The organism is Clostridium sp. AF35-15 (assembly GCF_003477745.1).
Classification (GTDB): domain Bacteria; phylum Bacillota; class Clostridia; order Lachnospirales; family Lachnospiraceae; genus Otoolea; species Otoolea fessa.
Genome location: NZ_QUDY01000009.1, coordinates 1 through 115,343, shown reverse-complemented (window position 1 = coordinate 115,343; position 115,343 = coordinate 1). Strand labels below are relative to the sequence as shown.

101 protein-coding genes (1 of these 101 running past the window's edge) are annotated in these 115,343 nt (G+C 50.0%); 87 read left to right on the top strand and 14 right to left on the bottom strand.

What is annotated here, in order from left to right:
- From cbiD to serS, 33 genes are all read left to right on the top strand, one after another.
- Positions 1-614 carry the 3' portion of a cobalt-precorrin-5B (C(1))-methyltransferase CbiD gene (cbiD, locus tag DWZ76_RS11220; protein WP_118472687.1) on the top strand. The gene continues 583 nt to the left of window position 1, outside the view, so only the last 614 of its 1,197 coding nucleotides appear in the window; its start codon lies off the left edge, out of view; its stop codon occupies positions 612-614.
- Between the two features lie 145 nt (positions 615-759).
- Positions 760-1,533, top strand: coding sequence for a precorrin-4 C(11)-methyltransferase (cobM, locus tag DWZ76_RS11215; protein WP_022358712.1), 774 nt, complete (start codon positions 760-762; stop codon positions 1,531-1,533).
- 19 nt (positions 1,534-1,552) lie between these two features.
- Complete coding sequence (locus DWZ76_RS11210; protein ID WP_106999979.1) at positions 1,553-2,896, top strand: cobalamin biosynthesis protein; 1,344 nt, start codon at positions 1,553-1,555, stop codon at positions 2,894-2,896.
- Between the two features lie 29 nt (positions 2,897-2,925).
- Positions 2,926-3,609 (top strand): precorrin-3B C(17)-methyltransferase, encoded by a 684-nt coding sequence (gene cobJ, locus DWZ76_RS11205; RefSeq protein ID WP_118472708.1) that lies wholly within the window; start codon positions 2,926-2,928, stop codon positions 3,607-3,609.
- Complete coding sequence (locus DWZ76_RS11200; RefSeq protein WP_118472686.1) at positions 3,602-6,673, top strand: cobyrinate a,c-diamide synthase; 3,072 nt, start codon at positions 3,602-3,604, stop codon at positions 6,671-6,673. The genes cobJ and DWZ76_RS11200 overlap by 8 nt, the downstream gene beginning before the upstream one ends.
- A gap of 39 nt (positions 6,674-6,712) precedes the next feature.
- Positions 6,713-7,279 carry a precorrin-6Y C5,15-methyltransferase (decarboxylating) subunit CbiT gene (gene cbiT / locus DWZ76_RS11195; RefSeq protein WP_118472685.1) on the top strand — a complete coding sequence of 189 codons (567 nt, stop codon included), beginning with the start codon at positions 6,713-6,715 and terminating at the stop codon, positions 7,277-7,279.
- Between the two features lie 5 nt (positions 7,280-7,284).
- Entirely contained in the window at positions 7,285-8,385 is a 1,101-nt protein-coding gene (locus tag DWZ76_RS11190) for a tRNA-dihydrouridine synthase family protein (protein ID WP_118472707.1), read from the top strand.
- Positions 8,386-8,551: 166 nt separating this feature from the next.
- Complete coding sequence (locus DWZ76_RS11185; protein ID WP_118472684.1) at positions 8,552-10,225, top strand: Na/Pi cotransporter family protein; 1,674 nt, start codon at positions 8,552-8,554, stop codon at positions 10,223-10,225.
- Complete coding sequence (locus tag DWZ76_RS11180) at positions 10,225-10,953, top strand: response regulator transcription factor (protein ID WP_118472683.1); 729 nt, start codon at positions 10,225-10,227, stop codon at positions 10,951-10,953. Before DWZ76_RS11185 ends, DWZ76_RS11180 begins: the two co-directional genes overlap by 1 nt.
- A 7-nt stretch (positions 10,954-10,960) precedes the next feature.
- Positions 10,961-12,361 (top strand): ATP-binding protein, encoded by a 1,401-nt coding sequence (locus tag DWZ76_RS11175; RefSeq protein ID WP_118472682.1) that lies wholly within the window; start codon positions 10,961-10,963, stop codon positions 12,359-12,361.
- A 182-nt stretch (positions 12,362-12,543) separates the two neighbouring features.
- Entirely contained in the window at positions 12,544-13,566 is a 1,023-nt protein-coding gene (locus tag DWZ76_RS11170; protein ID WP_118472681.1) for an ABC transporter substrate-binding protein, read from the top strand.
- A gap of 130 nt (positions 13,567-13,696) precedes the next feature.
- A complete protein-coding gene (locus DWZ76_RS11165; protein WP_022358702.1) occupies positions 13,697-14,614 on the top strand; it encodes an ABC transporter permease in 918 nt (305 codons plus the stop codon).
- The gene (locus tag DWZ76_RS11160) at positions 14,614-15,411 is read left to right on the top strand and encodes an ABC transporter ATP-binding protein (RefSeq protein ID WP_117795542.1); all 798 of its coding nucleotides are present in this window, start codon (positions 14,614-14,616) and stop codon (positions 15,409-15,411) included. Before DWZ76_RS11165 ends, DWZ76_RS11160 begins: the two co-directional genes overlap by 1 nt.
- 380 nt (positions 15,412-15,791) lie before the next feature.
- On the top strand, positions 15,792-17,471 hold the full coding sequence (locus tag DWZ76_RS11155; RefSeq protein WP_118472680.1) for a C40 family peptidase: 1,680 nt from the start codon (positions 15,792-15,794) through the stop codon (positions 17,469-17,471).
- Positions 17,472-17,486: 15 nt separating this feature from the next.
- Positions 17,487-19,166: an SH3 domain-containing protein gene (locus DWZ76_RS11150; RefSeq protein WP_118472679.1), complete on the top strand. Its 1,680-nt coding sequence runs from the start codon at positions 17,487-17,489 to the stop codon at positions 19,164-19,166.
- Between the two features lie 324 nt (positions 19,167-19,490).
- The gene (locus tag DWZ76_RS11145) at positions 19,491-20,297 is read left to right on the top strand and encodes an ATP-dependent Clp protease proteolytic subunit (protein ID WP_118472706.1); all 807 of its coding nucleotides are present in this window, start codon (positions 19,491-19,493) and stop codon (positions 20,295-20,297) included.
- Positions 20,298-20,436: 139 nt separating this feature from the next.
- Positions 20,437-23,733 (top strand): DNA translocase FtsK, encoded by a 3,297-nt coding sequence (locus DWZ76_RS11140; RefSeq protein WP_243017819.1) that lies wholly within the window; start codon positions 20,437-20,439, stop codon positions 23,731-23,733.
- Positions 23,734-23,775: 42 nt separating this feature from the next.
- Complete coding sequence (locus DWZ76_RS11135) at positions 23,776-25,239, top strand: UDP-N-acetylmuramoyl-L-alanyl-D-glutamate--2,6-diaminopimelate ligase (protein WP_118472678.1); 1,464 nt, start codon at positions 23,776-23,778, stop codon at positions 25,237-25,239.
- An 18-nt stretch (positions 25,240-25,257) separates the two neighbouring features.
- On the top strand, positions 25,258-26,667 hold the full coding sequence (murF, locus tag DWZ76_RS11130; protein ID WP_117795534.1) for a UDP-N-acetylmuramoyl-tripeptide--D-alanyl-D-alanine ligase: 1,410 nt from the start codon (positions 25,258-25,260) through the stop codon (positions 26,665-26,667).
- Between the two features lie 161 nt (positions 26,668-26,828).
- Positions 26,829-29,045, top strand: coding sequence for a primosomal protein N' (priA, locus tag DWZ76_RS11125; protein WP_118472677.1), 2,217 nt, complete (start codon positions 26,829-26,831; stop codon positions 29,043-29,045).
- A gap of 18 nt (positions 29,046-29,063) precedes the next feature.
- Positions 29,064-29,537, top strand: coding sequence for a peptide deformylase (gene def, locus DWZ76_RS11120; protein ID WP_118293195.1), 474 nt, complete (start codon positions 29,064-29,066; stop codon positions 29,535-29,537).
- A gap of 47 nt (positions 29,538-29,584) precedes the next feature.
- Complete coding sequence (gene fmt, locus DWZ76_RS11115; protein WP_118472676.1) at positions 29,585-30,529, top strand: methionyl-tRNA formyltransferase; 945 nt, start codon at positions 29,585-29,587, stop codon at positions 30,527-30,529.
- A 66-nt stretch (positions 30,530-30,595) separates the two neighbouring features.
- A complete protein-coding gene (locus DWZ76_RS11110; RefSeq protein WP_118472675.1) occupies positions 30,596-31,306 on the top strand; it encodes a zinc metallopeptidase in 711 nt (236 codons plus the stop codon).
- Positions 31,299-32,630 (top strand): 16S rRNA (cytosine(967)-C(5))-methyltransferase RsmB, encoded by a 1,332-nt coding sequence (rsmB, locus tag DWZ76_RS11105; protein WP_118472674.1) that lies wholly within the window; start codon positions 31,299-31,301, stop codon positions 32,628-32,630. Before DWZ76_RS11110 ends, rsmB begins: the two co-directional genes overlap by 8 nt.
- A 71-nt stretch (positions 32,631-32,701) precedes the next feature.
- A complete protein-coding gene (gene rlmN / locus DWZ76_RS11100; protein WP_022358690.1) occupies positions 32,702-33,766 on the top strand; it encodes a 23S rRNA (adenine(2503)-C(2))-methyltransferase RlmN in 1,065 nt (354 codons plus the stop codon).
- Complete coding sequence (locus DWZ76_RS11095; protein WP_118472673.1) at positions 33,763-34,509, top strand: Stp1/IreP family PP2C-type Ser/Thr phosphatase; 747 nt, start codon at positions 33,763-33,765, stop codon at positions 34,507-34,509. The genes rlmN and DWZ76_RS11095 overlap by 4 nt, the downstream gene beginning before the upstream one ends.
- Complete coding sequence (gene pknB, locus DWZ76_RS11090) at positions 34,506-36,752, top strand: Stk1 family PASTA domain-containing Ser/Thr kinase (RefSeq protein WP_118472672.1); 2,247 nt, start codon at positions 34,506-34,508, stop codon at positions 36,750-36,752. Before DWZ76_RS11095 ends, pknB begins: the two co-directional genes overlap by 4 nt.
- 25 nt (positions 36,753-36,777) lie before the next feature.
- Positions 36,778-37,671 carry a ribosome small subunit-dependent GTPase A gene (gene rsgA / locus DWZ76_RS11085; RefSeq protein ID WP_106999960.1) on the top strand — a complete coding sequence of 298 codons (894 nt, stop codon included), beginning with the start codon at positions 36,778-36,780 and terminating at the stop codon, positions 37,669-37,671.
- A gap of 23 nt (positions 37,672-37,694) precedes the next feature.
- Positions 37,695-38,360: a ribulose-phosphate 3-epimerase gene (gene rpe / locus DWZ76_RS11080; protein WP_022360278.1), complete on the top strand. Its 666-nt coding sequence runs from the start codon at positions 37,695-37,697 to the stop codon at positions 38,358-38,360.
- 5 nt (positions 38,361-38,365) lie between these two features.
- A complete protein-coding gene (locus tag DWZ76_RS11075) occupies positions 38,366-39,016 on the top strand; it encodes a thiamine diphosphokinase (protein WP_118472704.1) in 651 nt (216 codons plus the stop codon).
- 117 nt (positions 39,017-39,133) lie between these two features.
- On the top strand, positions 39,134-39,736 hold the full coding sequence (locus DWZ76_RS11070; protein WP_022360276.1) for an ECF transporter S component: 603 nt from the start codon (positions 39,134-39,136) through the stop codon (positions 39,734-39,736).
- A gap of 251 nt (positions 39,737-39,987) precedes the next feature.
- Positions 39,988-40,824: a pyridoxamine kinase gene (locus tag DWZ76_RS11065; RefSeq protein WP_118472671.1), complete on the top strand. Its 837-nt coding sequence runs from the start codon at positions 39,988-39,990 to the stop codon at positions 40,822-40,824.
- 192 nt (positions 40,825-41,016) lie between these two features.
- Complete coding sequence (gene serS / locus DWZ76_RS11060; protein WP_022360274.1) at positions 41,017-42,294, top strand: serine--tRNA ligase; 1,278 nt, start codon at positions 41,017-41,019, stop codon at positions 42,292-42,294.
- 109 nt (positions 42,295-42,403) lie between these two features.
- On the opposite strand, the gene DWZ76_RS11055 is transcribed toward serS, so the two are convergent.
- A complete protein-coding gene (locus DWZ76_RS11055) occupies positions 42,404-44,146 on the bottom strand; it encodes an NFACT RNA binding domain-containing protein (RefSeq protein WP_118293189.1) in 1,743 nt (580 codons plus the stop codon).
- 144 nt (positions 44,147-44,290) lie between these two features.
- Between DWZ76_RS11055 and DWZ76_RS11050 the strand changes: the two genes are divergently transcribed.
- The 9 genes from DWZ76_RS11050 to DWZ76_RS11010 all read left to right on the top strand — a co-directional run bounded on the left by DWZ76_RS11050 (position 44,291) and on the right by DWZ76_RS11010 (position 51,637).
- Positions 44,291-45,169 carry a YicC/YloC family endoribonuclease gene (locus DWZ76_RS11050; protein WP_118468641.1) on the top strand — a complete coding sequence of 293 codons (879 nt, stop codon included), beginning with the start codon at positions 44,291-44,293 and terminating at the stop codon, positions 45,167-45,169.
- A 108-nt stretch (positions 45,170-45,277) separates the two neighbouring features.
- A complete protein-coding gene (gene gmk, locus DWZ76_RS11045; RefSeq protein WP_022360271.1) occupies positions 45,278-45,898 on the top strand; it encodes a guanylate kinase in 621 nt (206 codons plus the stop codon).
- Between the two features lie 17 nt (positions 45,899-45,915).
- Complete coding sequence (gene rpoZ, locus DWZ76_RS11040; RefSeq protein ID WP_022360270.1) at positions 45,916-46,170, top strand: DNA-directed RNA polymerase subunit omega; 255 nt, start codon at positions 45,916-45,918, stop codon at positions 46,168-46,170.
- A 274-nt stretch (positions 46,171-46,444) separates the two neighbouring features.
- Positions 46,445-47,788 carry a 30S ribosomal protein S12 methylthiotransferase RimO gene (gene rimO / locus DWZ76_RS11035; protein WP_118293188.1) on the top strand — a complete coding sequence of 448 codons (1,344 nt, stop codon included), beginning with the start codon at positions 46,445-46,447 and terminating at the stop codon, positions 47,786-47,788.
- Positions 47,772-48,314 (top strand): CDP-diacylglycerol--glycerol-3-phosphate 3-phosphatidyltransferase, encoded by a 543-nt coding sequence (pgsA, locus tag DWZ76_RS11030; protein WP_118472670.1) that lies wholly within the window; start codon positions 47,772-47,774, stop codon positions 48,312-48,314. Before rimO ends, pgsA begins: the two co-directional genes overlap by 17 nt.
- Position 48,315: 1 nt before the next feature.
- Entirely contained in the window at positions 48,316-49,569 is a 1,254-nt protein-coding gene (locus DWZ76_RS11025; protein ID WP_106999954.1) for a competence/damage-inducible protein A, read from the top strand.
- 103 nt (positions 49,570-49,672) lie between these two features.
- Positions 49,673-50,011 (top strand): hypothetical protein, encoded by a 339-nt coding sequence (locus DWZ76_RS11020; protein WP_118472669.1) that lies wholly within the window; start codon positions 49,673-49,675, stop codon positions 50,009-50,011.
- Positions 50,012-50,133: 122 nt separating this feature from the next.
- The gene (locus tag DWZ76_RS11015; protein ID WP_118472668.1) at positions 50,134-51,231 is read left to right on the top strand and encodes a hypothetical protein; all 1,098 of its coding nucleotides are present in this window, start codon (positions 50,134-50,136) and stop codon (positions 51,229-51,231) included.
- 1 nt (position 51,232) lies between these two features.
- A complete protein-coding gene (locus DWZ76_RS11010) occupies positions 51,233-51,637 on the top strand; it encodes a GerW family sporulation protein (protein WP_022360264.1) in 405 nt (134 codons plus the stop codon).
- Positions 51,638-51,905: 268 nt separating this feature from the next.
- Here DWZ76_RS11010 and DWZ76_RS11005 read toward each other — a convergent pair whose 3' ends face one another.
- Together DWZ76_RS11005 and DWZ76_RS11000 are read right to left on the bottom strand one after the other, a co-directional pair.
- Positions 51,906-52,973, bottom strand: coding sequence for a HAMP domain-containing sensor histidine kinase (locus DWZ76_RS11005; protein WP_118472667.1), 1,068 nt, complete (start codon positions 52,971-52,973; stop codon positions 51,906-51,908).
- Positions 52,970-53,647: a response regulator transcription factor gene (locus DWZ76_RS11000; RefSeq protein WP_118472666.1), complete on the bottom strand. Its 678-nt coding sequence runs from the start codon at positions 53,645-53,647 to the stop codon at positions 52,970-52,972. Before DWZ76_RS11000 ends, DWZ76_RS11005 begins: the two co-directional genes overlap by 4 nt.
- 207 nt (positions 53,648-53,854) lie before the next feature.
- Here DWZ76_RS11000 and DWZ76_RS10995 point away from each other — a divergent pair, with 207 nt between their 5' ends.
- The 12 genes from DWZ76_RS10995 (at position 53,855) to DWZ76_RS10940 (ending at position 69,250) form a co-directional block, all read left to right on the top strand.
- Entirely contained in the window at positions 53,855-55,147 is a 1,293-nt protein-coding gene (locus DWZ76_RS10995; protein ID WP_182431316.1) for an efflux RND transporter periplasmic adaptor subunit, read from the top strand.
- Positions 55,148-55,166: 19 nt separating this feature from the next.
- A complete protein-coding gene (locus DWZ76_RS10990) occupies positions 55,167-58,175 on the top strand; it encodes an efflux RND transporter permease subunit (RefSeq protein ID WP_118472665.1) in 3,009 nt (1,002 codons plus the stop codon).
- An 86-nt stretch (positions 58,176-58,261) separates the two neighbouring features.
- Complete coding sequence (locus tag DWZ76_RS10985; protein ID WP_118472664.1) at positions 58,262-59,452, top strand: TolC family protein; 1,191 nt, start codon at positions 58,262-58,264, stop codon at positions 59,450-59,452.
- A gap of 14 nt (positions 59,453-59,466) precedes the next feature.
- On the top strand, positions 59,467-60,843 hold the full coding sequence (locus DWZ76_RS10980; protein ID WP_118472663.1) for a TolC family protein: 1,377 nt from the start codon (positions 59,467-59,469) through the stop codon (positions 60,841-60,843).
- Positions 60,844-61,108: 265 nt separating this feature from the next.
- A complete protein-coding gene (cobT, locus tag DWZ76_RS10975) occupies positions 61,109-62,251 on the top strand; it encodes a nicotinate-nucleotide--dimethylbenzimidazole phosphoribosyltransferase (RefSeq protein WP_118472662.1) in 1,143 nt (380 codons plus the stop codon).
- 87 nt (positions 62,252-62,338) lie between these two features.
- Complete coding sequence (locus DWZ76_RS10970) at positions 62,339-62,980, top strand: bifunctional adenosylcobinamide kinase/adenosylcobinamide-phosphate guanylyltransferase (protein ID WP_118472661.1); 642 nt, start codon at positions 62,339-62,341, stop codon at positions 62,978-62,980.
- A 71-nt stretch (positions 62,981-63,051) separates the two neighbouring features.
- A complete protein-coding gene (locus DWZ76_RS10965) occupies positions 63,052-63,837 on the top strand; it encodes an adenosylcobinamide-GDP ribazoletransferase (protein WP_118472660.1) in 786 nt (261 codons plus the stop codon).
- A 15-nt stretch (positions 63,838-63,852) separates the two neighbouring features.
- Positions 63,853-64,311, top strand: coding sequence for a bifunctional adenosylcobinamide kinase/adenosylcobinamide-phosphate guanylyltransferase (locus tag DWZ76_RS10960; RefSeq protein WP_118472659.1), 459 nt, complete (start codon positions 63,853-63,855; stop codon positions 64,309-64,311).
- Between the two features lie 23 nt (positions 64,312-64,334).
- Positions 64,335-65,351, top strand: coding sequence for an adenosylcobinamide-phosphate synthase CbiB (gene cbiB, locus DWZ76_RS10955; RefSeq protein WP_243017818.1), 1,017 nt, complete (start codon positions 64,335-64,337; stop codon positions 65,349-65,351).
- Positions 65,352-65,507: 156 nt separating this feature from the next.
- Complete coding sequence (locus tag DWZ76_RS10950; protein WP_118472658.1) at positions 65,508-66,695, top strand: aminotransferase class I/II-fold pyridoxal phosphate-dependent enzyme; 1,188 nt, start codon at positions 65,508-65,510, stop codon at positions 66,693-66,695.
- A gap of 289 nt (positions 66,696-66,984) precedes the next feature.
- Positions 66,985-68,598 carry a cobyric acid synthase gene (locus tag DWZ76_RS10945; protein ID WP_106999939.1) on the top strand — a complete coding sequence of 538 codons (1,614 nt, stop codon included), beginning with the start codon at positions 66,985-66,987 and terminating at the stop codon, positions 68,596-68,598.
- A gap of 16 nt (positions 68,599-68,614) precedes the next feature.
- Complete coding sequence (locus tag DWZ76_RS10940; RefSeq protein ID WP_107000405.1) at positions 68,615-69,250, top strand: precorrin-8X methylmutase; 636 nt, start codon at positions 68,615-68,617, stop codon at positions 69,248-69,250.
- An 82-nt stretch (positions 69,251-69,332) separates the two neighbouring features.
- On the opposite strand, the gene DWZ76_RS10935 is transcribed toward DWZ76_RS10940, so the two are convergent.
- Positions 69,333-69,584, bottom strand: a complete 252-nt coding sequence (locus DWZ76_RS10935; RefSeq protein ID WP_022359551.1) for a hypothetical protein — start codon at positions 69,582-69,584, stop codon at positions 69,333-69,335.
- A 207-nt stretch (positions 69,585-69,791) separates the two neighbouring features.
- Between DWZ76_RS10935 and DWZ76_RS10930 the strand changes: the two genes are divergently transcribed.
- Entirely contained in the window at positions 69,792-70,958 is a 1,167-nt protein-coding gene (locus tag DWZ76_RS10930; protein ID WP_106999938.1) for an alanyl-tRNA editing protein, read from the top strand.
- A 202-nt stretch (positions 70,959-71,160) separates the two neighbouring features.
- On the opposite strand, the gene DWZ76_RS10925 is transcribed toward DWZ76_RS10930, so the two are convergent.
- Positions 71,161-71,397 carry a hypothetical protein gene (locus tag DWZ76_RS10925; RefSeq protein ID WP_022359553.1) on the bottom strand — a complete coding sequence of 79 codons (237 nt, stop codon included), beginning with the start codon at positions 71,395-71,397 and terminating at the stop codon, positions 71,161-71,163.
- A gap of 185 nt (positions 71,398-71,582) precedes the next feature.
- A complete protein-coding gene (locus tag DWZ76_RS10920) occupies positions 71,583-71,840 on the bottom strand; it encodes a hypothetical protein (RefSeq protein ID WP_118472657.1) in 258 nt (85 codons plus the stop codon).
- A 494-nt stretch (positions 71,841-72,334) separates the two neighbouring features.
- On the opposite strand from DWZ76_RS10920, the gene DWZ76_RS10915 reads away from it, so the two are divergent.
- Both DWZ76_RS10915 and hemC read left to right on the top strand, forming a co-directional pair.
- Positions 72,335-72,817 carry an NAD(P)-dependent oxidoreductase gene (locus tag DWZ76_RS10915; RefSeq protein WP_106999937.1) on the top strand — a complete coding sequence of 161 codons (483 nt, stop codon included), beginning with the start codon at positions 72,335-72,337 and terminating at the stop codon, positions 72,815-72,817.
- 25 nt (positions 72,818-72,842) lie between these two features.
- Positions 72,843-75,269 carry a hydroxymethylbilane synthase gene (hemC, locus tag DWZ76_RS10910; protein ID WP_243017817.1) on the top strand — a complete coding sequence of 809 codons (2,427 nt, stop codon included), beginning with the start codon at positions 72,843-72,845 and terminating at the stop codon, positions 75,267-75,269.
- Between the two features lie 108 nt (positions 75,270-75,377).
- Here hemC and DWZ76_RS10905 read toward each other — a convergent pair whose 3' ends face one another.
- Positions 75,378-76,232, bottom strand: a complete 855-nt coding sequence (locus DWZ76_RS10905) for a PHP domain-containing protein (RefSeq protein WP_118472656.1) — start codon at positions 76,230-76,232, stop codon at positions 75,378-75,380.
- 331 nt (positions 76,233-76,563) lie between these two features.
- On the opposite strand from DWZ76_RS10905, the gene DWZ76_RS10900 reads away from it, so the two are divergent.
- The 4 genes from DWZ76_RS10900 (at position 76,564) to DWZ76_RS10885 (ending at position 85,029) form a co-directional block, all read left to right on the top strand.
- The gene (locus DWZ76_RS10900) at positions 76,564-78,381 is read left to right on the top strand and encodes a VanW family protein (protein ID WP_243017816.1); all 1,818 of its coding nucleotides are present in this window, start codon (positions 76,564-76,566) and stop codon (positions 78,379-78,381) included.
- A gap of 346 nt (positions 78,382-78,727) precedes the next feature.
- Positions 78,728-82,264 (top strand): pyruvate:ferredoxin (flavodoxin) oxidoreductase, encoded by a 3,537-nt coding sequence (nifJ, locus tag DWZ76_RS10895; RefSeq protein WP_118472655.1) that lies wholly within the window; start codon positions 78,728-78,730, stop codon positions 82,262-82,264.
- 298 nt (positions 82,265-82,562) lie between these two features.
- Positions 82,563-83,486, top strand: coding sequence for an alpha/beta hydrolase (locus DWZ76_RS10890; protein WP_118472654.1), 924 nt, complete (start codon positions 82,563-82,565; stop codon positions 83,484-83,486).
- Between the two features lie 145 nt (positions 83,487-83,631).
- Positions 83,632-85,029, top strand: a complete 1,398-nt coding sequence (locus tag DWZ76_RS10885) for a nucleobase:cation symporter-2 family protein (protein ID WP_106999933.1) — start codon at positions 83,632-83,634, stop codon at positions 85,027-85,029.
- Positions 85,030-85,175: 146 nt separating this feature from the next.
- Here the strand turns inward: DWZ76_RS10885 and DWZ76_RS10880 are convergent, their stop codons facing one another.
- Complete coding sequence (locus DWZ76_RS10880) at positions 85,176-86,300, bottom strand: NTP transferase domain-containing protein (RefSeq protein WP_118472653.1); 1,125 nt, start codon at positions 86,298-86,300, stop codon at positions 85,176-85,178.
- A 148-nt stretch (positions 86,301-86,448) separates the two neighbouring features.
- On the opposite strand from DWZ76_RS10880, the gene DWZ76_RS10875 reads away from it, so the two are divergent.
- The 9 genes from DWZ76_RS10875 to DWZ76_RS10835 all read left to right on the top strand — a co-directional run bounded on the left by DWZ76_RS10875 (position 86,449) and on the right by DWZ76_RS10835 (position 96,645).
- On the top strand, positions 86,449-87,312 hold the full coding sequence (locus DWZ76_RS10875) for an FAD binding domain-containing protein (RefSeq protein WP_118472652.1): 864 nt from the start codon (positions 86,449-86,451) through the stop codon (positions 87,310-87,312).
- 59 nt (positions 87,313-87,371) lie between these two features.
- The gene (locus tag DWZ76_RS10870; RefSeq protein WP_107000403.1) at positions 87,372-87,848 is read left to right on the top strand and encodes a (2Fe-2S)-binding protein; all 477 of its coding nucleotides are present in this window, start codon (positions 87,372-87,374) and stop codon (positions 87,846-87,848) included.
- Entirely contained in the window at positions 87,845-90,157 is a 2,313-nt protein-coding gene (locus DWZ76_RS10865; protein WP_118468604.1) for a molybdopterin cofactor-binding domain-containing protein, read from the top strand. Before DWZ76_RS10870 ends, DWZ76_RS10865 begins: the two co-directional genes overlap by 4 nt.
- A 343-nt stretch (positions 90,158-90,500) precedes the next feature.
- On the top strand, positions 90,501-91,535 hold the full coding sequence (locus tag DWZ76_RS10860; RefSeq protein ID WP_118472651.1) for an ATP-binding protein: 1,035 nt from the start codon (positions 90,501-90,503) through the stop codon (positions 91,533-91,535).
- Positions 91,536-91,774: 239 nt separating this feature from the next.
- Positions 91,775-91,960 carry a SymE family type I addiction module toxin gene (locus DWZ76_RS10855; RefSeq protein WP_118472650.1) on the top strand — a complete coding sequence of 62 codons (186 nt, stop codon included), beginning with the start codon at positions 91,775-91,777 and terminating at the stop codon, positions 91,958-91,960.
- A gap of 96 nt (positions 91,961-92,056) precedes the next feature.
- The gene (locus tag DWZ76_RS10850; RefSeq protein ID WP_118472649.1) at positions 92,057-92,275 is read left to right on the top strand and encodes a helix-turn-helix domain-containing protein; all 219 of its coding nucleotides are present in this window, start codon (positions 92,057-92,059) and stop codon (positions 92,273-92,275) included.
- A complete protein-coding gene (locus tag DWZ76_RS10845; RefSeq protein WP_118472648.1) occupies positions 92,262-93,365 on the top strand; it encodes a DNA cytosine methyltransferase in 1,104 nt (367 codons plus the stop codon). The genes DWZ76_RS10850 and DWZ76_RS10845 overlap by 14 nt, the downstream gene beginning before the upstream one ends.
- Positions 93,362-95,164, top strand: a complete 1,803-nt coding sequence (locus tag DWZ76_RS10840; RefSeq protein ID WP_118472647.1) for an AAA family ATPase — start codon at positions 93,362-93,364, stop codon at positions 95,162-95,164. Before DWZ76_RS10845 ends, DWZ76_RS10840 begins: the two co-directional genes overlap by 4 nt.
- 5 nt (positions 95,165-95,169) lie before the next feature.
- Positions 95,170-96,645 (top strand): LlaJI family restriction endonuclease, encoded by a 1,476-nt coding sequence (locus DWZ76_RS10835; protein WP_118472646.1) that lies wholly within the window; start codon positions 95,170-95,172, stop codon positions 96,643-96,645.
- Positions 96,646-96,867: 222 nt separating this feature from the next.
- Here DWZ76_RS10835 and DWZ76_RS10830 read toward each other — a convergent pair whose 3' ends face one another.
- The 6 genes from DWZ76_RS10830 to DWZ76_RS10805 form a co-directional block, all read right to left on the bottom strand.
- On the bottom strand, positions 96,868-97,146 hold the full coding sequence (locus tag DWZ76_RS10830; protein ID WP_118472645.1) for an SLOG family protein: 279 nt from the start codon (positions 97,144-97,146) through the stop codon (positions 96,868-96,870).
- 12 nt (positions 97,147-97,158) lie between these two features.
- Positions 97,159-98,130 (bottom strand): hypothetical protein, encoded by a 972-nt coding sequence (locus DWZ76_RS10825; RefSeq protein WP_118472644.1) that lies wholly within the window; start codon positions 98,128-98,130, stop codon positions 97,159-97,161.
- 9 nt (positions 98,131-98,139) lie between these two features.
- The gene (locus DWZ76_RS10820; protein ID WP_118472643.1) at positions 98,140-98,460 is read right to left on the bottom strand and encodes a DUF6508 domain-containing protein; all 321 of its coding nucleotides are present in this window, start codon (positions 98,458-98,460) and stop codon (positions 98,140-98,142) included.
- 27 nt (positions 98,461-98,487) lie between these two features.
- Entirely contained in the window at positions 98,488-98,760 is a 273-nt protein-coding gene (locus tag DWZ76_RS10815; RefSeq protein WP_118472642.1) for a hypothetical protein, read from the bottom strand.
- Between the two features lie 26 nt (positions 98,761-98,786).
- Complete coding sequence (locus DWZ76_RS10810; protein ID WP_118472641.1) at positions 98,787-99,338, bottom strand: ImmA/IrrE family metallo-endopeptidase; 552 nt, start codon at positions 99,336-99,338, stop codon at positions 98,787-98,789.
- A gap of 62 nt (positions 99,339-99,400) precedes the next feature.
- Positions 99,401-99,826 (bottom strand): helix-turn-helix transcriptional regulator, encoded by a 426-nt coding sequence (locus DWZ76_RS10805; RefSeq protein WP_118472640.1) that lies wholly within the window; start codon positions 99,824-99,826, stop codon positions 99,401-99,403.
- 183 nt (positions 99,827-100,009) lie between these two features.
- Here DWZ76_RS10805 and DWZ76_RS10800 point away from each other — a divergent pair, with 183 nt between their 5' ends.
- The 17 genes from DWZ76_RS10800 to DWZ76_RS10720 all read left to right on the top strand — a co-directional run bounded on the left by DWZ76_RS10800 (position 100,010) and on the right by DWZ76_RS10720 (position 115,239).
- A complete protein-coding gene (locus tag DWZ76_RS10800) occupies positions 100,010-101,251 on the top strand; it encodes a DNA polymerase IV (RefSeq protein WP_243017815.1) in 1,242 nt (413 codons plus the stop codon).
- Positions 101,252-101,340: 89 nt separating this feature from the next.
- Positions 101,341-102,444, top strand: coding sequence for a hypothetical protein (locus DWZ76_RS10795; RefSeq protein ID WP_118472638.1), 1,104 nt, complete (start codon positions 101,341-101,343; stop codon positions 102,442-102,444).
- Positions 102,445-102,547: 103 nt separating this feature from the next.
- Positions 102,548-102,949 carry a helix-turn-helix transcriptional regulator gene (locus DWZ76_RS10790; RefSeq protein ID WP_182431315.1) on the top strand — a complete coding sequence of 134 codons (402 nt, stop codon included), beginning with the start codon at positions 102,548-102,550 and terminating at the stop codon, positions 102,947-102,949.
- A gap of 58 nt (positions 102,950-103,007) precedes the next feature.
- Entirely contained in the window at positions 103,008-103,781 is a 774-nt protein-coding gene (locus DWZ76_RS10785) for an ImmA/IrrE family metallo-endopeptidase (protein ID WP_118472636.1), read from the top strand.
- A 587-nt stretch (positions 103,782-104,368) separates the two neighbouring features.
- A complete protein-coding gene (locus tag DWZ76_RS10780) occupies positions 104,369-104,701 on the top strand; it encodes a DeoR family transcriptional regulator (RefSeq protein ID WP_118472635.1) in 333 nt (110 codons plus the stop codon).
- Between the two features lie 43 nt (positions 104,702-104,744).
- The gene (locus DWZ76_RS10775) at positions 104,745-105,146 is read left to right on the top strand and encodes a DUF4406 domain-containing protein (RefSeq protein ID WP_118472634.1); all 402 of its coding nucleotides are present in this window, start codon (positions 104,745-104,747) and stop codon (positions 105,144-105,146) included.
- 17 nt (positions 105,147-105,163) lie between these two features.
- Entirely contained in the window at positions 105,164-105,487 is a 324-nt protein-coding gene (locus DWZ76_RS10770) for a hypothetical protein (protein ID WP_118472633.1), read from the top strand.
- Positions 105,487-106,614, top strand: a complete 1,128-nt coding sequence (locus tag DWZ76_RS10765) for a DUF2800 domain-containing protein (RefSeq protein WP_118472632.1) — start codon at positions 105,487-105,489, stop codon at positions 106,612-106,614. The genes DWZ76_RS10770 and DWZ76_RS10765 overlap by 1 nt, the downstream gene beginning before the upstream one ends.
- 3 nt (positions 106,615-106,617) lie before the next feature.
- A complete protein-coding gene (locus DWZ76_RS10760; RefSeq protein ID WP_118472631.1) occupies positions 106,618-107,157 on the top strand; it encodes a DUF2815 family protein in 540 nt (179 codons plus the stop codon).
- Positions 107,158-107,246: 89 nt separating this feature from the next.
- On the top strand, positions 107,247-109,184 hold the full coding sequence (locus DWZ76_RS10755) for a DNA polymerase (protein WP_118472630.1): 1,938 nt from the start codon (positions 107,247-107,249) through the stop codon (positions 109,182-109,184).
- A 13-nt stretch (positions 109,185-109,197) separates the two neighbouring features.
- Positions 109,198-109,599, top strand: a complete 402-nt coding sequence (locus tag DWZ76_RS10750; protein WP_118472629.1) for a hypothetical protein — start codon at positions 109,198-109,200, stop codon at positions 109,597-109,599.
- Positions 109,596-111,980 (top strand): virulence-associated E family protein, encoded by a 2,385-nt coding sequence (locus DWZ76_RS10745; protein ID WP_207663649.1) that lies wholly within the window; start codon positions 109,596-109,598, stop codon positions 111,978-111,980. The genes DWZ76_RS10750 and DWZ76_RS10745 overlap by 4 nt, the downstream gene beginning before the upstream one ends.
- A 234-nt stretch (positions 111,981-112,214) precedes the next feature.
- Positions 112,215-112,496 (top strand): VRR-NUC domain-containing protein, encoded by a 282-nt coding sequence (locus DWZ76_RS10740; protein WP_118472628.1) that lies wholly within the window; start codon positions 112,215-112,217, stop codon positions 112,494-112,496.
- Positions 112,477-113,820: a DEAD/DEAH box helicase gene (locus tag DWZ76_RS10735; protein ID WP_118472627.1), complete on the top strand. Its 1,344-nt coding sequence runs from the start codon at positions 112,477-112,479 to the stop codon at positions 113,818-113,820. The genes DWZ76_RS10740 and DWZ76_RS10735 overlap by 20 nt, the downstream gene beginning before the upstream one ends.
- A gap of 2 nt (positions 113,821-113,822) precedes the next feature.
- Positions 113,823-114,314, top strand: coding sequence for a hypothetical protein (locus tag DWZ76_RS10730; protein WP_118293560.1), 492 nt, complete (start codon positions 113,823-113,825; stop codon positions 114,312-114,314).
- A 15-nt stretch (positions 114,315-114,329) separates the two neighbouring features.
- Positions 114,330-114,695 (top strand): type II toxin-antitoxin system PemK/MazF family toxin, encoded by a 366-nt coding sequence (locus tag DWZ76_RS10725; protein ID WP_118293559.1) that lies wholly within the window; start codon positions 114,330-114,332, stop codon positions 114,693-114,695.
- Positions 114,696-114,798: 103 nt separating this feature from the next.
- The gene (locus DWZ76_RS10720; RefSeq protein WP_005423550.1) at positions 114,799-115,239 is read left to right on the top strand and encodes a hypothetical protein; all 441 of its coding nucleotides are present in this window, start codon (positions 114,799-114,801) and stop codon (positions 115,237-115,239) included.
- Positions 115,240-115,343 lie beyond the last annotated feature (104 nt).

Genomic DNA, 115,343 nt, shown 5'->3' with positions numbered 1-115,343 from the left:
GAACAACTGGGATTGTGAACCCGATGAGTGAGGCGGCATTGGTTGAGACGATCCGGCTGGATATCCGGGTGCACGCCCAGGAGGATGTTTCGCTGCTGGCAGTGGCGCCAGGCAATTATGGAGAACGATTTTTAAAAGAAGAAACCGGGCTTTCGATGGAAAATTTTATCAAGTGCAGTAATTTTATCGGGACCAGCTTTAAAATGCTTTCACAGGAAGGAATTCACCAGGCGCTTTTGGCAGGGCATGTTGGAAAACTGGTCAAAGTGGCAGGTGGTGTGATGAATACACATTCCCGGTATGGTGACAGACGGATGGAGATTTTGTCTGCATGCGCGCGGACCGTTGGATTTCCGGAGGCAGATGCCCTGCTGCCGATGAATACGACTGAGGAAGCGGCAGATTTCCTATATGAACATGGATATCTGAAACAGGTCATGGAGCAGGTGGCGAATCAGGTCAAAGCGGTATTGGAAGAAGAGAGCGGCGTTCAGACGGAGGTAATGCTATTTTCGAGCAATTATGGACTGATGGCGCGGACAGCTGGGGCGGATGCGTATGTGCGAGAGCTGCTGGAGATGGAGAGAGGCGTGGAAGAAGATATTAAATATTAAAAATAAGAAGATATAGAAATATCTTTATGAAAAAAAGTCTTCCGTGTTTTATATATGCTAAACATGGAAGTAATGATAGATAGAAGAATCATAAATTACGAAAAGTTGAGATTCGAATATTAAATAAAAAGGAGAAATCACATATATGGTATATTTCGTCGGAGCAGGTTCGGGAGCGCCAGATTTAATCACAGTGCGGGGAGCACGCCTTTTGAATCAGGCAGACCAGATTATTTACGCAGGTTCTCTGGTCAATCCAGAGCTTTTGGATTATAAAAAAGAATCAGCCGTTGTCTATGACAGTGCGAAAATGACGCTGGAAGAAGTGGTCGAAAAGATCCAAGAAGCGGAATCGACGGGTAAGATGACGGTGCGGCTTCACACGGGCGACCCCTGCGTGTATGGTGCGATCCGGGAACAGATGGACGAGCTGGACAAGTTAAATATCTCTTATAAGGTATGCCCGGGCGTCAGCTCTTTCTGCGGCGCGGCATCTGCATTGAATCTGGAATATACCTTGCCGGGCGTTTCGCAGAGCGTGATTATCACCCGGATGGCGGGGCGGACGCCGGTGCCGGAGAGGGAGAGCATCGCGTCGTTTGCAGCGCATCATGCGACTATGGTTATATTTTTAAGCACGGGAATGCTGAAGAAGCTTTCGGAAGAGCTGATAAAGGGCGGATATGAGGCGGACACGCCGGCGGCGATCGTGTACAAAGCGACCTGGCCGGATGAAAAGCGGGTTGTCTGCACGGTTGCCACGCTTGCAGAGGCGGCAGAGCGGGAAAATATCAAAAAAACAGCTCTGATTATCGTCGGGGATGTGACTGCCCAGGCGGGATACGAGCGTTCACGTTTATATGCGCCAGAATTCACAACTGAATTCCGTCAGGGGACGGATGGTTTTGTATATGAGTAATAGAAAGGGATTGTTATAAATGGAGCAGTTGAAACTTCGGGTCAGGAACGGTATCTGCATTTGCTTTACTGCACAGGGAAAAGAGACGGCGACGCGCCTGCTGGAGAAATTAAGCCAGCAGATGGAAGAGGCGTTTGACTTTTTAGATTATACAGGATCCGAACATTCGAAACCGCTGAAACAGGTGGTCAAGGAAGCATTTCAGGAGAAGGAAGCAATTTTGTTTGTCGGGGCGGCGGGGATTGCAGTCCGTTTGATTGCGCCGTGGGTGCAGGATAAGCTGAAAGATCCGGCGGTGCTGGTGATCGATGAGCAGGGACGTTATGCGATCCCGATTTTGTCTGGACATGTGGGCGGATGCAATGAACTGGCAGAGGCAGCGGCGCAGATTCTGGGGGCAGAACCGGTAATTACGACGGCAACGGATCTGCGGCAGGCATTTGCAGTTGATGTATTTGCAGCGGAAAATGAGCTGGTGATTAGTGATCGGGAACTGGCGAAACAAATCTCCGCGGCGGAGCTGCGCGGTGAAAAAATTGGCTTTTTCAGTGATTATCCAGTAGATGGAATCGTTCCGGCAGAGATTACTCCGGGCGTATGGCAGAAGGAAAACATCTATGTGACGCTGAAACAGGGCGGATGCCCGAAAAATGCCCCAGCGTCTCTGGTGCGCCGGGATATGGTGATTGGGCTGCAGGAGAAGAAGGAACAGCGGGATGCAGTCAAAGCAGCGGCGGTAGTGGCAGTGGAAACCGGCGATTCGGCGAAGGCGGCTGAGATAGATATGTCTGTCGGAAAATCCGATATAGGATCGCCTGGGCAGAAAAGTGAGCAGAAGAAAGAGCAAAGTTATGAGTCGGAAAATGAATCAGGTACGCCGGAACTTCTGCGCCTGTATCCGCGAACGGTTGTTCTTGGAATGGGATGCCGCCGGGATTCCTCCCTGAATGCTGTCCGGGAGATGGCAAGAGTGGCACTTTCTCGGGCGATGATTGATAAAAGTGCGGTGCGGGCGATTGCAACGGTAGATCGGAAGAAAAATGAGATGGCATTTCTGGCGCTTGCGAAGGAGTGGGATGTGGAACTGTGGAGTTTTACCCCGGAAGAGCTGGAAAGTGCCGGTACGAAGTTTGCAGAATCGCCGTTTGTGCGGAAGACAGTAGGGGTAGGAAATGTTTGTGAGCGTGCAGCCGTCATGGGGGTGCGCCGGATTTACCGGGAACGGGAGATGGATGAGAAAAATCTGCCTGCGATTGATCTGAGAGTACAGAAAATGGCGTTTAACGGTGTGACGGCAGCAGTAGCGGTTCCGGCATCGGAGCAAGTAAGGAGGCAGCAGTGGAAGAAAAAAAATTATACGTGATCGGAATTGGACCGGGGGCGAGAGAACAGATGACGGTCCGGGCAGACCGCATTTTACGGGAAAGCCAGGTGATCATCGGTTATACGGTATACGTGGACCTGGTAAAAGAATTTTATCCACAGGCGGAATTTCTGACAACGCCGATGCGCCAGGAAAAGGAACGCTGTGAGATGGCATTAAAAGCGGCGCAGGATGGTCGGAAAACAGCAATGATCTGCAGTGGGGACAGCGGCGTCTATGGCATGGCGGGGCTGGTGCTGCAGATGGCAGAGGCGTACCCGGATGTGAACGTGGAAGTAATTCCAGGAGTGACGGCAGCGCTGGGAGGCGGAGCCATTCTCGGTGCACCGTTGGGACATGATTTTGCGGTGATCAGCCTGAGTGACCTTCTGACGCCGATGGAAGTGATCGAAAAAAGGCTGCGTGCAGCGGCGGAAGCGGATTTTATTATCTGCCTCTACAATCCATCCAGCCGGAAACGCCACGATTATCTGGAGCGTGCCTGCCGGATTCTTTTAGAGTATAAAAGTGGTGAGACTGCCTGCGGATATGTACAGAATATTGGCCGCGAGGGCGAGGCGGTGCACCTTCTGACACTGGCAGAACTGGAAAAGACACCGGTGGATATGTTTACGACCGTATTTATTGGAAATAAGGAAACGCAGATGTTAAGTGGATGTCTGGTGACACCGAGGGGATACCGCGATGTGTAAAATATGGATATTTGGAGGAACGACAGAAGGGCGCCTGCTGGCGGAATATTGCAGCCGGGAAAAGATTGAGGCGTGGGTCAGCGTGGCTTCGGAGTATGGAGAAGAGCTTTTGCAGGAGGAGCTGATGGAGTCTGGGAATGCAGGGAATCCAGATTTGAACCATAATACTTGCCTTGCAAAGAAAAACTTGAAAACGGTTCAGGCATCCTCAGTGATAAAAGTCTTACGTGGACGGATGGATCGTTACCAGATGGAAGAATTTATCCGAAACCAGGGGATTCATCTTGTGATCGATGCAACCCATCCGCATGCCAGACTTGTTTCAGAAGAAATCCAGGAAGCGTGCGGACGGACCGGTGTCCGCCTGGAACGGTGCCTGCGCGCAGGGGGCGAACAAAACAAAGCACGTGATTGGGTCGAGGTTGATTCCATTCAGGAGGCAGTGTCATTTCTTTCTTCTGTTTCCGGCGTGATTTTTGCCACAACCGGCAGTAAAGAACTGGAAGTCCTGTGCCAGATACCAGATTATCAAAAACGGGTGTATGCGAGAGTGCTTCCAACTTCGAATGTTTTGAAGAAATGTGAAAAATTGGGGATAACTGGCAGCCATCTGATTGCGATGCAGGGACCTTTTTCCACCGAAATGAATACGCTATTTCTCCGACAGACAAAAGCGGAGTGGCTATTGACGAAAGATTCCGGGCGTGCGGGCGGATTTCAGGAAAAGGTGGAAGCGGCGCGTGAAAATGGAACCAGAGTGGTTGTGATCCGCAGACCGGAGGAGGATGGTATTTCGCTGGAAGAGGCGATGGAGGTGCTGAAGAAGGCGGATGAGGGGAAGGTTGGAGAGTTAAAAACACATTTGATTCTGGCGGGAATTGGCATGGGACAGCCGTCCCAGATGACAGGGGAAGTCCTTCGGGCAATTCGAGAGAGTGACGCCTTGATTGGCGCGGGGCGTATGCTGGAATCCGCGGAGAGAGCGCTGCAGAATGATTTGCTGATTAGCAAGGAAGGAAAAGCTGAAAACAGACAGGAATCAGCGGCTGCGGTGGAAAAAGAAAGGAAGTGCTATAAAGCATATCTTCCTGACGATGTGATACAGATTGTATCGAAGCACCCGGAATGGAAGCAGGCGGTCATCCTGTATTCGGGTGATACCGGCTTTTTCAGCGGGGCATCCAGGATGGCAGAGCGGCTGCGGGAAGCTGGTTATCCATTTACCGTCTATCCGGGTACATCCTGTGTCAGTTATCTGGCGGCACGCCTGGGGACGCACTGGGAAGATGCGGCGATTTATTCCGCACATGGAAGAGAATTGTCTGTCGATCGGGTGATGAAACGTCTGTGTGATCCAGAAGAACCGGCTAAGCGTGCGTTTATCCTCATGGGCGGCAAAAATGGAGCTGGACAGTTTTGTGAACGTCTGACACAGGCGGGATATGGAAATGTACAGGTGACGGTTGGTGAAAACTTATCGTACCCGGAAGAGCAGATCCGGAGCGGAACCGCGGAAGAAATGAAAAAATTGGAATTTGCGGATTTGAGCTTGATACTGCTGGAAGTCACGGATGAAATAAAGAATGTAAAGCAGCTGAAAAGGTTTGAACAAGAAGATAAACGTTTGCTTCCTGCAGATTCTGTCGGAGTATTTCCACGTATCATGCTTGCCGCCCCAAAAAGCGGCAGTGGAAAAACCCTTCTGACTTGCGGACTGCTTGAAGTCCTTCGCCGCCGCGGTCTGAATCCGATCGCGTGCAAATGTGGACCGGACTATATCGATCCAATGTTTCACCGCTATGTGCTCGGCATTCCTGGGCGAAATCTCGATAGCTTTTTTCTGCCGGCGGAAGGCGTGCGGAAGGTTTTGGTGGATGCAGTGCGGGAAGAACAGGCGGGAATCGCAGTTTTAGAGGGTGTCATGGGCTATTATGACGGCTTGGGCGGAACAGAAACGTCTGCCAGCAGCTGGGAGATTGCAGAGATCACAGACACGCCGGCGATTCTGGTGCTGGACTGTAAGGGCGCATCGTTGTCGGCGGCAGCAATGGCATCTGGATTTTTACATTTCCGGAAAAAAAGCCATATTGCCGGAGTGATTTTGAACCGGGTTTCTTCGATGTATTATGAGCGGCTGGCAGCAGCCGTGGAAGAGGCGTCGGGGCTTCCGGTGCTTGGTTATCTGCCGGAATCCGAGGAATACCGCATGGAAAGCCGCCATCTGGGACTTTTTCTGCCGGGCGAGATCGATCGGCTGCGCGAGCGGATCGGGCGATTGGCAGATCAGATGGAAAAGTCGATCGCGGTGGATCGGGTGCTGGAAGTAGCGGGGATGCTGCCATTGAGGATAGAAAACAAAGAGAAAGAAAAAGCAGAAAACGAATCAATGGAGGCGGAAAGTATAGCGAAATTCCCAGCATGTCAAGAGCAAAAAGTCACCTCGCGCGTCCGCATCGGTGTTGCCCGTGACGAGGCATTCTGCTTCTACTATCAGGAAAATTTCCGCCTTCTGGAACAGATGGGGGCGGAGCTGGTTTATTTCAGTCCACTGAGGGATAAAAAAATCCCGGACAGAGTGGATGGGCTTTTATTTGGCGGCGGTTATCCGGAGAATTATGCACGGGAGCTGGCAAAGAACGCGGCGATGCGTGAGAGTATCCGGCGGTCGATTGCGGCGGGAATGCCGTTTCTGGCGGAATGCGGTGGATTTTTATATTTACACCGTACTCTTGAAGGAAGCGATGGAAAACACTGGGAAATGGCTGGCGTTTATCCATTTGACGCTTACCGGACGAACCGCCTGCGCCGGTTTGGCTATGTGCGTCTGCTGACCTCATCCGGTCAGGAAATTCACGGGCATGAGTTCCATTACTGGGAGAGCGAAGATCCGGGCACCGACTGGGAGGCAGTCAAACCGACCGGAAACCGAAGCTGGCGCTGCATCCATGAAAAGGGAGGACAGATTGGCGGATTTCCGCATCTCTATTATGCATCCTGTCCAGATTTTTTGCGAAAATGGCTGGATGTATGTGCCAAAGGGAGTCAGCAAAAATATATCAATTGAGTGAATTTATATGAGAATCAAGAAAATGGGGAGTAGCAAATGCGAGATGAATGGTTTATCCGGGGCAAGGTCCCGATGACGAAGAGTGAGGTGCGGACCGTGTCATTGTCCAAGCTGGAATTGTATGAGGGCTGTGAGTTCTGGGACATTGGCGCGGGAACGGGTTCTGTCAGTGTGGAAGCGGCGGTAAGCTGTCCGGGGATTCATGTGTGTGCGTTTGAATATAAGGAAGAGGCGGTTGAACTGATCCGGGCAAATTGTGAGAAAGCCAGAACAGAGGCGGTCACGATCGTGCCGGGAAAGGCGCCGGAGACATTTGCACAGGTAAGTGTTCACCGACCGGATCGGGCATTTATCGGGGGAACAACCGGACAGATGCGCGAGATTCTGGATGAATTGTTCCGCTTGAACCCAGATATCCGGATTGTGATCAACCTGATTGCGCTGGAGTCTCTGACAGTGCTTATGAGTTACCTGAAAGAGCGCGGGATAGAGGCGGAGATTCTGTCCATGCAGATTGCAAAAGCGGAGAAGATTGGTTCCAGTCATTTGATGAAAGGGCAGAATCCGATCTATATCATATCACTGGGAGGAAATGAAGTGTGAAGAAAATGATTCAGCCAGAGGCATTAAAAGTGGGCGCGAATCGTATAAGCGCGAACGATGCAAGGAGTGTAAAATTAGATTTTGCACCAATGGAGGGAATCACGGGATACGTATTCCGGCAGGCGCATGCAGTCATTTATGGGGGCGTTGACCGGTATTACAGTCCGTTCATTGCGCCAGGTTCCAGCCATAAGCTGACATCCAGGGAGAGGAACGATATTCTTCCAGAGCATAATCAGGGATTATGCCTGATCCCGCAGATTCTGACGCATTCGACGGAAGATTTTCTGTGGGTTTGCGAGGAACTGGCGGAGTATGGATATAGGACGGTTAATCTGAACCTGGGCTGTCCGTCGGGAACGGTGGTTACGAAGAAAAAGGGCGCGGGATTTTTAGCCGAGCCGGAAGATTTGAGCTTGTTTCTGGAGGAAGTCTGCAACGGATTGGAAAAAATCCACGCGTCGGATGGAAAGCCGGTGCGTTTGTCGATCAAAACCCGGATCGGCATGAAAGAAGCGTCTGAATTTCCACGCCTGCTTGCTATCTATAATCACTATCCGCTGGAGGAACTGATTGTACACCCGAGAGTGCGCGAGGACTATTATAAGGGGAAAATACGGATGGAGTCATTTGCGTATGCGCTGGAGCAGAGCCGCTGCCCGGTCAGCTATAATGGAAATCTTTTTTCGGCGGCGGATGCGTCTGCGCTTATGGAAGAAATTGTAGGACAAGATGAAGCATTTGATAGCGGTGAAACGCAGAAAAAAATGAAATTAGCCGCACTGATGTTTGGGCGCGGTGCGGTTGCGAGCCCGTGGATTTTTGGAGAGGTGCGGAATCTGCCATCCTCGACTCATCTCCAATCCTTCCAGCAATTCCACGATCGCCTCCTGACCGGTTATGCAGAAATCATGTCTGGCGATCGGAATACTTTGTTTAAAATGAAGGAACTCTGGTATTATTTCCAGTGCCATTTTCCAGAATGTGAAAAAGAATTGAAGAAGATTAAGAAGGCACAGAAGCTATCTGACTACCGGGCTGCTGTTCAGGCGATGTTTGCGAGCGGGCGGTTTGTGGAAGGCGGCTTTCGCAACCCGGCACCATAGGAGTGATACCGGGCTGTCCTGTAACCATCCTCTCATTCAGGCAGTACAGTGTTGCGAATATCAAATTTTACACAGATTTTACATTTCCTGCTGGTTATTTTTACATTTATTTGATATAGTGAAGACATACTATGTGTAAAGATCAAAAGATGATGGGAGAATATGTATGTCTATTAGTACTTTGGGAACACTCTTTCAGTTCATTGGAGGACTGGGAATGTTCCTGTATGGAATGGAGTCGATGGCGGATGGTCTGCAGAAGTTTGCGGGCAACCGTTTACAACGTGTGCTTGAGATCCTGACTTCGAACCGCTTGCTGGGCGTGCTGGTGGGCGCGGGCGTTACCGCGATCATCCAGAGTAGTTCCGCGACGACGGTTATGGTCGTTGGTTTCGTAAATGCCGGAATTATCAATCTTTTGCAGGCGACCGGCATCATCATGGGTGCCAATATTGGTACGACTGTGACGAGCTGGATTGTGTCGATGAGTGAGTGGGGCGAGGTGTTAAAGCCAGAGTTCTTTGCACCGGTTCTCTTCGGTATCGGCGCATTCATCACGATGTTTGCGAAGAGCCACAAGAAAAAAGAGGGTGCCGAAGTCCTGATCGGTTTTGCACTCCTGTTTATCGGTCTTTCTTTCATGTCCGGTTCGATTGAGCCGTACCGGGATGCGCCGATCTTCTCCGAGTCCTTCCGGGTACTGGGACAGAATCCACTTTTAGGTATTTTAGTCGGTCTGGCAGTTACCGCAATCATCCAGAGTAGTTCCGCGTCCGTCGGTATTTTACAGATGCTGGCGATCAACGGCATGGTAAACTGGCAGTCAGCAGTCTTTATTACATTGGGACAGAACATCGGTACCTGTGCGACCGCGCTGTTATCTTGTATCGGTACGACCCGTACGGCAAAGCGTGCGGCGGTCATTCACCTTCTGTTCAATGTGACGGGTGCAGTTGTATTTGGCGTCGCTTTATACATCGTGTTTATGATGAATCCGGAGCTTGCGATGACGCGTGCGGACAGTGTGGGAATTTCGATTTTCCATACGATATTTAACGTTGTCAACACCTGCATTATGTTCCCGTTTGCTGGTTTCCTGGTAAAGGCATCGGATGTGATTGTTCCGAAGCCAAAGGAGACGGAGAAAGAGTGGTCGGCAAACAGTGTCGAGACCGAGATGATCCGTCACTTAGACGACCGTATCCTCGAAACTCCGTCCTTTGCGATTGAGACGGCGTGCAACGAGGTTGTCAACATGGGTAAAGTAGCGGTTGCTAACTTAAAAATAGCAACCGCAGCCCTGGTGGATGCAGATAATAATTTCTGTGAACAGGTATTTGAAAATGAAGAGACGATCGACCGCATGGAGAAAATGCTGACCGAGTATCTCTTAAAGATCAACAACCTCTCCTTAAATGATGAACAGCATCTTCTTGTTAAGAATATGTATTATACAATCGGTGATCTTGAACGCGTCGGTGACCACTGTGAAAACCTGGCAGAGCTTGCTAAGAAGCGGATTGAGAATGTGAATATTGATTTCTCGGATCTGGCGCTGGAAGAGCTGCGGACGATTGCAGATGCAACGCTTAAATCGGTCGAGGCGTCCGTGGAGGCGCGTCAGGCGCATGACATGCAGAAGGTGCGTCAGACTGCCCGCTGGGAGGAAGAGGTTGACAGTATGGAAGAGGAGATGCGCGAGAACCATATGAACCGTCTTTCCAATGGAGAATGCAAGATTGAGGGCGGTGTTATCTTCCTGGATGCACTGGCAAATTATGAGAGAATCGCGGATCATGCCAAGAATGTAGCTGGCTACGTAAAGGAAGAGATGCAGTAATGAAATATCGGATATATGTGATTGAGGATGATGAAAATATCCGGAATCTGATCTGCGTGGCACTGGAAAACTTCGGTTACTGCGCCAGCGGATTTGAGACGGCAGAGGAAGCGCTTGACAGCCTTTCGGCCCTGCTTCGGAGAGGCAGGGAGGCGCAGCGGGAGTATCCGGCGATGTTTGTATTCGACTGGATGCTGCCAGGGATGGACGGCATGGCGGCGATCCGCAAGATCCGGGAGATGCCGGACTTTTCCGCAGCCCCGGTCCTGATGCTGACGGCAAAGGATCGTGAGATGGATATTGTACAGGGACTTGACAACGGTGCTGACGACTACATGACGAAACCGTTCGGTATTCTGGAGCTTTCGGCGCGCGTCAGAAACCTTTTAAAGCGGGTGGAACCTGCAAAAGAGGAGGTTTCCAGCCTGACGATCGGTGAAGTCAGCATCAACCGGGAGACGCGAGAGGTGATTGCCTGCGGCGACCGGACGGAGCTGACGCTCAAAGAATTTGAACTTTTAACATATCTCATGGAACATATCAACCGGGTGGTGACGCGCGACGAGCTTCTCGACCATATCTGGGGCTATGACTATGATGGGGAGACGAGAACGCTGGATATGCACATCAAGACACTCCGGCAGAAGCTGCATGACGCCGGAGCCCAGATCAAGACAGTGCGCGGCGTGGGCTATCGGTTTTTAAAGGAAAAAGAAGCGGGAAAGTGATGAAACGATGCGAAAAGCGATTTTGACGAAATTTATTCATCTGTTATTCTTGGCGCTGGTTCTGAATACATTTATCGCTCTGGTGGTTACCAGCAGTGTATTGCTCAAACGGTCAAGGGAGGACATGCATTTTGCATTGGAATCCGTTGACCGTATGTTGGATTATACGGGAAATGTGGAAGAACAGCTGATGGATTTGAGCGACCTTACGAACGACAATAATAGCCGTTATACGCTGATCCGGATGGATGGCACGGTGGTGGCTGATACGGAAGTAGCGCAGGTGAATCAGATGGAAAATCATCTGGAGCGCAAGGAAGTGAAGGATGCGCTGGCGACGGGCTATGGATATTCGGTGCGGCGCTCCGGAACGTTAGGAATGCAGATGGCGTACGCGGCGATCCGTTCATCGGACGGCAAATACATACTGCGCCTTTCTGCCTGTTCAACCGGTTTGGGTGAATATATCCTGATGTTGATTCCGGCCGCTTTTTTGAGCTTTGGAATAGCTTTTTTTGCATCGGCAATGGAGGCGGAACGGTTTTCCCAGTCCATCACGCGTCCTTTGCAGGAAATTTCCAGTGAAATGGTGCGGATGGATGACGACTACACGCGTTTTCAGTTTGAAAAATGCCCGTATGAGGAGATCAATGTCATAGCGGACACGACGACGCGGATGTCCCGAAATATGAAGAAATATCTGGAGCGCATTGAGAAAGAAAAACAGATCCGGCAGGAGTTTTTCAGCAATGCATCGCATGAGCTGAAAACACCGATCACTTCGATCCGCGGTTACGTCGAGCTTTTGGAAAGCGGCATGGCACAGGATCCGGGCACGGCACGTGATTTTCTGGGACGCATAAAAAAAGAGGCAATGCGGATGACGAACCTGGTGGATGATATTTTGATGATCTCCCGTCTGGAATCGCGCGGTGCGAAAGCAGATATTGTGACGATCCGCACGGTGGAACTGCTGGAGGACAGCCTGTCTTCGATTGCCGCGCAGGCGGCGTCGCGCGGCATCACAGTCCATAAAGAGTGCGAGAATTTCACGATTCGTGCCGATCTGCGCCAGATGCAGGAGCTGTTTAACAATCTGTTGACAAACGCGGTCAAGTATAACAACGAGGGCGGCGAAATCTGGGTGCAGGTCAAGCACTGGGGCGCGGATATGATACTGACGGTCCGCGACACCGGCGTCGGCATCCCGGCGGAGAGCCAGAGCCGTATTTTTGAGCGGTTTTACCGGGTGGATAAAGGGCGCAGCCGCAAACAGGGCGGCACCGGGCTTGGTCTTTCGATCGTCAAGCATATCGTGAATTTTTATCATGGAAGCGTGAAGGTAGAGTCGGAAGTCGGAAAAGGTTCAACGTTTACGGTGAAACTGCAGATCGCGGAAGCAAAATAAAAAAGAGTCAACCTAAATTCCCTATAAAATAGCGGAATTTTAGGTTGACTCTTTTTGGAGTTTGTAGTATGATTGCTTTAAAGCGTAACAGTTCAGCTCTTTAAAGCGAAAAATAAATCATGGTTTGAAGCATAAGAGGAAAATCTGTTACATACGTTGAAAAGGTTCAGGAGGATGATATTATGAGAAAGACAAAGAAATTAGCAGCCCTGATGCTGGCTGGCGCGATGGCGGCATCCCTGGCAGCCTGCGGAGGACAGACAGCAAGTACGGACACGACAGCAGCGGAGTCCGCAGAAGGCGAAGAAAGCAAAGAGGCAGAGCAGACAGCAGACGGCGAGACCTATAAGATTGGCGTATTACAGCTGACCCAGCATGTGGCACTGGATAAGACCAATGAGGGCTTCGTGGCAGCGCTGGACGATGCAGGCATCAAATATGAGATCGACCAGCAGAATGCAGCTGGCGAGCAGTCTGCATGCCAGACGATCGCAGAGAAACTGGTCAACGATAAAGATGATTTGATTTTTGCAATCGCAACCCCGGCAGCACAGGCAGTTGCAGGTGTGACGGATTCGATTCCGATTCTTGTCAGCGCTGTTACCGATCCGGCGGCTTCCGGTCTGGTAGAGAGCAACGAGGTTCCGGGCGGCAACGTATCGGGTACTTCTGATCTGACTCCGGTTAAAGAGCAGATTGATCTGATGCAGCAGATTATTCCAGATGTAAAAAAGGTCGGACTTCTGTATTGCAGCGCGGAGGCAAACTCCGTTCTTCAGATTGACATGGCGAAAGAAGCACTTGATACAGCTGGTATTGAGTATGAAGATTACACCGTTTCCAATTCCAATGAGATTCCTACCGTTGTAGAATCTATGGTTGGCAATGTAGACTGTGTATACACACCAACCGACAACATGATCGCAGCTGGTATGGCAACCGTAACGATGGTAACAAATGAGAATAAACTTCCGGTTATCTGCGGCGAGAAAGGCATGGTAGATGCAGGCGGTCTTGCTACTTACGGTATTGATTACTACCAGTTAGGCTACATGACCGGTGAGCAGGCCGTTAAAATCCTGACTGAGGGCGCCGATATTTCTAAGATGCCGATCGGTTATCTGGACGCTTCCAAGTGCGAGCTGAGTGTCAATGAAGAGACAGCGCAGACGCTGGGAATCGATGTATCTGGACTTGAGAAATAAAGAGTACCAGAAAGACCTAAACTTCAAATGAGATGGACTGTCAGATCAGAAGCATAAAATAAATATGCCGATCTGGCAGTCTTTACAGTTAATCAGATGAAGAAAATACAAAACACGGGGAGGTAAAAGTTTGAGCGGTTTATTAGTATCCCTGCAGGGCGCGGTCGCACAGGGCGTTCTCTGGGGAATCATGGTATTGGGAGTTTATATTACATTCCGCCTGATGGATATCGCGGATATGACGGTAGACGGAAGCTTCGCGTTGGGCGCCTGCGTTTGTGCAGTCCTGGTAGTCAACAAAGGAGTAAATCCGGTGCTGGCACTTTTAGTTGCGGCGGCAGCCGGTGTCGTGGCTGGTGCGGTAACGGGTATTCTTCATACTGTATTTGAGATACCAGCGATTCTGGCAGGAATTCTGACTCAGATTTCCCTCTGGTCGATCAACCTCCGGATCATGGGAGGAAAGAGCAATCTGCCGCTTCTGAAAGTCAAGACACTTATCAGCGGTCTGGCTGCTTCCTTCGGGATGACCCAGGCACAGGCATCGATGATCGTTGGAATTGTGCTGGCTGTGGCGGCTATTCTGTTTCTTTACTGGTTCTTCGGAACCGAGATCGGAAGTGCGATGCGTGCAACCGGTAACAACGAGGATATGGTGCGCGCGCTGGGCGTGGACACCCGTATGACGAAGCTTTTATCCCTGATGGTCAGCAACGGTCTGGTCGGTCTCTCCGGCGCACTTGTCTGCCAGAGCCAGAAATATGGTGATGTTGGAAGTGGTACCGGTGCTATCGTCATCGGTCTGGCGGCGATCGTCATCGGCGAAGTCCTGATGGGACGATTGACCTCTTTCTATTGGAAACTGACTTCCGTGGTTGTCGGTTCGGTCATTTACTTTGTGATCCGTGCGGTTGTACTCCGCATGGGTATGGATGCAAACGACATGAAGCTGCTCTCTGCTGTCATTGTAGCACTGGCACTCTGTATTCCGGTAGCACTCGCTAAATACCGGCTGAGAAAAGATTATTCAGAAGGGGGTGAGGAGTAATGCTGACGATAACAAATGTAAAGAAAACTTTTAATAAAGGAACTGTTAATGAGAAAAAAGCCTTAAACGGTATCAACTTACACCTGGCACCGGGCGATTTCGTGACGATCATCGGCGGAAACGGTGCTGGAAAATCTACCATGTTAAATATGATCGCAGGCGTATATCCGATCGATTCCGGTAAAATCGAGATCGATGGCGTAAACATATCCAGAGAACCAGAATACAAACGCGCTAAATATATCGGCAGAGTCTTCCAGGATCCGATGCGCGGCACCGCCGCCAATATGGAGATACAGGAAAACCTTGCCATGGCACTGCGCCGCGGCAAATCCAGAGGACTCGGCTGGGGCATCAAAAAGAATGAAAAGGACTTCTACCGTGAGGCATTGGCACAGCTCGACCTGGGGCTTCAGACCCGTATGACCAGCAAAGTGGGCTTACTCTCCGGCGGACAGCGCCAGGCGCTCACCCTTCTGATGGCAACCCTCCAGAAGCCAAAGCTCCTTCTTTTAGACGAACACACCGCCGCCCTCGATCCCAAAACAGCCCGCAAAGTCCTCGATCTCACCGAAAAGATTGTAGATGAACAAAATCTGACCGCGCTTATGGTTACCCATAACATGAAAGATGCGATTCAGATCGGCAACCGTCTGATTATGATGCACGAAGGTCGGATTATCTACGATGTAGCAGGGGAAGAGAAGAAGAATCTGCAGGTAGAAGACCTGTTAGAGAGATTTGAAAAGGTAAGCGGAGAAGAATTTGCGAATGACCGTATGATGCTTGCCAAATAAGCAGGGGTTATAAGATTTGAAGGCTTTTATCAAAATCATTAACCGATAACAGACAAAAAGTATACGGAATGAAAAGTGGGTCAACAAATTAAAAACCACGACTATAAGTGAGAAAGAATGCCCTCCGGCGGCGCGAGCGGTCGGAGGGCATTCTTTCTCACTAGGTAGCCGTGCATTCTCCTCTCCCATATTTCCAACTAATTCCCCCTTTCACGACTTAACCGTTTATCTACAACTTAACACTTCTGTAATAATTCATTTATAGAAAATTCATTTTTTCCTCCACATCCTTCCTTGGCAATTCCCTACGAATATGATAAAATAAAAATTACGTTTAAGATATTAAGTCATAATTTCAAGAAAAATCAGGAGCGATCCATATGTTAGAAGAAGAAAACAAAAAAGAAACGCAGGAGTCAGAACAGGTGCCAGCGGCGGAGCGGATTCAAGAGCCGGAAGCAGTTCAGAGTCAGGAATCAGAGCCAGCTCAGGATCAGACACCAAATCCGGTCCGGGAATCCGCGGGACATTCGCGCAGGCGCCAGGGCGAAGATAAGAGTCAGAATCTGCGCTTCGGAGTGATAGCAGCAGGGGTGGTGATTGCTCTTGCAGTTGCAGCATTTGCAGGCAAGTCCCTGCTCAGCCGTCAGGCGGGAGCCGGAACTGCAAAGAATGGGGCGGCGACAGCATCAGAGCTTTCGAAGGACGAGGCATCCGAAGAGTCCAGAGCGGAGGAGATCAAAGAGAAAGAAGCAGTGGTAGCTTCCTATAAAAATCTGGGTATCGTGCAGGTGTCCGGTTATCTGAATATGCGTGAGACGGCGAGCACGGACGGCAACATCATCGGCAAGCTGATGGGCGACAGTGCGTGTGAGATCGTGGATGATTCAGCCGAAGGCTGGTATCAGGTCGAATCTGGCGGTATTTCCGGTTATATCAGCTCAGAGTTTGTCCTGACCGGGGATGAGGCGAAGAAAAAAGCGTTGAAACTGGTTGAAAAGCGGGCGCTCATCACGGCAGATTCCCTGAACATCCGAAAAGAGCCGAACACGGAGTCTGAGGTTGTCGGTCAGGCATTGAAAAATGAGCGCTATGTGGTCGAGGGTGAGCCGGAGAATGGCTGGATTCAGATTTCGAGCGGTTACATTTCCACGGATTATGCGGAGATCAAATACGCACTCAATGAGGCGCGGAAGCTGGATATGCGTGCGATGGTGCTGAATTTATACAAAAATCTGGGTATTTCCAGTGTGGATAATTACTTGAATGTGCGCGATCAGCCAAGTGAGGATGGCAATATCATCGGTAAGATGACGAGCAAGTCTGCCGGAGAGATTCTGGAGACGAGCGAGGACGGCGGCTGGTATAAGATCCAGTCGGGTCCCGTCACTGGATATGTGAAGGCGGAGTATATCCTGACAGGAGATGCGGCGAAGCAGGAGGCGATGGAGGTTGCAGAACTGATGGCGATCGTTTCAACCGACCGCCTGAATGCCCGCACGGAGCCGAGCACGGATGCGCCGATCTGGACGCAGATCTCTAACAATGAGCGTTACGACGTTATAAGCCAGCAGGATGGCTGGGTCGAGATTGCGCTCGATACGACGAGTGCGTATGTGGCGACTGATTTCGTAGATGTGCGTTATGCATTGCCGGAGGCGATCCCATTTACCCCATTAAAAGAAAAGGAATCCTTGCGGACCCAGATTGTCAACTATGCGCTTCAGTTTGTCGGAAACCGTTATGTCTGGGGCGGCAATGACCCGCATTCGGGCGTAGACTGTTCTGGTTTTACAAAGTATGTATACAGCCATGTGGCGGGCGTGTCCCTGCCGCGGGTGTCCAGGGAACAGGCGCGGACGGGTACGAAGATTGATTCTTCGAAGATGCGTCCGGGCGATCTGATTTTCTATACGAATCGCAAGGGAACGGTCAACCATGTGGCGATGTACATTGGCAATGGTCAGATCGTCCATGCGGCGAGCCGGAGAAGCGGCATCAAGATTTCAACCTGGAATTACCGGAATCCGTACCGGATTGTCAATATGCTGGGAGACTGATAGGGAGAGGATAAGATGGAAGAGCAAAAGACAGAAGATTATAAAGAACGCCTGCAGAAAGTACGACAGAGACGAAATGGCAAAGATCCAATGCACTGGTTCATGATCGGAGGCTGTGCTGTCATTGTGGTGCTGGCGCTGGTTATCATCGTGAAGCTGGCACAGGGCGGCACGTTCGGAGGTTCTGGAAACGCCCGGGTGGCATCGGCATCCGAGGCAGAGGTGCAGGAAACCGTGATCGGAGAGACGCTGCCGGAGGATGAGGAACAGGCAAAAGAGGACGAAGAAAAGAAAAATGTAGTCGAGTCCTACCAGAATCTGGGTATTGTGGATGTATCTGGTTATCTTAATATGCGTGAGAGCGCCAGTACAACCTCCGATGTCATTGGCAAACTGATGGGCGGCAGTGCGTGCGAGATTCTGGACGATTCCCAGGAAGGCTGGTATCAGATATCTTCCGGCGGTCTGGAGGGCTACATCAGTTCAGAATTTGTACAGACCGGCGAGGCGGCAAAAACAGAGGCATTTGAGCTGGTCAAGAAGATGGCGGTCATCACGACTGACAAGCTGAATATCCGGAGTGAGCCGAGTGAGGACGCGCAGGTGCTGGAACAGGCGCTGAAAAATGAGCGTTATTCCATTGTCAGCGAGCAGGACGGCTGGATTCAGATCAGCGGGGGCTATATTTCAGCGGATTATGTGGATGTGCGCTATGCGTTAAATGAAGCGCGTAAGCTGGATCTGCGGACGATGGTTCTCAATATGTATGACAATCTGGGTATTTCCAATGTCAATAACTACTTAAATATCCGCGTGGAGCCGAAGGAGGATGCGAAGATCATCGGTAAGATGACGAGCAAGTCCGGTGGTGAGATTCTGGAAACGACCGAGGATGGCGGCTGGTATAAGATCAAGTCCGGTCCGGTTACTGGCTATGTTAAATCCGAATTTATTCTGACTGGAGATGCGGCGAAGCAGGAGGCACTGCAGGTTGCACAGCTGATGGCGATCGTATCAACTGACCGTCTGAATGCCCGTACGGAGCCGAACACGGACGCGCCGATCTGGACGCAGATTTCCAACAGCGAGCGGTATTCGGTTATGAGCCAGCAGGATGGCTGGGTGCAGATTGCACTGGATGAGACGAGTGCCTATGTAGCGACTGAATTTGTCGATGTCCGGTATGCGTTAAATGAGGCGATCGAGTTTACACCGGTTGAGGAGACCCCGGAGCCTGAGACCAAGGCGGCGAGCAGCAAGGGAGGCTCTGGAAGCAAGAGCAGCGGTAACGGTGGTTCTGGCAGCCAGAAAGCATCTTCAAGCGGCTCCTCCAAGCGTGCGCAGATCGCAAACTACGCGACTCAGTTCCTTGGGAATCCGTATGTATGGGGCGGTACCAGCTTGACAAATGGTACGGATTGTTCTGGATTTACGATGTCGGTTATGGCACACTTCGGCGTCGGCCTGCCGCATCATTCGGGTTCCCAGGCGGGAGCAGGAAGAAGTATCAGTTCTTCCCAGATGCGTCCGGGTGATCTGATCTTCTACACAAACAGCGGTGGAACGATCAACCATGTAGCACTCTATATCGGCGGCGGGCGCGTGTGCCATGCATCGAATGCAAGGGATGGTATCAAGATTTCCACCTGGAATTACCGTACCCCGGCGAAGATTGTCAATGTACTGGGCGATTAATTCCATGGAAAGTCAATAAAAAATATTTGAAAGAGAGCAGGGAGAAAAGGCAGCTTTTCCCAGCTCTCTTTTTCTGTTTCATAGGAAATTGTGTCCTATGAAATAAAAAACGCATCGCGGGGATGCGCACTCGCGCGAAGCAGAAACATGTCGCAAGTGACCGCGCGAGACGCCCGAATGTGCCAAGGCACATCCTTGTTTGTATAAAAAGCGGTTTCAGTGAATAAAGATAATAGGAAGACAGAATACTAAGAATGAATTAGGCAGTTGAGAAAAACATTGAATCCGCGTGTAAGATGGAAAGAGCGCAGAAAAGAGGAAAATATGATTCGGGCAAATCGTGAAAACAGGGAATGGGAAAATGAAGCGTGGGACAAGCAGACAGATAAGGCGGGAGAAAGCCGGGAACAGGCGCAGGAGGATCCGGTTCAGAAGCGTGAAAATGGACAGACGGATATTACGGGAAAGAATGGCAATCACATTGAATTAATCTCGATCATCGGAGAGATAGAGGGACATGAAAATTTGTCCGGCAATACGAAAACGACGAAATATGAGCATATTCTGCCTAAGCTGGCGGAGATCGAGGAGAGCGGTGAGACGGAGGGAGTTTTAGTCCTGATTAACACGGTGGGCGGCGATGTAAGCTGTGGACTGGCGCTCGCGGAGATGATTGCTTCGCTCAGCAAACCGACCGTTTCACTGGTCATCGGGGACAGCCATTCGATCGGTGTGCCGCTCGCAGTGGCGGTCGATCACTCTTTTATTGTCCCGACCGGGACGATGATGGTACATCCGGTACGGATGACGGGGATGGTGATCGGTGCCGTGCAGACGTATGATTATTTTGAAATGATTCAGGATCGTATTTTAAGCTTTGTGTCCGGACACAGTCAGATCTCCTATGAGCGCCTCCGGAGCCTGATGCTCAATACGGAGATGATGACAAAAGATCTGGGAACGGTCCTGGTTGGCGGGGAGGCGGTCCAGGAGGGACTGATCGATGAATGCGGCGGGATCCGGGAAGCGCTTGCATGGCTGAACCGGGCGATCGATGGGAAGAAACAAGAAATAGATGCACACGACCGGATGACGAAGACGGATTTTAGTGAAAATCTGAAAAGAAAGTAGAACATACGTGCGAAAATTTTAGGAAAGCGTTGCTTTTTTCCCTGAATTTGGGTATACTGAATGAGATAATAAGAATGTAAAATGAGAAAAGCAGTCTGCGGGAGGCTGTATTTTGTGAAACAGGAGGAACCGCAGATACATGGGAAATATTGGAGGCATGAGACAGGTGGCAGATACAAGCAGGAAAAGACAGAGTACAGAGCGTGCCGGGGAAACAGCTGGGACAGAGAAAAAAGCCGGGCGATCCAGAAAGTCCCCTGCGGCGAAGAAAGCGGAGGGGACGCTGAACGAGAAAAAGAGTGGGGGGAAGAAGAAAGCTTCGTCCGGAAAAGGCACCGCGAAAGGAACAGGAAGCCGAAGCCGCGCCAGCCAGGCGCCGGAGCCGGTGGAGAAAAGTGGTACAGGGGCATTTATGGGAACGGAAGTGGCGATTATTGTATCATTTGCAATATCGGTACTTTTGTTTTTGAGCAATTTCGGGCTTTGCGGCTTTGTCGGAAGTTTTCTGCGATCGACTCTGCTTGGCGTATTCGGCGTGATGGGGTATCTGGTGCCATTCCTTTTATTTATGGGAACTTGTTTTTATCTTTCAAACCGAGGCAACCAGAAAGCCGTAGCCAAGTTGGTGGCGGTTGGCGAGGTGCTTCTGGCACTTTGCGGACTTTCCCAGCTTCTCATGGGAGGCGGTCAGCATCTGGACTGGAATCTGGGCGATTATTACGCGCAGGCAGGTGGAGGCGGCTTTATCGGTGGCATTCTGATGCTGCTGTTGTGCGGAACAGTGGGAACGATCGGAGCAGTTCTGATTCTGCTGCTGCTTTTGGCACTCGGTGCTGTGTGCATTACGGAGCGTTCCCTGGTAAACTTCGTTAAACAGGGCAGCGGAAGGGCATATGAGTATGCGAAAGAAGATATGAGCCGCCGCCGTGAGATACATGAGGAGAAAAAGGAAGAAAAACGCCGTCTGCGGGAGGAGCAGCGGGTCCGTGGCGTTGATCTCGAGGGCGCCAAGCTGACCGAGCTGCCAGTGATGCGGAATTTCTCGGAAGGAGTCCCGGAGGGAACCGTGCTGGGACCGGAGGACGCACTGGAGGAATTCCGTGAGATGCATGGAAGACAGGAAAACTTGCAGGATGAGACAGCGGCTTATGATGATTGGACCGATGTTCCGGCAGAGGGAAAAAATCTGGCACAGGATTCCGGACAGGGAGTAGAGAAGGAGAATCCGGCAGATGTATTTCGCGGGCAGATATTCCACGGTGGCGGAGCGGTAGAACCGGAACCGGTGGAGTATGAAGAAGATCCGGTGGAGTGCGAAGAAGAACCAGTGGAATCGGAGCAGGATCCATATGCATACGCTGGTTCAGAATCCCAGCTTCAGGAAGAAGCGGAGCGCGAGACGGCGCGGGCGGTAAGAGAGACAGAATTTGCAAAGGAGCCCGCAGAGACAGAGGACAGTGCGAGCGACCAGCTTCTGAAACGCCTGTATGTACGCCGTGATACCCGGACGATGGAAGAATTTGCCGGCGGCGAGAGTCAGAAAGGTCCAGGCTATTATCCGGTAGAGACACGGGAGAGACCGGCTGCGGAGGCGGCCCCCGGTTTGACCGCAGAGGAGGTTCATACAGATTTAGGGCATCAGGATGTCTTTGAGCCATCGGAAAACGAGTGGGAAACCGTTTCGATGGGGAATGAGGATGAATGGAACGAACCTATATCTGGGGAAACGGATTCCGAACCAATCGATGGCTATTATAAGACGCTGGAATCAGAGCGGGGCGAGACAAAGGGCAGTTTCTTTGTCCCGGAGGATTCCAAAACGGTCGTGACCGCATCCGGAAAGGTGATCGAGACAGATACAGAGGCGATACAGAAAAAACTGGAGCAGAAACGGGAAGAACGAAAAGCACTTCCAGTTGAGGAACTGACGGTTCCAGAGCAGATCGAGCGCAAGGAAGAGGAAGAAAAGAAGATCCAGAAAGAATACATATTCCCGCCATTGACTCTTTTAAAACGCGGCACGGGACAGACCGATTTCTCGGATCAGGAGTACCGGGAGACAGCGATCAAGCTGCAGCAGACGCTCCAGAACTTCGGCGTGGGCGTGACGGTTACAAACATCAGCTGTGGACCGACGGTTACCCGCTATGAGCTTCACCCGGAGCAGGGGGTCAAGGTCAGCAAGATTGTAGCTCTGGCGGATGATATCAAGTTAAATCTGGCAGCGGCGGACATCCGTATCGAGGCACCGATTCCTGGCAAGGCGGCGGTCGGTATCGAGGTTCCGAACAAGGAGAACCATGTGGTTCTGCTGCGCGATCTGCTGGAGTCAGAGGCATTTAAGAAATATCCGTCCCGGCTGGCATTCGCGGTCGGAAAAGATATCGCAGGTCAGACGGTTGTCAGCGACATTGCGAAGATGCCGCATCTTCTGATCGCGGGTGCGACCGGATCGGGTAAATCAGTCTGCATCAATACGCTGATCATGAGTGTGATTTATAAAGCGAAGCCGAGCGAGGTCAAGCTCATCATGATCGACCCCAAGGTGGTTGAGTTAAGTGTATACAACGGTATTCCGCATCTTCTGATTCCGGTTGTGACCGACCCGAAAAAGGCGTCCGGCGCCCTCAACTGGGCGGTGGCAGAGATGACCGACCGTTACCAGAAGTTTGCAAAATACGGCGTGCGCGATCTTAAGGGTTTCAATGCCAAGGTTGAGTCGATTGCGGATATCGACGATCCGAAGAAACCGGAGAAACTGCCACAGATCATCATTATCGTGGATGAGCTTGCCGATCTGATGATGGTAGCGCCGGGCGAAGTAGAAGATTCGATCTGTCGTCTGGCACAGCTGGCGCGTGCAGCGGGCATTCATCTGGTGATTGCGACGCAGCGACCATCGGTCAATGTCATCACCGGTGTGATCAAGGCAAATATTCCGTCGAGAATTGCTTTTTCCGTCTCTTCCGGAGTGGATTCCCGTACCATTATTGATATGAACGGCGCGGAGAAACTGCTCGGAAAGGGCGATATGCTGTTCTATCCGTCGGGCTATCAGAAACCGCAGCGTGTACAGGGCGCGTTTGTGTCCGACAATGAGGTTTCGGATGTGGTCGGATTTTTGAAACAGGAGGGGCTGACCGCAGAGTACAGCGCCGAGGTTGAGTCCAAGATCCGTTCGACGGCGATGGATGCGGGCTTTGGCGGCGGTGAGCGCGATGCCTATTTTGCACAGGCAGGTAAATTTATTATTGAGAAAGACAAAGCATCCATCGGCATGCTGCAGCGTATGTTTAAGATTGGCTTCAACCGTGCCGCGCGTATCATGGATCAGCTTGCAGATGCAGGCGTGGTCGGTGAGGAAGAAGGCACGAAGCCGCGTAAGGTGCTGATGAGCATGGAGCAGTTTGAAAACATGATGGAAGAAGGATATTAAAAAGCGGAATCATTATAAAATATCAAAATCAGGAGGTATCCTATGAAGCTTAAAAGCTGGCTGAAAGAATTGCCGTATACATTATTGCAGGGCAGCCTGGAGACGGAGGTTGACGAGGTGGTCTACGATTCAAGAAAGGCGGCGCCGGGGACGGTGTTTGTGTGTATGCGCGGGGCAAACGTTGATTCGCATACCTTTATCCCGGATGTGGTTGAAAAGGGCGCGCCGGTTCTGGTGGTCGAGCATCCGGTTGAGGCGCCTGAGAACGTGACGGTCATTCAGGTGGAGAATGGACGGAACGCGCTATCGCTTCTTTCGGCGGCACGTTTTGATTATCCGGCGCGGAAGATGACGGCGATCGGTGTGACCGGCACGAAGGGAAAGACGACTACTACTTATATGATCAAGGCGATTCTGGAGGCAGCCGGACAGAAGACGGGTCTCATCGGAACGAACGGCGCTGTGATCGGTGAGAATCATTATCCGACCAAAAATACGACGCCGGAATCCTACATTTTACAAGAATATTTTGCAAAAATGGTGGAAGCGGGCTGCCGTTACATCGTGATGGAGGTTTCTTCCCAAAGCTACCTGATGCACCGGGTAGATGGACTTTTCTTTGATTATGGAATTTTCCTGAATATTTCCAATGATCATATTGGCCCGAATGAACATGCAAGTTTTGAAGAATATCTTTACTACAAAAAGCAGCTTTTGAAAAACTGCCGGACAGCGCTCGTCAACCGCGATGATCCGCACTTTGATGCGATCGTAGAAGGGGCGACAGCAGAGATCCTGACCTTTTCATTGGAACAGGCGGCTGATTTTACAGCGGATGACATTCACTATGTACGCGAACATGATTTCGTGGGCGTCGAATTTCAGACGCATGGACGATATGAGAGCGATCTGCGTGTCGGCATTCCGGGCAAATTTAACGTGGACAATGCGCTGGCGGCAGCGGGCGTGTGCAGCTTCTTTGACCTGCCGAAGGAGAAAGTCTGCCATGCGCTGGAACATATCCAGGTCGATGGACGGATGGAGATTGTATATAAATCAGCAAAGTGCACCGTGATCGTTGACTACGCCCACAATGCGGTCAGCATGGAAAGTCTTCTTCTGACGCTGCGCGACTACAAGCCGAAGCGTCTCGTCTGCGTCTTCGGATGCGGCGGCAACCGGGCGCGCGATCGCCGGTACTCGATGGGAGAGATTGGCGGAAAGCTGGCAGATCTGTCGATCATCACGGCGGATAATTCCCGCTTTGAGAAAGTGGAAGATATTCTGGCAGATATCAAGGTCGGACTTGCAAAAACCGATGGCAAATACGTTGAAATCCCGGATCGCCGCGAAGCGATTGAGTACAGCTTGTCCCATGCGGAGGATGGCGATATCATCGCGATCATCGGAAAGGGGCATGAGGATTATCAGGAGATCGAGGGCGTGCGCTATCATTTCCTTGACCGGGAAGTAGTGCAGGAGACGGTGAAGAAGCTGCATATGTAATCAATTTGGAGGCAAAATATGGACCATATTACAGTCAGACATATCGTGGAAGCAGTGTCGGGAACACTGCTCTGCGGAGATGCAGATACGGAGTTAAAACACATCAGCATTGATTCCCGGAGTATGCGCGGGGCGGATCTGTTTGTTCCGCTGATCGGGGAGAAATCAGACGCGCATCGTTTCCTGGTTCAGGCGATGGACAATGGGGCGGCAGCCGCACTGACTTCGGAGCATGAGGCGGCACCGGAGGGCTTTCACGGCGCGCTGATCCAGGTGAAAGATACGAAACTGGCATTGCAGACGATCGGGCGCTGCCTGCGGGCACGTCTTTCTATCCCGTTAGTTGGTATCACCGGCAGCGTGGGAAAGACGACGACGCGCGAAATGGTGGCGGCGGCGCTTTCAGCGAAATATAAGACATTCAAGACACCGGCAAACCACAACAGCCAGATCGGTGTGCCACTCACGATCTCGGAGATTTCTGAGAATGATGAGATCGGCGTGCTGGAACTGGGAATGAGTGAGCCGGGCGAGATGGCGGTGATCGCGGAGATTGCGGCGGTGGATTCGGCAGTCATGACGAATATAGGTGTGACGCATATTGAGAATCTGGGCTCCCGCGAGAATATCTTAAAAGAAAAGCTGCATATCCAGGACGGTATGAAGGCAGGCGGAATCCTGTTTGTAAATGGAGATAATGATATGCTTTCCACCGTGCATGCAAAAGCAGGCTGCCATACCGTCCGTTATGGACTTGGAGCAGATAACGACTACCGCGCCGAGGATCTTTCATATCCGGATGGATTTCCGTCCTTTACGATGGTACACGGCGAGGTGCGCGTCCCGGTGAAGCTGACTGTTATGGGCGAGCACAATGTCATGAATGCGCTGGCTGCCCTGGCGGTTGCGGATGCCTACGGTGTGCCGCTTGCCGATGCAGCGGAAAAGCTGCTTGAATTTGGCGGGTTCAAGAACCGTCAGCAGATTTATCATAAAAATGGTTATACGATCGTGGACGATACCTACAATGCAAGCCCGGATTCGATGAAAGCGGCGATAGGTGTGCTTTCTTCCCTGCCGGCAGGACGCAGAATTGCGGTTCTGGCGGATATGAAGGAACTGGGAGAGAATACGATTCAGTTCCACCGTGAAGTTGGTGCGTTTCTGGCGGAAAAACCGGTCGATATCCTGGTTGTATATGGCGAACTGGCGCAGGCGATCGCCGAGGGAGCAAAGAAAGTCAAACCGGATCTGCATGTCGTTTCGTTTGAAGAGGACGAAAAAGAAGATATGCTTGACTGGCTGGATGCACAGATCGGTGAGGGAGATGCAGTCCTGTTTAAGGGTTCCAACAGTATGAAGCTGGGGGAGACGGCAGCGAGGTTTATCTCAGTCGAGAAGACTCCCACCTCTTCAGGTGGTAAGTAATAGCAAGTTTGTCTCAGTAGAAGCCTTGTCTCCGACTGAGATAAACGCTCCGCGAGGATGCGCAGTGATTCTGTAAAGAATATGTCAGCTTCGCTGACCAGAATCACGCGCTAAATCTCACGGACGTTCGACTTGAATTAGAAATAGAAAGAGAAGGAATCATGGCGTATCAATACGCGGATATTATTATAGATATATCCCATGAGAAGGTGGATCGCCCGTTTCAGTACCGGATTCCGGCGCAGCTGGCGGAGGAGATTACGGCGGGAACGTGCGTGACGGTACCGTTTGGAAAGGGTAATTCACTTCGGACTGGATATGTGGTGGGAATGGGAAATACGGCGGAGTATGACCCATCCCGCATCAAGGAGATAGCTGGGATCGCACCGGGCAGTATGTCGGTGCAATCTCAGCTTATCCGTCTGGCGTGGTGGATGCGGGAACGTTATGGCGCGACGATGAACCAGACGCTCAAAACCGTACTTCCCGTCAAGGAAAAGATAAAACCGCGCGAGAAAAAGACGCTGCATTGTCTTTTAAACCAGGAAGAGCTGGAAGCGGCAATCCTGGCGGCACAGAAGCGGCATTATAAGGCGCGGGTGCGGCTCCTTGAGGCATTCCGGGACAATCTGGATATTCCGATGGAATTTGCCCGACGGGAGCTTGACCTGACCCTGGCGACGATCCGCCCGATGGAGGAACAGGGACAGCTTTCAGTGAAAGTTTCCCGTGAGGAACGCGGGTTAAACCATGCAAAACTGCCGCGTCCAGCCGGACAGACCGTGCATCTCAATGAAGAGCAGCAGGCGGCGGTTGACCGTTTCTGTGAGGATTATGAGACGGGGAAACGTGAAACGTATCTGATTCACGGCGTTACGGGAAGTGGAAAGACCGAAGTCTACATGGAGCTGATGGCGCGTGTCCTGCGGGATGGAAAGCAGGTGATTCTGCTGATCCCGGAAATTTCGCTGACATATCAGACGGTGATGCGGTTTTACCGGCGATTTGGCGATCAGATCGCGATTCTGAATTCCCGTCTCTCTGCGGGAGAACGCTATGATCAGTGGGAACGGGCGGCGCGGGGCGAGGTTTCCGTGATGATCGGACCGCGGTCGGCGCTGTTTGCCCCATTTTCCAATCTGGGACTGATTCTGATCGACGAGGAACATGAGGGCGCCTATAAGAGCGAGACGATGCCGCGCTATCATGCAAGGGAAGTAGCGGCGGAGCGCGCCCGGCTTTCCGGGGCTTCGCTGGTCTTGGGCTCAGCGACTCCTTCTCTGGAATCGTATCTGCGGGCGCAGAATGGCGAATATGTGCTTCTGCCCCTGCATCACCGGGCAGTGGCGGGAAGTATCCTGCCGAAGGTACAGATCGCTGATATGCGTGCGGAGATGCAGGCAGGCAATAAATCGGTGTTCAGCCGGACGTTGGATGCAATGTTGACAGAGAGACTCGCACGTGGCGAGCAGGCGATGCTTTTTATGAACCGGCGCGGCTATTCCAATTTTGTTTCCTGTCGTTCCTGCGGAAAGGCGGTGACCTGTCCGCATTGTGATGTTTCCCTGACACTACACGGGAAGAACCGTCTGGTCTGTCATTACTGCGGCTATACGATTCCACTGATGAAGCAGTGTCCGTCCTGCGGATCACCGTATATTGCCGGGTTTGGGGCCGGAACGCAGAAGATGGAAGAATTTACGAAAATTCGGTTTCCGGATGCGAGGATCCTGCGGATGGATGCGGATACAACGGCAAAAAAAGGCGGACATGAAGCGATTCTGGAGGCATTTGCAAATCGTGAGGCAGATATCCTGATCGGCACGCAGATGATTGTAAAAGGGCATGATTTTCCGGGAGTGACGCTGGTCGGAATCCTGGCGGCGGATCTTTCCTTAAATACGCCGGATTACCGCAGCGCGGAGCGGACGTTCCAGCTTCTGACGCAGGCGGCTGGCAGAGCGGGACGCGCCGGGAAGCCCGGCGATGTGGTCATCCAGACGTACCGGCCGGAACACTATGCCGTGCAGGCGGCAGCGGCGCAGAATTATGAGCTGTTTTACAGCCATGAGATCAATTACCGGAGGCTGCTTCATTATCCACCAGTCTGCCAGATGGCTGCGGTTTATTTTGCCTGCGGCGATGAGGCGGTGCTGGATGAATGTGCGGAAATGGCGGCGCGGCGGCTGCGCGAAAGTGCCGAGTGTATCGGTCCGGTTCCGGCACCGGTATACAAAGTTAATGACATCTACAGAAAAATTTTATATATAAAGTGTGAAAAATGTGCTATACTGGATCAAATCAGGGGTCAGATTGAAACCCTGGCTGCCGCAGATACAAAATGGCAGGCGGTCCAGATTCAATACGATATATCATAGAGAGGAAGAGTGTATAAAATGGCAATCCGGTCAATTAGAACTATTGGCGATGAGGTACTGAAAAAAGAGTGTAAGGCAGTGACGGAGGTAACCGATCACACACTTGAACTGATAGAGGATATGTTTGACACGATGTATTCAGCCGGCGGCGTAGGTCTGGCAGCACCGCAGGTCGGTATCCGCAAACAGATCGTAGTAATCGACGTGGAGGACGGCAACCAGTATGTCCTGATCAATCCGGTCATCGAGGAAATGTCCGGCAGCCAGACTGGTCAGGAAGGCTGCTTAAGCGTTCCGGGCAAGGCTGGTATGGTAACCCGTCCGAGCCACGTAAAGGTACGCGCGCTGAACGAAAAAATGGAAGAGTTTGTCCTGGAAGCAGATGATTTCCTGGCACGTGCGATCTGCCATGAGTGCGATCATCTGCACGGACATCTGTATGTGGAGTTGGTAGAAGGTCCGTTAGAGGATGTAACGGCAGAGGAAGAATAAAGCACATTGGCAGAATGAGAGAAACAAGAGTGGGGTGACAGGCAGATATGAAGATCGTATTTATGGGAACACCGGATTTTGCGGTTCCGACACTGGAAGCGCTCTATCAGAGTCGGCATGAAGTAGCGGCGGTGGTGACACAGCCAGATAAGCCGAAGGGACGCGGCAAGGCGATGGCAATGCCGCCTGTCAAGGAAAAAGCGCTGGAATATGGAATCCCGGTGTATCAGCCGGTGCGCGTCCGCAAGGATGAGGCATTTTTTGAGGAATTGACGAAGATTCAGCCGGATGTGATCGTCGTGATTGCATTTGGCCAGATTCTGCCGGAGCGGATTCTGAACCTGCCGAAATACGGCTGTATCAACATCCATGCGTCGCTTCTGCCAAAATACCGTGGGGCAGCCCCGATCCAGTGGGCGGTCATCAATGGCGATGAGGTCAGCGGTGTGACGACGATGCAGATGGATGTCGGTCTGGACACCGGAGATATCCTGGATACCGTGGAAGTACGCCTGGATCCGAAAGAGACAGGCGGCAGCCTGTTTGACCGCTTGAGCCTTGCGGGAGGAAAGCTGATTCTCTCCACGCTTGAGAAAGCGGAGGCGGGAATCCTGCATCCGGTTAAACAAGATGAGGCAGAGGCAACCCATGTGACAATGCTCGATAAGTCGATGGGGCAGATCGACTGGTCGATGGATGCGGCAGTGATTGAGCGCCTGATCCGCGGCTTAAATCCATGGCCGAGCGCTTATACAAAATTTGAAGGAAAAACCCTGAAAATCTGGTCGGCGGATGTCGAGGAAGATGCGGCGGGAAGACCGTCACCGGAGACATTCGGACAGGTGGTACGTGTCGGTAAAGATGCATTCTCTGTCCAGACCGGCAAAGGGCTTCTCACGATCCGGGAACTTCAGCTGGAAGGCAAGAAGCGGATGGATACGGCGGCATTTTTACGCGGGTATCCGGTGGAAGCGGGAGTAAAGCTCGGATAAAATGAATGCTTCAGCAGGGACTGAACTGCTACAGGCAGCCGGGCGTTTGAAAGGAGTTGGAGTGATATGTACGGATATGGATATTACAGTATGTTTGATCCGACGATGATTCTGGTATTAATTGGTGTATTCCTGTCATTGGGTGCATCTGCGAAGGTAAACAGCACCTACGCGCGGTTTTCAAGAGTCCGGAGCATGACCGGCATGACGGGAGCCGAGGCGGCGAGACAGCTTTTAAATTCACAGGGCATTTATGATGTCCAGATCCGCCAGGTGGCAGGCAGCCTGACCGACCACTATGATCCGCGGACCAAGACCGTGAATTTATCTGAGAGTGTATATGGTTCTACTTCGGTCGCGGCGATCGGTGTTGCGGCGCATGAGTGCGGACATGCGATGCAGGATGCATCTGAGTATGTTCCGCTGCGCCTGCGCGGTTCAATGGTGCCGGTGGTCAACATCGGCGCACAGCTTTCCTGGCCTATGATCCTGATTGGTGTTCTGGTCGGCGGCATGGGATCTCCGATCGTTTCACTTGGAATTCTTTTATTTTCCTTGTCGGTGCTGTTCCAGCTTGTGACGCTTCCGGTTGAGTTCAATGCATCCGCGCGTGCGGTACGTCTGCTTGATTCAACAGGGATTCTTCGCGGGGAAGAAGTTGGATATACCAAACAGGTGCTTGGTGCGGCGGCACTGACGTATGTGGCAGCGGCGGCTGGTTCGATTTTACAGCTTCTGCGTCTGATTATATTATTTGGAGGACGACGCGATGACTGATGGAACTGCGCTGCGTGAAATAGCGGCAGAAATTTTGACTGAGATTCTGGAAAAGGGACAGTATACACATCTGGCCCTTTTTCAGGCTCTTTCTAAATATCAGTATCTGGAGAAAGCAGACCGCTCGTTTTTAAAACGGATTGTGGACGGGACGGTGGAGTATAAAATCCAGATTGATTATATTATCAACGCATATTCTAAAACAAAAGTTCATAAGATGAAACCGTTTATCCGCACACTTCTGCGGATGAGCGTGTACCAGATTTATTATATGGACCGTGTACCGGATTCGGCGGCGTGCAATGAGGCGGTGCGCCTTGCGAAAAAACGCGGATTTTCCGGACTTTCCGGCTTTGTAAATGGTGTGCTGCGTTCTGTGACGCGTGGAAAAGGCAAACTGACCTTCCCGGATGATTCAGTGCGGTATTCAATGCCGGACTGGATTTTATCTCTCTGGAAGGAAAACTATGGGGCAGAGACGACGCACAGGATGGCACAGGCTGGTCTGGAGAAACGTCCGTTTATGGTGCGGTTTGCCGAGAGCCGTGCAGGGAAAGAAGAGATTTTTGCCTCCCTGTCCGCCCAGGGCGTGACGGCAGAGGAGACAGCGGCGGGAAGCGGTGTTTACCGTCTGACGGGAGTGGACTATCCAGAGAGTCTGGATGCGTTCCGCGAAGGACTAATCCGGATTCAGGATCTGAGTTCGTCGCTGGCTGGTGATGCGGCGGGTATTAAAGAGGGTGATTTTGTACTCGATGTCTGTGGGGCACCGGGTGGAAAAGGGCTTCATGCGGCGGATCTGCTGCACGGAACTGGACAGGTTGAGATCCGGGATGTGAGTGATTACAAGGTATCTTTGATCAAGGAGAATATTGCCCGTAGCGGCTGTACAAACGTCTCTGCCTGCGCCTGGAATGCGTGTGAATTCGATGCTTCGATGGAGCAGAAAGCGGATGTGGTCATTGCCGATCTGCCGTGTTCAGGACTTGGCATTATCGGACGCAAGCCGGATATCAAATACAACGCTTCAATGGACGGAATCCGGGACCTGGCTGCATTGCAGCGGCAGATGCTGTCGGTGGTCTGGCAGTACGTGAAGCCGGGTGGAGTGCTGGTTTACAGCACCTGCACGGTCAACCGTCTGGAAAATGATGAAAACCGGGCATGGTTTTTAAACGAATATCCATTTGAGCCGGTTGATATCAGTGGTCGTCTGGGGATTGATTTTCAGGAAGACAGCCTGAAAGAGGGATACATCCAGCTCTATCCGGGCGTTCATCCGTGTGATGGATTTTTCATCTCTGTGATGAAAAGAAAAGGATAACTGGACGGAACAGTGTATGAATACAGGAAAGACTCCGAGAGTGCATATAGGAGAGAGGGAGGCAGTCCGATATGGAAAAGCAGGATATAAAATCAATGACGCAGGAGGAACTGCGTGCCTTTTTGGTGAGTCTGGGCGAAAAACCATTCCGGACCGCCCAGATCTATCAGTGGATGCATGAAAAACTGGCATCTTCCTTTGACGATATGACAAACCTTTCCAAGGTACTCCGGCAGAAGCTGCAGGACGCGTGCGAGTATGTATCGCTGGAAAAGGTACGGGTGCAGATTTCGCAGATCGATGGAACCCGCAAGTACCTGTTCCGCCTCGCGGACGGCAATGTCATCGAGAGTGTCCTGATGCGTTATAAGCATGGAAATTCCGTTTGTATTTCCTCGCAGGTGGGGTGTCGGATGGGCTGCCGTTTCTGTGCTTCGACCCTGGACGGCCTGGAACGGAACCTGCGCCCGTCGGAGATGCTGGACCAGATTTATCAGATTCAGCGCGATACAGGCGAACGCGTTTCCAACGTGGTTGTGATGGGATCGGGTGAACCGCTGGACAATTACGATAACCTGATCCGCTTTATCCATCTTTTGACGGAGGAAGGCGGACTGCATATCAGTCAGCGAAATGTGACGGTTTCCACCTGTGGGCTGGTTCCGAAGATCCGGGAGCTGGCAGATCAGGGACTGACCATCACGCTGGCACTTTCTCTGCATGCGCCGAATGACGAGGTGCGGAAGAGCCTGATGCCGATCGCGCGTACATATGCGTTAAAGGATGTATTGGCGGCCTGTCATTACTATTTTGAAAAAACGGGACGCCGCATGACGTTTGAGTACAGCCTGGTGCAGGGAGTCAACGACAATCTGGACGAGGCGCGCGAGCTGGCGGCGCTGATTCAGGATCAGCACGGGCATGTGAATCTGATTCCGGTCAATCCGATCAAGGAGCGCTCTTATGTACAGTCGGGACGGAAAGCGATCGAAGCATTTAAGGGATGTCTGGAATCTAAGGGAATCAATGTGACAATCCGGCGCGAGATGGGGCGCGACATAGACGGTGCCTGCGGACAGCTCCGGAAGAGCTATATGGATAAAGAGCAGGAGAAAGAAGGTGCGGCAGTCAAATGAAAGCATACGCACTGACGGATATCGGAAAAACGCGTAAGGTCAATCAGGATGCTCAGTTTGCCAGCACGGAGCCGGTGGGAGAACTTTCCAACCTGTTTGTCGTGGCGGACGGAATGGGCGGTCATCAGGCGGGAGATTTTGCTTCGCGCTATCTGATCGAGCATATGCCGGAATATATCAAAGAGAGTGGTGAGAATGAGCCGGTCGCGGCGCTTCGAAAGGGGATCGAGGCAGTCAATCAGGAACTTTATTCCCTTTCCTGTGAGCGCGAGGAGCTTGCCGGCATGGGAACAACGCTGGTAGCGGCTTCCATTCAGGGAAATACACTCTATGTGGCAAACGTGGGGGACAGCCGTCTCTACCGGATTGAGCGCTCCGGCATTCATCAGATTACCCGGGATCATTCCTACGTGGAGGCGATGGTCTCGCTGGGACAGATGAGCCGCGGCAGCCGGGAATATGAGACGAAGAAAAATATCATTACCCGCGCAGTCGGGATCGGTGGGCATGTGGAGCCGGATTTCTTTGAGGTTTCACTGAACCCGGGCGATTACATACTGCTGTGTTCGGACGGGTTAACCAATATGGTGGATAATTCAGCAATTTACCGGATGGTGCTTCTGCCGGGAACCCTGGACACCAAGGCAAGGGCGCTCACGGCGCTCGCAAACCAGAACGGCGGGAAAGATAATATCGCGGTCATATTGATTGACCCGCAGATCAAGGAGGTGAGAGAATCATGATGCTGAAACCGGGAACTTATCTGCAGGATCGCTATGAGATCCTCTCACTGATTGGTACGGGCGGCATGTCAGAGGTGTATCAGGCAAAATGCCACACTCTGAACCGTCTGGTGGCGATCAAGGTTTTAAAGGATGAGTACAGCCAGGATGCGAATTTCGTCAGCAAATTCAAGATGGAGGCGCAGGCGGCGGCAGGGCTTTCCCATCCAAATATTGTGAGTGTTTATGACGTTGTGGATGAGGGCAGTCTTCATTATATCGTCATGGAACTCATCGAGGGAATCACGCTGAAAAGCTACATTCTCAAGAAAGGTCATCTGGGCGTCAAAGAAACGATTGGAATTGCCATCCAGGTAGCGCAGGGGCTGGCAGCGGCACATGACCAGCATATTGTGCACCGGGACATCAAACCGCAGAATATGATTATATCGCGTGACGGCAAGGTGAAGGTGGCGGATTTCGGTATCGCCAGAGCTGTATCGTCCCAGACGATCGGGGTCAATGCGGTCGGTTCCGTGCATTATATCTCGCCGGAGCAGGCAAAAGGAAATTATAGCGACGGACGAAGCGATCTGTATTCACTGGGAATCACGATGTATGAGATGCTAACAGGAAAACTTCCGTTTGACGGGGATACCCCGGTTTCAGTGGCACTGGCACATCTGGAAGAACCGGTGCAGCCGCCGAGCCGCATCAACCCGGAGGTGTCGGCAAGCCTGGACCGCATTATTTTAAAATGTACCCAGAAAAAGCCGGAACGCCGTTACCAGAATGCGTATGAGCTGATCGCGGATCTGCGCCATGCGTTGGTGGATCCAAACGATGATTTTCTGAAAAAAGAACCGGAATTTGATGAAAATTCCCCGACAGTCGTGCGCGGGGCAGAGGAACTGAACCGCCAGATGGAGGCACAGAGAAATCGAAATCTGGAACAGACGATGGAACATCCGGCAGTGAGTGAAAAGACCGGACCGGTTCCGACAGAAAATGAACGTGGTGAGGTAGTCTGGAAAGAGCCGGAACAGCCGGAGAAAGAGATAGAAGGCTGGCAGGAAGAAGAGACGGATGTCTATGAGGAAGAAACCTCCAGGCGCCCAGACCGTAGGCGGAAGGGACGCCGTATAGAAGAAGACAGCGAGGATGTCAATCCGCAGATGGAGCGCCTGCTTACGATGATTGGAATCGGTGCAGCCGTATTGATTGTGGTGGTTGTGATTGTCATTGTTGCGAAGTTAACAGGCATCTTTAATCTGGGCTCTGGTAGTCAGAAGTCTCCGAAGACGACCGTTGAAGCTTCTTCGGAGGCGTCTGAGAGCGAGAGTCTGGAATCAACGGAGTGCAGGGTTCCGCCGCTGGACGGCATGACGGAGGATGAGGCGAAGACAGCATTGGAAAAGCAGTCGTTGAAAATCCGTTATGAATATGCAAAGTCGGAAACCTCTGAAAAAGGGAAGGTCATCGGTCAGAGTATTGCCAGCGGCACGGTTGTCTCGAAACAGACGGAAGTTATCGTCACGATCGGAGAAGGCAATGAGGCAATAGATTTGACGAAACTTGGACTGGAAGAGATGTCCGGCGAGGATGCAGAGACGCTTCTGGCAGAAGAAAATAAACTGACCGTAGTAGTGCAGAAAGAGAGCAGCGATACGGTTGCCTCCGGTATAGTGATCCGATACAGCCCGTCCAGCGTGGATCCGGGCGGTACGGTGACGCTGTATGTCAGCACAGGTCCGAACGTACCGACGGTACCGATGCCGAGGATTACAGGGCTTTCAGAGGAAAATGCAAAAGTTGTTCTGGAAGCGGTCGGATTAGAGCTTGGCGAGCGCAAGGAAGCGAAGAGTTCGGAAGTGGCAAAGGGCAAGATCATCAGTCAGGATGTCCTGGAGAAAACAGATACACCGGAGGGAAGTGCCATTGGCTATACAGTCAGTCTGGGAAAAGGAACCCGCTATGTGGCGGCGATCAACGATGAATTCCAGATGAGTGAACTGTTTGGACCAAGTTCCGGAGATACGCATATCCGCGTCAGTATTGTGATGAAGCAGACGATTGCCGGCAATACTGTGACTAAGACGGTCATGGAACCGAGGGAGATCGGCGGCGATATCACGCTTCCGATTCATTATAATATCGAGGGAGCGGACGGTGTGCAGACAGGCGAGCTGCAGATCCTCGATCTGACGAACGATCGGGTTCTAAAAACGTATCAGCTTGAATTTGTGGAAGTTTCAGATAATTAATAAGAGGTAGTTGTAAGGTACAGATATGCAGGGAAAGATAATTAAAGGGATCGGCGGTTTCTATTATGTACACGACGGTATTGGAAAGGTATATGAATGCCGTGCAAAGGGAATTTTCCGAAATCGCGGCATCAAGCCGCTGGTAGGCGATGACGTGGAGATCAGTGTTCTCGATGAGGAGAAGGCGACAGGCAATCTCGATGAGATCCTTCCTCGTAAAAACCGTCTGATCCGCCCGGCGGTTTCAAATGTTGATCAGGCGGTGGTGGTTTTTGCCATCACCGATCCGATGCCAAATTTAAACCTTCTCGACCGCTTCCTCGTCATGATGGAACGGCAGGAAGTTCCGGTCAGCATCTGTTTCAACAAGATCGATCTGGTCGATGCAGCCGAGCAGGAGAAGCTGCGTGCGATCTATGAACCGGCGGGCTATCCGGTGCATTTTATCAGCACCTACGAAAAATCAGGGCTGGAGGAGTTTCATCGGTTGATCATTGGGAAAACAACGGTCTTAGCAGGACCTTCGGGTGTCGGAAAATCGTCGATCACGAACTTTATCCAGCCGGAGGCACAGATGGAGACGGGCGGTATCAGTGAGAAGATCCGCCGGGGCAAACATACGACGCGCCATTCAGAACTGTTTTTCGTGGAAGAGAGCACCTATATGATGGATACGCCGGGATTCAGTTCTCTCTATATCGAGGATCTGGAGCCGGAGGCGCTCAAGGACTTTTTCCCGGAATTTGAGGCATATGAGGATGAATGCCGTTTCTTAGGCTGTGTCCACATTGGCGAGCGCGAATGCGGCGTCAAGACGGCGGTGCAGGAGCATAAGATCGGGCAGAGCCGGTATGACAATTACCGTTTGATGTATCAGGAATTAAAAGAGAAAAAGAAATACGGCAGAAGCAGCCGTTGACAAGAAATTGGGAGGAAAGAACCATGATTATATTATCACCTTCGATTCTGGGGGCAGATTTTACGAAGCTGGGAGAGCAGGTCGCTGAGGTGGACAAGGCAGGCGCACAGTACATCCATCTGGATGTGATGGATGGCGCGTTTGTGCCGAGTATCTCCTTTGGAATGCCGGTGATTAAGAGCCTGCGCCCGGTGACGGATCGTGTGTTTGACGTACACATGATGGTGGAAGAACCGGGACGTTATGTAGAGGATATCAAAAAAGCGGGGGCGGATCTGATCTGTGTGCATCAGGAAGCCTGTCTTCATCTGGACCGCACGATCGCGCAGATCCGTGAGGCGGGGCTGCAAACAGGTGTAGCGTTAAATCCGGCGACCCCGGTCGAGACACTGGATGTTATTTTGCCGGAGGTGGACATGGTTCTTCTGATGACGGTCAACCCGGGATTTGGCGGTCAGAAATTTATTCCATATACGGTAGAAAAAATCAAGAAGCTGCGCGCAATGTGCAGCGAGAGGGGACTTTCCACCCGCATTGAGGTGGACGGCGGAATCACGCCGGACAATGTGCGGACGGTTTTGGAGGCAGGAGCCGATGTGATCGTGGCGGGAAGCGCTGTATTTAAGGGAAACCCGGCTGGGAATGTAAAAACATTTTTAAATATTTTTCAGGAATTTGAACAGGGATGATGAAGATGAAGCGTTGTTTGATTGTGACAGGCGGAACGATTGATATTGCGTTTGCGAAAGATTTTCTCTCACAGCGCTCGTATGACTATGTAATTGCGGCAGATGCGGGGCTGGAGGTTCTGCGCCCGCTGCATATTTCTCCGAATGCGGTGGTCGGAGATCTGGACACGGTGGACAAAAAGGTTCTGGAAGAATATCAGAACCAGCCGGACATCGAATTTGAGATCCATAAACCGGAGAAGGATGAGACGGATACGGAGCTGGCGCTTTTGACGGCGGCGCGCCAGGGCTGTGAGGCAGTTGATATCCTGGGGGCGCTGGGCGGCCGTATGGATCACGCCATCGGCAATATCCAGCTGATGTATCAGTTTTTCTGCCAGGGAATGGAAGTGAATATTTATGATGCCCGCAACCGCCTGTATCTTCTGGGCGGGCATAAGGTATTTCACCGGGAAGAGGTGTATGGAAAATACATTTCGTTCCTGCCGATGACCGAGACTGTCGAGGGACTGACGCTGCGGGGATTTAAATACCCGCTCCAGCGGCGGACGATCGGGCTGGGGACGAGTCTCTGCATCAGCAATGAACTCAAACGGGAAGAGGGCATTCTGGAGCTGGAGAAAGGCGTCCTTTTGTGCGTGGAGGCACATGATTAATCCGGATAAAAAAGTGGCAAGTTATAACTGACCTGCTTAAAATGATAAAAACTGTATGTTTTTCAGGGGACAAGATTGTGCTATGATGAGTCCAATAACAAGGGAGGATGAAACATCATGGCAAACAAATCAAATCAGGCTTACAAGATCGCGATGGTCGGTCTGCTGGCAGCTCTCTCCTATGTCGTATTTACATACGGACAGGTGAAGATCACACTTCCGGGCGGCGATGCAACTTCCATTCATCTGGGAAATGCAGTCTGTGTCATCGGGGCACTCTTAGTCGGCGGCTTTTACGGCGGTTTGGGAGGTGCTATCGGCATGACGATAGGTGACCTTCTCGATCCGGTTTATATTGTATATGCACCGAAGACATTTATCTGCAAACTCTGCATCGGACTGATCGCCGGATTCGTAGCACATCGTCTGGGCAAGATTGACCGGAGCACCGATAAGAACCACATCCTTGGTTTTACGATTGCAGCAGCGGTGGCAGGTCTTTTATTCAACGTCATTGCAGATCCGCTGATCGGATATTATTATAAACTCTGGATCATTGGTAAACCGGCGGCAGAGCTCACACTTGCATGGAATATCGCAGCGACTTCGATCAATGCGGTGACATCTACGATTGCGTCTGTTGTTATATATATGGCAGTTCGTCCGGCACTCCGCAAGGCAGGTTTTCTGGATGCATTGTCTGTAGAAGCGAGAGCATAAGGCAATTTATCTCAGTCGAGAAGAATTAAAATGAAATACATACAGGAGACTGTGGTTGGGCAGAATGGGAAAAACATCTGTCCGGGCGCAGTCTCCTTGTTGCGTCATTGGAGTGTGCGGTTTATAAAACACAAATGCATAGATACACGCTTGTAGAAACCAGAATCATGCCGCAGGCAGTCGTATCTGCCGCGAGAATATGTTAGATTATAAAGTTGCTTAAAATCTAAGAAAATGAGGAAAAATTATACATGGAAGGAATTCAGAAGAAAATAGCGGTTTTAAATGACCTGTCAGGCTATGGGCGCTGTTCGCTGACGGCGGCAATGCCGGTTATCAGCGCCCTCAAGGTACAGTGCTGTCCGGTGGTGACGGCGGTGCTGTCCAATCACGCGGGATATCCGGAATGCTATATGGATGATTATACCGATCGGATGGAGGCATACCTGGAGCCGTGGCGGAAGATGGGATTTGAGATGGACGGAATCATGACTGGATTCTTAGGTTCTGCCAGACAGGCGTCGATCGTGGCAGATTTTATCCGGGATTTCAAACGGGAAAATACGCAGGTTTTGGTAGATCCGACGATGGGCGACCACGGACATCTCTACAGCGTCTGTGACGAGGATCTGATCGAGGCGATGCGGGAGCTGATGCAGTATGCGGACGTTGTCACGCCAAATCTGACGGAAGCCTGTGCCCTGACGGACACGCTGTATCAGGAAAATGGATGGAGTAAGCGCAAGCTCTCAGATTTGACCTGGAAGCTTCACCTTTTGGGCGCGCGGTCAGTCATTTTGACAGGCGTGGTCAAGGGCAAACAGATCCTCAACGTGATCCATGAGCGCGGCAAGGAGCCGGTCTTTCATGCAACTAAATTTGTGGCGGGCAATTACCACGGAACCGGGGATGTCTTTGCAGCAGTCATCGGTGCCAGCATGGTGCGAGGTGTGCCGATGGAGGAAGCCGTCAGACGGGCGGCAGCTTTTACAAAAAAATGTGTGGAAAAGACAGAAGAACTTGGTGCCCCGGAGCAGGACGGACTGTGCCTGGAGGCGTGTCTGTCCTATTTGACGAAGTTGAGTTAAATATAATGGGCAGTCTATCCTGTTTTGTTTCAAAATGCAAAAATGATGTTACTGGGCACGTATGCGTGAACAATAACAAAATGATTTGAAGAACAGAGGAACTCTTGAAACAGGGCTTTTCATTCGTACAAAGTTGTAGTATAATTATAATTAGTTTTCGTGCAGTTAATTGCATAACAGTAGGAGGAAGATATGTTAGATCTTAAATTCGTCAGAGAAAATCCTGACATTGTAAAGCAGAATATTAAAAATAAGTTCCAGGACAAGAAAATTCCGCTGGTAGATGAGGTAATTGAGCTGGATGCCAAGAACCGTGCAGCGAAGAAGGAAGCAGACGATCTGCGTGCGAACAAGAACAAGATTGCAAAACAGATCGGCGCTCTGATGGGTCAGGGAAAGAAAGAGGAAGCAGAAGAGCTGAAGAAACAGGTAGCAGAGCAGTCTGCCCGCCTGTCTGAGCTGGAAGAGCAGGAGAAGGATCTTGGCGAGCGCATCTTAAAGATTATGATGACCATCCCGAACATCATTGATCCGAGTGTTCCGATCGGTAAAGACGACAGCGAGAACGTAGAGATCGAGCGCTTCGGCGAGCCGGTTGTACCGGATTTCGAGATCCCGTACCACACCGAGATTATGGAGAAATTTAACGGCATCGATCTGGACAGTGCCAGAAAGGTAGCTGGAAATGGTTTCTATTACCTGATGGGCGATATCGCAAGACTTCATTCTGCTGTTATCGCATATGCAAGAGATTTCATGATTGACCGTGGATTTACCTACTGTATCCCGCCGTTCATGATCCGCAGCAATGTTGTAACCGGCGTTATGAGTTTCGATGAGATGGATGCGATGATGTACAAGATCGAGGGAGAGGATCTTTACCTGATCGGTACCAGCGAGCACTCTATGATCGGTAAATTCATTGATACCGTAGTTCCGGAGGAAGAGCTTCCGAAGACACTGACCAGCTATTCTCCGTGTTTCCGTAAAGAGAAGGGCGCTCACGGCATCGAGGAGAGAGGCGTATACCGCATCCACCAGTTTGAGAAACAGGAAATGATCGTAGTCTGCAAACCGGAAGACAGCAAGATGTGGTATGACAAACTGTGGAAGAACACCGTGGACCTGTTCCGTTCCATGGATATTCCGGTTCGTACTCTGGAGTGCTGCTCCGGAGACCTGGCTGATCTGAAAGTAAAATCCGTTGATGTAGAGGCATGGTCCCCGCGTCAGAAGAAATATTTCGAGGTTGGAAGCTGCTCCAACTTAGGTGATGCACAGGCAAGACGTCTGAAGATCCGTGTCAACGGCAAAGATGGCAAATACTTTGCACACACCTTGAACAACACTGTAGTAGCTCCGCCGCGTATGCTGATCGCATTCTTAGAGAACAACCTGCAGGCAGACGGTTCTGTCCGCATTCCGGAGGTTCTGCGTCCGTATATGGGTGGTAAGAGCGAGATTCGCTAAGTTCATTTGAGTCCAGTAAAAAAACGCCATGGGTTGTGTGCCTGTGGCGTTTTTTACTGGACTCATTGTGAATTGCAGAAATATAGACATTGTCTTTTTTCAGGCGGCATTATGATGGCAGTTCTTCCAGCTGATTCGACGGCGTCGCCATCATCGAATAATTCGTATGATAAATCACAAATCCCGGAGCAGCGCCCGCTACTTTTTTGACCTGCTTTTTCTGTACATAATCGATCTCAACTTTTTCATTTTCCCGTCCCTTGGAATAGTAGGCAGCCAGCCCGGCGGCTTCCTCGAAGGTGCGGTCCGGAAGCTCTTTTCCTTCGGATTTCACAATGACATGGGAACCCGGAATTCCTTTTGCGTGGAACCACCAGTCATTTCCAGTCGCGATCTTGAAGGTCAGCTCCTCATTCTGGTAGTTGTTTTTGCCGACGTAGATATGGAATCCGTCGGAGGAAAGGTAGTGGAATGGGCGGCTTGTGATTTTCACTTTCTTTCCAGCCGGACCGTGCTTTTTGATGAAGCCATATTCCGTCAGCTCCTGCTTGATCTGAGTCAGATCTTCCTCCTTTAAGGCAATATCGAGGGAGGTGCTGATGGATTCGAGGTGCTCGATCTCCTGCTTCGTCTCCTCAATGAGCTGGCTCTGAGCCTCGAAAGTACGTTTGAGTTTTCCATATTTGTCAAAATATTTCTGCGAATTTTCGCGGGCGGTCAGCTGCGGGTCAAGCGGGATCTTGACCTCTTTTCCTGTGTAGTAGTTCGTGCAGACAAGTTCTTTTTCGCCGCCGGTCAGCTCATAACCGTAGGTGTTTAACAGCTCGCCGTAGAGCTTGTATTTATCCCGTTTTTCGGTGTCCTTTAACTGTTTCTGCTGCAAATCGTATTTTTTATAATTGCGCTCCAGGGCAGTCTGGACGATCCGGCGCAGATCCGAGGATTTCTGGCGGATTCGTGTGATGACGTTCTTGGACGCATAGTAGGTCTCCAGCACTTTACTGATCGAATCAAAGTGTTCGACCTGATATTCCGGCGGGAACGAGGTCAATGGGAGAGCGGCAAATTCCATTGGCTCATCTTCACGGTATACGATGCAGGGCGAGAACTGTCCATTTTTGATGGATTCCATTGCCAGTTCCAGCGTGTGCCCGAGGTGCGTGCGCTCCAGCTCATTCAGTTCCGATGCGGGGCGGTCGGCATCGATCGATGCCTCATAGCAGAATTCTTCTGCCATGACCGGGCTGATACCGGTGAAATTCGTGTAAATGGCTTTTCCTGCCGGTGCCGGTGACTGTGCCAGAATGGCGGCGAAATCATCGGCAGATGCAGTCAGCGGATCCTGCTTTGCGACCGTCTGCGGGAGGAAATATTGCCGTCCCGGCAGAACCTCGCGCACGGAGCTGACCTGCACGGAGATATGTTTGATACTGTCGAGGATCGTGCCGTCAGGGCTGCAGAAAATGATATTGCTGTATTTTCCCATCAGTTCGACGATAAGCAGCTTGCGGCAGAGGTCACCCATCTCGTCCAGATGTTCGATCTCAAAATGAATACAGCGTTCCAGACCCGGCTGGCTGACCGACACGATGCGTCCGCTTCCGATGTGCTTGCGAAGCAGCATGCAGAAATTCGGGGCAGTCATCGGTCCCTGCTTGTTGGTATCCGTCAGATATGCCAGCGGGAGACTTGCGTTGACCGAGAGAAGAAGCCGTTTCGTCTCCCGGAAGTTCTTTATGGTAAAAAGAAGTTCATCGCGCTCGGTCTGCGTGATCTTTGCGATCTTGCCGCCGGTAAGCGCGTCACTAAACTCCTTAACCAGGTTTGCGATTACAATTCCGTCAAATGCCATGGTTTTGGTGCTCCTTTATTTGTGTAGTATCTACTATTATAATGAAAGAAGACACGAAAAACAATCACTTTTAAATTCGGTTGACGCTTGCGGCGATTTGCATTATAATACCATTATCTATGGATGAAAGAGAGAGGCGTCACTATGCTTAAAAGTATGACTGGATTTGGCCGATGCGAGATGGCAACGGATGAATATAAGATTTCTGTGGAGATGAAGGCGGTAAACCACCGTTATCTGGATCTCAGCATTAAGATGCCGAAGAAATTTAATTACTTTGAGGCGGCGATTCGCGCGCAGCTCAAGAAATACATTCAGCGGGGAAAGGTAGATGTCTTTATTTCCTATGAAGATTATACGGATGAGAAGATGTCCTTAAAGTACAATCGTTCCCTGGCTGGCGAGTATATGGATTATTTCCGTCAGATGGCGGACGAGCTTGGAATTCCGAATGACGCGACGGTGATGCGTCTTGCACGGTGTCCGGAGGTCTTTACGATGGAGCAGGCGCCGGAGGACGAGGAGCATATGTGGCAGATTCTCGAAAAGGCGATCGGCGAGGCGGCAGAGAAATTTGTCGAGACACGCACACGCGAGGGTGAGAATCTGAAGCAGGATCTGCTTGGCAAGCTGGACTATATGGTAACGCTGGTCGATCAGATTGAAGAACGTTCCCCGAAGATCGTGGAAGAATACCGGGCGAAACTGGAAGATAAGGTGAAAGAGCTTCTGGAAGGAAGCAGCGTCGATGAAGGCCGGATTGCGGCAGAGGTTGTGATTTTTGCAGATAAGATCTGCACCGATGAGGAGACGGTCCGCCTGAGAAGCCATATCGAGGCGACCCGCAAGGAGCTGACGGCGGGCGGAAGCGTCGGACGTAAGCTGGATTTCATTGCACAGGAGATGAACCGCGAGGCGAATACGATCCTTTCCAAGGCAAACGATCTGGAGGTTTCCGATTGTGCGATTGCACTCAAGACAGAGATCGAGAAAGTCAGAGAGCAGATTCAGAATATTGAATAGCCGATCATGCTGGAAGAGGTATTCACGGAAGGTTGCCGTTGGCGGTGAAAATACGGAGAATATGAAATATTGTAATAATAGATAGAATTTAGAAAGCAGGCGAAATATATGGATAATCAGGGAGTACTGGCAGTTATATCCGGATTTTCAGGGGCAGGCAAGGGAACATTGATGCGTGCATTGCTGGAGCGGTATGACAATTATGCCCTTTCCATCTCCGCGACCACCCGCGCACCGCGCGAGGGCGAGGTTGATGGAAGAGAGTATTTCTTTAAGACCCGGGAAGAGTTCGAACAGATGATTGAACACGATGAGCTGGTCGAATACGCCCAGTATGTCGGAAACTATTACGGCACACCGAAGGAGTATGTGTTTTCCAACCTGAAAGCGGGCAAGGATGTCCTTTTGGAGATTGAGATTCAGGGTGCCCTGAAAATCAAGAAGAAATTCCCGGAGGCAGTTCTCATTTTTGTCACGCCGCCGAGTGCCGGGGAGCTTAGAAACCGGCTGGCAGGTCGTGGAACCGAGACACCGGAGAAGATTGCCGCACGGCTTTCGAGAGCAGCAGAGGAGTCCAAGCAGATGGATGACTACGATTTCATTCTGGTGAATGATGAGGTAGACCGCTGTGTAGAAGAAATGCACGCACTGATTCAGGCGATGCATGCCAGAACAGAAAATCACAAGACTTTGATTGAAAAAATAAAAGAAGAGATGAAGCAATTCTGAAAGGAGAAAGATGTATTATGATGCTGCGTCCGTCATATCTTGACTTAATTAATGTTGTAAACAAAGAGGCTGAGCCGGGGAAAGAACCGCTGATTCAGAGCCGTTACTCCATCGTAATTGCGACTGCAAAGCGTGCAAGACAGCTGATCGCCGGTGATGAGGCACTGGTCATTGAGAATGGAAGAAAACCGCTTTCGATCGCGATCGACGAGCTGTACCATTCTAAGGTTAAAATTGTAGCAGAGAACGATTCCCCGGAGGAAGAGGTCTAAAAGGTGACAGAAGACCGTCCCGTGTTCATTATGTACATGGAGATGGTCTTTTCTTAGATATAGAGTAACTGTTCAGTAGGTCTGCGCATTTACTGCGCTGACCGTACGAAAACATGGGCCAGCAGGAAAAAATCCCATTGCCGTAGGCAATTTTTAATGGATTTTTGCGCGTGACTGTGAAGGTACTGAACAGTTACGATATAGAATTTTTGTGACGGTCCAAATCGATTATGGTTACAGAAATTTTTTAAATATGGTATTAGGAGAGAATTGAATGAAATTACTTTGTATATCCCTTGGCTGCGATAAAAACCTGGTTGATGCAGAGCGTATGCTGGGTTCGCTGAGCCAGGACGGGTACACGTTTACCGATGACGAGCAGGAGGCAGATGTCATTTTGGTCAATACCTGCTGCTTTATCAACGATGCCAAGGAGGAGAGTGTCAACACTATCTTAGAGATGGCAGAGTACAAAAAGAGCGGAACCTGCAAGGCGCTCTTAGTCAGCGGCTGTATGGCACAGCGTTACAAGGAAGAGATCCTGCAGGAGGTGCCGGAGGTGGACGGTATTCTCGGTACGACCAGCTATGATGAGGTCAGCAAGGTGCTGGCGGAGGCGCTGAAGGGCGAGCGGGTATCTGATTTCCACGATTTGTCCGAGCTTCCGGAGACGAAGATGCGGAGCAAACGTCTGGTGACGACCGGCGGACATTATGCTTTTTTAAAGATTTCCGAGGGCTGTAACAAACGGTGTACCTATTGTATTATCCCGTCCCTGCGTGGACCGTACCGCAGTGTGCCGATGGAGCAGCTTCTCGCAGAGGCAAAGGAGCTTGCGGATCAGGGTGTGAAGGAACTGATTCTTGTCGCACAGGAGACGACGCTTTACGGCGTGGATTTGTATGGAGAGAAGACCCTGCCGAAACTTTTACATGAACTGGCACAGATCGATGGAATCGAATGGATCCGTATCCAGTACTGTTATCCGGAGGAGATCACCGAGGAGTTGATTCAGGCGATCAAGACGGAGGAAAAAGTCTGTCATTACCTGGATATTCCGATCCAGCACGCGAGCGATGCCGTTCTCAAGCGGATGGGACGCCGCACGAATCAGGCGGAGCTTCGGGAGCGGATCGCGCATCTGCGGGAAGAGATCCCGGATATTGCACTCCGCACGACCTTAATTTCCGGTTTCCCGGGTGAGACACAGGAGGATCATGAGGAACTGATGCGGTTCGTCGATGAGATGGAATTTGACCGCCTGGGCGTGTTTGCATACTCTGCAGAAGAGGACACACCGGCAGCCGGATATCCGGATCAGGTACCGCAGGAGGTCAAGGAAGACCGCCGCGACGAGATCATGGAGCTGCAGCAGGAGATTGCCTTTGAGAAAGCCGAGGATATGAAAGACCGTGTGCTTGAGGTTATGATCGAGGGAAAAGTGGCAGACGAGAATGCTTTCGTGGGACGTACCTATAAAGACGCGCCGAACGTAGATGGTTTGATTTTTGTCAATGCGGATGTTCCGCTGATGTCCGGCGATTTCTGCCGTGTCCGCGTAACGGGAGCACTCGAATATGATTTGATAGGAGAGTTGGCTGATGAATTTACCGAATAAGCTTACGACGCTTCGCGTCATCATGATTCCGTTTTTTGTGTTTTTCCTTCTCTGGCAGAATGGTGAAAACCGCACCTTCCGTATGATTGCACTGGCACTGTTTATCATAGCCAGCCTGACCGATCTTCTGGATGGAAAGATTGCCAGAAAGTACAATCTGGTTACGAACTTTGGAAAATTTATGGATCCGCTCGCGGACAAGCTTCTAGTGTGCTCGGCGCTCATCTGCCTGATTGAGCTGAACGCGCTTCCAGCCTGGATGGTTATCATCATCATCAGCCGGGAGTTTATCATCAGCGGATTCCGTCTGATCGCCTCGGACAACGGAGTTGTCATCGCCGCCAGCTATTGGGGCAAATTTAAGACGACGTTTCAGATGGTATCGGTGGTGTTATTGATTCTGGATATTCCGGCGCTTGCGTTTGTCACAACGATCTGTGTCTGGATCGCGTTGCTGCTGACGATTGTGTCACTTGTTGATTATATTTACAAGAATCATAAAATACTGACAGAAGGGAGTATCTGATATGATAGTCGAACTGATCTCGGTAGGAACAGAGCTGCTGCTTGGCAATATCGTCAATACCAATGCGCAGTATTTATCGGAAACGTGTGCAAAGCTGGGGCTTAACGTCTATTACCAGACGACGGTAGGGGACAACCGGGAGCGCATGACAGAAGTCTTCCGGACGGCGCTCTCAAGAGCCGATCTCGTTATCATCGGCGGCGGTCTGGGACCGACGGAGGATGATATCACGAAGGATGTCTGCGCGGAGCTGATGGGAATGCCGTTAGTCGAGGATCCGGAGGTGCGGGCACATCTGGAGGACTGGTACCGGCAGCGCAAGCGCACCGATATTCCGGATAGCAACTGGCGTCAGGCGCTGGTGCCGGAGGGCGCGGTGGTATTTTCCAACACAAACGGTACAGCTCCGGGACTTGCCCTGGAGAAAAACGGTAAGACCGCGATCCTTCTTCCGGGACCGCCGAACGAACTGTATCCGATGGTGGAAGATCAGGTTTGTGCTTATATTCAGAAACGATCTGACTGTGTGATCTATTCCCAGATGCTCAAAATCTGCGGATACGGGGAGAGCAAGGTGGAGGAGATGCTTCTCGACCTCATCGACCAGCAGACGAACCCGACGATTGCGACCTATGCAAAGACGAAAGAAGTACATCTGCGCGTGACCGCGAGAGCCGAGAGCGAAGACGCGGCAAAACAGCTGTTAAAACCGGTTATCAAAGAGATCAAGAAACGGTTCGGTAATGCGGTTTACACGACAGATGAGCATGAGAATCTGGAGGATGTCGTTGTCCGCCTCTTAAAGAAATACGACCTGACTGTGACAACCGCAGAGTCCTGCACAGGCGGTCTGATCGCCGGACGCATCGTCAACGTGCCGGGGGCTTCAGAGGTCTTTAACGAGGGATACGTGACGTATTCCAATAAGGCAAAGAAAAAGATCCTGGGCGTCAGTAAGGCAACCCTGAAAAAATACGGCGCGGTCAGCGAACAGACGGCGCGTGAGATGGCTGCAGGCGGTGTATTTACGACGGATGCGGATGCCTGTATCGCTGTGACCGGCATCGCCGGACCGGACGGCGGAACCGAGGAGAAACCGGTGGGACTCGTCTATATCGCATGTTATATGAAGGATAAAGTCAAAGTAGAGGAATACCATTTCCGCGGAAATCGTGAGAAGGTGCGTGAGCAGACGGTGATTCAGGCGCTGGATCTGCTGAGACGGTCGATTATTAAGAATTATAAAAAAGATTGATCATGTAAAGGAGGGAGAGCTGACAGGCGGGGAGAAATAGCCGGAAACGTGCTGTTTTTAGAGCGCCATGGATCAGGCTCTCCTTTTTTAGGAGGCGGGGACGATGATTTGGTATAAATATCTGTATCTGGGAGAAACTGCTAAAAAGCATCGTTTTTCGATTCTACAGAAACTCCGCCTCGGAAAGGTACAGCCGGGCGTTCACGTGATCACGCCTGCCTCAGGCGGACACAACCTGCTTGACATCCTGCCTGCCTATGTGCTCCGGCAGAATTATTACCGGGAGCAGGCGGATCTGCTGATCGTAGGGATCGGCGCGAGCTACCAGGATGCCGTGGAGACGGTGGGGCGGATTGTGGATGAGACGTACCGCGAGACGGGTGGATTTGATGTGAAGACGTATCTGAGAGAGAAGGAAGACAGGCTGAGGAAAAAGAGGTAAGTATTTTGCAGCCTTTGATGAAGTTTTTTTGGACTGAAAATGTTTTTTGACCCCAACATCATAGGATACAGAGCTGATACATGAATTTGTCAATGAAAGAATAAGAAGTGGGAGGGGATGGATTGCTGCATATTTTGTTCATAATCTTGAAAATACTCGGAATCCTGCTTCTTGTCATTCTGGGACTGTTGTTTCTGTGCCTGCTGGCGGTTTTATTTGTCCCGATTCGATACCGGGGGAACGGAAGCTACCACAGTATCAAGGATTTTGGCGTGCATCTGCATATTCATTGGCTGCTTCATGCGGTGTCGCTGCGGATTGCTTATGAAAATGAGCTTCGATATGCGGTTAAGTTGTTTGGATTCCGGATTTTCGGGAGTGAGAGTGAAGAGAAAGATACGGAATCTGGGCGTGTGCGGGAAGGCACGCAGGCAGCGGATTCGGATGAGCTGGAATTTGTAAATGCGCAGGAGAAAACAGAGGATGATGATTTAGACACCGGTGAACTGATTTTGCGGGCGGAAGCAGCATCGGAGAAGACAGACGCCGCGATCGAGAAAGCGGAGGAAACGGCCAGGCTGCTGGAGGAGGCGGTGAAGAGACGGAGTGCGCAGAGGGAGGCGGAAATGTCTCAAGCTGTGAAGAATGCAGATGCATTTCCAGATGTGAAGGAGGCGGGAGTGTCCGAGGCAGAAGGAGAAACGCATCAGGCAAAGAATGAATTAAAATCAAATCCCAGCCAGGAAAAGCGTGAATCGTTCCTTCATAGAATCATTAGCTGGTTCAAACAAAAATGGAGCGCCCTGCGGCAATCCCTCTCAAAGCTGCTTACCCGAATCAACAACCTGGAGCACAAACGCCAATCCGTCCTTGCATTTATAGAAAATGAAGAAAATCAGAAGTCATTTCGCCTGATCAAACGCCAGCTCATGCGAGTTCTGCGGCATATATTTCCCAGAAAGCTGTCCGGGCAGGTTACGTTTGGCGTGGAGGATCCTTATTTGATGGGACAACTTTTGAGTGTGGCAGCTTTTTTGTATCCAGTTTACGGAAAGAAGATTGATTTGACTCCGGTCATGGATGCAAATGCGCTGGACGGGGAGCTTTCGTTCCGGGGCAGAGTCCAGATTGGCGTGCTGGCATTGATGGCGCTTCGGATCTGGATGGATAAGAATGTACGGACACAGGTTTATAAATATAGAAACCGAGGAGGAAGATAATATGGCAGACAATCAGTTTGCATCGACAATCGGTGCATTATTTCAGGGTATGGATGAGTTCGTCACGACGAAGACAGTCGTGGGAGAGCCGGTGACAGTTGGCGATGCGATTATACTTCCACTCGTGGATGTAACCTGCGGCATGGCGGCGGGCGCGTTTGGTCAGTCGGCGAAAGAGAAGAATGCGGGTGGCATGAGCGCCAAGATGACGCCGAGCGCGGTGCTGGTCATTCAGAATGGCATGACGAAGGTGGTCAATATCAAGCATCAGGATGCATTGACCAAGGTTCTCGACATGGCACCGGATCTCGTCAATAAATTTGTCGGCGGAAGCACCGGACCGATCGATGCGGAGACGATGCAGACAGCTGAGAAAATGGCGGGCGAGATGGAAGAGAAGAAATAAAGAAATTAAAATCAAAACGCTTCATAGAATGATCATAGCACACGATCGAATGTCAGATGTCTCTGGCAATGATCGCCTGCTATTTAACTTCTTTTGAAAACAGACATTTCAGAGAGGTATCATTCTATGAAGCGTTTATTTGGTTTAGTTCTTTTTTCAATGGGATTTGGCATGACCCTGGTGCTCATTTTCCCAAAGAATTTTCTATGGGTCAGCATCGCCATTTCTCTGATGATTGTCGGGTACAATATGTTTTGCCGATGAGATTCTATGCTTTTTCAAGCGGCAGAATCACTGTAAAGCAGCTACCCTCGTCCACCTGGCTGGATACCTTGATGGTACCGTGCATCAGGTCGATGATCCGTTTCGTGATGGAAAGTCCCAGCCCGTTGCCCTTTTCATTGGGATCAGAGTTCCTGCTGTAAAATTTTTCAAAGATCCGTTTCATCGTGGCGTCATCCATGCCGACGCCGGTATCGCGGATGGAGACACGCACCTTATCTCCTGTGATAACGAGTTTGGCAGAAAGCATACCGCCAGCCGGGGTGAATTTGATGGCATTTTGCAGGAGATTGATCCAGACCTGCTGCAGCATCTCACAGTTGCCGTAAAATTTGCACGCCGTCAAATCAATGTCGAGATTCAGATGCTTTTTCTCCCAGAGCGGTTCCAGCAGAAGAATCGCCTGCCGGATTTGTTCGTCGAGGCTGAACGTCGTGCGGCCGGTCACGATCTCCTGCTTTTCCAGGCGGGAAAGCAGAAGAATGTTGCCGGTCATCGTGATGAGCTGGCGCGTGCTGTCGATGATGATGCGCGTGTATTCATTCCGGTCCGCCTCTGAGAGAGATGGATCCTGCAGCAATGTCGCATAGCCCTCGATGGCGGCGAGCGGTGTCTTGAACTCATGGGAAACCGTGGTCACGAAATCATTTCGCAGCGATTCGATGCTGTTTAACTCCTGCACCATACGGTTAAAATTGTCGGTTAGTTCACAGATCGCCTGCAAAGACTTCGAATTTGGCACATGAACAGAAAAGTCTCCGTCTGCTACCTGCTTAGCGGCAAGGCTTATGGAACCGATCGGGCAGAGGATTTTCGACCAGAGGAACAGCGACAGCGCGATACTGAATGCAAGGCTGCTCAAAAATGACATCAGACTCGGAAAATTCGGACCGAAAATCCGAAAAACTTCGTGTTTATCTGTTCCGCTTGTGAGCAGCGAGACAAAATATCCGGTCAGCATCGGCATCAACGAGGACACCAGGAAGAAAAAGACCAGGAGGGTCAGCCAGTAGAGTGGAATCTGGAAATATTTGGTAAAGTTCTTGCTGATCATGCTTCTGTTTTCACCGCCTTATAGCCGAGACCCCGCACGGTCATGATGATAGAATCATCGCAGTTTTTAAACCGTTCGCGCAGCCGGTTGACATGCACATCGACCGTCCGTTCGTCGGTTGTCGAGTCAAGCCCCCAGATTTCGTCCATGAGCTGCTGCCTCGTGAAAATCTTATTTGGATAAGAAAGTAATTTATATAGAAGGTAAAATTCTTTCTGCGGCAGAAGTGTCTCCTGCCCGTTGACCGTGACCGTCAGTGCATCGTAGTCGAGAATCGTATTTTGGCAGACAATCCGATGCTCCGTCGCGAGCTTGGCGCGTTTGAGCAGGGCGCCAACCCGCAGAACCATCTCATTGACATCGATTGGCTTCACCATGTAGTCATCCGTGCCTGCCTGAAAGCCGCGCTGCTTGTCTTCGAAGCGCTCTTTGGCGGTGATAATCAGGATCGGCATCGTAAATCCACTCGTCCGCAGGTGATCAATCAGTTCATATCCGTCCATTCCGGACATCATAATATCCGAAATAATGAGATCTACATATTCAGAATCTAAAAGAGATAATGCTTTTTCGCCGCTTTCTGCCGGAAGCGCCAGATAACCATTGTTGGTGAGTACCGTGCAGAACAGGGAACGCAGTTTCGCATCATCTTCTACCACGAGAATGTGAAACATATCCGTAAAACCTCCCTATACTTCAATTAAAAAGATGTAATATCATAAGTACTCATAGTATACCACATAAGTTTAAACTGATTGTGAACGGTGCAACACATTTTTTTCACGGTTCGTTTACATTCAGTTTATATGTAGTTGAAACTCGTTTAAAAATGGGATGTTATACTAGGGACAATTAGGAAAAACCAGAAAGGAATATGCGAAATGAGTAAACAATCTTCTCTGATGGAAGCGGCAAAGCGGAATAAAAAGAAAACAGCCATCATCGCGGTGGTGGTGGTGCTCGTACTTGCGGCGCTTTTTATGCGTTTCAAGGGTGGCAGCAAAGGAGGTTCAGGCGGCGGTCCGGGCGGTCCGGGCGGTATGCAGGACACGCAGATGGACAATGTGGCGACGGTTGCGGCTGAGAATCCAAAGAGCGGAACGATTGAGCGGACAACCAGTACATCCGGTACTGTCGAGGCATCGGACGTTGTCTATGTCTATGCGAAGGCATCCGGCGATGTGACGGGTGTCAACGTCAGCGTCGGTGATATGGTGACAGCGGGTCAGCTTCTCTGTACGATCAATACCGAACAGGTTGAGACGGCGAAAAATGCGATGGACTCCGCCTCTGTTAACCTGACCGAGGCACAGAGCAATTTAAGCCGTATGCAGCTTCTTTATCAGGGAGGAGATATTTCTGATCAGGAATGGGAGCAGTATCAGAACCAGGCGAAGACGGCACAGTTAAATTATGAATCGGCAAAATTAAACTACGATCGTCAGGTGGAATACAGTTCCGTGACCGCACCGATCTCCGGCAAGATTGAGACGATGGATATTGATGTATATGATCATGTAAACCAGCAGGCGCAGCTCTGCGTTATCTCCGGTGAGGGAGATAAACGGGTATCGTTCTACGTATCCGAGCGTGTTATGAGCAACTTAAACCAGGGCGACGCGATGACGATTGTAAAAGATGGAACGACTTATGATGGTGTGATTACCGATGTCAGCAGCATGGCGGACGAGAGCAACGGTCTGTTTAAGATAAAGGCAGAGCTGCCGGAGGCGAACAGCCTTTCAACGGGAAGTACTGTCAAGGTAACAGTAACTTCTGAGCGTGCAGAGAATGTCATGACCGTGCCGGTAGATGCAATCTACTATGATAACGGCGTTGGAAATGTCTATGTTTACCAGGATGGAACGGTACATAAAGTGGAAGTCGAAGTGGGGCTTTATAATACGGAGCTGGCGGAAATCAAGTCCGGGCTGACGGCAGATGATCTCGTCATCAGTACATGGAGTTCCCAGCTTTATGAGGGTTCAACCGTTAACTTAAAGGGTGAAGAAACAGATGCGGCAGCAGCGGATGAAGCTGGAAACCAGAAAGCCGATGCCCTGGCAGGCTCTGGAAATGGACAGAAAGCGGGCGCTCCGGCAGATGGCGGAAAGGATCAGCCTGCGGGTGATGCAGGCACCCCGAAAGATGCAAAAAATGGACAGAAACAGTAGGACAGGAGGAATGTAAGACATGGGAGTAACGAAATATATCCTGAAACATCCGGTTACTACTGTCATGGCTCTGTTGTGTCTGGTTGTATTCGGTATTTCATCGGTCTTTTCGGCAAAGCTGGAGCAGATGCCGGATATGGAGACGCCAATGCTGATTATCATGGCAAATTATTCAGGCGCAGGACCGGAGGATATCAGCGAGCTGGTAACCGAACCGATCGAGGATGCGATCGGTACGCTGGAAGGTGTGGACACGATTACCTCCGAATCGAGCGATGGACGTTCGATGATCATGCTTCAGTACGATTACGGCACCGATATGGATGAGGCATATGACAACTTAAAGCAGAAACTGGACAATATCCAGCGGGCGCTGCCGGATGATGTGGAACCGAGCGTTATGTCGATGAACTCCAATCAAGGAGACAGCATGATGCTTTCGATTGCACATAAGACGCAGACAAACCTCTACGATTATGTGGATCAGAAGATAGTACCTGAATTAGAGCGAATTTCTTCAATTGCAAACATTGAGACGCGAGGCGGTTCTTCTAAGTACGTCAGCATTGAATTACAGTCTGAAAAAATGGATCAGTACAATCTGACCATGCAGGATGTTGCGAGTGCGATCAGCGATGCGAACGTGGCATCCCCGTCGGGTGAGGCAGATGCCGGAAACCTGGAGCTTTCCGTTACTACCTCCTTAAAAACAGAACAGGTAAATGAGCTGCAGGATATTCCAATCAAGACGCCGGCAGGACAGATTATTTCTCTGTCGGATGTGGCAAATGTGTATGAGGCAACGAAAGACCGGGGCGGCATTTCCCGTTACAACGGTCAGGAGACGCTCTCCATTTCGATTCAGAAGCAGCAGGACAGCACAGATATGGAAGTGTCCTCGGCTGTCAAAGAGAAAGTTGAAGAATTGATGGCAGATGATTCGGATCTGACGATCACGGTTGCAAATGATACATCTGACACGATTCTTGATTCCTTAAAAGACGTAGCAGAGACAATGGTTCTGGCGGTTATCATCTCCATGCTCATCATTTTCCTGTTCTTTGGCGATTATAAGGCGTCCTTGATCGTCGGAAGTTCCATTCCGACTTCGATTTTGATGTCCTTGATTGCGATCACGATGGCAGGATTTTCGTTGAACGTTATCACGATGAGTGCGCTGGTACTCGGCGTCGGCATGATGGTCGATAACTCGATCGTTGTACTGGAGAGCTGTTTCCGTGCAACGGCGGAGCAGGAAGACAAGGGGGCGCTTGGCTATTTTTCGGCAGCGCTTCACGGAACCGGCATTGTCATCAACTCGATCATCGGTTCGACGATCACGACCTGTGTCGTATTCCTGCCGCTGGCATTCTTAAACGGTATGACCGGACAGATGTTCAAACCGCTGGGATTCACGATCGTATTCTGTATGTCGGCGTCCCTGCTTTCTGCGATGACGGTGGTTCCGCTGTGCTATCTGTTCTACAAACCGAGCGAGGCGAAGCGCGCCCTGATGGGACGTCCGATTGAACGTTTACAGAAATGGTACCGCGGCATCATGGACCGTCTGTTAAACCACAAAGCGATGGTTATGGGATTTTCGGTTCTGGTACTTGTACTGACGGTAATTCTGGCGAGCGGAATGCAGACGGAGCTGATGACATCGGATGATACCGGTACGGTCAGTGTCAGCATTGAGACGCGTCCGGGTCTGAAACAGGAAAAGATCGAGGAGGCGCTGGCAGAAGCGGAGGCGATTGTTTCCGCGAGCGACCAGGTTGATTCGTACATGCTGCGTTACAACGGAGACAGCGGTGAGATCAGTGCCTATCTGAAAGATGACCGTACCATGAAAACAGACGATGTAGCCGATCAGTGGCAGAAAGAGATGGATAACATTGCAAACTGTACGATCGACGTATCGGCATCGACTTCCATGAGCTTCATGGGAAGACAGCGCGGCTATGAAGTGATTCTTCACGGCACGCAGTATGATGAATTAAAAGAAGTTAGTGATAAGATTGTCAAGGAAATGACAGCAAGAACGGATGTCATCAACATCCATTCCAGTATTGAGAATAATGCACCGATCATTACCCTGAAGATTGATCCAGTCATGGCAAAGGCGTATGGACTCACGGCTTCCAGTATCGGAACGACGATCAACCAGATGTTGAGTGGTATCGACGCGACGACACTTAAAATTGACGGCGAGGACATTACGGTAACGGTTGAGTATCCGGAGGGCGAGTACGAGACAGTTGATAACATAAAAGATATTATTTTGACGGGAACAAACGGACAGAAGGTGGCACTGACCGATGTGGCAAATGTCGTATTTGAGGATAGCCCGGCTTCGATTTCCAGAACCGACGGTGCATATGAGATCACAATCTCTGCCGATTACACCGGTGATAATGTACAGCAGCAAATCAATAGTGAGGTAATTACTCCGAACTTAAGCGGCACAATCAGCATTGGGCAGAACAGCCGTGACCGTATGATGAAGAGTGAGTTCAGCTCCCTGTACCGCGCGATTGCGATTGCAGTCTTCCTGGTATTCGTTGTCATGGCGGCACAGTTTGAGTCTGTGAAGTTTTCCATCATGGTTATGACGACCATCCCGTTCAGTTTGGTTGGTTCCTTCGGATTACTGAAGCTGACCGGCGTCAGCATCAGTATGACGTCCCTGCTTGGCTTCCTGATTCTGGTCGGAACTGTTGTAAATAACGGTATTCTCTACGTGGATACGGTCAACCAGTATCGCTCCACGATGGATCTGCGGACAGCGCTCATCGAGGCAGGTGCGACCCGTATCCGACCGATTCTGATGACAAGTATGACAACCATCCTCGCGATGATCCCGATGGCACTGGCAATCGGAAGCAGCGGTTCCACGACACAGGGTCTGGCGATCGTAGATATCGGCGGCCTGACCGCAGGTGTGATTGTCGCGCTCTTCATGGTTCCAGTATATTACGCACTGCTGAGCCGGAAACCGAAGGAAGAGATACCGGATGTGGATTAGATATAGGTTAATTGAAAAAATATTGTAGGAAATAAAATATTTGCTGCGGAAATTAAAATCAGATAGATCGGAATGGAGTGACATACATGAATCAAAATAGAAGATTCTGCCTGACCCGTCGGATTGCCTCTGGCGTGGCAGCCTGCTCACTGGGAGTATTCCTGGCGACAGGTGCGCCGGTCCAGGTATTGGCAGCCAGCCCGCAATTTGCATATTCCACAGAAAAATGGGCTTCGCTGCAGGATGATAAGCTCGAATTTGACGAGATTGCTGATCGGATCCATGAGTACAACAGCACAGTGGAGAAGAACCGGATCGAGTACAAGGATTATCAGGGCAAAGACAGCAATGAGATCGCGCAGGAATATTATGACGCGGCAGATGAGATCGAGAGCAGTATCGAGTACCCGGATTCAGATGATGCGAATTATGGTTCCGCACTGGCAGCAGCACAGAGAAGCGAGACTTCCGCGACCCAGATGCGCGAGCAGGGCGATAATAACGTCGATGATGCGAATGTTAAGGCGTGGGGGTATACGCAGACCGAGAAATCGTTGGTACAGCAGGCGCAGAACCTGATGATCCAGTACTGGAATGCCCAGGAAAACTTAAAGAGTGTGCAGAACCAGGTGTCCAAGGCAGAAAAAGACTATGAGACGGCAAACTTAAAGCTTTTATCCGGAAGCGCGACCCAGACGGATGTGCTGGATGCCAAGGAGACTCTTTTAAAGGCGCAGGCGTCCATCACGACGGCGGAGAGCAATATTGCATCGACGAAGGAATCCCTGTGCCAGATGCTTGGATGGAAATATGGCGCATCAGTAGAAATCGGTGCATTACCGGACCCGCAGGAACAGATGAGTGCATCGGTCAACCTCGAAGAGGACATTGCGAAAGCACAGGAAAATAATTATCAGTTAAAGATTCTGGCACGTCAGGTCAACAATGCGATGACAAGCACCCTTAAAGAGCAGTACCAGACAACTCTGACCAGCGGAAAGGAGGCAGTCAAGTCGAATGTCCAGTCGGCTTATCAGAATCTGAAGCTTTCTGAGGCACAGTATGAACAGGCAAAACGCAGCCTTGAATTAGAAGAAAAGACGAAACAGACCAACGACCGCAAGCTGGCAGCCGGACTTATCAGCCAGAACGCATACCAGAGCGCAACCTATTCCTATGAATCGGCATCCGTGGCAAAAGAGACGGCAGCGATGTCGCTTCTCCAGGCGCAGCTCGCCTACCAGTGGGCGGTGGGCGGTCTGGCGTCCACGCAGTAGAAAGGGGTGGGCGGATGATGCGAAATCTGAAAGGAAAATGGATGAACGCGGAAGCTGGGACAGAGCAAAAGATGCGCAAGGGGCAAGAAAGAGACCGAAGCGGTGCAAGTGCTTTGGATGTGCATCTGGACGGTTATAATGTGAAACGAATCGGAAAAAGCAGATTGACTCGTTCGATCGGAATTGCCCTGGCGGCTTGTATTCTTGTATCGAGCCCGGCGCAGGCGGCGAAAACGCCTTTGATTTCCGGCACTGAAAGTGATTCAGACAGCGAGGCAGATGGTCCGGCGCTGGAAGATGGCACCATAACCGAAAACAGCGCAGACAACACGATCGCCAGCCAGTCCGGCTCCTATACGGAGGAACAGCTCGCGGATTCTGTGATAGAGTACGGGGAACTGGAGGCGCTGGTGCGGCGCGGCAATGGAACGGCTGTCAGCGCCGATTACAGTTATCAGGACAGCCTTGCCGTCTACCAGGAAGCCTACGATGCGATGATTTCCGGTGCCCGGGATATGAACTATAAAGCAGATGAGCTCGAAGATGCGGGCGGAGATGAGGCACTGATCGGCACCTATGAGCGAAATGCACAAACGCTGTCGATGGCAGCGAAGCAGTATAAAAAGTCCCTCACTTCCTTAAATTCGGCGTCAAGCCGTGCGTCCAGAAACCGGACGGTCTGGCAGGTCGTAAAGACCGCACAGATCCAGTGGGGCACCTGCCGGCAGCTTCAGGACGAGGTGGAGGCGGCTGCCAAGACGGCAGAGAACTATCAGGCGCAGGTGGATCGCAAAGAGCGGGAACTGGCAGCGGGGCTTTGCACGGAGACGGATCTGCTGCAGGCTCAGAAAAACCTGCTAAGCGCCCAGACAGCATTACAATCTACGACCGATCAGGCAAATAAGGCGCTGCGCCAGCTTGCTATTTTACTTGGAAAGAGCGGAACTTCTATTACGCTGGGGGAAATTCCAGCCGTATCGGCAACGGAACTGGCTTCTATGAATCTGGATGCGGACCGCGCGGCAGCTGTCGTTGCAAGTTCCAGTGTCAAATCAGCCAGACGATCCTCCGCAACCGGAGATGCGGCGCGCAAGCTGCGCCACCAGCAGATCGAGGAAGCCGAGAGCGCCGCAAGCGCCTCAGCGGATGAGCAGTACGCTGAGATAGCGGCATTAAGCCTAGAACGTGACGCGGCGCAGGCAGCCTACCAGTCTGCCGAAAAAACATACGGCGCCACCCAGATTAAGTATCAGTCCGGTGCGATTAATAAAGCAACGTATTTACAGGGTGAGGCGTCTTATCTGCAGAAAAAAGCAGAACTAGAGACTGCCGAGATTTCCCTGCGGACGGCGTATGATGCGTATGAGTGGATGTTGAAAGGGGTTGCGTGAGGATTAAGTGATTGCGTTTCCTAAGATTGTATGTTTTGTATGGATATGTGAAATGGAATTTTATAAGATGGGTTTGAAAAAGGATGTGCCAAGGCACATTCTTTTTCATGCTTTCGGTGTGAGAACAAATTTGTATTTGCGTATTGTTCCGGTCAATGGTACAATCATAGGCGGAATTTTGAACCGGTAAACGATAGACTGAAAGGGTACGCCCGTTCACGGACCCATGGAAAAGGTCGGAAACGAAAACGGGAGGAACATATAGATGCAGCAGGAGAATATGAAGACATTGGAATCTCTGGAAGATTTTCGGCATTTTTCGGAAAAAGAGCTGGAAATACGGTTTGACCAGCTTAAGAAACAGATTGTACCAGCGGACAAGACAATCCGGGAGCAGGCAGAAAAGCATTGGGGGCATGTGGCAAAACCGCTTGGCAGTCTGGGAGTCCTGGAGGAAGATATTGTGCGGGCGGCGGCAGCGCAGGGGGAGGAAGTGCCAGACTTCTCCAGGCGTGCGCTTTTAATTTTTTGCGCAGATAATGGGGTAGTCAAAGAAGGAGTATCACAGACCGGGCAGGAGGTTACGGCGGCAGTTGTTTCGAATATGACACGCGGGAGGAGCTGTTCCTGCCTGATGGCAGAAAAGGCAGAGGCAGATGTGTTTCCGATCGATATGGGAATTGCCTGTGAGGTAGAACATCGGGGAGAACTTTATCCCCTAACGGAACGGAAAATCCGCCGTGGAACTTCCAATTTTACAAAAGCAGCAGCGATGACGCGCCAGGAGGTGTTGACAGCCATTTTGACGGGAATTGATGCGGTGCGTGTGCTGAAGGAGCAGGGGTACCGCTTGTCTGCAGTGGGTGAAATGGGGATCGGCAATACGACGACCAGCAGTGCGGTCGCATCGGTTCTGCTGCAAAAGGATCCAGAACTTGTCACTGGAGCTGGGGCGGGTTTAGATTCGGCTGGATTGAAACGGAAAACGGAGGCAATCCGGCGTGGAATCGGACTGCATCACCCGGATCCCATGGATGGCATGGAGGTATTGCAAAAGGTAGGCGGATTCGATCTGGCGGCGATGGCAGGTGCTTTTTTGGGCGGTGCCATCTATCATGTTCCGGTTGTGATTGACGGGGTTATCGCGGCAGCTGCGGCGGCAGCTGCTGGAAGAATTGCACCGGCAGCGACGGACTATATGCTGGCAGCCCATGTATCGGCGGAACCGGCGTCTATCTGGCTGCTTGATTTGATAGGAGTAACTCCGGCTATCCAGGCGGGACTTCGACTCGGAGAAGGTACAGGGGCGCTGGCGCTGTTTCCACTGCTGGATATGGCGCTGTCCATTTACCGGGATATGGATACGTTTGCGGAGATGGAAATAGAGGAATATAAGCCGCTGGTGTGATGAGATATACGGATTAAAACATTTTTTGCGTATGTTTTTAAAGCATGGAAACTGCTGCAATTCAGTGAAAAAGAGGATAAATGAACGATGTTATATATAGTTACAGGCGGCAGTGGCAGCGGCAAGTCCGAATATGCCGAACAGACTGCCGTGCAGTGCCGGAACAGGAACGGTGGGACACTCTGGTATCTGGCGACGATGCGGATTTGGGATGATGAAGGCAGAAAACGGGTGGAGCGCCATCGGCGGATGCGCGCGGCAAAAGGGTTTGAGACGATTGAGCGGTATACGGGGTTAGAAACATTAGAATTAGAGGAGAGATTCGAAGAGTCCAATTCGGCTGGTTTGGACGCTGAACAGGAAAACGATAGTTTGAAGCGCTGGGAGTCCTGCCGAGTGGCACAAAAACCAGTGCTTCTCCTTGAATGTATGTCCAACCTTGTCCTCAATGAATTTTATGCTCAGGAAAATGGTGCGCAAGAGCGGATTCTGCAAGGAATAAAACGCTTGCAAAACCAGTGCCATGACCTTATCATTGTAACGAATGAGATCTTTTCGGACGGTGTGACGTATGATCTGGAATCGGAGCGGTACATAGAGCTTCTGGGACGGATCAACCGGGAACTGGGACAGATGGCGGATTCGGTGACGGAAGTGGTGTATGGAATTCCGATTGCGGTGTCAACACCTGTTTTTGCAGCCGATGAAAGGACAAAAGATGTAGGGTAGTCAGTGAGTGGAACAGAGCGGAATGCCTGCTAAAGTTATAGTTGCCAGAATAGAGTCAGGGGGATCGAAGATTGAATCTGATAGGAAGTTTTGTCATTGCATTTTCTATGTATTCACGCATTCCGATGCCGCGCATGGACTGGACGGAAGAGCGGATGCGCTATGCGCTTTGTTTTTTTCCGCTGATCGGGGCGGTGATCGGGGCGGTAGAGATAGCCACGTTTGCGCTCTGTGAAATTTTGGGTGCTGGAGTTCTGTTCCGGACCTGCCTGTTGACGGCGGTTCCACTATTGATTACTGGTGGAATCCATATGGACGGGTATCTCGATGTGACGGATGCGCGCCATTCCTACGGCGAGCGGGAAAAAAAGCTGGCGATTTTAAAAGATCCCCATACGGGGGCGTTTGCGATCATCGGTCTGGGGCTGTACCTGCTTCTCTATGCGGGGGCAGTTTCTGAGCTTGTGGGAGCAGATGTGTGGCTGCTGCCGGGGGCGCTTATGCTGGAACGCGCCTGCAGCGGCTATTCGGTGGTGGCATTTCCAAAGGCGAAAAAGGACGGGCTTGCCGCTGAATTTTCCAGAAGTGCCGAGACAAAGGTTGTTCGCGTGAGTATGGCAGTTTTAGCAGTGTTGGCGATCAGCTGGATGATTTACTGGGGACATCTGCGCGGCGCTCTGGCAGCGTTGACGGCTCTTGCAACCTTTGTTTGCTATTATCGTTTTTCCATGCGGGAATTTGGCGGCATCAACGGCGATCTGGCAGGGCATTTTCTGCAGAGCTGCGAGCGGAATGTGCTGCTGGTGCTGGCGGCGATGCGGCTGGCAGGTACGTGCCTGCGATTTTTGAATTTTTAAGCGAGGAAAAGCAGAATGATTTTTATAATTGGCGGCAGGGAACAAGGAAAGACAGCGTATGCGATGAAATTGTGGGAAAAACGTACTTTGGAACGGAGGAAAACAAAAGACTTATCCACCGTTCTGAATCGATCGAAAAATCCAGAAGCGTGTAGAGTTACGGCACGCATCGCGGACGGGAGATTAGAAACGGACGAACAGACGATCATGCAGGCGGATCTGATCACGCATTTTGAACTGTTTGTGAGGCGTGAGATGGAAGCCGGGCGCGATCCATACGTGTTTGCAGAACGCCTGATGCAGGAAAATCCGGATGCATTCGTGACGGCGGATGAAATCGGCTGCGGCATTGTGCCGATGGAAGCATTTGAGCGCGATTATCGGGAGACAGACGGGCGCATTTGCCAGCGGATCGCCGCATATTCGGAGGAAGTGCACCGGGTTATCTGCGGTCTGGGAATGCGGATCAAATAAAAGAATAGTTGGGAGTAGACAAAATGACAGCAATCAGTAAAGTATTGACAGGAATGATAGAAGGCAGAATGGTCGGATATCACTTAGCTGCGATTCTGGCAGGTTATCTTCTGGATCTGTGCCTGGGTGATCCGCATTCGATGCCACATCCAGTCCGGGCGATCGGAAATCTGATTGTGTGGCTGGAAAAATATTTGCGTCCAGCTGGAAAAAAGCATGCAACGGAACGGGGGGAACGCCGCGCGGGCGTTCTTTTTGTGTGTCTGGTGCTGCTTGTGACAGGCAGTGTGGCAGGCGCAATCCTCTGGATTTCCCGTCTGGGCGGCATCTGGATTCAGACAGTAGTCGAGGCGGTCATGACTTACTATCTGCTGGCGGCGCGCTCCCTGCGGGATGAGAGCATGGCGGTCTGCCGGAAGCTGGAGGCGGGAGAGATCGAGGGAGCCCGCTATGCAGTGTCGATGATTGTCGGGCGCGATACGAAACCTCTTTCAGAGGCGGGGATCGCACGGGCGGCAGTTGAGACGGTAGCGGAAAATGCATCGGATGGAGTGATTGCGCCTTTGTTTTATCTGGCGATCGGAGGTCCGTTTCTTGGCTGGCTGTACAAGGCAGTCAACACGATGGATTCGATGGTCGGATATAAAAATGACAGGTATCTGCATTTTGGACGCGCGGCAGCAAAACTGGACGATCTGGTAAACCTGATTCCGTCGCGTCTGGCAGCGCTTTTATTGATAGTATCTGCATACCTTTTACGATATGACGGAAAGAATGCTTACCGTATCTGGCGGCGTGATCGCCGGAACCACAAAAGCCCCAATTCCGCGCAGACCGAGTCGGCATGCGCCGGCGCGCTGAGCTTGCGACTGGCGGGCGATGCCTGGTATTTCGGCAAGTTAGTTCCGAAGCCATATATCGGTGATGAGATACACCCGATTGAACCGCAGGACATCCGCCGTGTCAACCGCCTGATGTATGGAGCGGCGGGAATCATGGGACTTCTGGCACTGGTGATGCGGGCCGTGATTTTGTTTTGATAAGGGAATTTTAACAAAGAAGAATATAAAAAAAGCAAAAAATCCAAATAATGAAGCAATCAAACAGATAAAAATATCAAAAACAGAACGAACGAAGGAAAGAGTAACCAGATAAAGAATACACAAAAAAGAGGGAACAACAGGGAGGAAGCATCTATGCCATACACGCACGGCGGCGATATTTACGGTGATGCAGCCGTAGAGTTAGATTTTTCAGTCAATACAAATCGTCTTGGAATGCCGCAGGCGGTCCGTGATGCTGTGATGGCATCGGCGGCTGCTTGGGAACAATATCCGGATGCTTTATGCCGGAAGCTGCGGCGTGCAGCGGCTGCTTTTTATGAGGCAGACGGCACGCCGATTCCGGAGGACTGGCTCGTGTTTGGAAACGGTGCTTCGGATATTTTATATGCAGTTGTCTCAGCGATTCGGCCCAAACAGGCGATTTTGCTGGCACCGGGATTTTCGGAGTATGAGCAGGCGCTTCGGATGTGCGGCTGCGAGATCCGGTGGCTTCATTTAAAGGAAGAAAATGGATTTTCCCTGGAGAGTACGAGGGAAGAATTGTATGCCATGCTTTGCGATGGCTCCGGGGATGCATCGAAGATAGATTCGGTCCCAACTTTATCCTCTAAACATGAAAACGTCTGGGAAAAAATATTGATTCTCGGAAATCCCAATAACCCGACAGGGCGCGCTATTTCAGCCACCGAGCTGGAAAGGTTGGCACAGGTCTGCCGGGAAACACATACCTGGCTTATGCTGGACGAGTGTTTTCAGTGGTTTTTGGATACACGGAGAGAATGTTCGTTTGTTGGAAATTTGTTAAATGGTGTTGGAGATCACGTTATTCTCTTAAATGCCTTGACCAAAATCTGCTCAATGGCAGGCCTTCGCCTGGGCTATGGCATCATCCCCAATGCCGGACTCCGGGAACGCCTCGAGAAGTTCCGCCAGCCGTGGAGTGTCTCGGCTCCGGCGCAGGCGGGCGGGGTGGCGGCATTTGCGGTACTGGCGGATCATTCAGAAGGAAATCTGCTGGAATGGACGGTTAAATCTTTGCAGACGGAACGTCCGCGGCTGGCGGAAAAACTGGAAGAACTGGGATTTATCGTTTATCCGTCCCAGACAAATTATCTGTTGTTCCGTTCGCCGGATGAGGATTCGCGCGATTACAAACAGGGATGTTTAGAGCATGGCATTTTGATTCGCGCCTGTGAGAATTTTGAAGGGCTGAACCGTCATTATTACCGGGTGGCGGTGCGGAACCGGGGAGAAAATGAAAGGTTGATAAATATTTTGAAAGAGGTACAATCTGAAGAAAAACACAATGTGAATTTGTAATATAAAACGAACCCGTAACTGTTCAGTAGGTCTGCGCATTTACTGCGCTGACCGTACGAAAACATGGGCCAGCAGGCAAAAATCCCATTGCCGTAGGCAATTTTTAATGGATTTTTGCGCGTGAATGTGAAGGTACTGAACAGTTACACGAACCCATAAAATAGCCTCTGTCATTTGAAAGGACAAATGGCAGAAAAATAGTTTCGGTTAAGCACAAAATAGCTTCGAATTAAATAGCTTTGAGCAACCATTATTTGGTAAGACACTCAAAAATAAGGAGGATTTCACCGTGGCAAAAGCAATCATGATACAGGGAACGATGTCCAATGCGGGAAAAAGCCTGCTGGCGGCGGGACTCTGCCGGATTTTCAAGCAGGACGGCTACCGCGTGGCGCCGTTTAAATCGCAGAATATGGCGCTGAACTCCTATATTACCAGCGAGGGATTGGAAATGGGACGCGCACAGGTAGTGCAGGCGCAGGCGGCGGGCTGTGAGCCATCGGTGGACATGAATCCGATTCTCTTAAAGCCATCCAGCGATGTCGGTTCTCAGGTGATCGTGCGCGGTGTTCCGATCGGCACAATGCCCGCGAAGGAATATTTCAAGTATAAAAAGCAGCTAATCCCGGAAATCAAGAAAGCGTTTCAGCACTTGTCCGAACAGTACGATATCATCGTGATCGAGGGCGCCGGCAGCCCGGCGGAAATCAACTTAAAATCGGATGATATCGTGAACATGGGAATGGCGCGCATGGCGGGTGCGCCGGTGCTGCTTGCCGGGGACATCGACCGGGGCGGCGTGTTTGCACAGCTCTATGGAACGGTAGCGCTTCTGGAACCGGATGAACAGGCGATGGTAAAGGGGCTTATCATCAACAAATTCCGCGGCGATAAGACGATCCTGGATCCAGGTGTTGAGATGATCGAGAAATTATGCAAGATTCCGGTGGTCGGCGTCGTTCCGTACATGGACGTGGATATCGAGGACGAGGATAGCTTAAGCAGCCGCCTTTCATCCACAGGGCGGAATAATACCCTTAAACAGGAAAACGAGTCATCTGAAAAACATGTAGAGGCATGGATCGACATTGCAGCCATCCGCTTTCCGCGTTTATCCAATTTCACTGATCTGAACGTCTTTGACCCGATCCCCGGCGTTTCGGTGCGTTATGTGAGCCGCCTGTCTGAGCTGGGACGACCGGATCTGATTGTTCTTCCGGGAACGAAGAATACGATCGAGGATCTGCTCTGGATGCGGCAGAATGGTCTGGAAGCGGCAGTTTTAAAGAAAGCAGCCGGAGGAACGCCGATCTGGGGCATCTGCGGCGGCTATCAGATGATGGGACAGACGCTGTCAGATCAGGAAGGAACCGAGGCGGGTGTGCCTGGGCGTACGATCTCCGGTATGGGACTTCTGCCGTTACAGACACAGTTTCAGGAAGAAAAGACCAGGACACAGGTCAAGGGATGTTTCGGGACGGTCAGCGGTATCTTTTCCGGGCTTTCGGGGATGGAGGCGGAAGGATATGAAATACATATGGGAGAGACATCATCGGTCGGCGGTGATATTGTTAAGAACGTGATCAAGGAGCAGGAAAAAGCCGTAAATCATAGTTTATTGAAACTCAGGGAAGAACAGGCGGGAAACCACACTGAAAAACAGGATGGCTGCTGCCGGGACAACCTCTACGGCACTTACGTCCACGGCATTTTTGACAAGGCAGAGGTGGCGGAGACGATTGTCTGTGCGCTGATGAAAGAAAAAGGAATGGAGCCGGAAGTCGGCGGATTATCGTTTGATTATGAGAAATACCGGGAAGAGCAGTACAACCGGCTGGCAGACACGATGCGGAAGTACTTGGATATGGAAGCAATTTACCGGATTCTGGAAGAGGGAGTGTAAATAGATGGATGAAAAAATGAAAGAACTCAGTCAGGTATTGCCGTCGGAGATCGAGGCGAGAAGTTTTGAGATTATCACCGAGGAGCTGGGGGAACGGACATTTCCGGAGAAAGAAGCACCAATTGTGAAACGCGTGATTCACACGACAGCCGACTTTGAGTACGCAGATTCGCTTGTATTTTCACCGGGCGCAGTCGATAAGGCGTTGGAAGCCCTGAAAAATGGGGCGTGCATCGTGACTGATACGAATATGGGAAAATCCGGCATCAACAAGCGCGCGCTTGCGTCGCTGGGCGGTGAGGTCTACTGTTTTATGGCGGACGAGGATGTCGCGAAGAAAGCGGCAGCGTCCGGGACCACCCGTGCGGTTGCCAGCATGGACAAGGCGGCAGAAATGGGAAAAGACTGTATTTTTGCAGTTGGGAATGCACCGACCGCGCTGGTGCGTCTGTACGAGTTGATTCAGGAGGGAAAAATCCATCCGAAGCTTATCATCGGCGTGCCGGTCGGCTTTGTCAATGTCGTGCCGTCCAAGGAATTGATTATATCCTTGCCGGACACTCCTTATATTGTGGCAAGAGGCAGAAAGGGCGGCAGCAATGTAGCCGCCGCGATCTGCAATGCATTGATTTATCAGTTGACGCGCAAATAAGATGTGATGGTGTTAAATCTGCGGTATTAAAATGTACATGGATGCATTCTCAAAAGATATGCTGGATATGGGCGGATGTTTATCAGCAGCCAAAGCCACCGCCGCCACAGCAGCAGCACAGGAGCAGGATCCAGATCAGGCAGTCGCAGTTGTTGCCGCCGCATCCGTGATCAAAGCATCCGCCGCCACATCCGCCGCAGCACAGCAGAATCAGAATCAGGAAGAGACAGTTGTTGTTGCCGAAACCGCCGCATCCACAGCCACAATTACAGCCGCAGCTTCCTCCGTTGTTATCACATCCGCAACCGCAGTTGGTAGCCGCTAAATCACTCATGGTTATGTCCTCCGAGATTTTCTATACACTTCATCATATGAGGGGCAGCTTGCCACAGTTTCCATAAATCAGGAAAATTAGGACGGAAATATTTTACTATAAATTTTTTGTTGAAATAATCGAGATAACCGGGCGGATCGACATGGATGTTTATCCATAACGATTTGTCACAGAACATTGTACAACGAAATGAAAAGAGGAATGAAAATGGAACCGTTATATTATCAGACACCGTATGTAAAAGAATTTGATGCCATCGTCACCGCCTGCCGTCCGGCAAAGCACGGATTTGAGGTGGAACTTTCCCAGACCGGATTTTACCCGGAGGGCGGCGGACAGCCGTCGGACACCGGACGGATCGGGGAAGTGCACGTGACACATGTGGAGGAGAAACATGGCGTGGTTGTTCATGAGACGGACGCTCCGCTGGAGGTGGGAAGCACCGTTCACGCGGCCATCGACTGGGAACAGCGTTTTTCCAACATGCAGCAACATACGGGAGAACATATCATATCGGGGCTGATTCATGCCGCATACGGATATGATAATGTCGGATTTCATATGGGACACGATGAAGTGACGGTCGATCTGAATGGTCCGCTTAACTGGGAACAGTTAAAGGAAATCGAGAAGAAGGCAAATGCGGTTGTCTGGGCGAATCTTCCGGTACAGGTGACATATCCGGGTGAGGAGGAATTGAAAACCATCGATTACCGTAGCAAGAAAGAGCTGACCGGTCAGGTCCGCATCGTAGAGATTCCGGGGGCGGATATCTGTGCCTGCTGCGGCACACACGTGGATTACACGGGAGAGATCGGCGTGATCAAGGTGCTTTCCCTGATGAATTACAAGGGCGGCGTGCGTTTCTCCATGCTCTGTGGTGACCGTGCGCTGGAGAATTTTGAGGCGAAGACGGAGCAGATGCAGACGATCTCTAACCTGCTTTCTGCAAAACCGGAGAAGGCGGCGGAGGCGGTCAGCCATCTGAAAGAGGAGAGCGGGCGCAAGGACGGTGAGATCAACCACCTCTGGCAGCGCATTCTCACCATGCAGGCAGACGTCTATCCGCAGGGTCAGAAAGCGCTGGCTGTATTTGAGCAGGGCATGACGCCAGTTCTGGTGCGTCAGTTTGCAAATCTGCTATTGGAACAGGAAAAAGGAGAGACCGTGCTGGTGTGCTCTGGCGATGACGCGTCAGGTTATAACTACACAGCCGGAAGCCTCGGCCGTGATATGCGTGCATTCGGAAAAGAATTAAACGCTCGTCTGCAGGGACGCGGCGGTGGGAGCACCCAGATGGTGCAGGGAACATTCCGGGCGTCGCGGGAAGAAATTGAAAAAGTCTTTCAAGAGCTGGCGCGGATAGAAGCGTAGCTGTTTAGAAGGTTTGCGTGTTTACTGCGTGAAGTATGAGAAACGGTTTGACTTAGATTCATAAAACGGAAAAAAGCTTCCTGTGCAGCAGAGCCAATCTGCCATGCAGCCAGGAAGCTTTTTTATACAGTTTCTATCGTATCATTCAAACATTTTTTTATACAACGGCAAGATACATACCGTGTACACCTTAGAAGAGAGCTTACTCCCCCTGATACATAAATTTAATCAGTCGGTCTAAGTCCTCTTTCTCATAAGCAACCAGTTCCAGCTCTTTGATATAGCCATTGGAAAAAATATTTGCCATCGACAGATACTGGGACAGCTTGGATTTCAGGTTGATGCGGTCGCCCTCCGGGGAAACCAGCTCGACGGTTCCTTTGCAGGAATCAATTACTTTAAAAAATGTGTTTACATCGGAAATATTCTGGATTTTCATATTTAGCCCTCCTTCATGGATTGGCACACAACCCTGTGTGCAGTTTATAATTTCGTCAATCTTTTAACAATGATAATTATAACAGACCTCTATAAAGGGCGCAATGCTCACATTTTCCAAAAAAATCCTTAAAAAAATATCCCTGTATGTCAAAAATACAGGGATGTCCAAGAAAAGATTGTCTATTAATTGTCAAAATCAATATGAAACGTGTCGTTATTTGCGGTAATATGAACATAGGAGAGATTGAAAGACTCATCCAGAATGTCTACCTTGTATTCAAATACGACGCCATTGTCTTTTTTGGAGAGAAACAGATAGGTTCCATTTTCTTTTTCCTCCATCTGATCGCAGATGTCGTTGTAGATATTCTCGCCGTTTACCTCGCCCGGATAGCCGGAAGCTTTGATCTTGTCTTCGATTGCTTTGTAAAATTCTTCCATCGTTGTAACTCCTTTATTGGTATTAGTCAATCTTTTTATACTCATTGTATTGAATTTAAATGTGTTATAAGTATACAAAATCTGCACTGTTCTGGCAAGACAAAACAAGGATTACTTTTTACGTATACGGGTATTAATAAAAGAGGGTTACTGTACACGCATACGTAAAAAGTAACGGAATTTGCCGTGGCTTCGCATTTCAATAGGGCAAATTCCTGCTGCCACCACGTTTTCTTACGGCACTTTCGGTTCCAAAAGTGCCTACCCGTGAACAGAAACAAAAGAGGTTCTAAAATGAAAAATAGATCTGCCTCATGCTTGATTTATAAAACGTGAAACCTTATAATAATACGGAAATACGATTTTGAAGAGATGAACTCAATTCCGGTGGCATAGAAACAAACGAAGTAACTGTTCAGTAGGTCTGCGGATTTATTGCGCGTGACTGTGAAGGCACTGAACAGTTACCAAACGAAAATAGTGGGAGAAGAGAAATGTCCTATTTTCCGATTTTTATAGATATGACAGATCGGCAGGTACTGGTTGTGGGAGCTGGAAGTGTGGCATCGAGGCGGGTCGGCGTGCTGGAAAAATTTGGCGCAGCGATCACGGTGATTGCACCGAACACTTCGGAAGAGATACGGAAGCTGGCGGATTCACGGAAAATCCGTCTGATTGAACAAACCTATGAGGAAGTTCGAGATACGATCTGGCAGGAAAAAAACTTTTTTATGGCGCTGGCAGCGACCGGGCAGACGGGGACGGACGCAGGGATCAAGGAGGATGCGTCGAGCCATTCCGTCTGGTTTAATATGGCTTCCGATAAAAGTCAGTCAGAGTTTTATTTCCCGGCGATCGCCCAGGGCAGAGAACTGACAGCCGGATTGATTTCTGGCGGAGCGGATCCGGGATTGACGCATCGTGTGGCAAAAGAAGTACGCCGCGTACTGGCGGAGGCAGAGGTAGAAGATACTTAATATATTTTATAGAGGAGATTAAAAATTGACAGATAAAAATAGGATCCGCGTAGGCAGCCGCGACAGTGCGCTGGCAGTTGTTCAGTCAAAGATGGCGATCGCAGCGATGCAGAATGTCTGTCCGGAGACAGGATTTGAATTGATCACGATGAAAACGACGGGAGACAAGGTGCTTGACCGTCCACTCGATGCGGTTGGCGGCAGGGGATTGTTTGTAAAAGAGCTGGATCAGGCGCTTTATGAAGGGCGGTGCGAGCTGACAGTTCATTCCTTAAAAGATATGCCGCTCTGTCCGCCGGAGGAGCTGCCGGTGCTGGCGCTTTTAGAGCGCGAAGATTGCCGCGATGTGCTGGTTCTGCGTGAAGGCTTATCCGAGCTTCCGGCACACCCGGTAATTGGAACTTCCAGCCGCCGCCGCGTCCTACAGGGGCAGAGATTATTCCCGGATGCAGAATTTAAGGGGATCCGAGGCAACCTGAACACGCGTTTGCGAAAGCTCGATTCTGGCGAATATGATGCGCTGATTCTGGCAGCGGCGGGGCTGATTCGTCTGGGATTTGCAGATCGCATCAGCCGTTATTTTTCTGTGGAGGAAATGATCCCGTCAGCAGGACAGGGCATTCTGGCAATCCAGGGACGGCGTGACCGGGAGATCCCTTTTGTGAAAATGGTTCACTCTGAGGAGTCTGCGGTTTTAACCAGGGCAGAACAGGGCTTTGTCGCCACGCTTGGAGGCGGATGTTCGTCGCCGACAGCAGCTTCGGCGGTGCTTGAAAATGGAAAAATCAAGCTGCGAGGTCTTTATTATAAGGAAGAAACGGGAGAAGTCCGTATTGGTTCCATTGAGGGGGAGGCAGAGAAAGCAGCGGAGCTTGGAAGAAAATTGGCGGAACAGTTATCGGGAAAGCCTGCACTGTCTCCGCTGGGGAAAGTCTACCTTATCGGCTCGGGCCCTGGCGATGCAGGGCTTTTTACCCTGCGCGGCAGAGAACTTCTGGAGCAGGCGGATGCCGTCGTCTACGACGCTTTGGCAGGCGACGCGGTACTGGGCTGGATTCCGGAGCACACGCGGAAAATTGACGTTGGTAAACGGAGTGGACGCCATTCGAAGAAGCAGGAAGAAATCTTAGAAATTTTATTAGAGGAAGCGAAAAAGGGCGGAACGATCGTGCGCCTCAAGGGCGGGGATCCGTTCGTCTTTGGACGCGGCGGCGAAGAAGCCGAATTTTTAAAGAAACATCAGATCCCGTTTGAGGTGGTTCCGGGTATCAGCTCCAGCCTGGCAGTTCCGGCATATTTTGGCATCCCGGTGACGCACCGAGGATTGGCGGGATCGTTTCATGTGATTACCGGACATCGTATGGAGGGCATGCCGGCTCTGGATTTTGAGGCACTTGCTCGGGTCGGCGGCACCTTAATTTTTTTGATGAGTGTTGCGAATGCGCCGAGGATCTGTGAAGGGCTTCTGAGTGCGGGAATGAAACCGGAGACGCCGGCGGCATTTCTGATGAACGGAACCCTTGCGTCCCAGAGAATGATCCGCGCAACCCTGCAGACACTTCCGGAAGAGGGTGTGCGTCAGGGCGTCAAGGCGCCTGCCATCCTTGTGATCGGGGAGGTCTGTGCGCTTGCTGATACGTGTGCATGGAGAGAAGAAAAGCCGTTGGCAGGAAAACGGATCGTGATTACCCGCCCGAAGGAGCGCAGCCAGAAGCTGGCGGAACATCTGCGCGATGCCGGAGCGGAGGTGCTGGAATTTCCGACGATTGAGTTAAAACCGGTCTGGAAAAAATCAGAAAAAGCGGATGCTGGCACAGCGGATAAAGAAAAACTGTATGAACTGGTTCGGAATCTGGAATCGTATCACTGGCTGGTGCTCACGAGTCCGGCAGGGGCACAATATTTCTTTGAGCTTTTGAACCGGATGCAGAAAGATTTCAGGAGCCTCTCCCATCTGCGTTTTGCTGTGATCGGCGAGGGAACCGCGTCCGTCTGCCGGGAACACGGCATTTACCCAGATTATATTCCGGAGCGCTTTTATGCGGCAGATCTCGGAAAAGGGCTGGCAAAACGGGTGAAGCAGAACGAACGCGTATGCATCCTGCGCGCCAGACATGGTTCGCCGGAACTGACGCAGGCATTTGAAGCTGCCGGAATATCCTATATGGATGTGACACTTTACGATACGATCACGCCGGAGGAATCGCCGCTTGCAGCGCGCATCCGTGAACTCCTAAAAGAGGGCGCGATCGATGCGGCCACGTTTACGAGCGGATCGACGGTACAGGGATTCCTGGATATTTTACAGCCGGATAAGGAGACATTGAACGGATTTACAGCCGTCTGTATCGGAGAAAAGACAGAAAAAACCGCCAGCGCGGCGGGAATGAAAGCCGTACTGGCGGAGTCCGTCTCGGAAGAAGGGATTGAGCAGGCGCTCTATCATATGTAAACATATAAACAGACGTCTGTTCAGCAGGTTCATGAAGAAGTTTTCATATAGATTGTAAATGCCTGAACATACGGAACCGATAGAAGCGTGAGCGGGTAAATCAGCATTTTAGCTGTTTTTCTGCTGTAACCGGGCTTTTATGTTGTCCAGCAGCAGTGCAGAAACCCGCAGACCGCCGTAGCCGCTTCCAAGATGGATATCTGGTTTGTTGGCACCGTGAAAATCGGAACCGCCGGTGGAGACCAGACCGAGACGCGAAGCTATTTCACGTAAATGAAGACTGTCGGATTGAGAGTGTGAGGAATAATAAATCTCGATGCCCATCATTCCGGCTTCTTTTAAATAGGAGAGAAGCTGCTCGGTCTTTTTCCAGCCAAGTTTATACTGGAGAGGATGTGCGAGCGCTGGTAAACCGCCAGCTACACGGATCAGGCGGATCGCTTCCTCCGGCTCAATCATCTGCTTCGGGCGGTAATATTTTTTGCCGTCCCCGAGGTATTTATCAAATGCCTGGCTGACCGAAGTGACACAGCCTTTTTCAAGCAGTGCGCGTGCAAAATGGGCACGGGTGATGACAGTGTGTTCATTTCCGTGAATTAAATCTTCATATTTAATGGGAAATCCATCTGCCTGAAATAAAGCGAGAAGCTCTTCATTGCGCCGGTTGCGGATCTCGCGGACCTGCCGCAGTGCAGATAAAAGTTCCGGGCAGTGCGGGTTCAGGTAGAGCCCCAGAATATGGATTTCTTTTCCTTTATAAGGACTGGAAAATTCGGCACCGGGAATGACAGTCAGGGAGGAGTTCTCGGCTGCCTGCATGGCTTCCGCAACGCCGTCAACTGTATCATGATCCGTCAGCGCATAGGCGGTCAGACCGCATTGGAGCGCCAGCTTTGTCACTTCGGTGGGCGTGAGTGTTCCGTCCGAAGCAGTAGAATGAACGTGTAAATCAATTAACTGCATAGATGCAGACCTCCTTCTGCTGTAAGACTACCCGCATTAGATGGAAAAGTCAAGTATGCGGCAGATACCCGCTGCAGTTTGCCAGTGTGTAAACAGGAACAAAAATGATTGTTTACATCAGATATATTTGAAAGAAGAAGCGTTATACAAAAAACAGAGCGGCTGTGGAAATTTGTACCAGGAAAAGGTTGTGGGGATCAAAAAAATTTATAAGTTAATTTAAGAATTATGTTATTTTCTTTTCCTAGAATTGTGCTATACTGTAGCAGGGATATTTTCAAATAAACACATATAATAAAATTTCATGGAAAAGACGGACAGGTGATGGAAAATGAGTGAGTACAACAGAAATTCTTCAGGAGGAAGGAATTTTGAACATAGAGGATTGGAGGGCGGAACGCTGAGTTCGTACAGCCGTGCCGGACATAGCAGTACCGGGCATCGTTCGTCGTCCGGAACATCCAGCCATACAAAAAGTACAGATGCGCACACAAGCACGGGACGCCGGGATACTGCGATGAACCGGGCGGCAGCCGGTCGGAGTGGGCATACTTCCGGGCGTTATAAAAAGAAGAGAAGAAACCGTCTGGATATTACACAGATCCTTTTGATCGTGATCGGTGTCCTGGCGGTTATCCTGATAGCGGCGATTGCCTCCCGCGGGTGCGGTGGGGGCAGCGCGGCAGGCGGGGCGACCGAATCGGATGCCGTACAGGAGAGTACCGTGGCAGATGGAGCGGTGACCGTCAACGGCGTCAATATTTACGGAATGACGCAGGAGGAGGCGCGCAAGGCGATCCTTGATTCATTTGACTGGAAGATGAAGGTCAAATACGAGGACAAAGAGGCCGACGTCACCAATCTGATGGCGGATAAAGTTGATCAGCTTCTCGAGGAGATCTATGCAAGTGATCTGAAACCGGGTGAGACATATGAAATCAACACGGAAAATATGATCGAGGATGCCAAGGCAGAGGCAGCACTGATTGCCGGAAACTGGAACATGGCAGCCAAGAGCGGCGGTATCTCCGGTTACAATAAGGAAACGGGCAAGTTTGAGTTCAGCGAGGGCACCAAGGGACTTGTCATCGATCAGGACAAGCTGGCACAGGCGATGGTCGATGCGATTGACAAGAAAGAGTTTGATGCCGTTCTGACCGCAGAGACGAAGGAAGTCGCAGCGGATTCGTCGGTACAGGATAAGTACAAGACAATGTCCACCTACACAACCACGACGACCTCCAACAGCAACCGAAACGAGAATATCCGTCTGGCGGTCGCAGCGTTAAACGGAACGATTGTCAAACCAGGACAGGAATTTTCCTTTAACAATACGACCGGTGCGAGAACCGAAGAAAAAGGCTACAAGCCGGCAACCGCATACTTAAATGGCGAGGTTGTCCAGGAGCCAGGCGGCGGCGTCTGCCAGGTATCTTCGACCTTATATAACGCGGTTGTATTTGCGGGGCTTAAAAGTACGGAGCGCCACGCACACAGCTACGAGCCGTCCTACGTTACACCGGGCGAGGATGCGGCAGTCAGCTACGGCGGACCGGACTTCAAGTTCGTCAACAACTCGGAATATCCGCTGGCTATCAAGGCAAGCTTCAGCGCATCTGATCGAAAACTGACGATCGCACTGTATGGAGTTCCGATTCTGAAAGAGGGTGTCAAGATTCGTATGTCTTCTGAGAAGACAGGCGAGATTGATCCGCCGTCTGCGGTTTATACCGAGGATGGTTCCCTGCAGCCGGGTCAGGAAGTGCAGACAAAGGCAGCGACTCCGGGCAGCCGCTGGTCCACGGATCTGGTTACCTATGAGAATGATAAAGAAGTGAGTCGTGAATTTTTTCACAATAGCAGCTATCGTGGAAAGGCAGCGCAAATCAAACGTAACAGTTCCGCTACTGTAGCGACCAACGCAACGGAGACAACGGCGGCAGCAGAGAGCACCGCAGCTGAGACAAATGCAGCTAATGAGAGCACAGCGGCACATGAGACAACCACAGCGGCACCGTCCAGCCCTGACGGCGAGACAAAAGCTCCGACCACGACAGCGGCGGCATCCAACGAAGGACCACAGGAGACAACTCCAGAGCCAGAGGAAACGAACCCGGTTGTGGAAGCAAATGGACCTGGAAGCAATTAAAATCAAGGCAAAACTAAGGTGAAATATAGAAAGTGCTGTAAGATAGATTGCAAAAATGAATGATAAAAGGGCATTCAAGCGGCATTTGAATGAAAAGCACCGCTGGATGGAGAGTCTTTCTTCATCTGGCGGCGCTTTTTTTCATATTTTATGGTTTTATCGACTATCTGAAAAAACAGTAGACAGCTTTTTTGTAATTGTTCGAAAAATAATACCGGATATAAATCAAATTTATTTGCATTTTGACGAGAATTTGTTATAATATTATCAGGTAAATTTCCAGGACAATCTATTTGGGGAGATTTATTACTGAATACATTCACTATCAATAGGAGGAATATTCATTATGGCAAGAAAGATGAAAACCATGGATGGAAACCACGCAGCAGCGCATGCTTCTTACGCATACACCGACGTGGCAGCTATCTATCCGATTACCCCTTCTTCTCCGATGGCTGAGGCTACCGATGAATGGGCAACAGACGGAAGAACCAATATTTTCGGCCACACAGTTCAGATTACAGAGATGCAGTCTGAGGCAGGTGCAGCAGGTGCAGTACACGGATCTCTGGCAGCAGGTGCGCTGACAACCACGTACACCGCTTCCCAGGGTCTGCTTCTGATGATCCCGAACTTATACAAAATTGCAGGTGAGCAGCTCCCGGGCGTATTTAATGTTTCTGCTCGTGCACTGGCCAGCCATGCGTTATCCATCTTTGGTGACCATTCTGATATTTATGCGTGCCGTCAGACAGGCTGCGCGATGCTGTGTGAATCCAGCGTACAGGAAGTTATGGATTTAACCCCGGTTGCACATCTGGCATCCATCAAGGGCAAGATTCCATTCATTAACTTCTTTGATGGTTTCCGTACATCCCATGAGATTCAGAAGATCGAGACCTGGGATTATGAAGATCTGAAAGATATGGCAGATATGGATGCAATCGATGCATTCCGTAAGAATGCACTGAACCCGAACCACCCGTGTCAGCGCGGTTCTGCTCAGAACCCGGATATCTTCTTCCAGGTAAGAGAGGCTTGCAACCCGTACTACGATGCACTTCCGGCGATTGTTCAGGAATACATGGACAAGGTCAATGAGAAGATTGGCACAGACTACAAGCTGTTCAACTACTATGGCGCTCCGGATGCAGAGCACGTTATCATCGCAATGGGTTCTGTCAACGATACCATCGAGGAGACGATCGATTACCTCGTAGCAGCTGGAAAGAAAGTCGGCGTTGTAAAGGTTCGCCTGTACCGTCCGTTCGTAGCCAGCGCACTGGTAGACGCTATTCCGGATACAGTTAAGCAGATTTCCGTATTAGACCGCACCAAAGAGCCAGGTTCCCTTGGCGAGCCGCTTTACCTTGATGTAGTAGCAGCATTAAAGGGTACAAAATTCGATCAGACTCCGATCTTCACAGGTCGTTACGGACTTGGTTCCAAGGATACCACACCGGCTCAGATCGTAGCTGTATATGAGAACACAACCAAGAAACAGTTCACCATCGGTATCGTAGATGATGTTACCAACCTTTCCCTGGAGCTTGGCGCACCGCTTGTTACCACTCCGGAAGGAACTGTAAACTGTAAGTTCTGGGGTCTTGGTGCCGACGGTACTGTAGGTGCAAACAAGAACTCTATCAAGATCATCGGCGATAATACCGATATGTACGCACAGGCTTACTTCGATTATGACTCCAAGAAATCTGGTGGTGTTACAATGTCCCACCTTCGTTTCGGTCATAAACCGATCAAATCCACCTACCTGATCCACAAGGCAAACTTTGTTGCCTGTCACAACCCGGCTTACATCCGTAAGTACAACATGGTTCAGGAACTGGTTGACGGCGGTACATTCCTGTTAAACTGCCCGTGGAACATGGAAGAGCTGGAGCAGCACTTACCGGGACAGGTTAAGAAGTTCATCGCTGACCACAAGATTAAATTCTACACCATCGACGGTGTTAAACTGGGTATCGAGACCGGTATGGGTCCGACCCGTATCAATACCATCCTTCAGTCCGCATTCTTCAAGCTGGCAAATATTATTCCGGAGGAGAGAGCGATCGAACTGATGAAGGCTGCTGCAAAGGCAACCTACGGTCGTAAGGGCGAAGATGTTGTTAAGAAAAACTGGGCTGCTATCGATGCAGGCGCTCAGAACGTTGTAGAGATTCAGGTTCCGGAAAGCTGGAAGAACGGCGAGGACGAGGGACTTGAGATGACTCACGCAACCGAGGGAAGAGCAGACGTTGTTAAGTTTGTCAATACCGTTCAGGCTGCTGTCAATGCTCAGGAGGGTAACAACCTGCCGGTATCTGCATTTACCGATTATGTAGATGGTACAACTCCGTCTGGTTCCGCTGCATACGAGAAACGTGGTATCGCAGTCAATGTACCGGTTTGGAATCCGGACAACTGTATCCAGTGTAACTTCTGTTCTTATGTGTGCCCGCACGCAGTTATCCGCCCGATCGCGATGACCGAGGAAGAGGCTGCTGCCGCTCCGGAAGGAACAAAGACACTGCCGCTTACAGGTATGCCGCAGTACAAGTTCGTGATGACTATTTCTTCTCTGGATTGTACCGGATGTGGTTCCTGTGCAAATGTCTGCCCGGGCAAGAAGGGTGAGAAAGCACTTACGATGGTAAGTCTTGACAAGAATCTGGAGGCTCAGAAGGGTTATGACTACGGTCAGACACTTCCGATCAAACAGGATGTCATTGATAAATATAAAGAGACAACCGTTAAGGGAAGCCAGTTCAAACAGCCGTTACTTGAGTTCTCCGGCGCTTGTGCAGGATGCGGCGAGACTCCGTACGCAAAACTGATTACTCAGCTGTTCGGCGATCGTATGTACATTGCCAACGCAACCGGATGCTCCTCTATCTGGGGCAACTCTTCACCGTCCACACCTTACACCATGAACAAGGCTGGCAAGGGCCCGGCTTGGGACAACTCCCTGTTCGAGGACAACGCAGAGTTCGGTTATGGTATGCTTCTGGCTCAGAACGCAATCCGTGACGGCTTAAAGGGTAAGGTTGAGGCTGTGATGGCGGCAGAACAGGCGACCGATGAAGTGAAAGCAGCTTGCAAAGAGTGGCTGGATACTTACGGAATCGGTGCATTGAACGGCGCAGCTACCGACAAGCTGGTAGAGGCTCTGGACGGCATCGACTGCCCGAACTGCAAGGATATTGTGAAGAACAAAGACTTCCTCGCTAAGAAATCCCAGTGGGTATTCGGTGGCGACGGTTGGGCTTACGATATCGGTTTCGGCGGTGTTGACCACGTACTTGCTTCCGGCAAGGATATCAACATCATGGTATATGATACCGAGGTTTACTCCAACACAGGCGGACAGTCCTCTAAGGCAACTCCGACCGGTGCAGTTGCACAGTTCGCAGCAGGTGGTAAAGATGTGAAGAAGAAAGATCTTGCTTCCATCGCTATGAGCTATGGCTATGTATACGTTGCCCAGATCTCCATGGGTGCTGATTATGCTCAGACTGTTAAGGCAATCGCTGAGGCAGAGGCATATCCGGGTCCGTCCTTAGTTATTGCATATGCTCCGTGTATCAACCACGGTATCAAGAAAGGTATGGACAAGGCTCAGACCGAGGAGAAACTGGCGGTAGAGTGCGGTTACTGGCACAACTTCCGTTACAATCCGGCTGCAGAGGACAAGAAGTTCACTCTGGACAGCAAGGCACCGACAGGTGACTACCAGGCATTCTTAAAGGGTGAGGTTCGTTACGCATCTCTGGCTCTGAAGAATCCGGATAGAGCCGGCGCGCTGGATGCAAAGAACGAGGAAGAGGCAAAGGCTAGATACCAGTACCTGAACAAGCTCGTTACTCTGTATTCAAACAATTAATGAATCACTGATTCATGAATATATGACATACGATATATAAAACGTATGACTGCAGAAGCTCCGTCGAAAGATGGAGCTTTTGTTGTGTAATAGAAAATTCCTTGGAATTCCCTATTACACAACAAGGCACATTCTTTTTTTAAGGGGGAAAATCGTATAATAGAGTGTTTTTGTGGTATCCTGTATATGAAAAGGATCTGAAAATTATATGCTTCAATAAAACAGGAAAATAAAAAATATTTCAGGCAATGTTGAGAGAGCTAATTCGGTATAGCATTTAGAAAGCGGGGAAATCAGGATGGCACAGGGCAAAGATTTTTATATTCCATTTCAGAATGGGAGCGGCAGAATCCATGGCATCTGCTGGGAGCCGGAGGAAACACCGTGGGCGGTCATTCAGGTGGCGCACGGTATGATCGAGCACATTGGCAGATACGAAGAATTTGCACAGGCGATAAACCGGGCGGGGATTGCGGTCATCGGGCACGATCATCCGGGACATGGACGGACAGCAAAACCAGGGGAATTAGGCGAGTTCGCGGAGAAAAATGGTGTCCGCCGCGTGAACGGTGCGATGGCGCAGGTGGCACGTTTTGCGAAACACAAGTTTCAGGGCATTCCGCATATTCTTCTGGGGCACAGCATGGGTTCGTTTTTTGGACGCCGTTTTATCACGCATTATGGAGAATGGCTGGACGGCGCAATTTTCATGGGAACCGGAAGCCAGCCGGAACCACTTTTGTGGCTGGGCGGAACCGTCGTGGCAGCGGCAGCGTGGCTGGAAGGAAGAAATGGACGAAATGAGCGGCTGCACCAGCTGGTTCTTGGAAGCTATAACCGCTATTTTGAAAAAGGAAAAACGGAACATCAATGGCTGTCGCGCGTGACGGAGGAGGATGAAAAATACGAGGCGGATCCATACTGCCAGTTTTTATTTACCGATGGGGCATTCGTCGATTTTTTCCAGGTCATGCTGGATTTGAAGCGGAAGAGAGGCTTTGATGGAATTCCGAAAAATCTGCCGATTCTGCTGATATCGGGAGAGGAGGACCCGGTCGGAGAAGGCGGACGCGGTGTGCGGCGCGCGATGGAAGATCTGCAAGAAACCGGATGTACCAATGTGGCGATGCAACTTTATCCGGGGGCAAGGCATGAACTGTTTCATGAGACCAACCGGGAAGAGGTATTTGGTGATATTGTGGACTGGGTAAGTAAATTATAAGTAATACTTATAACTTACTTAATGAAAAATAATATACAAATGAAAAAACAATCTTTACAGTTCATATGCTTTTTTTTATAATTGAGAATGTTTTGGAAACTGAGTAAAAAGGTAGTTTTAAATTGGGTACAGGGAGAGAAAATCTATGGAAAATGAAAAGAAATTTACGGGACCTGCCTATGAGTTTGAGGCGAAGATGCCGTTAAAACAGGCGATTCCGCTGGGACTGCAGCACGTGCTTGCGATGTTTGTCGGTAACCTGACACCACTTCTGATCATCACAGGCGCCTGTGGTATCACGGGCGGAAACGATCTGGCACAGCTGCAGATCGAGCTTCTGCAGAATGCGATGTTGGTGGCGGGACTGATCACGCTGCTGCAGTTATTTTCGGTTGGTCCGGTCGGCGGCAAGGTTCCGATTATCATGGGAACCAGCTCTGGTTTCATCGGTGTATTCAACAGCGTGGCGGCTACGATGGGCGGCGGTATTTTAGCGTACGGCGCCATTATGGGTGCTTCGATCATCGGCGGTCTGTTCGAGAGTGTGCTTGGATGCTTCTTAAAGCCGCTTCGCCGATTTTTCCCGTCGGTCGTAACAGGTACGGTCGTTCTTTCGATTGGTCTGTCATTGATCGGGGTCGGCGTCAATTCCTTCGGCGGCGGCAGCTCGGCGCAGGACTTTGGTTCCATGGAAAATATGCTGCTTGCTATTTTTGTCCTGATTGTGATTCTGGCAGTGAAGCACGGAACGAAGGGATATTTAAGTTCTTCCTCGATTCTGGTCGGAATTATTGCCGGTTATGCTGTAGCATTCATCATGGGTCTGGTGCTTCCGCACACGGGCATTGCAGCGGACGGAACCGAATATACCAAAGCATGGGTATTAAACTGGGATAAGGTAGCACAGGCGAGCTGGATCAGCATTCCGCCGATCGTCCCGGTTAAAATTGTCTTTGATATGCGCGCAATTTTGCCGGTTCTTATCATGTTTATTGTAACCGCTGTTGAGACGGTCGGAGATATTTCCGGTGTCGTTGAGGGCGGTATGGACCGTGAGGCGACCGATAAAGAGCTTTCCGGCGGCGTTATCTGCGATGGACTTGGTTCCAGTATTGCGGCGCTGTTCGGTGTTCTTCCGAACACTTCGTTCAGCCAGAACGTAGGTCTGGTTACAATGACAAAGGTAGTCAACCGCATGGCACTTGCAACCGGTGCGGTGTTCCTGATTCTGTGCGGTCTGATTCCGAAGCTGGGTGCGATCGTTTCGATCATGCCGCAGTCGGTACTGGGAGGCGCAGCGGTTATGATGTTCTCTTCGATCGTAGTTAGCGGTATTCAGCTTATCACGAAAGAGAAGATGACTTCACGCAACCTGACCATCGTCTCTGTTGCACTGGGTGTTGGTTACGGCATGGGTGCACATGCAACCATCCTTTCCAAGATGCCGGAAGCAATTCAGCTTGTATTCGGCGGATCTGGTATCGTTCCGGCAGCTTTCATGGCGATTATCCTGAATGTGCTGCTGCCGAAGGATGAGGCGTAAGAAATAGGAAGATTAGAAAAAGGTCATAGGTACATAAAAATATAAGATCCATCTATAAAATATGGAATGTATGGCTGAAAGTGATACGTAGATTGATAAAAAGGGACTGGCATCATGCTGCATGTGTGATGTCAGTCCTTATAGTTTTATTCGATTGTTACCAGATTCTCCAGGCGTTTGAGCTCCTCCGGCGTGTCTACATCCATCAATTCCTCCGGCACTTCGGCAGTCACATACTGGACAACGTCCGGATGCTGGCGGAGAACATGGCTTCCGCCAGCTTTTTCCGGTAGATGGAGCAGTTCGTCAAAATATGCCCGGTCGAAGAGAATCGGGCTTCCGACGGTGGTTGAGACGGAAGGTTCGGGAGAAGCCGTCATTTGGATGCTGCAGAGCTGTACGATCGGTGATTTTTCTGCAATTCCTGAATTTTGAGGCAATTTTGATTCCAAAATGGTAAAATCAGAATCTGGGAAAACAGATTCAGAGTGACCTGGTGATATTTTGCATTCGAGATAGCGCCGGCATATCCGTTCCAGTGTCCGTGGACGCAGAAGCGGCTGATCGCCGAGTGCAAAGAGACAGCCTGATAAATCCGGGTGCCTTTTTAACATGTGTGTAAGTCCCAGGCAGAGCGCCTCGTTCCGATTGGGAAGTGTATGAATCAGCACCGGAATTCCCAGGGACTGACAGTAATCGTGAACCTCCCGGGAGCGCGTCACAACGAGACGATCGGCAAAGAGCGGAACAGAACCGGTCACATCCAGTACCGAGTGGATGAGCGGAGCACCGTGGAACGAAGCCATGAGCTTGTTCGAGCCGAAACGTTTTCCAAGACCGGAGGCCATAATGATGCAGGCGATCCGGACCTCGTTTGAATTTTGCAAACAAGTGAAAGAGGACGTTTGTGTTCCAGAAGAGAAAAAAACAGATTTCCGCCTGCAAAAAAAATCTTCATATAACTGTTGTCCACTCTCCGTACACGCATCCCGATATGCCTCATACTTAGCCAGAAACTCCCTCGCCTCCGCCGTTATCTGGCTGCCACCGCCGCCTTTTCCGCCGGTGGTGCGGACGGTCAGCGGAAATCCAAGTGTGGTTTCGGCATCGCGGATAATCCGAAGTGCCTTTGTATACGCCATATTCATGGACAGAGCGGCGGAGCGGAGCGAGCCGGTTTCATCGATGGCATGAAGAAGCTGACGAGGACCTTCGCCAAAGAAACGATGGTTTTCGTCATTGCAGAGGTAGGTACGGATGGATGGTTTCATAGTTTTTATCAAATCCTCCTAATCTTTTCTGGAAAAAGGGGTCTCGTTGTATTTTAAAAATAACAACGGAATTATACCATGTTTTATGCTATAATAAAAGATGGATAATTTTGTTATTTAAGAAATAGATGAAAAAGAGGAAAAACCTATGATGACGATTCGAGAATATAAACGGGTAGAAAGCCTGGAGGAAGCCTGGGAGCTGAATCAGAAAAAAGCGAACCGGGTGATAGGCGGTATGATCTGGCTGAAGATGAGCCGGGGCAATGTAGGAACCGCGATTGATATTTCAGGGCTGGGGCTGGATCAGATAGAGGAGACAGAGGATGCGTTTGAGATTGGCGCGATGGTTACCCTGCGCCAGCTGGAAGAACATCCGGGATTGGCGGCATACACAGATGGTGCCATGCGCGAGTCGGTGCGCCATATCGTCGGCGTGCAGCTTCGGAACCTGGCGACAGTCGGAGGCAGTATCTATGGCAGATTTGGATTTTCAGATGTCCTGACGATGTTCCTGGCGATGGACACCGAAGTGGAACTTTACAAAGCTGGACGGATGCCGTTGGTGGAATTTGCAAAACAGATCGGCGGTCGGGACATTTTAGTCAAATTAATTGTCCATAAAGACAAAGCCGTATATCACTACCAGTCTGTGCGGAATACGCAGACTGATTTTCCAGTGCTGACCTGTGCGGCGGCGAAACGGGCGGATGGAGCATATCGTTTTAGCATCGGTGCACGTCCGGGGCGTGCTGTGTTGTTCGAGGCATCAGCGGAGACAATACAGGCGCTTATAGAGGAAAAGCAAAAGGCTGAAACAAAAGCAGATGCGGATGCCGATACCAGAGAAAAGCAGGACAAGACGCAGACCGGGAAGAAAGCAGCCTGTCTTGCAAAGTGGATCCGTGATCAGGTTCAGACGTCTTCAAATATGCGCGGCAGCGCTGAATACCGGAAACATTTAACCGGTGTTCTGATAAAGCGGGCGGTGCGTGTGCTGGAAGAGTGCTAAACGAAATAGGACAATAAAATGATCGTATAACAGTATGAATATTAGGAGATTCACATATGATGCAGATAACGATTACTCTAAATGGAACGAAGATTTCCCCGGAGATTGAACCGGATACGCTTCTGATTGATCTGGTACGCAGTCAGGGCTGTTACAGTGTCAAGCGCGGCTGCGAGACGGCAAACTGCGGACTCTGTACCGTATTTCTGGATGAAAAACCAGTGCTTTCCTGTTCCGTGCTGGCGGCGCGGGCGGACGGTCACAGCGTGACGACGCTGGAAGGACTCCAGGAGGAGGCAAAAGAATTTGGCGCATTCATTGCCGATCAGGGAGCCGAACAGTGCGGCTTCTGTAATCCGGGCTTTATCATGAATGCGCTGGCGCTGTTCCGGGAAAAAGAGTTCCCGGAGGAGGATGAAATCCGCGAATATCTGGCAGGAAACCTGTGCCGCTGTTCCGGTTATGAAGGACAGCTTCGCGGCATTCTGGCATTTTTAGACTGGAAGAGAGAAAAACAGAAGGAGGCGGCAGAATGAGAGTAGTCAATACTTCTGTACGAAAAAAAGATGCGATGCAGCTGGTAACCGGACAGCCGGTTTACGTGGATGATCTGGCGCCGCAGGACTGCCTGATCGTCAAACTTCTGCGTTCCCCGTATGCGAATGCGATGGTAAAAACGATCAACACCGCGATCGCAATGAAAGTTCCGGGCATCGAGGCAATTTATACCTGGGAGGATGTGCCGCAGGATGCAAAGCGCTACACACAGGCGGGGCAGACATACCCGGAGGCGAGCCCGTATGACCGTCTCCTGATCGACCGCCATGTCCGTTTTCAGGGCGATATCGTGGCGATTGTAGCAGGAAAAGATGAAAAATGTGTCGATAAAGCACTCCGCCTGATCAAGGTACAGTATGAAGTCTTAGAGCCGGTTCTGGATTTCCATACGTCAAAGGACAACCCGATCCTGGTTCACCCAGAGGACAACTGGGAGAGTCTTGCTCCGGTCGGCGCAGACAACAAGCGCAACCTCTGCGCGCACGATGAGTGCGGCAACGGGGATGTCGAGGCGGTTTTAAAGGACTGCGACATCGTGATTGATCATGTATACCACACAAAGCCGTGCCAGCAGACGATGATGGAGACATTCCGTACCTATTGTTCGATCGATACCTACGGAAGATTAAATATTTTAAGTTCCACGCAGATCGTGTTCCACTGCCGCAGAATCGTGGCAAATGCGCTTCATATCCCGAAGTCGATGGTGCGCGTGAGCAAGCCGAGAATCGGCGGGGGTTTTGGTGCGAAGCAGACGGCGGTCTGTGAAGTCTATCCGGCATTCGTTACCTGGATGACGAAAAAACCGTCGAAGCTGATTTATAGCCGGATGGAGGCACAGACGGCGTCTTCGCCGCGCCATGAGATGGAGATGCATGTGCGTCTGGGCGCGATGAAGGACGGCACGATCCGCGGCATCGATCTTTACACATTGTCCAATACCGGTGCTTACGGCGAGCATGGACCGACAACCGTTGGGCTGTCAGGACACAAATCGATCCCGTTGTATGGAAGTGTCGAAGCATTCCGCTTTATCAGCGATGTTGTCTATACGAATATCATGTCGGCAGGCGCGTACCGTGGCTATGGTGCGACACAGGGACTTTTCGCGATCGAGTCGGCGGTCAATGAGCTGGCAGACCAGATTCAGATGGATCGCTTTGAGATCCGCCTGAAAAACATGGTTAAAGAGGGCGATCTGATGCCAGCATATTATAATCAGGTTAATACAAGCTGCGCACTCGACCGTTGTGTAAAAAAAGTGCGTGAGATGATCGGCTGGGAAGACAAATATCCGGTGCGTGACATGGGCAATGGCAAGGTCCGCAGCGTCGGCATGGGTATGGCGATGCAGGGATCGGCAATCACGGCGATGGATGTCGGAAGTGCCCGTCTCAAAGTCAACGACGAAGGGTTCTATACATTGTCGCTCGGAGCGGCAGATATGGGAACCGGCTGTGACACGATTCTGGCGCAGATTGCGGCGGAAGTGCTGGAATGTCCAATCGACGCGATCACGGTGCTGGGCGCGGACACGGATTCATCCCCGTATGACTCAGGTTCTTATGCATCGAGTACGACCTATCTGACCGGAAAAGCGACCGAACGGTGTGCGCTGCGCCTGCGTGAGCAGATCTGTAAACTGGGTGCAGAGCTTCTGGGCGTCCCGGCGGATGCAGTGGAATTTGACGGAAAAGAGGTATTCACAACCGAAAAAGCCGGGGATGAGACGAAGAAGATCGCTCTGGCTGATATCGCAACGGCATCCATGTACGGGCATGAAATTCCGCTGGAGGTAACCGAGTCGAGAACCGCCCACATTTCCCCGCCTCCGTTTATGGCAGGTGCGGTTGAGCTTGAGATTGATATGGAGACAGGCGAAACCAGCGTTATTAATTATGCGGCAGCGGTAGACTGCGGTACACCGATCAATCCGAATCTGTCCCGCCTGCAGGTTGAGGGCGGTCTGATGCAGGGAATCGGCATGGCGCTGACGGAAAATATTACCCGCAATGCACAGGGTGGTGTGCGTGAAAATTCCCTGATGCAGTATAAGATTCCGACCCGGATTGACTATGGACATTTAAACGTTGAATTTGAGAGCAGTTATGAGCCATCTGGTCCGTTCGGAGCAAAGTCGATCGGCGAGATTGTTATCAACACGCCGCTTCCGGCGATTGCTGATGCGGTGTACAATGCAGTCGGAAAACGATTCTATGAGCTTCCGATCACGCCGGAGCAGATTGCACGCGCGGCGGCAGAGAAGCTGGGAGAAGATTTTATTTAAAGAGATAGATTAAAAACAAAAAGCTGCAGCAGAATGTTATATGTTAGCATTTTGCGGCAGCGTTTTGTTTTTTTTGTGCGCACAATGTCAATTAATTAGTGTCATAGTTCTAAGCTGTTTTGGCTTGCATTCTGCCGCAGGTCTATATATAATGAAAGAGTGAATATCTATTTTAGGTCTGGTAAATCTGATTTCATGATTCAAATCTATTTATTTTAATTTCAAATCAAATTCAAGTAGAATCTCTTTTATCTCAGGATATCATTAAAAGTATCCAAATTTTAAGCCTGTATGATATGAAAAATACAAGGCAAGGTAAAAAATCAATAATAGGGGGAAATATATGTTCAGTAAAATAAACAGTTTCAGCACCCGCGGCATCGATGGCTACCGGATCACGGTGGAGGTTGATGTGAGCAACGGATTGCCGAGTTTTGTCATGGTGGGCTACCTGGCGGAGGAGGTGCGGGAGGCGCAGGAGCGCGTTCGGACCGCACTTCGGAATGCGGGGTTTTGCCTGCCGCCGAAGCGGATCACGGTCAATTTATCGCCAGCCGGGGTGCGGAAAGAGGGAACGGGGTGTGATCTGGCGATCGCGGCAGGAATTTTGAGGTGCTTGTGGGAACAGGGTGAAAAGGCAAAAATAAGAAAGACGGATGAAACCTGCCCGGAAATGGATGGGGTGGAAGATGAGGAGAACAATTCTGCACCGAATTGGGACCAATGGGCGTTTATCGGTGAACTGGGTTTGGACGGCAGCATCAAGCCGTTGACCGGTGTTCTCTCGATGGTCTATGAGGCGCGCCGCTGCGGAATGAAACGGGTTTTTCTATCCGAAGAGAATGTACAGGAGGGACGGGCTGTGGATGGGATCGAGATCGTCGGAGTCCGGGATGTGAAAGCGCTGACGGCTTGCCTGCAGCATCCGGAACAGATTCACGGACAATGGTTCACACCAGATCTGTTTCAGGCGGGACAGGAAGAATTTGACGTCGATTTTGATGAGATCGTCGGACTTCCGCTGGTGCGGCAGGCAACCGAGGCGGCAGCAGCGGGGCGTCACAACATTCTCTATATCGGACCGGCTGGAACGGGAAAAACGATGGCAGCTCGGCGTATTCCGACAATTTTGCCGCCGCTTACGCTGGAGGAAAGCATTGAAGTTTCGAAGATATACAGTATCTGCGGTTTCCTGAAGCCAGACACACCGCTGATTTTGCAGCGTCCGTTCCGCAGCCCGCATCACAGCACGACCGCCCAGGCGATGGCAGGCGGAGGACGAAATCCGAAGCCCGGGGAGATCTCACTCGCCAGTTATGGTGTCTTATTTCCCTGTGAAACGTTTTGCACCGCCTTTTTAATACCTGTTACTTGCTGAAAAATGCCGTATTTACGGGCTTTTTCGGCATTTATTTTACCCATAACGGCTTTGTCATACATACTGCTTGGTGTGTTTCTATGAGATGATTCAATAACTATATGTAGTGGTTGGGTGAGAATGTAAACCGATATGTAGAAAACGGTTCATGTAGATGTAAAACCATTTAGCAAAACTTATAACTTTTTGACGAAACGCCATAAAATTTGGAAAAAGAACAATTTCACGGAAGGAGTTACATGAAGGCAAATAGAGAAGTAAGAGAATTAAAGGTCTATGGACAGTCTGGGTATAAATATCAGGATACTCCAACTATTGTGCTAAAAGGGAAATGGTTGGAGGATGCAGGCTTTAAGATAGGCACAAATTATAAAGTGCTTATTACTGAAAATCAATTACATATTTCGGTGTTATCGAACGAGTAAGACACGGCTATTTAGTAAGAGTTAGTGAGTTGACTTTATTCGCTCAGCGGTATATAATAACCCTACAATTCGTTTGTTTTTTAGCGAGGTATACAAATGGAATATATGACAATACAAGATGCCGCTGATAAATGGGAAATATCATCACGCCGAATACAAGTTTTATGCGTAGAAGGACGAATTCCAGGTGCACAAAAATTTGGAAGGCAGTGGGCTATTCCTGCGGATACAAGTAAACCACAAGACGCACGTATTAAAAGCGGACGATATAGAAAAAATACCAAGACTGGAGATAGCAATAATGGCAAAGCGTAAATTAAAAATCTTCTCATTCTTTTCTGGAAGCGGTTTTCTGGATTTGGGGTTCGAATTGAATGGGTTTGATGTTGAATTTGTAAATGAGTTCCAGCCCGCTTTTATGGAAGCGTATCAATACTCAAGAAGTAAAATGGGATTGAGAAAGCCCCAATATGGCTACTTCAATATTGATATCAACGAATTTCTTGATACAAGAAAAAACGAGTTACAAACATATATTGATGATGCACGAAAAGATGGAAGCCTTGTAGGTTTTATCGGCGGTCCTCCGTGCCCTGATTTTTCCATTGCCGGAAAAAATAAAGGGCGTGATGGAGATAACGGTAAACTTTCACTTTCATATACAAACATCATAACTGAAATGCAACCAGATTTCTTTCTGTTCGAGAATGTCAAAGGCTTATGGAGGACTGCCCGACATAGAGCTTTTTTTGAAGAATTAAAAGGCAAAATACATAAGGTAGGATACGAAACGACAGAACGCTTGACAAATGCATTAGAGTATGCTGCGCCACAAGATCGAGATCGTATTCTGATGTTTGGAATTAAAGCGGATTTGCTAAAAAAAGTTAGCATCGGTGATTTTCCGTGGAATAAATATCAAGTTTACAATCTTGAAGATGTGAAAAATTTGCCTTGGCCGGATGTCAATGAGTTTCAGGAAAATTCCGTGCTAAAGTGCCCGGATGGGATACCGAGAGAACTTACTGTTCAATACTGGTTTGAAAAGAATCATGTTGATATGCATCCGAATGCAGAGGATTATTTTAAACCACGTCAGGGCTTGCAAAGAATGCTTACGATACAAGAGGGAGATGTAAGCAAAAAATCTTACAAACGCTTACACAGATGGCGCTATTCGCCTACTGTAGCATACGGAAATAACGAGGTACACTTACATCCCTATAAAGCAAGAAGAATTTCCGCTGCGGAGGCACTATCCCTTCAAACTTTGCCAGAAGAATTTGAATTGCCGTCAGATATGACTTTGACAAATAAATTTAAAACCATCGGCAATGGGGTGCCATTTATTCTGTCCAGTGGCATAGCAAAAACCATACGCGATTTTCTGGAGGTGATTGAATGAAAACTTTTTTAGAGGTGCTGGATGACCTCGAACAGTTAAAAGGCAAGCGACTTGAAAGCATTTCTGGACAAGCCGCTCCATTTACAATCGATGAGGTTGACAGAGCTAACGATCGTGTAATACTTGGTATTAATGGAAGCCAAAAATCTCGACCGCTGGAGGAATTGCGCCGTATTTGGGATGAGATGTGTGCAAGGCCAGCAGCTCACGTTGACAGCGTACTTGGCGGTTCCGGTTCGCGTAGGAGCCAGCCAGAAACAATTCTTGCAAATCTCCCATATGTTGAATGGCTGAATATTAAAGGCAAGAAAAATATAGCTTATATCGGAGCCAATACACACGCTTTTGGAGAATTGAAAAAGATGGATGATGCTACTGCCGAGGAATATGAACAAATGATGCGGAGCCCCCGTCCCCGTAATCCTCTGCTACCTCCTTTGGGTGATGATACACCTGTGGATTCTACAAGAGAAGAACTTATGGCGATGGAGAACAAGGACTTTATATTCACCGTATTAGACACTATGTCCAGGCATCACCTTTTCAATGGTTTTACTTTGCCTATTCTTGAAAGTCGTGAGCAGTGTAATCTGTTATTCCGACACAATAATATTCATGGTATTTTGTTTAAGCGTACTGCGGGTATGAGTGATGATGAGTTTCGTGAAGCAATGCAAGATGAGGCAGGTAGAGCCCGATATTATACGGAGCGATTCAGCATTGCTGAAGATGAATATTATGTTTCATCACAATGGCGCCCCGATCGCGAAGATGCACGTGGAGCATTTTTGGACTGGTTTTTTGAATTGCTATTGACTATAAAGTTCGAAACTGGACTGCCCAGTGAGTTCGAACGAAATCGTATCGTCTTTGGTGCACCTGGTACGGGAAAAAGTCACACTTTAAAGAAAGATTGTAATGCACTTTTGGATGGTACATCTGGTTCATTTGAAAGAGTGACGTTCCATCCAGATTATACATATTCGCAGTTTGTGGGATGCTATAAACCTGTAACTAATGCGACTGGAGAGATTCGGTATGACTTTGTGCCGGGGCCTTTTATGCGTGTATTAGTTGCGGCACTGAAAAGCGGTCGCACTGACAATCCACAGCCACATTTGCTTTTGATTGAGGAAATCAATCGTGCAAAAGTCGCAGCAGTATTTGGTGAAGTATTCCAGCTATTAGACAGAGCAGATTCGGGTGCCAGTGAATATGATATTCATGCCACCGAGGATATAAAGAAATATTTGATTTCCGAACTTGGTAAATCACCTGAGAGTATCAAAATCCCGGATAATATGTTCATTTGGGCTACTATGAACAGCGCCGATCAAGGTGTTTATCCTATGGATACAGCTTTTAAGCGTAGATGGAACTTTGAGTATATTGGGATTGATGATAATGACGATGAGGTTGGTGGTCTGGTAGAACTTGGCACGACCCCAAATAATAAAGATGTTGACTGGAATATTCTTCGTAAGGCTATAAATGATACGCTTGCCGTAACCTACGGTATCAACGAAGACAAGCTCATGGGGCCATATTTCCTTTCAAAACAAATTTTTGCATATGGAGAGAATGGGCGAATGCTCAATCCAGAGAAATTCAAATCTGCTTTTAAGAGCAAAGTTATCATGTACCTATATGAGGATGCAGCAAAAGCAATTAAGCATAAGCTGTTCGAGGGATGTGATAGTAGCAAATATTCTTCTGTATGTGCGGCTTTTGATACCTACGGCATCGATATTTTCGGAACCTCTTTTATGGAAAAGTATAACAGCATGATCGAGGGGTAACCGCTATGGAGGCATTCGTATCAAAATATGTTAGAGAACAAAAGCGATACACCAAAAATGACCTTCGTGCCCTGTTTTGTTTTTCGGAGGAAGAAATTCAAACTTTCATACGGCGGCTCAAGGCATATGGCGTTATGAAAGCGGTAAAAAACACCCCTTTGCAAAAAGACTTATCCGACTTAGCAGACGAAGATTTAGCAGTTACTGATGATGCCACAGAAGGTAATGCGTTTTTTTACGTTTTTACATTTGTTGGTGTACTTACAGTCGGAAATCGAGTGATAAAATGCTATCCCAAGTACATCACACAGAATCCAGAACCAATGGAAGAAATGAAGCAGACTATAAAAGTGCTTCAGCGATACGGTTCCAAAGAGCAAATAATTAATATGTACAATGGTAATGGTCAAAACAGTAGCTTTAATCTACTGGCGGTTATGCTTTTTCTCTTAGACGATTTCCATCAACATGGATTTTACATCAATTCAGAAGATATCGTAGAATTGAATGGAGAAGGACCTATTCTTTGGAATCAGACTATCGATAACGGTTTTGCCATCATTAGTAATAATAGACCGTATTATGTAGATTTATACACCCATCGATCAGTGGATGATGAAAATGATTTTTTCTACCATCTTCATAAATGCGTGGTCACAGAATGCTCGAACCAATTACGAGATGCCGGAATCTTGGATTTATTTGATATGGTCGAGGCAGACATCAGTGATGAAACCCGAAGCAATTTGGGTGATGACGATTATATTCTCTATCGCCTGCAGTCGGAGCTAAACATTCAATACAATACTCATAAGCAGGTATTGCTTAAAACTATGTATGCATATATAGCTCACCGTAGGACGCTGGCTGACAATGTGGGAATTAGTATGTATGGCACTACCAGTTTTAACCTTGTGTGGGAAGATGTATGCAAAGAAGTATTTGGTGATTGCTTAAATATCCAATTGCGTAATTTGAAATTACCAAATGGTATTGCGGAAGGGTATCATCCAACAGATCAGCTCATTAATATTATTGAGCGTCCAAAATGGCAGGGATATAGAGAAAACGGACAGCCTTTTGAAAAGGAAGCCGCAGATACTCTTATTCCAGATATTATTGCATTGACTGATTTGGATGGTATTCACAGCTTTATTATTTTGGACGCAAAATATTACTGCGTACAACTTGAACCAAATAAAATGCTACGTGGGCAGCCAGGCATCGGTGATGTTACAAAACAATATCTGTATCAGCTTGCGTATAAACAATTTATCGAGGATCATGGTATAGAGGACATAAAAAACTGTTTTCTTATGCCAACGGAACAAGACAGCATTATAAAAAAGGGAACAGCTCGGCTGAATATGTTAGAACAACTTAATCTACAAAATATTCAAATTCGGTTATTACCCGCCAAGAAGATGTTCCGTTATTATTTGGAAAAGCAAAAGATGAATATTGCAGAGCTACAACTGTAAAGAAGTGGAGTGCCATCATATACAAAGGCACTCCACTTCTTTGTATTGGGCGTATTCGATTGTGTTTCTGGTGCCGCCTGGCTCTCCATTGTAAACTGCTATCACACGGGCAGATCGGTTTACCATCCACTCGTTTCGGCGTTGGAAGCAATCTCGGCTATAGCCAGGGCAGATGTATTTTACCAGATTGGCATACTGGAGAATAAAATTGTATTCCTGCTGTCAGCGGGCTTGCCACCTGCTTTCAAAGCCCTTATATGGTACTGCGGCTACCAGATGGATAGCTGGATTCTTAGCACGTTCCCTTAGTACGATTTGTGCCGCCCAGATATCAACACCTCGTGCCATCCCAGAAATAAAGGTAACAAAACCATCAGCAATAGCTTGCTGAATTGCTACTTCCAGGTCATGCTTTACTTGTTCTTCTGGTTTATGTAGCTTTTCTGGTCGATGGCCGGTGAAACAGCAACGGTGCAGGCGGAGTTCAGTTTCCTTAGACATGAAATCACCCCATTATAGTCTGCTCTGCGTTAAATCACGAGCTTCGCTGATGGAATCACAAGTAAGGAGCGTGTCCAGCATTGCCCATACCCGACCGTTCCTATAGATTTGCCCTGTCTTTACAGTTTTGCTCGGAACGATAGCCGGTCCCAGATGATAGATGTAGCAATCATTGCCCCATACCTCATCCGGCATTTCAGGGATTTCATCGTGCATATTCCGAGTCACGGTATAGCTTTCGATGTGGTGAATGGACTGGAGCTGTCCATAGTAGCGGAACGCTATGTAGTTTGGTGGCTCTTTTGGCCAGCCGTTTCCACCCACAGGACAGAAATATTTATTATGATTTTTTACGATGTCAATCCATGTGATGTCGCAACCGTCCGGCTTTGTGGTTCCCAGTGCAACGACATATACCATATTGGAATCTTTCTTCTGCATGGTCATTACCTCCTTCAAGTAGTCACAGAACTCCGCAAGGAGATGTTTCTGTGCGTGGTTTGATGTTGCCCTGGCACCGCCAGCCATTTCATATACTTCCCTGTAGGAGAGATGCGAAACGGGTATACCATTGGGAGCAACGGTGAACGGCAGATAGGACGCTGCATAGGTCTGTGTGCATTCGGACAAGGTTACAATCTGTTTGATAGTTGCCTTGGACGATGCGAGTCGGACAGAATACTTCGTAAGCTGGTCTGCACCTGGCAAAATCCAACCACGCTTTGCTTCAAAGATAATGTGGAAGCTCTGTTCGTCTGTAACTTCAATATCTGTGATGCCAGTTGCGACACCGTATTTCTGATTCATAACCATCACTGTATCCGTGTCAGGAACTAGTCCGCAGATATGTTGTACCACGGCTTTCAGGAACTCCGGGCATTGGGCCAATGCCCAGGACATACTAAGAGTGATGTCGTTTTCTTTATCACCGAGAAGCTGAAAAATACTATGTATCTCTCGGCCATACGATTCAAGTGTTGCCATTGGCACCTCCTATTCCCCAGAAGAGAGTAGCGTTATCATTTTCTCAACGATAGGCTTAACCTGTCCGGCACGGTAGCGGCTTTCAAAGGAGCCGTTGCTAAAATGATCTTCTCGCAGGAGCATTGTAAGCAGAACGCAACACAGTTCATAATCTGCATCTTTCAATCGTGCCAGCTCCATATCGCAATCAATTGGCTCGGTGATAAGGTAATCACCATAGTTATATTTTATATCGCCAGTGTTCTCCAAAGTTTCATAGTAGCTGGTTACCGAAAGGGTATCAGCGTCAATGAGATTCTGGAGGAGCTGGCGTTTTTCTTTATTTTCCATGTGTTTCCTCCGCAAGCAGTTTAAGGGCTATGCTATCCGCCGTTCCACGAACCAGCGCCCCAGATTGTTCCCGGTCAGAGAGTGGTTGCGTTCAAAGAACAGATAGCTCTGCCGACCTCTGACCCATATTGTGTATCGGTCACCTTGTCCACCGGCCTTCATAGCAGCCGCCTGCCGGATGTCCGTGACACGGTCAATATCGAATTTTTCTCCATCCTCCCAGGTCAGGCTGAGAGGAATCAACACGCCCTCGCTGTTAAATTGGGCGATTACATCCACATAAACTTTTATGTTATTCATACTGACTGACCTCCCTTGCCTGCCTGTTAGTAGTCAGTGGTCACATTGGTTTCTACATTTTTCAAAAAGTTACTGTTCGCCATCAGCGGCGGATCAATAACTTTATATCCATTCCTTTTCATGAGCCGGAACTTGAAATCCAACAGCTCCGGGGGAACCCGAAGTAGTGCGGCGGCTCCGAAGAAGGAAATATCATCATTCAATTTTGCCAGAACATCTTCATCGTCCATGAGAAATTCCGCAGCAAAGATGTTTGCTTCGTATTCCATAAGAGATGTGCTGTCGAACAATTCAAAATCATGAAAAGCCTTAACCCCCACAGCCTTTGCGTGGAGAACGGCATGACCTAGCTCGTGTGTGACGATAATCCGTTGGATCGACTCAGAGAGATCACTATTGATAGTGATGGAGCGTTTACGGCTCTGTGTCAGAAAGAAGCCTTTACAGGCTCCTGGGTAAGTTCCCATCGGTGTATGGAGCAGAATGATGCCCATATCCTCACACAGCTTAAACGGGTCTGTTTCATGGTATTTTTTCTTGAGCTTTTCTACCTCTCGGCAGATATAATCCATGTTCATTCAGATCCCTCTTTTCTGTACCCACTTCTAATTATATAGGATCGTGTGTCCTATAATTTGGATTACTTCTTCCGTCCGTAAGTTTTCTTTGCCTGCTCCTTACATTCCAGATAGGCTTTGGTCACAGCAGTGAAAAATGCGTCTTTGGCTTCCTCACTCAGTTCGCCACCAGCGAAGAGAGCAGCATTGCGCTCCAGAAGCTCATCCACTTCATTTGCGGCTTTGTTACCGAACTGCTGTCTGGCTGTTTCAATGTAGGTCATTTTTTCGATTCCTTGCTGCGGGTCGGTAATTTCATCGTTTGCCAGATAATCGTAAGAAACCCCCAGTGCCATCGCCAGCTTACGCATAGTGGAAGATCGCGCTCGTGCATCGGTGGATTCATAGGAAGCAATAGTACGCTTAGATACACCGACTTTGTCAGCGAGCTGCTGTTGGGTCAAATTGCAGAGTTCCCGTGATACTTTAATTTTGTCGGAAAAAGTCATAGTAGCCTTCCTTTCATATAATTTTCTCTCTGTAACTTCATCAACTTCACCAGAACTATTGACGCAACTTCATTCTGGTGTTATTATGCGAATGAAGTTTGGTGAAGTTACAACTCGATTATATGTGCGTAACTTCACTTTGTCAATAGAGAAAGATGAAGTTTTCAAAGGAAGGTGATGAAATTGGGTGAAAGAACAATCTTACATAGTGATATGAACTGCTTTTACGCATCGGTGGAGATGATGCTTGACCCTTCCCTGCGTGGAAAGGCAGTTGCGGTGTGTGGCAGTACCGAGAACCGCCACGGCATTGTCCTTGCCAAATCGGAGCTGGCGAAGAAGGCCGGAGTAAAGACTGGGATGGTCAATTGGGAAGCAAGGCAACGCTGCCCCGACCTCATTATGGTCAAGCCGCAATATGAGCAGTACCTCAAATATTCGGAACTGGCCCGGAACATATATCAGAGATACACAGACCAGGTAGAACCCTATGGCATGGATGAGTGCTGGCTGGATGTTGGTGGCAGTAGAAGTGTATGCGGTTCTGGCATGGAAATCGCAGAGAACATCCGTCAGACGGTGAAAGAGGAGCTGGGGCTGACTGTTTCCATCGGTGTTTCTTTTAATAAGATGTTTGCCAAGCTGGGTAGCGACATGAAAAAGCCGGATGCCATTACCGAGATTCGCAAAGACGAGTTCAAAGAGAAGATATGGTCGTTGCCAGCTTCAGACCTTCTTTTTGTCGGAAGAGCAACGACCGCCAAGCTGGAGAAGTACGGCATCACCACCATAGGAGGCATTGCCAATGCTGATCCCCAGTTTTTGAAACGCTTGCTGGGTGTAAATGGTCTTGGCCTGTGGAGGTCGGCAGCAGGACTGGACGATAGCCCGGTCATGCATAAGGATTTTGTTTCACCAATCAAGTCGGTCGGACACGGAATCACCTGCACGGCGGATTTGAAAAATGAAGATGAAGTTTGGAAAGTGATGCTGGAGCTGTCGCAGGATATTGGTCATCGACTCCGCATCTACAAGCTGAAAGCCAGTGGAGTGCAGATCAGCATCCGTAGTAATGACCTGGGATTTCGACAGTACCAAGCACCTCTCACCCTGGCAACACAAAGCCCATCGGTCATTGCCCATAAAGCCATTCAGATTTTCCGTGACAACTACCGCTGGATAATGCCTGTCCGAGCTGTAACTGTCCGGGCAATCAACCTCCGCCCCAAGAATGAGCCGGAACAGATCGACCTCTTCATAGATATGCGGCAATTGGAACGGCTGGACAGACTGGATGACTGCATTGAGGACATTCGGCGGCGGTTCGGGAAAAGAGCAGTGTTCCAGGCTTGCCTGTTGGGGGATCTGAAGATGCCATTCGATAACCGGGACAAAGTGGTTATGCCTGGTGTAATGGGACGGTGACACCCCTAAAACTTTCTGCCCTTTGAGGGTGTCCTCTGGGGGTGCGTTTTGGTAAACTATATATAACAAATCCAAAGGAGAGTGATAATATGGAATTCCTTAAATTTAAGGAAATTTTTGAAGAATATTGTGGACTGGTTGAGTCCAAGGAGGACGGCGGCACTCATAAACAGGGACAAGTTAGAGAAAAATTCACGGAAATTGCAGATGCAGTTGGTGTGGATTTGGCATTACTTCGCCAGTACAAAAAAGATGATGGAACTATGTATATTAGTCCTAAAGCAACGGCACCGTACCGTTTCCCAAAAGATTGTAAGGATTTTGTATTACATATTCTGGTGCATCACACTGACTTGGATTACCAGGACTTGCGGCGTTGGAATTTTAGAAAAGTGCCTGTTAGTACGCTGACCTCTCTTGTAGATGGTTTTATGCTCATGCTGTCGTTGCTAGGGCATGACGAAAAGACCATACAGAGCCAAAGACGTCAAATGGAACATCGCCTACAGTACCGAATGCGAGTTGAACGGCAAAAATTGGATGTAGAAATCCAGGCATTATGTCAGGACATCAATGATTACGAGGATGATCTGTTTGGCATGAACACAGACGATAAAGCCTGCTTTTTTGACTTTGTATGCTCCAAAGTTAAAGAACTCCGCAACTATGTTTCCGAGATTCAGAGCTGTTACCACGACACTCGACACGAGGAACTTACTGATTATGCGATGCAGGAAGCCGCTGAAATGGATAATGACGAAGCAATGTTGGACTTTAACCGCACACTCATTCTGGATAATGCACTGGGAAAGAACACCAGATACCAGGAACTGTTAAAGGAAAAGCAGGAGATTCTTCGAACTAATGGTTTTGTAAAAAATCAGAAGAAACGCTTTGAGCAGGTCGTTGCGGAAATGATCGAAATTAGCCGTCAGACCGAAATTGAGCTTTTTGATGAGGAACTCCCCGAAGAAAAAGACAGCCCATTGGTTCTAAAGCATCCAAGCCAGGTGCTAAGAGAGTCGATAAAGTATGTTGCCGAAAGTCGGGAATCCCAGAGAAGGTACGAGGAGGAGCAGGCAAAAATCACACCAGAAGAACGGGAAGCCTCCAGGAAAATAGCAGAAGAGCTTTTTAAGGAAATGGGGTGGGAACTTCCGAACCTTGGTAAATCCTCCGATGATTCCAAATAAATGAGGTGGCTTGACTTTTCTTCTGCCACACTGTATAATATTACGCAGAACGGCGTAATAGGCGTAAAATGCGTAATTACAGCGCGGCAGGAGGAAAATGACAATGCAAGAAAAGAATATGAGATTTGGAGAATTTATAAAAAAGAAAAGATTACAAGATGAAAGAGACCTGACGCTAAAAGACCTTGCGACCGTACTGGGCGTTTCCCTTAGTATGCTTAGTGACATCGAGCAGTGCCGGAGAAAACCTTTTGACAGTGATAAGATAGAGCAGTTTTGTTCATATCTCAACCTATCCGATGAGGACAAGGCTCTTATGTATGATTTGGCTGCTCGTGACCGAGGTGAAATTCCATCCGACATCGATGATATCATGATGCATTCTGAAATAGGTGAAATGGCAAGGTTTGCCTTACGAATGTCTAACGCAGGAGTAGCATCGGAAGAGGACTGGAAAACCTTCATCCGAAATATTGAAAAGAAACGAGGTAACAATATTGATTGATTTCCACTGTAGCAAGCGACATCGGGATCAGACTCCCGTTGTTAAGAATACCGATATCATGGATTTCGCAGAGGCACAGGTTGGGGATTATAAGCCCAAACTGCTGAAAGAGCCGGGAAAGATTAAGTCCCTGCACTTTATCGAAAGCTACCTGGGTGCCAATGTGGACTACATGGATATCTACTATCCGGAAAATACACCCCAGATCGCTGGAGCAACTGTTTTCAACGATGATATGGTGCGTGTTTTTGATAAAGAAAACCTGTGCATCCGCAAACAGCGGGTACCTGCGAACACCATCCTTATTGATAATTCCACCATGCAACCTGGCAAGGAGGGCTTTGCCCAGTTTACCGTGTTGCACGAAGGCGGGCATTTCTGTATGCACCCTGCGGTTTATCGCAGATGTGATGGACAGCTTTCCCTTTTCGATTTTGGTTTACAGAAAGAGGAAGGCGCGTCTGTTGTGTGCTGCCGTATGAACGCTTTGGAGGGCGTTGCCCGGAGCCGTGACTATACGAAGTGGACGCAAGAGGATTATCGGGAGCATCAGGCTGATGTTTATGCGGCATCTGTTGCTATGCCCCGCCAGACCTTTGTTCCGACTGCGATGGAACTGAATCGTAAAGCCGGATTCCGTGATGGCATTTTTGTCACCCCGGATGAACTTGATTGGGATTATGAGTTGGGCGTAACTGCTCTGACTGAGAACCTTTCCAATATATTCGGAGTTTCCAAAGCCGCTGCCAATGTACAGCTTAAGCGACTGGGACTTCTGATGACTGAAGATGAATATCTGGAACAGCACAGACAATTTGCTGTTGCCTTCTAATGTGCATGATACGGTAGCCTGCTTCACCGACAGGTTGTGGGCTACTGCTTTTTTTACCTTAGCGTTACGCAGAATGGCGTAAAAAGCGTAAAGAGAACATCCCTAAAAGAAGTCTTACATATGGGATTTAGTGTGGGGTGGCGTTCTGTTACGATGTAAAAAAAAGAAAGGGGCAACCGTGCCATGCAGAACAATTTTGACCGTCACCTCATCTGCCCTTGGTGTAGCAAAGGCGAGGTACTGGCGGATGGAAAAGCCAAAGTCACTGTTTCCGTGATGTGTCCGAAATGCAGGCATTTCTTCACAGGAGACTTAGACACACTTAAAACTGAAAAAACCGTGGCTCAGAAAAGACTGGGTCGCAACAGATAGATTGCATTACTGACTGACCACCGGGGCATTTGCCACCACTAAGGCCGGAGTAAGGCTGTATTCGTACAGCCCATACTCCGGCCTTTATTTTTTGTGCCAAATCGCTGGAGAAAAATGCAAACAACATTTTTTCAAAACTGATTTCAAAGGTGCAGTGAGACTGACCCTTTGACCTGTAATCTGAGTACATCGAAAGCGAAAGGAGGTGCAAGGACATGACACAAGCTGAACGACAGTTCGCCATCCGTGATTATATCTCGGACAAGCGCGAAACCAGTATCAAAGAGCTTATGGCGGAGTTTGGTGTTTCAAGAAATACCATCCGTAGCGATCTTGATGCCATCACCCCTTGCACCGCCTTTGAAATGGTACCGGGACACGGCGGCGGAATCAAGGCATTACCTGGATGGTCTTCTGGTCGGCGTTACCTCAACCAAGAGCAAGAAAATCTTCTTGCAGAACTGCTTCCTGGACTGCAGCCGGAACAGCAAGCTGTGATGAAGAGCATTCTTGACGCTTTCGCCCTGCCGAAGGGTTCTCGGCAATAACGGGATACACCCCCGAATGAAATGAAAGGTCTGGTGAATTTTTATGGAAAAAGTATTTGTTTGTTCCCCGATGAAAGGCGATGTGGAGAAGAATCTCAAGCTCGCCAAGTTTGTGGCTCGTGTGCTGATTAACAGCGGTTACATCCCTGTTGTTCCGCATCTCTATTTCCCGCAGTTCCTTGATGACAACGACCAGTATGAGCGTATCAAGGGCATCAAGATGGGCGTGGAGTTGATGAAGGAATGCGACAGGATGTGGATCATCGGCACGACAATCACCAACGGTATGGAATATGAGATCAACGAGGCAAAGAAGGCCAAGGTGCCTGCAATCCTCTATGATGAGAAGCTCCGTCAGATCGATACGGCAACCATCCTCCTGGATGACCGTCTTGATGCTGATTATCGCCGTATCGTGAAGGGTCTCTTGTTTTACCGCTACTAAGAAAGGATGAAAACACTATGAAAGATGTATTTTTGACCATCGCAGATGGGTTTGAAAAGCTGGCGGCTGGCTATCGTGCTTTGGCACAGGCTGAAGCTCCGGCAGCAGTTACCGCAGATAAGCCTGCCAAGGCAGATGCAACGGACAAGCCTGCTCCCCAGGCTGAAGCTGAGGAGAAGAAGATCACCATCGAGGAAGTCCGTGCTGTACTGGCGGCGAAGTCCCAGGACGGCAAGCGTAAGGAAGTCAAGGATCTTCTGCTGAAGTATGACTCCGGCAAGCTGTCTGGGGTCAAGCCGGAGGACTACTCGGCATTGCTGGCAGATGCGGAGGCCCTCTAATGGGGGCCCACGCACGGAACTCACCTTCGGCGCTGCACCGTACTCTGAACTGTACCCCTTCCCTGGTGCTGGGAGAGCAGTATGCCGATGAGGAGAGTTCCTATGCCGCTGAAGGCTCTGCCGGACACGCTCTGGCAGAACACCTTATCAAAAAGCACCTGAAACTTCGCACTAAACGCCCAGTGTCGGATTACTACTCGGATGACCTGCTGGAAGCCGTGGATGATTATGTTTCCTTCGTCATCGGTGAGATTGAAGATGCCAAGCGTGAGTGCAAACAGCCTGTGTTCGCAGTAGAGCAGCGAGTCGATATTTCCGACTACGCCACCGACTGTTTCGGCACGGCGGATATGGTCATCGTCACGGATAAGGTCATTCACATTATTGATCTTAAACTGGGGCGCGGAGTGGAAGTTAGTGCCGTAGAAAATCCCCAGCTTATGGCCTATGGTCTCGGCGTGTTGGCAACGGACGAGATGCTCTACGATGTGGAAACTGTCCGGCTCACGATTTACCAGCCCCGTATCAATAACTACAGCTCTTGGAATATCACCCCCGCTGACCTCAAAAAATGGGGTGAGGAAGTTCTGAAACCTCGTTCGGCAATGGCAATGACAGGTGCCGGAGAGTTCCATGCCGGAAGCTGGTGCCGATTCTGCAAGGCCCGGAATCAGTGTCGTGCCAGAGCCGAGGAGTTTTTGAAACTGGCACAGATGGAATTTCGTCAGCCTGTCCTTCTGTCCGATGCAGAAATTGCAGAGGTGCTGAAGGTATCGGATGAACTGGCAAAGTGGTCGGCTGATGTTTACGCCTATGCCCAGGATCAGGCCATCGTCCACGGAAAACAGTGGACAGGCTACAAGCTGGTGGAGGGTCGGAGCAACCGCAAATATTCCAGTGATGCCGAGGTGGAGCAAGCCGCCAAAGCCGCTGGGTACACCGACATCTACAAACAGTCGCTCATCGGTGTTACCGAGATGGAGCGTCTGATGGGCAAGAAGGAATTTGCCCGTGTCCTTGGGCAGTATGTGTACAAACCCCAGGGCAAAATCACCCTCGTGCCGGATTCCGACAAGAGAGAAGCAATCACACAATCAACCGCTGCGGCGGATTTTCAGGAGGATTAAACCATGAACAATCAGAACAACACCAAAGTTATCGTACCTTGCCGTTTTTCTTATCTGCACTGCTGGGAGCCGGATTCCGTGAATGGCGGCGATCCGAAGTATAGCGTATCCGCTATCATCCCGAAGAGCGACACTAAGACCGTCAATGCGATCAAGGCGGCTATCGAACAGGCCAAGAAGGACTCCGTTTCTAAGTGGGGCGGTAAGGTTCCAGCCAACCTCAAGCTCCCTCTGCGTGACGGTGATATCGACCGCCCGGATGACGAAGCCTATGCGGGTTGTTACTTCTTCAACGCAAACAGCCGTCAGGCTCCGCAGGTCGTGGACAGCAAAGTTCAGCCTATCCTCGACCAGTCCGAGGTTTACTCCGGCTGCTACGGCAAGATCAGCGTGACCTTCTATGGGTACAACAGCAATGGCAACCGTGGCATCGCCGCTGGTCTGGGCAACATCCAGAAGCTGAAGGATGGCGAGAGCCTGGGCGGTCGCACCTCTGCTGCCGATGACTTCCAGACTGAGGATGATGAGGACTTCCTGTCCTAATCTTCTGGGGAGGACGGTTCTCCGTTCTCCCCATACATATTAAATCCGTCTGTGCTGACGGAATATAGATTTTCGAGAGGAGTGGTTACATGAGCCTGTTGGCTATCGATATTGAAACTTATTCAGATGTAGACCTGCAGAAGTGCGGTGTTTACGCATACAGTGACAGTCCTAATTTTGAAATTCTGCTGTTCGCTTATGCCTTTGATGACGAGGATACACAGATTGTGGATATGGCCTGTGGAGAGCAACTGCCGCAGCGTGTGCTGGATGCTCTGGAAGATGAGAGCATCGTGAAAACTGCATTCAACGCCGCTTTTGAACGGACGTGTATTTCCAAATACCTGGGGCATCGCCTTTCTCCTGTAGCATGGCAGTGTACCGCCGTTCAGTCTGCTATGCTGGCACTTCCGCTTTCGCTGGACGGTGTTGGTGAGGTGCTGAACATACAGCGGAAAAAGCTGAAAGAAGGCGTTGATCTGGTTCGATTCTTCTCCATGCCGTGCAAGCCAACCAAAGTGAACGGTGGCAGGACAAGGAATCGCCCAGAGGACGAGCCGGAGAAATGGGTGCGGTTCAAAACATATTGTATCCGGGACGTGGATGCAGAGCGTGAAATCAGATATAAACTTCGGAACTTCCCGATCCCAGCACAGGAGATGAAGTTCTACCAGATGGACCAGGAAATCAACGATCGTGGCATCCTGGTTGACCAGAAACTGGCGGCAAATGCCGTCCTCTGCGATAACCAGTACAAGGATGCTGTTACCGCCAGAGCCTATGAGCTTACTGGTCTTTCCAACCCCAACTCTCCAGTCCAGATCAAAGGCTGGTTGGCGGAGCGTGGCGTGGAAGCAGAGAAATTAGATAAAAAAGCCGTGAAGTCTCTCATCGGCAATGCAGATGGCGAAGTATTGGAGGTATTGAAGCTCCGGCTTTTGATGGCTAAGACCTCTGTGAAGAAATACGAAGCCATCGAGCGTTCGGTCTGCTCAGATGGTCGAGTACACGGACTTCTTCAGTTTTACGGTGCAAATAGAACGGGCAGATGGGCTGGCAGACTGGTGCAAGTTCAGAATCTTCCCCAGAACCATATCGAGGATCTGGAGCTTGCCCGTGATCTCGTTAAAAATCAGCAATTCGACCTGGTTGATTTGCTGTACGATTCCACCCCTGGGGTGCTGTCGGAACTGATCCGTACTGCCTTCATTCCAAAACCGAGCTGTCGGTTCATTGTGGCTGACTTTTCCGCAATCGAAGCCAGAGTGCTTGCCTGGTTCTCTGGGGAGCAATGGCGTATCGACACCTTTGAACAGGGCGGCGATATTTACTGTGCATCTGCCACGCAGATGTTCGGTGTCCCCGTGGTCAAGCATGGCGTGAACGGTCACCTCCGGCAGAAGGGCAAGATTGCAGAACTGGCTCTTGGTTACGGTGGCTCCGTTGGGGCATTGACCTCGATGGGAGCTTTGGAGATGGGAATGGAAGAGGAAGAACTCCAGCCGCTGGTCAATCAGTGGCGTGGCTCCAATCCTCATATCACAAAATTCTGGTGGGATGTGGATGCGGCAGCAGTGAGGGCTGTTCGGGAAAAGACATCCGTTTCCTATGGAAATCTGTGCTTCACCTATCGCTCCGGCATCCTGTTTGTTACCTTACCGTCCGGCAGAAATCTTTCCTACATCAAGCCCCGCATGACCATGAACCGTTTCGGACGGGAGAGCCTTTCCTATGAAGGTGTTGGTGAGAGCAAGAAGTGGATGCGGATCGAAACCTACGGGCCGAAGCTGGTCGAGAACATCGTCCAGGCCACAGCCCGTGATCTGCTGGCACTTGCCATGCTCCGGCTGCGAGATGCCGGATTTGAAATCGTGATGCACATCCACGATGAAGCTGTGCTTGAAGTGCCGGAGGGTGTTTCAAGCGTGGAAGAGGTTTGCAAGATGATGGCAATTGCCCCGGACTGGGCGGCTGGTCTGCCCCTTCGTGCAGATGGCTACGAATGTGCATTTTACAAAAAAGACTAAGGAGGTACTGCTCATGGGAATCAGCAGGAATAACGGAGAGGGCTATCCCGATCCTACGGCACACATCGCAGTCCGCAATGTGGAAGCCGATGCAAAGAAACTGAAAATCAATTATCCGACTGGGTACATCGAACTGAATCTGGAGCGTTTCTTCCCTTGCCCCCAGACAAAGGCGAAGAAGGTATTCCGGCTCATCCATCGCTATTGCACCCAGGCGGATAAGACCCGCTTGCTGGAGTTCATGACCCGCCGGGTCGCTTTCTACGACAGCCGTGAAGCAAATTCTATGAAAAAGGCGGCATCTGTCGAACACGCCTACGAGTACAAATATCACATTGCCCAGGCGAAGGAAGCTGCCCGCCAGCGCGAGATGCTCCAGCGGAATATCGATAACTTCAAGGAGGGATTGGAATGAGAATCAGTACAGGTAATTCCCGTATGGATAAAAAATGGAATCTGGTCGATATGGAACTTTCCGAGTTCCGTGACCGTATTTCCACAACCCATCGTACTGCCGAAACGGTCGAGCAGTACCGCAAACTCAGCAAGGCAAAGCAGGATGACATCAAGGACGTGGGTGGTTTCGTCCTCGGCACCCTCAAAGGCGGACGCCGCAAGAAGGACTGTGTGCTGACCCGTTCTGGTCTTTCGCTGGACATGGACTACGCTACCCCAGACATCATCGACCAGATAGAGATGTTCTTTTCCTTCCATTGCTTTTTCTACAGTACCCATAAGCACACGCCGGAAAAACCTCGTCTGCGTTTGGTCATTCCTCTGTCCCGCGAGGTGACTCCAGATGAATACTGTGCGGTAGCCAGAAAGGTCGCAGAGGACATCGGCATCGAGCTGTTCGATGACACGACCTATGAGCCGAGCCGTTTGATGTACTGGCCCAGCACTTCCTCAGATGGCGAGTTCATCTTCCACGAGATGGAGGGCGAACTGTTGGACCCAGACAAGATCCTGGCTCGATACACGGATTGGCATAACTCTGCAGAGTGGCCGGTATCCAAGCGGCAGCAGAGCATCGTTCAGCGTGACATCAAAAAGCAGGCAGATCCGCTTACCAAGCCTGGAACGGTCGGAGCATTCTGCCGGACTTATTCCATCCAGGATGCCATCGAAACCTTCCTCCCCGATGTCTATAAGCACAGTGCCATGCCGGGGCGTTTCGATTATATTCCGGCAGACTCCCAGGCGGGTGTTGTGGTGTATGAGGGCAAGTTCGCATACAGCCATCATGCTACCGATCCCGCTTGCGGTCGGCTGATGAACGCCTTTGATGTAGTGCGTATCCATAAGTTCGGCTCACTGGATGCCAAGGCCGACCCAGACGCAGATCCCGTCAAGTTGCCGTCCTTTAAGGCAATGCAGGAATTTGCCGTGCAGGATGATAAGGTCAAGATCCAACTTGCCAAGGAGCGTGTACATCTCGCCCAGGCTGAGTTTGAGGAAGAAGTCACCGATGAGGACTGGCAGACCCTTCTGGAACTGGACAAGCAGGGCAAGGTCAAAGATACCCTGAACAATATTGCTACCATCGTGCGGCACGACCCAAATCTGAAATCCATCGTGTTTAACGAGTTCAAGAGCAGTATTGATGTGATCGGTGATATTCCCTGGACACAGGTAAAACCGGGCTGGGCGGATGCAGATGTGGCAAATGCCAAGCTGTACTTTGAGAAGGTCTATGGCATCTGGTCACCGACCAAATTCAAAGATGCTCTGCTGGCAGTGGTGTCTGCAGAACGGCAGTATCACCCCATCAAGGATTACTTCGCCACCCTCCAGTGGGATGGCGTGGAGCGTTTGGACACCTTGCTCATCGACTACCTCGGTGCGGATGATGCGCCGTATGTCCGTGCGGTCACCAGAAAGACCCTCACAGCAGCAGTTGCCCGTGTGTATGAGCCGGGTGTGAAGTTCGACTCGATCCTCGTGCTGAACGGTCCCCAGGGTGTGGGCAAGTCTACCTTCTTTGCTCTGCTGGGTCGGCAGTGGTATTCGGACAGCCTTTCCATCTCTGATATGAAGGATAAGACTGCGGCAGAGAAACTGCAGGGTTACTGGATTCTGGAGCTGGGTGAACTGGCGGGCATCAAAAAGGTCGATGTGGAAACGGTGAAATCCTTTGTCACCCGCACAGATGATAAGTTCCGTCAGTCCTATGGCATCGTGGTTGAGAGCCATCCACGCACCTGCATCATCGTGGGTAGCACCAACTCCGAGGGCGGTTTCCTTCGTGACATCACAGGTAACCGCCGTTTCTGGCCTGTCCATGTGACTGGCAAAGGCGCACACCATCCGTGGGAGATGACTGACATCGACCAGATCTGGGCTGAAGCTATCGAGCGTTACCACCAGGGCGAGGAGCTGTTCCTTTCCGGCCGTGTGGCTGCGGAAGCCTATGCCCGTCAGCAGGATGCAATGGAGTCCGATGACCGTGAAGGCATCGTGGCGGACTATCTCGACACCCTTTTGCCGGAGGGCTGGGACAAGATGGATCTGTACCAGCGCAGGAGCTTCCTCGGCGGTAGCGAATTTGGCGGTGTTCCGGCCACGGGTACTGTACGCCGTGAGCGTGTCTGCATCATGGAGATTTGGTGCGAGTGCTTTGGTAAGGAACGCCAGAATCTGAAGCGGACAGAATCCTATGAGGTCGAGTCCATTCTGAACAAGATCCCCGGCTGGAAACGCTACGAGGGCAATGCCTCCGGCAAGATGCGTATCCCCGGTTATGGTGTGCAGAAAGCCTTCATCCGTGTTGCCGATGAGAAACACGGAAACCCATGAGGTGTTTCTGGATGATTCCCATACGGTAGTCAGAAACACAGTGCGGAAACAGGGAAATTGCCACAGCGGTCAGCGAAAAAGCGTGGTTGTTTCCCATGTTTCCTAAAAAGCTCCCTATTGAGAGTGTGTAGATATAAAAGAAGAAAGAAACAGGTGTGTGTATGTACCTGTACGCGCGTAAGAGTTTTTTGCTATCTGGAAACGGCAAAAGGAAACAGGAAAGGAGATGGTCTTTTGCGTGAGAGTTATGTAGAGAGCAGGCTGACCACGGAGGTAAAAAAGCGTGGTGGGCTGGCAGTCAAATTTGTTTCGCCGGGGTTGGATGGGGTGCCTGACCGTTTGGTTCTCTTCCCCGGTGGCAGGTTGGCATTTGTGGAAATGAAGGCACCCGGAAAGAAGATGCGTCCGTTGCAGGTCAAGAGAGCCGAGCAGCTCCGAGCGTTAGGATTTTCCGTTTACTGTGTTGATAGACCAGAAATGATTGGAGGTGTTCTGGATGAAATACAAACCGCATAACTACCAGCAGTTCGCCACGGACTTCATTCTGAATCAGAGCATCTGCTGCCTGATGCTAGATATGGGTCTTGGAAAAACGGTCATCACCCTTACGGCTCTGTGGCAGTTAGCACTGGACAGCTTCGATGTGAGCAGAGTTCTGGTGATTGCACCGAAGCGAGTAGCTGAAGACACATGGCCAAAGGAACTGGCAAAATGGGAACACCTCACCGGCCTTACCTCCTCCCTGGTCCTGGGTTCTGCAGCAGAACGGAAAGCCGCCCTGCAGAGGAAAGCATTTCTGTATATCATCAACCGTGAAAATGTGGCATGGCTGGTGAAGAACCACTACTGGGATTTCGACATGGTCGTGATCGATGAGCTGTCGAGCTTCAAGTCCAATAAGGCTGAACGGTTCAAAGCCATGAAGAAGGTTCGTCCGATGGTCACTCGCATCGTTGGTCTGACAGGCACACCGGCTCCGAACACACTGCTGGATCTGTGGCCCCAGATGTATCTGATGGATATGGGACAGCGGCTCGGTCGGTTCATCGGGGGGTTCCGTGATCGGTTCTTCCTGCCGGATAAGCGAAACCGGGAGATCATCTACAGCTACAAACCCCGTGAAGGTGTAGAAGATGCAATCTACGCTTTGATTTCAGATATCTGTATTTCTATGAAAGCTGCAGATTATCTGGATATGCCGGAGCGGATCGATAACCGCATCGAGGTTTCCATGAGTCCGAAGGAACGGAAGCTGTACGATGACTTCCAGAAAGATATGGTTCTTTCCATCGATGATGAGGAACTGGATGCCGCCAATGCCGCAGCCCTTTCAAACAAGCTACTCCAGATGGCGAATGGTGCGGTGTACGGCGAAGACAAAAAGATCATCCCCATCCATGACAGAAAGCTGGATGCCCTGGAAGATTTGGTCGAAGCGGCAAACGGCAAGCCCCTTCTGGTGGCGTACTGGTATAAGCACGACCTCCAGCGTATCAAGGCTCGGTTCAAAAATGCCCGGTGCATTGATACGGCAAAGGACATCGATGACTGGAATGCCGGAAAGATCCCACTTGCACTGATCCACCCGGCATCGGCTGGACATGGTCTGAATCTGCAGGATGGAGGTTGCACCATCGTCTGGTTCGGACTTACCTGGTCGCTGGAGCTGTACCAGCAGTTGAATGCAAGACTCTGGCGGCAAGGGCAAAAACACACGGTGGTCATCCACCACATTGTCACGAAAGGCACTCATGACGAGGATGTCATGTGGGCTTTGGAAAATAAGGATACACGCCAGTCGGCTCTGATCGAGGCGGTTCGGGCGAGAATTGGAGGTTAGGAATGAGCGAAAGGATAGAACAGCTTATCCGTGACTACCCGAAAATGAAAACGGAGCAGCGTTGCCTGTTCCACCAGATTTCTGATTTTCGAGGCATCACGGAACAGGAGATGATTGATACGATGTATTTCTCCCAGCCGGAGGGTGAACGGGTGCAGACCAGCGGCACCGCCAATAAGACCGCCAGCATTGCCCTGAACTACCGGGAACGGATGGAGCGTATCAACCAGGAATGGTACGAGCATCTGGAAAAGGAATATCTGGATCTGACGGAGGAGCTTCGCTTTTTCGAGAGTGCGGTCAAATCCGTCAGTGGGATGCCCGGAACGGTGCTTTCTGATTTGGTCTTTGGTCAGATGACCTGGGACAAGGTAGCGGAAAAGCATTATATCAGCCGGAGATCGGTCGGCAACTACCGGGCAAAGGCTATCGTGGAACTGGAAAAAATGTATCAGCGTCATGACGATGAGGTCGTGGCGTATATGCTGAGTTAAGCGAGGTGGATTACGATGTGTAAGCGTGGAGATATTTATTTCGTGGATTTCGGTCAGAACATAGACACCTGTAAGCAAAGCGGTATCCGTCCGGCGGTCATCGTGAGCAACAACCGTGCAAATGAGCATTCCCCGGTCATCACGGTCGTTCCGCTGACCTCCAAGATTTATAAGAAAAGGATGCTCCCCACCCATGTCTACATCCCGCGAGGTTGTGGAACGGGTCTGCCACAGAACAGTCTGGCTCTGGCCGAACAGGTGGAAACCATCGACAAAAAGTATTTGCTGGAACGGCGAGGTGCTGTGAGAGATGATGTTGTTATGACCAAGCTGACAAAAGCCCTGCAAATCCAGATCGGGGCTGTGGAGCGATACAACTGAGCATGAGCAGTCACTGTAGTAGTGGCTGCTTTTCACTGTATTGAGCGTGAAATGAAAATGTGGTATTATGAAAGCAACAAATCGGAATTTGTGTGTGGAGGTGATGGTTGTGAAGAAAAAAGTAACAATAGCGTTTGTCATCATTGGCATTCTTGCTATAAGTACAATGATTATATTTTCAACATATAAGTCTTCGGAAGCCTATCGAAAAGCAAAAGCAAAGACACAGTGGGAGTGTTCTGTGGTCTGTGCGGAAAAGTCAACGCCTGATTCCTATGTAATTACATATTCTGACGCAAAAATTTTGTCTAATACAGGCGTGTTGACAGTCCAGAACAGAAACGATTTTGACATTACTGTACATCTGCTCTGTGAAGGAAAACAGGAACTTGTATCTGACAGTATTCCTGCTGGCGGTTGCTATTCTTTTCAGAATGTTACAGATAAAGAATACACGGTAGGTATTCATGCTGAGGTTGATGAAAATACGGATATAAAAGCATTTGTATATGATGGAAAAGACACTGAACCATATACAAGATAAATGGTTTCTAATTGCAAGATAAATTCGAGTTTGTAGAATTAAGAAAATCGAAAGTTGGAGGATACACGCATGAAAATTGTAATCATTAATGGAAGTGCCAGAAA

Coding starts and splice junctions, on each gene's coding strand:
- DWZ76_RS10805 (WP_118472640.1), bottom strand. CDS start 99,826: ATGACTTTTTCCGACAAAATTAAAGTATCACGGGAACTCTGCAATTTG.
- DWZ76_RS10795 (WP_118472638.1), top strand. CDS start 101,341: ATGGAATTCCTTAAATTTAAGGAAATTTTTGAAGAATATTGTGGACTG.
- DWZ76_RS11180 (WP_118472683.1), top strand. CDS start 10,225: ATGAAATATCGGATATATGTGATTGAGGATGATGAAAATATCCGGAAT.
- gmk (WP_022360271.1), top strand. CDS start 45,278: ATGGATAATCAGGGAGTACTGGCAGTTATATCCGGATTTTCAGGGGCA.
- pknB (WP_118472672.1), top strand. CDS start 34,506: ATGATGCTGAAACCGGGAACTTATCTGCAGGATCGCTATGAGATCCTC.
- DWZ76_RS10745 (WP_207663649.1), top strand. CDS start 109,596: ATGAGAATCAGTACAGGTAATTCCCGTATGGATAAAAAATGGAATCTG.
- DWZ76_RS10765 (WP_118472632.1), top strand. CDS start 105,487: ATGGGGGCCCACGCACGGAACTCACCTTCGGCGCTGCACCGTACTCTG.
- DWZ76_RS10950 (WP_118472658.1), top strand. CDS start 65,508: ATGCCATACACGCACGGCGGCGATATTTACGGTGATGCAGCCGTAGAG.
- rimO (WP_118293188.1), top strand. CDS start 46,445: ATGAAATTACTTTGTATATCCCTTGGCTGCGATAAAAACCTGGTTGAT.
- DWZ76_RS10845 (WP_118472648.1), top strand. CDS start 92,262: ATGGCAAAGCGTAAATTAAAAATCTTCTCATTCTTTTCTGGAAGCGGT.
- DWZ76_RS11140 (WP_243017819.1), top strand. CDS start 20,437: ATGGGAAATATTGGAGGCATGAGACAGGTGGCAGATACAAGCAGGAAA.
- DWZ76_RS10730 (WP_118293560.1), top strand. CDS start 113,823: ATGAGCGAAAGGATAGAACAGCTTATCCGTGACTACCCGAAAATGAAA.
- DWZ76_RS10775 (WP_118472634.1), top strand. CDS start 104,745: ATGGAAAAAGTATTTGTTTGTTCCCCGATGAAAGGCGATGTGGAGAAG.
- DWZ76_RS10960 (WP_118472659.1), top strand. CDS start 63,853: ATGATTTTTATAATTGGCGGCAGGGAACAAGGAAAGACAGCGTATGCG.
- DWZ76_RS11160 (WP_117795542.1), top strand. CDS start 14,614: ATGCTGACGATAACAAATGTAAAGAAAACTTTTAATAAAGGAACTGTT.
- rlmN (WP_022358690.1), top strand. CDS start 32,702: ATGGAAAAGCAGGATATAAAATCAATGACGCAGGAGGAACTGCGTGCC.
- DWZ76_RS10815 (WP_118472642.1), bottom strand. CDS start 98,760: ATGAATAACATAAAAGTTTATGTGGATGTAATCGCCCAATTTAACAGC.
- DWZ76_RS10985 (WP_118472664.1), top strand. CDS start 58,262: ATGAATCAAAATAGAAGATTCTGCCTGACCCGTCGGATTGCCTCTGGC.
- DWZ76_RS11170 (WP_118472681.1), top strand. CDS start 12,544: ATGAGAAAGACAAAGAAATTAGCAGCCCTGATGCTGGCTGGCGCGATG.
- DWZ76_RS10810 (WP_118472641.1), bottom strand. CDS start 99,338: ATGAACATGGATTATATCTGCCGAGAGGTAGAAAAGCTCAAGAAAAAA.
- DWZ76_RS11095 (WP_118472673.1), top strand. CDS start 33,763: ATGAAAGCATACGCACTGACGGATATCGGAAAAACGCGTAAGGTCAAT.
- DWZ76_RS10770 (WP_118472633.1), top strand. CDS start 105,164: ATGAAAGATGTATTTTTGACCATCGCAGATGGGTTTGAAAAGCTGGCG.
- DWZ76_RS11210 (WP_106999979.1), top strand. CDS start 1,553: ATGGAGCAGTTGAAACTTCGGGTCAGGAACGGTATCTGCATTTGCTTT.
- DWZ76_RS11000 (WP_118472666.1), bottom strand. CDS start 53,647: ATGTTTCACATTCTCGTGGTAGAAGATGATGCGAAACTGCGTTCCCTG.
- DWZ76_RS10935 (WP_022359551.1), bottom strand. CDS start 69,584: ATGAGTGATTTAGCGGCTACCAACTGCGGTTGCGGATGTGATAACAAC.
- DWZ76_RS11010 (WP_022360264.1), top strand. CDS start 51,233: ATGGCAGACAATCAGTTTGCATCGACAATCGGTGCATTATTTCAGGGT.
- DWZ76_RS11070 (WP_022360276.1), top strand. CDS start 39,134: ATGGCAAACAAATCAAATCAGGCTTACAAGATCGCGATGGTCGGTCTG.
- DWZ76_RS10875 (WP_118472652.1), top strand. CDS start 86,449: ATGATGACGATTCGAGAATATAAACGGGTAGAAAGCCTGGAGGAAGCC.
- pgsA (WP_118472670.1), top strand. CDS start 47,772: ATGAATTTACCGAATAAGCTTACGACGCTTCGCGTCATCATGATTCCG.
- DWZ76_RS10905 (WP_118472656.1), bottom strand. CDS start 76,232: ATGCAGTTAATTGATTTACACGTTCATTCTACTGCTTCGGACGGAACA.
- DWZ76_RS11065 (WP_118472671.1), top strand. CDS start 39,988: ATGGAAGGAATTCAGAAGAAAATAGCGGTTTTAAATGACCTGTCAGGC.
- DWZ76_RS10825 (WP_118472644.1), bottom strand. CDS start 98,130: ATGGCAACACTTGAATCGTATGGCCGAGAGATACATAGTATTTTTCAG.
- DWZ76_RS10920 (WP_118472657.1), bottom strand. CDS start 71,840: ATGGAAGAATTTTACAAAGCAATCGAAGACAAGATCAAAGCTTCCGGC.
- DWZ76_RS10780 (WP_118472635.1), top strand. CDS start 104,369: ATGACACAAGCTGAACGACAGTTCGCCATCCGTGATTATATCTCGGAC.
- cobJ (WP_118472708.1), top strand. CDS start 2,926: ATGACGGTCCGGGCAGACCGCATTTTACGGGAAAGCCAGGTGATCATC.
- DWZ76_RS11005 (WP_118472667.1), bottom strand. CDS start 52,973: ATGATCAGCAAGAACTTTACCAAATATTTCCAGATTCCACTCTACTGG.
- DWZ76_RS10750 (WP_118472629.1), top strand. CDS start 109,198: ATGGGAATCAGCAGGAATAACGGAGAGGGCTATCCCGATCCTACGGCA.
- DWZ76_RS10880 (WP_118472653.1), bottom strand. CDS start 86,300: ATGAAACCATCCATCCGTACCTACCTCTGCAATGACGAAAACCATCGT.
- nifJ (WP_118472655.1), top strand. CDS start 78,728: ATGGCAAGAAAGATGAAAACCATGGATGGAAACCACGCAGCAGCGCAT.
- DWZ76_RS10940 (WP_107000405.1), top strand. CDS start 68,615: ATGAAAGAACTCAGTCAGGTATTGCCGTCGGAGATCGAGGCGAGAAGT.
- rpe (WP_022360278.1), top strand. CDS start 37,695: ATGATTATATTATCACCTTCGATTCTGGGGGCAGATTTTACGAAGCTG.
- def (WP_118293195.1), top strand. CDS start 29,064: ATGGCAATCCGGTCAATTAGAACTATTGGCGATGAGGTACTGAAAAAA.
- DWZ76_RS10915 (WP_106999937.1), top strand. CDS start 72,335: ATGTCCTATTTTCCGATTTTTATAGATATGACAGATCGGCAGGTACTG.
- cobM (WP_022358712.1), top strand. CDS start 760: ATGGTATATTTCGTCGGAGCAGGTTCGGGAGCGCCAGATTTAATCACA.
- DWZ76_RS10840 (WP_118472647.1), top strand. CDS start 93,362: ATGAAAACTTTTTTAGAGGTGCTGGATGACCTCGAACAGTTAAAAGGC.
- DWZ76_RS10995 (WP_182431316.1), top strand. CDS start 53,855: ATGAGTAAACAATCTTCTCTGATGGAAGCGGCAAAGCGGAATAAAAAG.
- DWZ76_RS10850 (WP_118472649.1), top strand. CDS start 92,057: ATGGAATATATGACAATACAAGATGCCGCTGATAAATGGGAAATATCA.
- DWZ76_RS10820 (WP_118472643.1), bottom strand. CDS start 98,460: ATGGAAAATAAAGAAAAACGCCAGCTCCTCCAGAATCTCATTGACGCT.
- DWZ76_RS11185 (WP_118472684.1), top strand. CDS start 8,552: ATGTCTATTAGTACTTTGGGAACACTCTTTCAGTTCATTGGAGGACTG.
- DWZ76_RS10970 (WP_118472661.1), top strand. CDS start 62,339: ATGTTATATATAGTTACAGGCGGCAGTGGCAGCGGCAAGTCCGAATAT.
- DWZ76_RS11135 (WP_118472678.1), top strand. CDS start 23,776: ATGAAGCTTAAAAGCTGGCTGAAAGAATTGCCGTATACATTATTGCAG.
- DWZ76_RS10860 (WP_118472651.1), top strand. CDS start 90,501: ATGTTCAGTAAAATAAACAGTTTCAGCACCCGCGGCATCGATGGCTAC.
- DWZ76_RS10870 (WP_107000403.1), top strand. CDS start 87,372: ATGCAGATAACGATTACTCTAAATGGAACGAAGATTTCCCCGGAGATT.
- rsgA (WP_106999960.1), top strand. CDS start 36,778: ATGCAGGGAAAGATAATTAAAGGGATCGGCGGTTTCTATTATGTACAC.
- DWZ76_RS10835 (WP_118472646.1), top strand. CDS start 95,170: ATGGAGGCATTCGTATCAAAATATGTTAGAGAACAAAAGCGATACACC.
- murF (WP_117795534.1), top strand. CDS start 25,258: ATGGACCATATTACAGTCAGACATATCGTGGAAGCAGTGTCGGGAACA.
- DWZ76_RS11055 (WP_118293189.1), bottom strand. CDS start 44,146: ATGGCATTTGACGGAATTGTAATCGCAAACCTGGTTAAGGAGTTTAGT.
- DWZ76_RS10930 (WP_106999938.1), top strand. CDS start 69,792: ATGGAACCGTTATATTATCAGACACCGTATGTAAAAGAATTTGATGCC.
- DWZ76_RS11075 (WP_118472704.1), top strand. CDS start 38,366: ATGAAGCGTTGTTTGATTGTGACAGGCGGAACGATTGATATTGCGTTT.
- DWZ76_RS10735 (WP_118472627.1), top strand. CDS start 112,477: ATGAAATACAAACCGCATAACTACCAGCAGTTCGCCACGGACTTCATT.
- priA (WP_118472677.1), top strand. CDS start 26,829: ATGGCGTATCAATACGCGGATATTATTATAGATATATCCCATGAGAAG.
- DWZ76_RS10785 (WP_118472636.1), top strand. CDS start 103,008: ATGGATTTCGCAGAGGCACAGGTTGGGGATTATAAGCCCAAACTGCTG.
- DWZ76_RS11155 (WP_118472680.1), top strand. CDS start 15,792: ATGTTAGAAGAAGAAAACAAAAAAGAAACGCAGGAGTCAGAACAGGTG.
- DWZ76_RS10720 (WP_005423550.1), top strand. CDS start 114,799: ATGGTTGTGAAGAAAAAAGTAACAATAGCGTTTGTCATCATTGGCATT.
- rsmB (WP_118472674.1), top strand. CDS start 31,299: ATGACTGATGGAACTGCGCTGCGTGAAATAGCGGCAGAAATTTTGACT.
- DWZ76_RS11200 (WP_118472686.1), top strand. CDS start 3,602: ATGTGTAAAATATGGATATTTGGAGGAACGACAGAAGGGCGCCTGCTG.
- cbiT (WP_118472685.1), top strand. CDS start 6,713: ATGCGAGATGAATGGTTTATCCGGGGCAAGGTCCCGATGACGAAGAGT.
- DWZ76_RS10890 (WP_118472654.1), top strand. CDS start 82,563: ATGGCACAGGGCAAAGATTTTTATATTCCATTTCAGAATGGGAGCGGC.
- DWZ76_RS10760 (WP_118472631.1), top strand. CDS start 106,618: ATGAACAATCAGAACAACACCAAAGTTATCGTACCTTGCCGTTTTTCT.
- DWZ76_RS10790 (WP_182431315.1), top strand. CDS start 102,548: ATGCAAGAAAAGAATATGAGATTTGGAGAATTTATAAAAAAGAAAAGA.
- DWZ76_RS11150 (WP_118472679.1), top strand. CDS start 17,487: ATGGAAGAGCAAAAGACAGAAGATTATAAAGAACGCCTGCAGAAAGTA.
- DWZ76_RS10990 (WP_118472665.1), top strand. CDS start 55,167: ATGGGAGTAACGAAATATATCCTGAAACATCCGGTTACTACTGTCATG.
- DWZ76_RS10830 (WP_118472645.1), bottom strand. CDS start 97,146: ATGTCTAAGGAAACTGAACTCCGCCTGCACCGTTGCTGTTTCACCGGC.
- DWZ76_RS11110 (WP_118472675.1), top strand. CDS start 30,596: ATGTACGGATATGGATATTACAGTATGTTTGATCCGACGATGATTCTG.
- DWZ76_RS11025 (WP_106999954.1), top strand. CDS start 48,316: ATGATAGTCGAACTGATCTCGGTAGGAACAGAGCTGCTGCTTGGCAAT.
- serS (WP_022360274.1), top strand. CDS start 41,017: ATGTTAGATCTTAAATTCGTCAGAGAAAATCCTGACATTGTAAAGCAG.
- cbiB (WP_243017818.1), top strand. CDS start 64,335: ATGACAGCAATCAGTAAAGTATTGACAGGAATGATAGAAGGCAGAATG.
- DWZ76_RS10725 (WP_118293559.1), top strand. CDS start 114,330: ATGTGTAAGCGTGGAGATATTTATTTCGTGGATTTCGGTCAGAACATA.
- DWZ76_RS10885 (WP_106999933.1), top strand. CDS start 83,632: ATGGAAAATGAAAAGAAATTTACGGGACCTGCCTATGAGTTTGAGGCG.
- DWZ76_RS11190 (WP_118472707.1), top strand. CDS start 7,285: ATGATTCAGCCAGAGGCATTAAAAGTGGGCGCGAATCGTATAAGCGCG.
- fmt (WP_118472676.1), top strand. CDS start 29,585: ATGAAGATCGTATTTATGGGAACACCGGATTTTGCGGTTCCGACACTG.
- rpoZ (WP_022360270.1), top strand. CDS start 45,916: ATGATGCTGCGTCCGTCATATCTTGACTTAATTAATGTTGTAAACAAA.
- DWZ76_RS10855 (WP_118472650.1), top strand. CDS start 91,775: ATGAAGGCAAATAGAGAAGTAAGAGAATTAAAGGTCTATGGACAGTCT.
- DWZ76_RS11175 (WP_118472682.1), top strand. CDS start 10,961: ATGCGAAAAGCGATTTTGACGAAATTTATTCATCTGTTATTCTTGGCG.
- DWZ76_RS11020 (WP_118472669.1), top strand. CDS start 49,673: ATGATTTGGTATAAATATCTGTATCTGGGAGAAACTGCTAAAAAGCAT.
- DWZ76_RS10900 (WP_243017816.1), top strand. CDS start 76,564: ATGAGTGAGTACAACAGAAATTCTTCAGGAGGAAGGAATTTTGAACAT.
- DWZ76_RS10925 (WP_022359553.1), bottom strand. CDS start 71,397: ATGAAAATCCAGAATATTTCCGATGTAAACACATTTTTTAAAGTAATT.
- DWZ76_RS11145 (WP_118472706.1), top strand. CDS start 19,491: ATGATTCGGGCAAATCGTGAAAACAGGGAATGGGAAAATGAAGCGTGG.
- DWZ76_RS11050 (WP_118468641.1), top strand. CDS start 44,291: ATGCTTAAAAGTATGACTGGATTTGGCCGATGCGAGATGGCAACGGAT.
- DWZ76_RS10865 (WP_118468604.1), top strand. CDS start 87,845: ATGAGAGTAGTCAATACTTCTGTACGAAAAAAAGATGCGATGCAGCTG.
- DWZ76_RS10980 (WP_118472663.1), top strand. CDS start 59,467: ATGATGCGAAATCTGAAAGGAAAATGGATGAACGCGGAAGCTGGGACA.
- DWZ76_RS10755 (WP_118472630.1), top strand. CDS start 107,247: ATGAGCCTGTTGGCTATCGATATTGAAACTTATTCAGATGTAGACCTG.
- cobT (WP_118472662.1), top strand. CDS start 61,109: ATGCAGCAGGAGAATATGAAGACATTGGAATCTCTGGAAGATTTTCGG.